Source organism: Bacillus infantis, from assembly GCF_050107595.1.
Classification (GTDB): Bacteria; Bacillota; Bacilli; order Bacillales; family Cytobacillaceae; genus Bacillus_AB; species Bacillus_AB infantis_C.
In genome coordinates, this window is sequence record NZ_JBNILH010000011.1 from 1 (window position 1) to 114,418 (window position 114,418).

The window sequence follows — 114,418 nt, forward strand, 5'->3', positions numbered from 1 at the left end:
GAGGTTATGCATTATCCGGTATTAGCTCCGGTTTCCCGAAGTTATCCCAGTCTTACAGGCAGGTTGCCCACGTGTTACTCACCCGTCCGCCGCTGACTTCAGGGAGCAAGCTCCCATCCGTCCGCTCAACTTGCATGTATTAGGCACGCCGCCAGCGTTCGTCCTGAGCCAGGATCAAACTCTCCATATAAGAGTAAGATTTAGCTCTGATAAAAAATAAGATTAACGTTGACGTTTTTGTTCGTTCAGTTTTCAAAGAACAATCATTTTTACCCTGCCGCCTTGAGCGACTTTATTATCTTATCATGTGTTGTTTATTCTGTCAACACTTTTCAAAAATAATTTTTTCGGGATATTATTTAAATCCGTCAGCCACCGTGTTTTTAATGAACAACTAGCAGCGACGGATATAAATATACCAAGTAAGAAACAAAAGGTCAATACCTTTTAATGTTTTTTTAAAATAATTTTTTCGTCCGGTAATGGCGGTGATACAAACCAGGACTTTTCGTCACGATTTCAGCTGCTTCAATTAGGTGTTTATCAATCAGATATTCAAGCAGCATACTTAAATCAACAGAATAAGCACTTAGTTCAGGATGGGTGATCATTTCATTGAAGGACCAGTCTTCTTTTTCGGACATTATATCAGTCAGATGCTGAATCCCGATTTTTGTTTTTGAATGGATCAGGAATTCACTTGCCAGAAAAAGAAGCTCAAGTCGTTTTTCCATTGGCTCTTCACTGATGACAAGCTCTTCATACAACTTAAAGATTTCCGGTTCGATCTGTTTGACCTGATGCCATACAGTCACTTCAGGATGAAATCCGCTTTCAATGACAGCAAGCCGCGCCAGATGGTGGAGAGAATGAACGACATGGTTATAGGCATCGAGATAATGATTATTTTCAAAAAATGCTTTTCCATCCATATAGCGTCTTATTAGCTTCGCAAACTCCACGCCCATCTTCAGCTTTCTTCCATAGAACGGAAACTCCCTTAATTCAACCTTCAAGCTGCTTATATACTCATTTCGGTCAAAAAGGATTCTTCCATTATAAAGCCAATCAAAAATCTTCCGGTTGGAGCCGTGGAGGATCCACTCATTCAGCTGGCTTTCCTTTACGATATGAAGCGCTGCTTTTTTATCATTATAAGTATAGTGCTTCACAAAGACCGGAACCTCTGCCTCCTGGACAACGATCAGCAGGACCGCATCAAAGGTATCCGTAACAGGGACCGCTTTATTTCTTTTTTCTATGATCAGCACTCCAAGCGTGTTAGCCTGGCTTGCCCGTTCCTGATAAATAGGGCGAAGAATGTCTTCCATCATCATTCCTCCATTAATATTAGATAAGGATGCATTGATTTAAACTTCAATAATTTAGTGCGATTGAGCGTATCCTCGGGAGGCGCTATGATATTGCCTCAGCACACTATGCACTATGTCTGCGCTCATTTGCGCAAGGACCACACTTTTCTTTTATAGCTTATAGGTTCTACAGCCATCCTGGAATTCCTGCCGTAACCAAGCATTATTCGACAGAAGCATTATTCCTGCTTTGCAGATATCCTTTAGAAAAGCAAATATGGTATAGTTATACTTTGGGAGGGACAAAAAAGAATGGCAAAATATTCGAGCAAGATTAACAAAATCCGCACCTTTGCGCTTAGTCTGGTATTCATCGGCTTTATTGTTATGTATATAGGAATATTCTTCAGGACTTCACCGATTGTCATGACTATTTTCATGCTGTTAGGCATGCTCTGCATCATCGCCAGCACCGGTGTTTATTTCTGGATTGGCATGCTCTCAACAAAAACTGTACAAGTCGAGTGCCCAAACTGCGGAAAATATACAAAGATGCTTGGCCGTGTAGATATGTGCATGTACTGCAATGAACCGCTGACACTCGATCCTTCCCTCGAAGGGAAAGAGTTCAACGAGAGCTACAACAGAAAGGGTTCAAAACAGAAAAAAGCTGAGCAATAGATATGCTCAGAATAGGCCCAGCAGGGATGCTGGGTTATTTTATATATATCCGCAAAGCATCTGGAAGCTGCTGATTTCCTCTAAGGCAAAGTACAAAAGCGCAAGCGCCTTGATCACCCTTAAGGAACGCAGACTAAGAACGCCACGTCCTGTGGCAAAGTCTGCATGACCCCATCCTGGGGCCCTCAAGACAAACCTCCCAGAAAGGCGTTCTTTGTCTATTTGGGAGGTTTGTCTTGTGACCTCGAGGGGGCAGGCGCTGGAGCTGGACGTTGATACAAGAATTAAAAATAATCCACAAGACATACAATTTATAACTTCCTAAACAAAGAAAAAGCCGATAGCAGGCTATCGGCGTTACAGAATTAGTGCGCTTCCTTGCTTGCACAATCCGGGCAAGTGCCGTAAATCTCCATGCGGTGATGGCTGATTTTAAAACCTGTTACATGGGAAGCCAGATGTTCAACTTCATCTAAACCAGGATAATGGAAATCCACGATTTTACCGCAGTTTTCGCAAATCACATGATAATGATGGGTTGTAATAAAGTCAAACCTGCTTGATGCATCCCCATAGGTCAGTTCCTTTACCAGGCCAACTTCACGAAATACTCTTAGATTATTGTAAACTGTAGCCACACTCATATTAGGAAATTTTCCTTCTAATGCTTTATAAATATCATCTGCAGTCGGGTGTGACATGGAGCTTATTAAATATTCAAGTATCGCATGACGCTGCGGAGTAATACGCACTCCTGTATCCTTCAAGGTATCCAGCGCTTCTTTTAACTGTGTTTGAGCCACCGTCATGCACCTCTTTTCCAACAAAGATTCTTACTTTGTAATCTTTATAAATAGTGTACTAACTTTTTATGCTATTTGTCAATATTACAGTATGATGCCAGAGTGATTTCAAGCCTCTTCGTGAAGATTCTTCTCGTTTTCCCCCAGCTGAAGATTTACATATCTGGCCGTCACAAACAGCAGGTCAGACAATCTGTTCAGGTATGAAAGCACCAATGGGTTTGCCTCTTCAATCCGCACGGCCTCCCTTTCAGCCCTCCGCACAATCGTCCGGGCAGAATGGAAAGCGGCTCCCGCAGGATTGCCCCCTGGCAGGATAAAATTGGCAAGCTGCGGGAGTTCTGCGTCCCACTCATCAATTTTGCTCTCCATAACTTTGATATCATCTTCAGAAACCTTCCATTTGACCTCTTTCCCGGGAGGAGTCGCAAGCTCTGCACCTACATGGAAAAGGGCTGTTTGTATTTTATGGTATGTGTCTTCAAGCTCTTTTTTACCCTGGAAAAATTCACCTTTTAGATAACTAAGTGCCAAGCCGATCATCGAGTTTGCTTCATCGCAGGTCCCATAAGCCTCTACCCGCATGTCCCCTTTTGATACACGATCTCCGTATATGAGCGAGGTTGTTCCTTTATCTCCTGTCTTAGTATAGATCTTCATTTTAATACCCCTTTCCAGGATCAATTTTATTCACAAAGTCATTCCCGTTTTGTATATATGTATGAAGATTATGGGCAAAAATTTCAAAGGACCTTGAGAGGTACATGGCTGATCTGCTTGATAAGTGCGGAGTGACGGTTATATTGTCCATCTTCCAGAAAGGATGCTTTTTCTCCAGCGGTTCTGTTTCGAAAACATCCAGATAGGCATGTGAAATTTCCCTCTTCTGCATCGCATCCAGCAATATCTCTTCCCCGGCAACATCCCCCCTGCCCAGGTTGATGAAGACTGAGCTGCTTTTCATCCTGCGGAAGTGCTCCATCCCGAGCAGATGCCTTGTTTCTCCTGTACTCGGAAGCACTGAGATGAGGAAATCAGCCTCCGGTAATAGTATATCCAACTCTTCAAGGCAGAAAAGGCTGTCAATATAAGGCACAGGAGAACCGCTGCGGTTTATGCCCCAGGTTTTCAATCCAAACGCTTTACCCAGCCGGGCTATTTCACTGCCAATAGCGCCGGTCCCAAGGATCAGCATGGTTTTTCCATGCAGCTCGCCCATCTGGATATTCCGGTCCCAGACTTCATTCTCTTCATTTACAATAAGCTTCTTCGCCTTTTTTTCGTGCATCAACATCATTCCAAGTGCAAACTCTGCCATCGGAATGCTGTGAACCCCTCTTGCATTAGTAATAAGAATACCTCTTTCTTTACATTCCTTGAGCGGCATCAATTCCAGCCCCGCGGACATTACCATGATCCATTTCAGCTTTTTTGCACTCTCAATATGCGCAGCTGTCAGATCCTCCCCATAAGTAATGAAGATTTCAGCCTGGGATAAAGCCCCCTCAGCCTGCTCCATACTCTCATAAAATTCAAAATCCGCATCCGGGAAAGCATTCTCGGCTTTATCCTGCAGTTCCTTTTCCGGCTGCAGGGAAGACACTATTTTCAAACCCGTTCCCTCCTTCGTTTTCTTCATCATATCACCCGAAGGATGTTTTTACATTTTTCAATCGATCATACCCGCTTCTACTGATACCAAAACTTCTCCATCGGGTGCTCCCTGTTCTTCAAAAAAAAGAACAGACCCTGTAAGGATCTGCTTCAAAGTATCTGAGGAGGTATGCCCTAATAAAATGATATTCAAAACTTGTTTAAATGAATGGACATCAGCCTTTGTTATGTTAAATTGGGCCAGACAGCTGCCCTTTTATATAGAGGGTCCGCCACTTGCGAGCTCTCCCAATAATGATGGAGATGCCCCTCGTATACCAAAGACAGTTGGGGAATGCTGGCAATATCATCAGGCCTGATCATTTCACAGCATTTATCGAATGTATGTATCCCGCTTTTTGTAAGAATGGTGGACACAAATTGCGAGCAGGTGAATGCATGGGCCCTTTGAAATTTTATCCCAAAGATAATGCCGATGCACCCGAGGAGATTATATTTATACTTCAGCGGATCTTCCTCGAATTGCAGGATCATTTTCCGGATTTCTTTATACTGTGAATCTGAAACCTGCAGGCAGTAGACCGCACATCTTGTATTTCGCTTATGCTTGAACACGCCTCGATCAACCCGTTCCCTAATGAACCCAGCTGAAAAAGGGTTCATATAGCTGCGCCTTCCGAAGCTGAATAATTGATTGAACTGCCTGTCCAGTGCAATGGAGGAATGATTATATGGAGCTCTTGTATAACACTTAATCAGTCTTGAAAATATAGTTCCTGTATCTGTCAGCAGGATATAAATACATTTGCCCATCACTTATCACCTAATATCCATTTTTGGAAAATTTAACCCTTAGTATATTAGACGAATGGGCTGGGCAAATCACTACACTTAAAATAAAAAAAAAAAGATTGGATACAAGTAGTATCCAATCCCATCATTCATGAAAGCTGCTCTTGTACAAAAGCAAGCGCTTCTTCGACATGGCCCTTCACTTTGACCTTCCTCCATTCCTTCACCAAATTCCCTTCTTTATCAATGATGAAGGTGGATCTTTCAATCCCCATATACTCTTTGCCAAAATTCTTTTTCAGCTTCCAGACATCATACGCTTCGGCAGCTTTATGCTCTTCATCTGACAGCAGCATGAATGGCAGTCCATATTTTTCAATAAATTTTCCATGCCTGCCCGCTGGGTCAGGGCTTATACCGATGATCACAGCATCCGCTCCCTGGAACTCCTCATGCTTGTCCCTGAAATCGCATGCTTCTGTCGTGCACCCTGGCGTCATATCCTTCGGGTAGAAATACAGAACCACATTTTTGCCCCGGAAATCCGACAGCCTTACCGGCTTTTCATCTGCCCCAGGCAGTTCAAACTCCGGAGCCTGTTTTCCAAGTTCAATCTGCATATTAATCCCTCCATCGATGATATAACATAAGCCTATCCAAAATCTGACGCAAACACAAATTCGGGATGCTGTCAGGGCTCTCTGTCGAATACGGCCCTCGCTACAAATGCTGCAGGAATTGTGTAGCCGATCAATGCCTCAAGGACGGCGATCATCCTGCCGATCCCTACAGGGGAAATATCGCCATAACCTACTGAAAAAAGGGTAACAGCACTGAAGTAGAAGCCTGTCTCCAGCCTTTGAAAAAATGTCCCTCCTTCCGCTTCCGCGCTTTCCCGGAGAACCTGGGTACCGTTCTGCTCTATTAAAACGTAAATAAGCCCAAAGCCAATCATGACCGTCATATATATAAAAGCCAGATACAGAAAATTTTCAAACGAAACTCTTTTCCCGCGGATCTTATGGGGGATAAACAGTGTCCGCAGACTCATCAATACACAGAAGGCAATCAATATCAGCGAAAGATAAAAGACCAAATCAGACCCTCTTCTCCTTTATACTCCCTAGATTTATACGCTTTAAACAGGGCCTGTATGCCGGCTTGTCTATTTAAGTGCAGTTCCAGAATCATCCTGGTAAAATTATGAATATGCACTTTAAAAGTGAAAGGAGTTATTTATGTATCTGTTGCTGTCTATATTGCTAGCTGCAATTTTAGGATGCCTTTTACTGATGCTGAACCCATTATTTGCAGGCATTATCGCTTTCGGGATCATTGCCGGCACTTTGTTCAGAGCGTTTTATATGCTTAATAAAATTAATAAAACACTTCCCAGGCAGCCGGACAAAGTAACGGAAGCTTATCAAAATTATCTGAAAGATAAAGATTCCCATCGGGCTGACTAACAGAGTGACAATGGTTTCTGTCCCTCTTGAAATTAAGATGCTGATACCTAAGATAATTGCCTTTCTAACTGAATTTGGCCAGAAGATATTTAGAGGTGTTAAATGGATATAGTAGACAGGTTTAGACAGAAAAATATTAAGATACTAGAAATACCGAAATGGGGACCGTACTTACGAAAAGAATGGGAAAATAATTTCGCCAGTCATCTAAATGAGAAGGAAAAAAAAGCTATCCATTTATTAGATGAGGGGGGTTTTGGCGGCTATCTGTGGCACCTTTTCAGTTATAAAAAGAAGGATTGTCTTGAAGGTGAAAATGCTAAAAAGGCTTTCAACAGTGCAAGGAAAAATAAAATCTATGTCTTCTTCCAACATTCTGATTTCGCATTGCTGCTTGAAAATGCTTCAACGCTTCATACCGAGGACTTAATTGATGAGATCGGCACAGATATGTATATTGTGGATAAACAATTTCGTTGGACTTTTATACTAACACACGAAACAGGTTGGCTCGGTCCTTATTTTAGCCGGAAATGAAAGATATAGATAAGATATATAACAAAAAAACGCTTGGAGATCCAAGCGTTTTTTTTGTATTAATTTACTTGTCATTTTCCGTCCAAAACTAATGAGATTTATTATGCTGATTAAACTGTTTTTTAAAGTGATCTCCACATTATCGGAACTACCTAATTTAAGAGGGTATGTTTTTGCCATTCTAGTTTCCCGCACCGCGGTATTTCTTCACGCCCTGATTCCAGACGATGATGGACAGGCAGAAGAATACCAGACCGATGACTGGCGTCAGGAAAGAATAGACCAGCCATTCATGTTTCCCAAGAAAATAGGCCGCCGGATAGACACCGACAAATGCGAACGGGAGAATCCAGGTAAGCACAAAGCGGATGGCGCCATTGTATATGTCCACCGGATACCTTCCATAATTCCCGATATTGTACATCATCGGCATGATGGAAGTTCTTGCGTCCGCCCAAAAGCTGATGCATGCAATCAGGACAAAGATCCCGGCGTAAACCATAACGCCGCCTAGCACAAGCAGAATAAACAAGAACGGGTCATACCAGCTTATGCTGAGTCCAAGCTGTTCACCCGCATAAAACATAATGACCAGTCCAGTTACAGCTCCAAACAGCGATTCCAGCTCCATTCTTTCCAGAACGATCTGGAACAGGCTATGGACAGGCCTGGTCAAAATCCTGTCAAACTCCCCTTTTACGATATAACGTTCATTGAAATCCCAAATATTGAAAAAGGAAGAAAACAGGGCATATGGAACAAGAAAGAATCCATAGATAAAGATAATTTCATCCCTGTTCCAGCCGCTCAAATAGCTGGTATGGCCAAAGACAACCAGAATAAAGATCAAATTGACTGCCTGAAACAGCAAATCGGATACAACCTCAACTGCCAAATCTGCCCGATACTCCAGCCTTGTTTTCATATACTGAGACACATATTGGAAAAAAATCGAAATATAAAACAAGCTGTTACCCTCCTTGAATGACCATCTGCTTTTTCGCCGCGGTCCAAAGTGCCTGTATCGGAATGATGAGGATCAGCACCCATACTCCCTGAAGAAGCAGACCATTGATAGCTTCCCCATGTGTGAAGCCATTGGTGAAAATCATGCTTGGAATATAGCTGATGCCCTGGAAGGGAAGGAATTTCAAGATATCCTGCGCCCAGACAGGGAAAAAGGAAAGAGGGATCAGCAGCCCGGAAAACAGATCGATCACAACTCGCTTGGCCCTGATTAAGCCTGTATTATTATATAAGAAAAATGTCGTAATCCCTGTCAGCAGATTTAATTGGGTATTGATCAAGAAACTGAGCAGAATGGATACTGAAAACAGCAGCCAGGTAGCAGGGTCTGCCGAAAATTCAAGCGGGAAGATAAGGGCCACGATCACCATCCCGGGAACAGAGAAAAAGAACAAACGGAATATCCCTTCCCCCAGCCCCTGCATGGTCTTCATCCCAAGATAATTGTATGGCCTAATCAGCTCAACCGCTACCCTTCCTTCCTTTATTTCTGCAGCCATTTCCCGGTCGATATTATTGAAATAAAAGGCCCTCGCCATCCAGGCAACAGCTACATAAGTGGTCATCTGCAGGACGGAAAGGCCCTCAATGCTCTCTTTCCCTCCATAAATAGCAGTCCATAAAAAATAATAAGCTCCGATATTAATGCTGTATATCAGAATACCTGTATAATAATTCGTCCGGTAGGCGAGCATCATTAAAAAACGGATCCGGATCATTTCTGCATACTTATCCATTGCTGCCTCCTTATGCCATGCCTTTATCATATATATTGCGGATGATTTCTTCGGTTGATGTCTCCATGATTTTAATATCCCTGACCTTGTAGGCCGAGACTGCCCTTGCAATCAGCGCAGAAATGACTTCCTCTTTATCCTCCGCAAAGGCAGTAAATGCTTCGTCCTCTCCATTTCTCTGCCATTCAACGGGGAGATCGGCCGTAAGCTCTTCCAAGGCTCCCAATTCTGCCTGCTCAAGAAATTCAAACCGTATTTCCTTTCCTTCAGCCCAGGTTTCCTTCAGGCTCTGCAAAGCACCGTCGTATATGATGCGGCCTTCATCAAGCATGACAACCCGCTCGCAAAGCGCTTCAATGTCAGAAAGGTCATGGGTGGTCAAAAGAATCGTCGTATTGTATTTCTGGTTGATTTCTTTTAAAAACTCACGGATTTTCAGCTTAACCAGGACATCGAGACCGATCGTCGGCTCGTCGAGAAATAACAGCGGCGGATTATGGATCAGGGCCGCCGCCAGCTCGCAGCGCATTCTCTGTCCAAGCGAAAGCTTGCGCACCGGCTTATCCAGGAGAGGCCCGATATCAAGTGTCCTGATAACATGGTCCATATGGCTGGCATAATCCTCATCAGATACTTTATAAACCTTTTTTAAAAGCCGGAACGATTCCTGAACGGCAATATCCCACCACAGCTGGGATCTCTGCCCGAACACAACCCCGATCGTCTGGACAAATCTCTCCCGGTCCCTGTGCGGATTCATCCCGTTGACAGTCACCTCACCGGAAGTCGGCTCCAGGATGCCGGTCAGCATCTTGATGGTCGTCGACTTTCCCGCTCCGTTTTCTCCTATGTAGCCAACCATTTCCCCCTGCCTTACTTGAAAGCTGATATCGTTGACAGCAGGGACAATCTTATAATTTCGCGTAAACAGATCACGGAAGGCCCCTTTAAGGCCGGCCCTGCTTGAATAGGCCTTAAACTCCTTGCGCAGGCCATTTACAATGATGGCATCCTTCATGTTTTCCTCCAATTCAATCCCTTTTTTACAAGGGCATATATTTCAAAACAATCAAGGCATCCAGTCCTCTCTCAAAGCCGGCACCCTAAAGAATCATTTTAGCCAAAGGAGATCTTTTATACAAATAGCCTGCACGCATCTTTCCAGGCTGATTCCCATTTGGCGTCTTTCCAGGAGGGTTATCTTCACCAGGGGGGCTTACGGGAAGTTTAGTCCCCGCTCTCCTTCCTTTTTCCTAACTTTCTTACTATGAGCGCGGGGCTATTACTGCCCGTTAAACTGCGGCATTGGGTTACTTCCCCTTGGACGCCTTCCCAAGGGGTTAGTTGAACCAGCCGGGCTTTACGGGCAGTTTAGTCCCGCTCTCCTTCCTTTTTCCTAACTTTCTTACTATGAGCGCGGGGCTATTACTGCCCGTTAAACTGCGGCATTGGGAAACTTCCCCTTGGACGCCCCTCCCAAGGGGTTAGTTGAACCAGCCGGGCTTTACGGGCAGTTTAGTCCCGCTTTCCTTCCTTTTTCCTAACTTTCTTACTATGAGCGCGGGGCTATTACTGCCCCTTAAACTGCGGTAATATAAAGGAGGAATTACGCCTTAAGGAGGAAGAAAATGAATTTCTCAAATTCAGAACGCATACATGAAGAAGCACTGAAACATATTGTGGGCGGAGTTAACAGCCCTTCCCGCTCTTATAAAGCAGTCGGCGGCGGAGCTCCTGTTGTGATGGAGCGCGCGCAGGGAGCTTACTTCTGGGACGTCGACGGAAATCAATATATCGATTATCTGGCTGCATATGGCCCCATCATCACCGGCCATGCACATCCTCACATTACAGAAGCGATCAAAAGAGCAGCCGAAACAGGGGTCCTGTACGGAACACCTACCCCGCACGAAGTAAAATTCGCCAAGATGCTGAAGGAAGCGATGCCGGGCATGGAAAAGGTCCGCTTCGTCAATTCAGGCACTGAGGCCGTCATGACCACGATCCGTGTGGCAAGGGCGTACACAGGAAAAGACAAAATCATTAAATTTGCCGGATGCTACCATGGCCATTCCGACCTTGTCCTTGTAGCTGCAGGCTCGGGGCCGTCCACACTTGGAACGCCGGATTCTGCCGGCGTGCCGAAAAGCATCGCCCAGGAAGTGATCACGGTCCCATTCAATGATATCGAACCATTTAAAGAAGCGATGGAAAAATGGGGAGACGAGATTGCAGCCGTGCTGGTTGAACCAATTGTAGGAAATTTCGGCATAGTTGAACCAAAGGAAGGCTTCCTGGAGCAAATCAACGAAATCGCCCATGCAGCAGGCTCCCTCGTCATATATGATGAAGTCATAACAGCCTTCCGATTTATGTATGGCGGTGCCCAGGATATGCTTGGCGTTCAGCCTGACCTGACAGCGATGGGCAAAATCATTGGCGGCGGGCTTCCGATCGGCGCTTACGGCGGCAAACTGGAAATCATGGAAAAGGTGGCTCCATTAGGCCCAGCTTATCAGGCAGGGACAATGGCAGGAAACCCGGCTTCCATTCTTTCGGGAATCGCCTGCCTTGAAGTCCTCAAACAGGATGGAGTCTATGAATATCTTGACAGGCTTGGCCAAATGCTTGAAGAAGGCATACTGGCAGCAGCGGCTGAGCATGGGGTCCAGATCACCATCAATCGTCTGAAAGGTGCGCTGACCATCTACTTTACGGAAGAAAAAGTAGAAAATTATGAGCAGGCAGAAAACACAGATGGCGAGACTTTTGCGCGTTTTTTCAAGCTGATGCTTGAACAGGGGATCAACCTGGCGCCTTCCAAGTATGAGGCCTGGTTTGTAACCATTGCCCACACCGAAGAAGATATACACGCGACTCTCCATGCCGTCAACCATGCATTCAGCATAATGAGCGGAGAATAATTATACAGTTTTTTATGCATAAAAGGAGCCTTAAGCGGCTCCTTTTTTAATATAGTTCATATTGAAAACGTTTACAAAACAAGATGTTTAATCAAAATACTCATATTCCACTGCCCATTCGCCATCCAGAGTTTTGTATAATTAATTGATTTCTGAAAATTCTTATGATATGATTGAAATACTAATTTTCGAAAAACTCACTTTTGTATCTTATAATTTCTTGAAAAATGAAAAGACCCACCCTGTCTTATTTTCCCCTTATATGTTTCCTCGAAACAATGAACCTTACAAAATTTCATTTTGTATACAGAATAAATCTTATAGGAGGTGAACCGGCTTGGCAATTTGCTGAAGCCGTATTTATGACACAAACTTGGAGCCCATCCCTATTCACTGAATTTAACCGCCAGGAGCATGATGCCTGCGGGATTGTAGCCGCAATGGAAAAGAATAAAATCCCTACAAGGGAGAATATCTTCAGCTGCATCGATGCTCTTGTCACGATGAATCACCGCGCGGGTTTTATTAATGGAGAAGGTGACGGCGTCGGGATTCATATCGATATCCCGCGCGAGCTATGGAAGCAGAAGCTTTCTGATGCCGGTGCCGATCCTGAGGCAGCATCCCGCGAAGGATTTGCTGTCGGCCATGTTTTCATGTCAAGAAATGAAAAAAGCTCAAGCATCAAGTCAAGCCTTACAGAAAAATTAGAAATTGCAGGCTTTGAAATCCTATTTGAATCGGACGAAGTGACAGATTCCTCAGCTCTTGGGCCGATTGCCATCCAGGAAAACCCTATATTCTGGCAGTTTGCCATTTTATCAGATTTGGAGGGCCAGCCTCTTACTGAAAAATTATTTAACCTTATTATTAATTTTGAAGAAGATGAGCATGTCCATGTCGCCTCCTTAAGCCAGCACCATGCCGTCTATAAAGTAATGGGCGCTGGGGATATCCTGCCGAAATATTATCATGACCTTGCGAACCCGCTTGCTGCATCGACAATGACGCTTGGCCATAACAGATATTCGACCAATACGCTGTCCAGCTTTTTCCGTGTCCAGCCTTTCAGTGTGCTTGGGCATAACGGCGAAATCAACACGATTGCCAAGCTCAGGGATGAAGCAAAGCTTGCAGGCGTCCCGCTCGTGAAGGACGGCAGCGATTCACAGGACTTGAGCAGAACACTGGAGACGTTTATTTGCCGTGAAAATTATTCACTTTTTGAAGCAATGGATGTTATGTTCCCGCCAATTGTAAACGAAATCAAGTCTTATCCGGACCATCTCCAGGATCTGTACACCTACATCCGGGAAGGCTGGGGCCATTTTGCCCAAGGTCCTGCTGGGATCATCTCCCGCTTTGCGGACGAGGCAGTATTCAGCGTGGATGCACTTGGGCTGCGCCCGCTCTGGATGCTTGAAACAGAAAGTTCTTATTTATTCTCTTCCGAACCGGGGATTATTCCTTCAAGCGAATATGTAAACGAGCCTAAGCCGCTGGCTCCGGGAGAAAAGGTCGGCCTGAAATGGAACGGAGATGTTCTTGAGGTATTTGAGCAGCATGCATACCAGGAACAGGTATACAAAAGATTCTCAAAGCGGGTGCATCTGGATGGCAGCAGGAAGCGGCTTGAAACGCCAAGGCTGTCCAAAACCATTTCAATGAATTATCCAAGCAAGATTCATAACGGCCAATACAAAGCCTTCGGCTGGGAAAGGGATCAGGTCCAGCTTGTTGAACAGATGGCAGATAAAGGCATTGAGCCGATCCGCTCTTTAGGACATGATGCACCTTTGGCAGCTTTAAATCCTGAGCGGAAAAACATCGCCGACTATATAAAAGAAAGCGTGGCCGTCGTGACCAATCCGGCCATTGACCGCGACCGTGAGACAGAACATTTTTCCACCAGGACCATTATCGGGAAGCGCCCTGCCCTCTTTCATTCTGATAAGGAAGTCTCAGGGGTCACTGAACTTCAGACTCCTCTTTTAATTGAAGGAAAAGCAGGATTCGAATGTTCGGGCATTATCCAGCAGCCAAGCTACGACCAGGTGACAGACTATTACCAGGAGCAAAAGCTGACTGCCTACATCCCGATTGTGTTCAGTGAAGATGAAGGCATCCGGGAGGCCCTTGGCCGTCTGGCGGAAGATGCCGTGGCTGCTGTAAGGAGCGGAAAGTCCCTCCTCATACTGGATGATTCACAGGCACATCAGAACGGGAATCTGTGGCTCGATCCCCATTTGGCCGTATCAGCGATCGATCAGGCGCTCGTTAAGGAAGCGGTCCGCAGGGACTGTTCCATCCTGCTCCGTTCAGCTTCCATCCGGTCTCTGCATGATATCATCACCAGCTATGGACTTGGTGCAGATCTGATTTCCCCGTACTATATGTTCATGACTGTGCTGGATGAATCGGCAACGCCGCTTGTAAACCTGTACACAGCGCTGACAAAAGGCCTCGAAAAGGTTATTTCTACGATCGGGATTCACGAGCTCAGAGGCTATGGGCGGCTATTCTCAAGCATCGGACTGCATGAGGAAACAGCGGAAATACTGAATATCGTAAACTTCTTCGGTTCAGGAGAGCTTGCCTGCAATTTTGAAAGCATGAAGGAAGATGCTATCCAGAGAGCAGAAGATTACCAGAATGAAAAAGAAAGAATCGGAAAAACCTTCCACCTTTTCCCGCGCATCTGGAAAGCCATCGGCGAAGTTGCCAAAACCGGCGACTATACAGCGTACGGGGAAAAGATTTCAGAACAGGAGGAGCAGAATCCGACAACGATCCGCCATCTGACTGGCTTCAAGCCGGCATCCTCCCCTGTATCGCCTTCAGAGGTGAGCCTGAATGTCGGCACGCATGATCTTCCTTTCGTCATTGCTTCAATGTCATTCGGCTCACAAAATGAGATTGCCTTCAGGGCTTATGCAGAAGGTGCAGACCGCCTGAATATGGTCAGCATGAACGGTGAAGGCGGGGAAATCAAGGATATGCTGGGCAAATACCCGAATACCCGCGGACAGCAGGTTGCTTCCGGCCGGTTTGGGGTGAACGCAGAGCTGCTGAACTCATCAAACCTGCTTGAAATCAAAATCGGCCAGGGTGCGAAGCCGGGTGAAGGCGGACATCTTCCTGGCTCAAAAGTGACAGCGAAGATTGCCGAGGCGAGAAATGCCACCATCGGCTCAGATTTAATCTCGCCTTCCAACAATCATGATATCTATTCAATTGAGGACCTGGCCCAGATGATACACGAGCTTAAGACGGCCAATGATAAAGCCAAAGTCGCTGTAAAAGTTCCCGTCGTTCCTAATATCGGGACGATCTCGGTTGGAATCGCAAAAGCTGGGGCGGATATCATCACCCTGAGCGGTTTTGACGGGGGTACCGGCGCCGCCAGGATCCATGCGCTCCAGCATGTCGGGCTTCCAGTTGAAATCGGTGTTAAGGCCGCCCATAACGCCCTGCTTGAAGCAGGACTGCGCGACAGTGTGGAAATCTGGGCTGACGGCGGCATCAAGAGTGCATCTGATGTGCTTAAGGTTATGCTCCTCGGGGCAAACAGGATCGGATTCGGGACACTTTCCATGCTGGCGATCGGCTGTACCACATGCCGCGGCTGCCATCTGGATACATGCCATGTCGGGATTGCAACTCAGATTGAAACAGAAGCGCAGGCAAAGGATCATGGCCTCCGCCGATTCGTCCCGCGTCAATTCGATTTGGCCGTCCAGGGCATCATGAACTTATATACAGCCTTCGGGACAGAGCTCAAGGCGCTGGCGGCGGGACTTGGAATCAGGAACCTTCAGGACGCTGTCGGGCGCTCTGACCTCCTTGAGCAGGCAAAAGGAAAAGAACAGCTGGATCTGACCTACCTCCTCCGCACACTGGAGATTGGCCAATTGAGCCATCAGGAAGCGGCTGCTTCCCTCGATGCCCACCAGCTTCAGGTGGCAGTTGGGGCAGAATATCTTGATGCAAGCGTAGAAGAGCTGCATCAATCACGCGAATACCAGAGCATTACTTCAGAACAGCGCGTGCTGGGAAGCCGCGTTTCCTGCCACCGTGTCAGAAACCGGCTGGACGGATCCTATCAGAGCCTGCCGCCTGTCTCCCTTAAATATAAGGGCGGCTCGATTCCAGGCAATGGGCTCGGAGCCTACAACAGCGCCGGCATCCATATTGAAGTGGCCGGCGGCGCCCAGGATGGCATCGGTAAGACTTCATTCGGCGGAGAGATTCTGATTTTTAAATCAAAAGGAAAGAATGGCAGCTTCTACAATGGATCAGTCGGCAAAGGGTTTGGATACGGCGCACAAAAAGGACTCCTCGTGGCCCAGGGGAACGCTGATGCCCGTGCAGGCATCCGTCTCTCCGGTGCAGACATGATCATTGGCGGGCAGCTGAATAAGCCTCTTCCTGACAAAGAACATGGCAACATCGGGACACATTCCAATATAAAAGGATTTGCTTTTGAATACATGACCAATGGCAGAGGCCTTGTGCTTGGCGATCCTGGCCCATGGATTTGCGCAGGCATGACCGGCGGGGTTGTATACCTCCGTCATCAGCCGGAACTGGGGCTCACGAAGGAAGCCCTCCAGCGCAGGATTGCAAAAGGGGCAAAGGTCACCGTCTCTTCTTTGTCCTCAAAAGGACAGGAAGATGTTCAAGAGCTTCTCGGCAATTATATAAAAATGCTCGCGGAACAAGGGCAGCACGAAGAATCTGAACAGCTGTCCAAATTGCTTGAAGACGTTGAAAACCACTTCTTCCAGGTAGTTCCTGTCAAAGAACAGGCTGACCCTTCTGTTTCTACAGAATGATGGTTCGCCAAAGGCCCGCTCAACATTCCTGAGCGGGCCTTATTTATTTCTTATTTCTTTTTATGCAGACTGCAGCTGAATGATCGTGCAAACATCTTCTCCATCAATATAATAAAATAGAGCCGGCAATGCTCCACTTTTTTCATGTAAGCGCCTTAATGGAATTTTATCGGAGATTTATCATATTTGTCCCTTGAACTTCAAGGATAATCCCTGTATAGTACATAATTGTTTAACAATGAGCAAATCGGTTTAAATTAAGTATAAAATAGATAATGGCTGTATTTTTGCTAAAGCAGCCATTATAAATACGAAAGGATATTATTTTCATGAAGCTTGGAGCCCGAATACTAAAAACGGGAATTGCCATCATACTGTCTTTATTTTTATCAGAAATTTTCAACCTGCCAACTCCTGTTTTTGCAGGCATCGCGGCTATTTTTGCGATTCAGCCTACCATCTACAGATCGTATCTATCGGTAATCGAGCAGATCCAGGGCAATATCATCGGGGCTGTCATTGCCGTCGTCTTTGTTCTTGTTTTCGGGAACAACTATTTCATTGTCGGCCTTGCCGCAGTCATTGTCATCATTATCAACCTGAAGCTGAAGCTTGAAAAAACCATCGGCCTGTCCCTGGTTACCTTAATCGCCATCATGGAAACTCCGGGTGAGGACTTCGTTCAATTTGCTGTTATCCGTTTTTCGACCATCATGCTTGGGATATTATCAGCTTTTCTGGTCAATCTTGTATTCCTGCCCCCTAAATATGAAAACAAGCTATATTATAAAATATCCAATGCGACAGAAGATATTACAAAGTGGATCAGACTGAACGTCCGCCATGCCTCTGAGCATATGCTCTTAAAAAATGATATCGAAAAGCTGAAAGATGATGTCATCAAGCTCGATCAGCTGTACCTTATGTATAAGGAAGAACGGAATTACCTGAAAAAAGACAGCCCGGTCAAAGCGAGAAAGCTGGTCATCTACAGACAGATGATCTCGACCGTTAAAATGTCGCTTGAAACACTGAAAAGGCTGCACCGCCATGAATACGAGCTGCAGCAGATGCCAGAGGATTTCCAGAATTCTATCCAGCAGCAGCTGGACTGTCTGATACACTATCATGAGCATGTGATGCTCAAGTTCATTGGAAAAGTGAAACCGCAGGTGAGCTTTGAAGAAGGCGATATCTGCCTTGACCGCAAGGAGCTGTTCACCTTCTTCCTGGCGCAGCATAAAAACATGGAAAATGATGATGAGCAGATCATCTACCATACCATGCAGATCATCTCTGCTATCATCGAATATGATGAACAGGTCGAGCATTTGGATACATTGATTTCTAGTTTTCAGTCGTACCATAAAGATGAAAACGAGATTAGTATAGAGGAAAATGAGGAATAAATTACTAAAGCAGCCATCAGGCTGCTTTTGTTTTATAATTTTTCAAACGAAGGCTGTGCTTTATCATTAGTTTTTTCCGTTAATGGAGGCTGTTGATTTCCGTTCCAGGCACTTCGCTTTCCGCGGGGCGACGCTGAGCCTCCTCAGAGCAAGCTCTTGCGGGGTCCCAGCCTTGCCGCTATCTCCCGCAGGAGTCTTCGTACCTTCCACTCCAATCAACGTGCGTTTTAAATTTTGAGTAGAGTAATACCCTGGGTAGCTATGAAATCTATTAGTTAATTAGAGTTAGAGAATTTTATATAAATTTAAAAGGGAGCGGAAGATTTCTTTACGTACCCTTTTAGACATTACCCTTTTTCTGGTAAACAAAGTCAAAAGCACCTTTTAGCCAAAACACCCTATGCCTTATGCCGTAGGATAAACAGGTGCCATTACCACTCCTTCCTAACTCTTCATCCTAGGATCCAATGCATCTCTCAGCCCATCGCCCATGAGGTTGAAGCCAAGTACTGTGAGCATGATGGCGAGGCCTGGGAAGATCATTGTCCAGGGGGCCTGGATGAGATATGCCTTTGCATCTGAGAGCATTTTTCCCCACTCCGGATTTGGTGCTTCTGCCCCCAGTCCAAGGAAGCCCAATGCAGCTGCTTCAATGATGGCTGTTGCTACTGCCAGTGTTCCCTGGACGATGATTGGACCCATGCTGTTCGGCAGGACGTGAAGGAATAAGATACGGGCATCACTCATGCCGACCGCCTTGGCCGCCATGATATATTCCTCCTGCTTTACACTGAGCACACGGGAACGGATCAGGCGCCCAAAGTTAGGGATATTGATGATGGCAATGGCAATGAGCGCATTCCTTAAGGATGGACCCAGTACAGCTACAATCGCAATTGCCAATAGGATGCTTGGAAATGCAAGCATGATATCAAAGAACCGTGAAATGATTGTATCCACCCAGCGGCCATAATAGCCTGCAAGGATGCCAAGCAGACAGCCTGCGGCTAGTGAGCCGAGGACGGCCAGAAAGCCTACCCATAATGAAATCCGCGCCCCATAAATTACCCGGGAAAGAATATCCCTTCCAAAGTCATCGGTTCCGAACCAATGGTCGGCCGATGGGGCCTTCAGCCGGTTTGCCAGCTGCTGCTCATTGATGCCTGTAGGGGCTATCAGCGGCGCAAATACAGCCAGGATGACAAAGAACAGAACAATAAGCGCGCCCACAACGGCCAGCTTGTTCTTCCGGAAGCTCCGCCATGCTTCAAGCCAGGGGGATTCCACCTTTTCCTCGGCCTGGACCGCTGACGGATGTACATTTTTTTCTGTTGATAATTCCATAGGCTTCTTCCCTCCTTTAGTTGTATTTGATCCTTGGATCGATTGCCGCATATAAGAGGTCGACAATCAGATTGATCATGACAAAGATGAATGCAATGACAAGGATCCCTGATTGGATAACCGGATAATCGCGGTAATTGATAGCTTCATAGATATATCTTCCGATTCCCGGCCAGCTGAAAATGGTCTCCGTCAGGATGGCACCGCCAAGAAGGAGCCCTGTCTGCAGCCCGATAATCGTCAAAACAGGGATGATGGCATTTTTCAGAGAATGCTTGTACACGACCCAGAACATCCTTAGCCCTTTGGCCCTTGCGGTACGAATGAAGTCTGAACGCATTACCTCAAGCATTGTCGAGCGCGTGATCCTGGCAATAATGGCCATCGGAATGGTCGATAATGCAAGGCTCGGAAGCACAAGGTGGCGGATGACATCCCAGAACTGATCCATCCTCCCTGCCAGGAGGGTATCGATGATATAAAGATTGGTGATGGCCTCAACCGGATTTCTGACCTCTTCCCGGCCGGATGTAGGCAGCCAGTCCAAATTGATGGCAAAAATCCACTGCTCCATAAGGCCAAGCCAGAAAATCGGCATTGATACGCCAATAAGCGCAAGCACCATGGCAATATAATCAAACCAGGAGTTTTGGAACCAGGCACTGATGATACCTGCATTCACGCCGAAAAAGATGGCAATGAGCATAGCGCAGAATGAAAGTTCCATCGTAGCTGCCAGGAACGGCCAAATTTCTCCGCTGATCGGTGCCTTCGTACGGAGCGATTCCCCCAGATCACCCGTAAACAGGCCCCCCAAATATGTAAAATATTGAATGAACCAGGGCTTATCAAGCCCAAGCTGCTCTGTCAAATCCGCCACAGCCTCTTTCGTTGCCAGCTGGCCCAGGATGATTTGGGCGGGATCTCCCGGTATGGCCCTGATCATGAAAAATACAATCAGCGATAAGCCCAATAAGACCGGTATAAGGGAAAATATTCGTTTGATCGTATATGAAAGCATGTTTTCACCTCTCTTGATGGTTGTCCAGCCGCATCAGTCCGGCTAAAAGAAAAGGGAGCCGCTATAAGGAACTCCCTTTCTTTCTATCTTTCCATTTACTTTTTAAATTCCACAGAAGACAGCAGATCCGATCCTGTTGGATGAGGCTTGAATCCAGTAATATCCGCTTTTCCTGCAAGGACAGGATTGGAGTGGACAAGCGGGATCCATGGTGCATCATCCTTGATGATCAGCTGGGCCTGCTTATACAGCTCTTCACGCTCGGCCTGATCTGTCAGCGTCTGTGCTTTTATCAGAAGATCGTGGACCTCCTGATTTTTATAATAGGTATAGTTATTGGATCCGATAGTATCCTGGTCCAGTAGTACATAAAGGAAGTTGTCAGCATCCCCATTGTCGCCTGTCCAGCCGAGTAGGAAGGAATCTGCTTCCCCTTTATTGGCTTTGTCGAGGTAAGTTCCCCATTCATAGGATACGATTTTCGCCTTTACGCCAATATCAGCAAAGTTGGCCTGGATGGCTTCAGCAACCTTTTGACCGTCCGGCATATATGGACGTGCAACCGGCATTGCCCAAAGCTCCATCTCAAATCCATTTTCGTAGCCAGCTTCCTTCAGAAGCTCCTTCGCTTTTTCAGGATTATACTCATAATCCTGCACCTCATCATTGTAGCCTGCAATTCCCGGCGGCATCGGGTTCTTCGCTGGCTCTGCATATCCGGAATAGAAGGCATCGATGAGTGCCTGCTTATCCACCGCATAGTTCAGCGCCTGTCGGACCTTCTTATCTTTCAGCGGGCCGCGTGTATTGGTAAGCCCAAGATAGCCGACATTCATGGACGGACGGTCAAACAGCTGCAGATCTGCATTTCCTTCGATTTGCCCTACATCACTGAAGCTTACGCCATCAATCAGGTCAACCTCGCCTGTAGACAAAGCATTCAGCCTTGCTGAGTTTTCAGGGATGACCCTGAAAATGACTGAGTCAAGCTTTGGCAGGCCTTCCTGCCAGTAATCCGGGTTCTTCTCAATGACGACACGGTCGTTCCGTTTCCATTCTTTGAACTTGAAAGGTCCTGTTCCGACAGGGCTGTCAGTGAACTTATCGCCGGCCTTTTCTACTGCAGCAGGACTCGCGATTCCAAATGGCGACATCGCCAGGTTTTTCAGGAATGGAGCGATCGGCCTGCTTAATGTAAATTCGACTGTATAGTCATCAACGGCTTTTACCTCTGTAAGCACATCGCCAAATTGAGAGGCATAATAATAGAATTCTTCTTTATTGCCTGCTTTCCAGCGGTTGAAGTTGAAGACGACTGCTTCTGCATTGAAATCTGTACCGTCATGGAACTTGACTCCCTCGCGAAGCTTAAGCGTATGCTTCAGCCCGTCTTCACTTTCCTCCCATTCAGTTGCAAGGCCAGGCTGGATTTCTGTATCCTGCTCTCCAAAGTTGATCAGAGTTTCAAAAATATTAACTGTAACCTTGAAGGATTCACCTTCGGTTGTAATCGCCGGGTCCAGAGCATCAGAGTCTCCGCTTCGCCCGAAGACAAGTGTTCCGCCGGCAGCTGTTTCACCGCCCGCATCTGAACCGGAATCCTTCTCGCCTTCATCTGTGCCGCTTGACTGGCTGCCGCTGCAGCCTGCAAGCCCCAATGACAGCAGCATGGCAAAAACCAACATTAAAAGACCATTGCGCTTTTTCATACTTTTCCCCCTTTTAATATCTTTCTTTTATCATGCATGCACCCTGTTACTGGTGTATAAGTGGCAGGCTGCAAAATGACCCTCTTCAATTTCTTCCAGCTGCGGCCGCTCGACCGTGCAGATTTCCATGCACTCCCGGCACCTTGTATGGAACGCGCACCCTTTTGGCGGGTTCGCCGGGCTCGGGATGTCTCCGCTCAAAAGCTCAGCTTCCTTGCGCAGATCAGGATCCGGGACCGGCACCGCATCAAGAAGGGCTGAAGTATAAGGATGCAGGGGATTTTCATACAGCTTTTCAGCTGTCGTGATTTCTACCAGCCTCCCCAGATACATTACTCCCACCCTGTCGCTGATATGCCTGACAACACCCAGATCATGGGCTATGAAAATATAAGTCAGCTGAAACTCCTTTTGCAGGTCTTCAAGCAGGTTCAGCACCTGTGACTGGATGGAAACATCGAGTGCAGAGACCGGCTCATCCGCAATGATCAGCTTCGGCCTGGTCATCAGGGCCCGTGCGATCCCGATCCTCTGCCTTTGCCCCCCGCTGAACTGGTGGGGATATCTTTTCGCATGCCAGCTGCTCAATCCGACGACTTCAAGCATCTCTCTTACCCTTTGCTTCCGCTCCTTTTTATCCCCCATCCCGTGGACGATCAGTGGCTCCTCAAGGATTTTTTCGACTGTATGGCGGGGGTTCAGGGAAGCAAACGGATCCTGGAATACCATCTGCATTTCCTTGCGCATCTTCCTCATTTCCGAATCGTTCAGTCCTGTCAGTTCCTTCCCTTCAAACAGCACCTTTCCTTCGGTAGGTTCGATCAGCCTCATCAGCATCCTGCCGGTTGTTGACTTCCCGCAGCCGCTCTCCCCTACAATCCCGAGCGTTTCCCCTTTATTCACATAAAAGCTGACATCATCAACGGCTTTTACATCTCCGGTCTTCTTGCCAAAAAGGCCGCCTGTTATCGGAAAATACTTTTTAAGCTGATTAACCTCAAGCAGAACTTCCGCCATTGGCCGCACCTCCTGATTCATCATGAAGAAAGCATCTTACCGTGTGCACCGGAGAATTCCCCTGGTACAGTTCCGGCGTTTCGGACAGACAGCGGTCATGGACAAATTCGCATCTTGCCGCAAAGCGGCAGCCATGCTTGACTGAGCCGGGCTTAGGGACATTTCCCGGTATCGAGTACAGCCTGTCCTTCCTCTCCCTAATATCGGGGACCGACTGGAGAAGCCCGATTGTATACGGGTGCTTCGCGTTTTTGAAGATTTCCCTGACAGGCGCTTCCTCGACTACCTTGCCTGCATACATGACAATGACCCTTTCACAGACCTCGGCAACAACGCCAAGGTCATGGGTGATCATCACAATCGCCGTATCAAGCTTTTTATTCAAGTCCTTCATAAGAGCGAGGATCTGGGCCTGAATCGTCACATCGAGCGCGGTTGTCGGTTCATCCGCGATCAGCAGCTTCGGATGGCAGGAGAGGGCCATGGCAATCATCACCCTTTGCCTCATCCCTCCTGAAAGCTGGTGCGGATATTCCTTCATGATCTGCTCTGCCCTCGGCAGCCCTACAAGCTTCAGCATTTCTACAGCCTGGCTGGCTGCTTCCTTTTTCTTTATCTTCTTATGTATCGTAATGCCCTCCACCAGCTGGCTGCCGATGGTGAACAGCGGGTTCAGAGAAGTCATCGGCTCCTGGAAAATCATCGCCACTTCATTCCCTCTTATTTCCCTCATCCTGCTCTCTGAAGCTGCCACCAGGTCCTCGCCATTCAGCAGAATCTCGCCGCCAACGATTTTTCCGGGCGGCTGGGGGATCAGCTTCATGATCGACAGCGATGTCACGCTTTTGCCGCAGCCTGATTCGCCTACTATTCCCAGAATTTCACCTTTACGGACCGAAAAACTGATTTCATCCACAGCTGGTATTTCTCCATCTGAAGAAAAAAAGGAGGTTTTCAGCTGCTTTACATCTAAAACGGGAGCTTGACTCACACCATTACTCCTTCCTTTTTTCCATGCTGAAGCATTGGTCTTTCATGGATTCTCCTTACTTCTTGCAGCTTAAATGCTGTCAACCAGGGCAGCACAGCTTACGTCATGCCCCTTTAAATTTGTACCTTTGGTCACTATCTTTTTCTCATTCTATAAAAAAAGCCCATACAAGTCTACAGATTTTTCTAAATTATTTAAATATATTAAATTTTTTAAAAACATTTCAAAACCCGAAATACCTTACAGGGGATGGGACCGGCTTCCCCCATCATATGCCAGGCTCTTTTGTTATATGAGTAAAATTACCTGGTCTTAACAAAAAAACCTCCCCCTTTACAGTATGGTTTCTGTAAAAGAGGAGGTTTTTTTCAATGCTCCAGCTGCTGTACCTGGAATAAGTTATAATAATGCCCCTGTCTGGCCATAAGTTCTTCATGATTACCGATTTCGGCAATTTCCCCATTCTCGATATGGACAATCCTGTCGGCATGCGTAATGGTTGAGAGCCGGTGGGCTACAATAAAGGTAGTCCTGTCTTTAGCCAGCTTTTCCAAAGCCTCCTGGATGAGGTGCTCGCTTTCCAGGTCAAGCGCGGATGTAGCTTCATCGAGTATCAGGATCGGCGGATTCTTCAGGAAGATCCTGGCGATTGCCACCCTCTGCTTTTGCCCTCCTGACAGCTTTACGCCCCTTTCTCCGACTTTCGTCTCATAAGCATCAGGAAGGTTCATGATGAAATCATGGGCATTGGCAGCCTTGGCAGCTGCAATCACTTCTTCATCACTCGCATGCGGCTTGCCGAGAAGGATATTTGTTTTAACGGACTCACTAAAAAGAATATTATCCTGCAATACAATTCCAATCTTATCACGGAGTGAACGAACCTTAAACCGCCTGATATCTGTCCCATCAAGCAGGATCTCCCCCTTCGTCACGTCGTAAAAACGGGGGATCAGACTGATCAAGGAAGATTTTCCTCCTCCGCTCATGCCAACAAGGGCAATGGTCTCGCCCTGCCGGACATCAAGGGAAATATCTTTTAAGACCGTTTCTTCTTCCTTATCGTATGAAAAATCCACATCCTTGAATTCAATATGCCCCTTTACATCGGTGACTTCAATGCTGTCCGGGGAATCATCGATGTCGTATTTCTCGTCAGCCAGTTCAAACACCCGGTCCATTGATGCAATCGACTGTGTCAGGGTTGTGGAAGAATTGACAAGCCGGCGGAGCGGATTATAAAGCCTGTCAATATAGGCGATAAAAGCCATCATGGTTCCAATTGACAAATCCCCCTGTATGACCTCATAGCCTGAGTAGCCAATAACGATCAATGGCGCTATATCGGTTATGGTATTAACGACAGCGAAAGCTTTTGCATTCCATTTTGTATGGTCAATGGCTTTCTCCAGGAAATTTTTATTTTGGCTGTCAAACTGCTTCTGCTCATGGTCTTCAATGGCAAAGCTTTTTACAACGGCCATTCCCTGGACACGTTCATGCAAATAACCCTGGACCTCTGCGAGAGCCTGGGACCTCACCCGGGTCAGCTTTCTAAGGTTTCCGAAGAAGTACCTGACACTGAAAGCATAGAATGGGAAAAGAATCAGGGAAACGATCGTCAGTTTAATATCCATATTGAACATAATCACGACCGCGATAATGATCGTTGCAATATCAAGCCATAGGTTCATAAGGCCTGTGACAACAAAGGTCTTTGTCTGTTCGACATCATTGATGACCCTTGAAATGATTTCCCCAGCCCTGTTATTGGAATAAAACTTAAAGCTGAGCTTCTGTATATGGTGAAACAGACTATCACGGATATCATAAAGAATTTTGCTGGCTGTCCATTGTGCGAAATACTGCCTGTAATACTCAATGGGCGGACGGGCCAGTACAAAGATAACGATCATGACTCCCATGATCCATAGCAGCCTTTCCGTTTTTCCGCTTTGGGACAGTAAGTCATTCCCGACAATATCATCAATTACATATTTAATTAGAAGCGGAATTAAAAGCGGAATGGCAAATTTTATGATGCCTATTAAAAGTGTGCCGATTATTTGCAGCCGGTACGGCTTAACAAATTTCATATATCTTTTGATGCTGTCCAATTGCTGCCCCCCTTAATGCTCTCTCTATAGAATACCTCTTTTAAACAGATAAAAACCTGTTGAAACAAGGTCAACAGGTGCTACACAGGCTTTTTTATCCTTAATATCAGCGTCTGTAAGTTAAATATCTCTCATACCAAATGTCAATAAAATCCGGGGCAAAAGGCCCTTTCCGCTGGCGGATCCACTGGATCAGCTTATCGACATTCGCTTTTAATATCTTGTCGATGACTTCTGGATAGTTCATTTCCTTCCGGTGCCGCTCATATTCATCTTCATCGAGAAGATTGAATGTCATATCCGGAAAGACTTTGATATCCAAATCATAATCAATATACTTCAGCGCTTCGCCGTCAAATATAAAAGGAGAGCTGATATTGCAGTAATAATACACGCCATCCTCCCGGATCATCCCAATGATATTGAACCAGTACTGTGAATGAAAATAACAGATTGCCGGCTCCCGGGTCACCCAGGTCCTCCCATCGGATTCCGTCACAATGGTTCTGTCATTTCCTCCGATCACAAGGCTTTGTGTCCCTTTTAGAACGGTCGTTTCCTCCCAGACGCGATGGATGTGCCCATTGTGTTTGTAGCTGTGTATTTGCATCGGTTCTCCTTCGATGGGTACGCCCATTTCTTCTCCCCTACTTTCATTCCCAAACGCTTTGCAACCTATCAAATGACTTGCACAAGTTTCCTAAAACGACAAAAGGCAACAAAGAACGTATTATTTCCTATTATTATAACGGTTAAAGAAAGAATTTAAAACAAAGAGCCATTGAAAAATCTCTCAATGGCCCGATCAATCCCGTATAGTCTCTCATAAAGTGCAAGGATCCTGCCATTTCCCTGACCTTCTCCCCAATGTACAGCTTTCAGCCGCAGGTCAGATTCACTTCCTGATAAGACCTGATCACCTCTTCCGTCTGGGCTTCAAACACCCGGTGGATCTCGCGCAATTCTTCTTTCATGCGGTGGATTTCAAACTGGACGCTTTCCAGCTCTGTTTCCTCCTGGATTATTTTAAGCTCGTGCTCAATTTCCTGGCAGCGTTCCAGTTCTGACTGAAGAAACAGGAGCTTTTCCATTGTTTTCATCTGTTCAGATACCAGCAGGTCAAAAGTGCTCATACAGGTCACCGTCCCAATTTCAGATTCTACCTATGTATTTCGGCTTTGCCCGAATCATTCCTTTGACTAGTTCTGCTGATTGAAAGGAAGTTTTGTCGAATATAGAAAAGCGGAAGCGCTTTGCCCACCCCCGACAAGCAAACCTCGAGGGTGTAGGCGCTGGAGCTGGATAAATGTTCGAAGTCGGATTCTGCTTTCCAAACTTTTAATTTAAAATTAGCAAGCCTCAAAATAAGCGGAGATTCTCCGGTTAATCTGCTGAATGAATTTCCGGTTAAGCGGAGCGGAGTTGCCATATTACTGTTTTTTGAGTCGATAGACGGAATTTCTCCGTCTATTTGAGCTGCTTTTAGCAGTTTTTTGAAAATAAGGGACTTCCTACGCTTATTTTTCATCCTGCTTCTGATTCCCTCATTCAGGTCCGGGAAGGTTGTCTTTCTGGGCGGGGATTGCTCTTAGAAACGGCATTCCCCTGCTAAAAGAGCAAAATAAAAAGAAGGCACTCTTTGCGGATAAAAGAGTGCCTTCCCGAACAATTAGCGGCTTTGTCTGCCAGCGTTTTGACCTTTGCGGGCTTCAGCCTGCTGGTTTTGCTGACGTACTTCTTGAGCGTTTGTTTCGCTAGCGAACTCAGTGCCGAATTGACCTTGCTGGCCTTGAGAAGCTTGAGCGTTTTGCTGGCGCACTTCCTGGATGTTAGTGCCAGCTTGAGTTTGGTTTTGTCTGTTTGCCATTGTTAATCACCTCCACGACTATTAATTTAACCAGCCGCAGAGAAAATATCCTTTAATTTTCAGGAAAAAAATTCTAATTCACAATGTTAAACAAGCAGGGAGATCCCTCCGTCTACTATGATGGTCTGGCCCCTGATCATGCCTGATTTATCGGACAGCAGGAACATAACTGCGTTGACCATATCTTCAATCTCAACCATCCGCCCAGCCGGAGTCTTTTCCCTTGCCTCAGATAAAAGCTCTTCCCGGTTAGGAAAATGCTTTAATGCCTCTGTATCGACTGCTCCCCCGGAGACTGCGTTGACAGCGATATTCATCGGCGCGAGTTCAACAGCCAGGTAGCGGGTTAATGCTTCCAGTGCCGCCTTTGATACACCGACTGTTGTATAGTTTTCCAGATAGCGGATCGAGCCGAGCGAGCTGATGCTGACAATCTTGCCGCCCCCGCTCTCCTCCATCAGTTTGGCTGCTTCCTGTGCACAGAACAGCAGGGCCTTGCTGTTAATATTCATTGTCCAGTCCCAATGGCTTTCTTCAAGCTCCATGGCAGGGCGGAGGACACCGGATGCCGCATTATTGACAAAAACATCCAGGCGGCCGAATTCATTCCTGATTTCCTGGAAGAGAACCTTAATCTTCTCTACATCGCCGACATTTGCCCTGACGATCAGCGCTTTTCTGCCAAGCGCTTCAATTTGTTCTGCCGTTTCCTGTGCAGACTTTTTGCTCCTGGCATAATTGATGACAATATCATATCCTTCCTTGGCAAGGGAAATGGCAGTCGCCTTCCCGATGCCCCGGCTGCTTCCTGTTACAAGTGCTACTTTTTGTGTCATGAATCGTAATTCCTTTCCTGTTTCATTTGTTTTCATTTTATCTTTTCCATGTATATCTGGCAAACAGGATTATAACACTAATCTTAAACAACAGGGCTCAAAGAGAAAGGGAGGACATTATGTACGTTGGAAGGGATATGACTGAACTAACCATGGTGAAAAAGACGGAATGGACGAACAGCGAACTCGCCTTTTTCCATCATTCCATGCAGCAGGTAGTCCCCTACCTAAATGCAGAGGGACAAACCATCCACCGGGAGATCATAGAAGAAATCGAAAGCCGCGGCGGCCTTAAAAGGCAGGAAGCTGATTACACACATGGGACACGGGTCAGTTATGAATAGAAATGCGGAGGCGACTGTTCAGGTGCGACAAGCATAAGGAATTGAAGGTGTTCTTTGCCTTCGGTTCCAAAGTGACTTATGACTCGAGCACCTAGGAGCCTGAGCTGGACAAATAGAAATGCGGAAGCGGCTTGCCCAGAGCCGACAAGCATAAGACGCGGCAGAATAAAAGGCGTTCTTTGCCTTTAATTCTGGTGTGGCTTATGACTCGAGGCTCTAGCCGCTGGAGCTGGACAAATAGAAATGCGGAAGCGGCTTGCTCAGATTATTGAAAGCAGGCAAAAAACAGCAGGGCTAACCTCCTGCTGCTCCTATTTATGCTCCTGCACCTGCTTCAGCATTTTCTGATGGGAAACCGGGAAGGCATATGCCTTCAGCTCTTCTTCGGTCACAAGCTTCAGATCGCTTCGTTCTTCTTCCAGGGAAAGGACCGTCCCTTTATAAACATGGATATGCCAGGTGAGATGGGTAAACACATGATCAATCTGCCCTGTCATTTCAGCCGTTTTAATCACCGCGCCGTACTGCTCTTTGATCAGGTGTGCAAGCTGGTCTTTTTCATGTAAAAAAGCAAGATTGATTTCTGTATTAGGAAACTCCCATAGATTGGCCAGCAGGCCCTTTTCAGGCCTTTTTCTGATCAGGTATCTCCCCTCGCTGTCCCGCAGCACAACAGCTGCAATCTGGACGTCCTTCTGCTTTTTGTTCTTCGTCTTTATTGGCAGTTCACTCTGCTTGCCTTCATAAAAGGCATGGCAATGCTCCCGCACAGGGCACAGCAGGCAGGATGGCGACGTCGGGGTGCAGATCAGTGCACCTAGTTCCATGAGTGCCTGATTGAAGAATGATGGTTTTTCGTGTGAAATGAGCTCCCGCACCGCCTCTTCAAAAATTTTGCGGGTTGCAGGCTTTGCAATATCCTCCCAGATGGAGAGGATCCTTGACAGCACCCTCATCACATTGCCGTCGACGGCCGGCTCCGGAATTCCGTAGGCAATGCTCAAAATTGCCCCTGCTGTATAAGGGCCGACCCCTTTTAATGAGGAAATCTCCTTCAGATTATCAGGGACCCTGCCTTCGTACTGCTCATGAACCTCCCTCACAGCTGACTGAAGGTTCCGGGCTCTGGAATAATAGCCAAGCCCCTCCCATGCCTTCAGCACCTTGTCTTCATCAGCCTCTGCAAGCGCCTCTATTGTCGGAAATTGTTCAATGAACCGGTTGAAATATGGAATGACTGTGTCGACCCTTGTCTGCTGGAGCATGATTTCCGATACCCATACCTTATAGGGATCCTGGTCCTGCCGCCATGGCAGTGTCCGCTGTTCCTGTTCAAACCAGCCGATCAGGTCCTGGCGGAAGGTTTCTTTATCAAATGCATCTAAATTGGCTAATGCTGTTTTTTTCAATTTTGATCCTCCGGATGTTAAACTTCCATGAAATATGGGAATATAATATTAAAGTTTCTTTTTCAAAGCCCAGAATCGGATTTCTTCGAGACCGCCGGGTATGAAGCTGTCCAGGCAGCCGAATGCAGAGTGCCCGCTTGTGCTTCTCAGCTTTTTCAGCGCGAAGTAATGGGCTTCTGTCGGCAGTGAGCAGGTTTCCGTAACGAACGAAGGCTCATGGTCAGCCCCAGAGTAGACGAACGAAATATCAGCTGCTTCATACACAGGGAGAAGCGCTGCGATTTTTTCGATTGAGCTTTTAAAAAGAGTCCAATCTGCTGGATGTACTTGATACTGCAAAAACATTTGGATTTCATGCTTCATATTATTTTGGCAGCTCCTTTAACGTAAACCATGAATGGCTTTGATGACAAGCTTTTTACTGATAAAATACAGAAACAGCGCAACTTAAGATTATTCCATGGAAGGAGGTTCTTTCCTCTTGGATACAGGCACACATGTTGTCATGGGCTTTGCACTCGGCGGGCTTGCCACTCTGGACCCCGTCGTAGCAGATAGTACAGCAACAGCGACGAGCGTCATGATCGGGGCGCTCATCGGCTCTCAAGCCCCGGACATTGATACAGTATTAAAGCTTAGAAACAATGCAGTCTATATACGGAATCACAGGGGAATCACGCACAGCATCCCGGCTGTCATCCTGTGGCCGCTTGCAATCCTTGCGGTCATTTATCCATTCTTTCCTGAAGCAAACCTGCTTCACCTATGGATTTGGACATTTGGGGCCGTATTCCTTCATGTTTTTGTCGACATATTTAATTCTTATGGGACACAGGCTTTAAGGCCATTTTCCTCAAAATGGGTCGCGTTGGGAATTATCAATACATTTGATCCCTTTATATTCGCGATTCATGTTGCCGGATTATTCTTCTGGATAATGGGTGCGCACCCCGGCTATACATTCCTCGCGATATATGCCGTACTGGTCGCATACTATATCACCCGCTTCCTTGCCCAGCGGGCCGTCCTGAAGGCAGTAAAAATCATCATTCCTGATGCTGTGGATATCATCACCGCCCCTACGATGAAATTCCATCAATGGCGGCTGGCCATCATGACTAAACATCAATTCTTTGTCGGCCGGGCCAATAATGGGCATATCGATATCCTGGATCAGTTTAACAGGGTGCCGGTGCCGCAGACGCCAGTGCTGGAAGCTGCCAAAAAGGATAAAAATTTGTCGGCATTTCTTTCCTTCTCCCCTGTATACAGGTGGGAGGTAGAAGATCTCGAGGAATCATTCGAAGTCCGCTTCATTGATCTCAGATACCGCAGCAACGGACATTATCCATTCGTTGCCGTCGTTCAGCTCGACAAAGACCTGAATATCATTTCTTCTTATACAGGATGGATTTTCAGTGAGGAAAAGCTGCGGAAGAAGCTGGATATCATACCAAATTAAGAAAAGCGCAAGCGCCTTGCTCACCCCAAAGGATCGCAGACTAAGAACGCCACGTCCTGTGGCAACGTCTGCATGACCCCCATCCTGGGGGCCTCAAGACAATCTTCCCGGAAAGGCGTTCTTTGCCTTCTTGGGAGAATCGCCTTGTGACCTCGAGGGGGTAGGCGCAGCTGCTAGACAGTAATCAAATTCGAAAAAGTTATATACTTTCTTATTCTAAAAAAAGATGGCATTTTGCCATCTTTTTTAATGCAGATTTTTATCATCCTGCTCCTGGTCAAGCAGATCTTTATATTTAGGATTGCTCGCGACGAAGTCATGAAGCCTGCTGCCGTAGTTTTCAATCCACTGCCTGACAATCCTGTCTGTCATCTGGCTTCCTTTATACTCATAGCCCGCCTTCGCACGGGTCGTCTCGAAATCATCCCATAAAAGCTCTACCCACGTACGCGCCTGGCTGTAAGTGAGATTGCCGTTTTTCTCCATAAGAAGCTCAACCAGTCTTTCTTGTGTTTCAAACATAGACAGCACCTCTTTGCCAAATATTATTGTTATTGCAGTTCGTTCATAAGCCTGCTTTTTTAAACACATACTATTCTTGCGTGGCTAACCAGGGCAGCACGCGCAAGCATACCACGAGGAGGGGAAACGAATGCGGAACAAAGCAAAGAATTTCCCAAATCAGAGCCATAACAAGTTTGAAGGCGAACCGCGGGCGAAAGCAGAATATGCTTCTAAACGTGCTGACGGGTCAATCAATACCCATCCGCAGGAACGCATGCGGGCGTCATCAAACCGTACAGATGATACACCTGAATTGTTTTAAACAATAATGAGGAGGTTTGATTATGGGAAACTCTAAAAAGTTTTTTGATAACAATCCTTATTCCAGTCCGTTTACTGGTCCCTTTTACCGGCCAAAGCATGCACATGCCCAGGTAAATGGGCAGACCCAGCAATCACAGGACCTCATTATTCTGAAAAGACAAACAAGGAAACAGGCCTAGCCTGCAGGAAAATCAGAGCTCCCCGCTCTGGTTTTCCTTTAATTCCTTCAGCATGGAAATCGGAAGCGCCTCTTCCTCTTTTCCGCCATGCAGCCTGAAGCCCCAGGCGAACACGCCATTCAAATAGTCTATTTTAAAATATGAGCCGGGATCTCCATCCACTTCATAAATCTCCCCTGCATTAAAGTCCTTCGGATCAAGCAGATATGCCTTGGCCATGATTGCCTTTCTCTCGAGGACAGCAAATTCACTGAGCATACCCATTTGTTCAGCCTTTCTCGCCTGCTCATGCAAGCTGGCAATTTCCTGCTGCAGTTCGTATTCGGAAAGCTGACTGTATCGTTTATCCTGCGCCATTTTAATCCATCCTTTTTATTCCTGTGTCCGGCCTGCCGGGAGGAAAACTTCATCTTTTTTTAGTATAGTGAAAAAGGCTGTATAAATAAAGGACTTTACCCTTGAAGGAGGACTCAACATGCAATCAGTTATCATCACCGGGGCGGGCACCGGCCTTGGAAGGGAGCTGGCCCTCAAATACGCTGGCCTGGGTTTCCATATCCTACTATCCGGGAGGCGTGAAGCGGCTCTACAGGAAGCGAGAGAAGCAATCTCCAGCCAGGGAGGAAAAGCGGATGTCCTGACTCTTGATATCAGCAAGCCGGCTGAAGTAAAGGAGAAAGCAGCGGGACTGGCAGAGCAATTCGATTTATACGGAGTGATCAACAATGCCGGCGTCGGGCATTTCGGTCCGTTTGAAGACCTGAAGGACGAAGACCTCCATGATATGCTTTCCGTCAACCTGTTGGGCACCATCTATATGGCACAGGCACTCCTCCCGGCTATCAAGCAAAAGAAGGGCAGCTTCCTTATGAATATCATTTCAACCGCCGGCCTGCGCGGCAAAGCAAATGAAGCTGCGTACTGTGCCAGCAAATTTGCGGCCCGCGGCTTCACAGAAAGTCTGCAGAAAGAATACGAAAACGATCCAGTCCTCATACAGGCAGTTTATATGGGCGGCATGGACACCCCATTCTGGGATCATAATAACTATATTTCAGACCGCTCACGCCTCCGCTCCCCTGCTGAGGTAGCCGGAATTATCATTGAAAACCGGCTGGAGGAGAAGATTGTCATTGAGTCGGGAAAATGATTGGACAGGTCCGGGCCTTACTTGAATTGCGAGATAAACCGAAACAAAAAAACAGGCAGCGATAATTCCGCTGCCTGTTTCTATTCTTCCTCTTCCTTTTCCTCAAGGAACCGGTCAATCAATTCAATCGGAAAACCTTTTCTGAAGAGGGCCTGCTTCATTTTTTGTTTATATTCATAGCCCTGCAGCTTTTCATATTTCCGATGCGCTTTTTCTCCCTGATATCGGATGGCGTCCATCTCGCCGCTGTCTTCTTCCTCGAGCTCCGCTTCTTCGATGGCAATATTAATGACTGAGAAAGGATAGCCTTTCCTGACAAGCATCTGCTCAAGCTTTTGCTTCAGGAGCCTCCGCGATTCACGGCTGTATTTTTTAGCATACTTCTGGCAAAGCTTCACTGCTGCTTCGACTTGAGCTTCTTCCGGGAACTCCTGTATGGCTTCCTCAATATTCGGCTGTGATATCCCCTTTTCCTTCAGCTCCCGTTTAATCACGTCAGGGCCTTTATCAGAAGTATTGGCCTGTGTCCTCACATATGCGACGGCAAATTCATTGTCATTTAAAAATTTATATTCGTACAGCTTCATGATGACTTCATTGACGATGCTTTCATCTGTTTCTTTTTCGGCAAGATGCTTCCTTACCTCTGTTTCCGATCTCATTCTTCTGGATAAATAATGAATAGCCTGATTATAGGCTTTTCTGATTTCATCCTGAAATTCTATTTGGGTCAGGGAGAGCGCGTCAAGCTCCATCCCTTTTTTCAGGCCGAACTTGATAATTACGTCTTCATCGGCACTGAAGGCATACTGTTCACCCTTGCCATAATCCATAAAAATGTTATAGCGGTCCTTTCTTTTTTGCTGGACTGATATTTTTGTGATTATCGGCATCCTCTTCACCTCTCCCTCCACTTTATCACAATGTGCTGCATCACTTGCAAACTGCAGCCTGGAAAAGGAGTTTACACAGGAAAAAGCGTATAAATAGTATAGGAAAAGGAGGTCCACCAATGAGAATAGCTATTACAGGCGGGACCGGCTTTGTCGGGCATGCCCTTGTGAAAATGCTGGCAGAATCGGGCCATACCGTCTACATTTTAACGAGAAGCACGGAAGGAAAAAAGAACGGGAATAATATCCACTATATCCAGTGGCTGAATGAAGGCGACACACCGGCTGCCCAGCTGAAAGAATTAGATTATATCGTCAATCTCGCAGGCGAATCAATCAACAGCGGCCGATGGACAGAAGAAAGGAAAAGGCGGATCATCAGCAGCAGGCTGGAAGCCACCGAGGCTGTCCTGAAAATAATCGCTGAGCTTAAGACCAAGCCCGAGGCCCTGATTAATGCCAGTGCAGTCGGCTATTATGGCACTTCGGAAACAGAGACATTTACAGAAAGCGATACAGAACCGGCCGGAGATTTTTTGGCACAGACGGTAAAACAGTGGGAAGAAAAGGCGGCAGAGGCAGGCAGATGGAACGTCCGCACCGCATTCTGCCGATTCGGGATCATTCTTGAAAAGAATGACGGGGCGCTCCCCCGGATGGCTCTCCCCTACAAACTTTTTGCAGGAGGCAATGTCGGCAGCGGCAGTCAGTGGGTTTCATGGATTCATCTTGAAGACGTGGCAAGGGGCATTATGTTTGCTATGGAAAATAAAGATCTAAGCGGCCCGGTTAATTTTACGAGCCCCCATCCTGTCCAAATGAAGGATTTTGGCAGGACCTTGGGAAACGCCCTCCACCGGCCCCACTGGATTCCTGCTCCGGCCTTTGCGCTTAAGCTCGCGCTTGGGGAAATGAGCAAGCTGGTTCTGGAAGGACAGCGCGTTCTTCCCGCCAAGCTGGAGGCAGCCGGATTTCGCTTCCGCTATCCTGGGCTCCAGGAAGCATTGAAAGATATCTATTGAGAGGGTATGTTTACTTCCTTTTTAGGAAAAATTAAGAAAAGGAGTTCATTTTTTTCGGAAAGGGATGTTGCCTGATGGATAAAAAAGCCAAAGATAAGTCGAAGAGTACATTGTCAAGCATGCAGGAGGTTGTTTACTCACGGGAGTTCAAGCTGGCAGACCAGGCCGGCGGCTTTACGAAGAAAAAATCCAAGCATTGATGCAAAAAACTCATAATTGCTTTGATAGGGTGCAAGCTAAGAGTACGGAAGCCAATTCCGTACTTTTATTGTTGAAAGGGGTTTTTCGAATGGGCCGTGCACATGGACATAAAACTCGGGATAAAAACAAAGCATCACTTCCACAAGTTCCGAAGAACATGAAATCAGATGGACTGGATGTCGAATTTGACCGTGACCTCGCAGACCATGATGATTTAGAAGCTATGGCACGTTCAAAAGCTGCCGATCAGCGCGCCAAAAACAGCCGCTGACCGGTTGAGGGCATTTGCCCCCACTCTCTCAGCATTAGAAAAGCAGCAGGTCCTGTACCTGCTGCTTTTCGCTTTCCTAGTGCCCGTGGGCATGCCTTTTCGTAAAACCATCCGCTTTATTCTTCTTTGCCATGTTCTTAAAGTATGGAATCAGGATACGGTCAGCGCCCCAGTAATAAGCTGCCCCTCCGGCAAATAAAAGTAGGATCGCTGCTGTGTACAAAATCGGATTCGTGCTAACTGTACCGGCCAGAAGGAAGTTAAGATTCATGAATGCACCCGCAATCAGTGCAGGAATGGTTGCTGCCCCAAGTATAAGCCCGGCTCCAACCAGAAGTTCTCCCCAAGGTATCAGAACATTGAACAATTCTACATTCGGAAGCGCAAAATTCTCAAGGAATCCGGCATACCAGCCCTGAACAGCCGGATGTTCCCCTCCTGCCTGAGCGATTGCCCCCTGCAGGAATCCTCCTGCATCAAAGCCATCCGCGAGCTTATGCCATCCCGCTTCTATCCATTGGATACCCAGCCATACCCTTAATACAGTCCATACTGCCGCTGCCTGTGGAGTTTTCAGCACTTTCATGATCATCGTCTCCCGCTTCATTATTTTGTGAAGTTTTTCACAACACTTAGCAAAAAAATAAGTTAAGCCGGCCAGCTTTCGCTAGAAAGTTTGTGAATGTTTTCACTTACCTTCTACACTTTTAATATACTCTATGCCCCTCTTTTCTGCAACGCACTTCACAATATGTTCATAATCTTTTTTCTCTGTGAATAAACAATATCCACAACCCTGTGAATTTTGTGGATAATTTGAATAATCTCATATTTATCAACGCTTTAATTAGTTAACATAATAATGAGTAAAACTTCTGATAATTCTGTGGATAATGTGGATATGTCTGTGGAATACTTTTCTATTCAAGTTTCTCCTGTTAATAAGTCTCTGGATAACATGCTATAAGACCTATACACCTGAGTCTTTAAACCCACGAGAAGCATCAGATAAAGAGCATAAGATTAACCCTTGCAATACGAGGTACATCGTAATACACTGGTAGTAGCATAAGGAAAAAGGTGATGGAATTGGATAAGGAAATGATGAAAGGGAGTACAGATCTTCTGCTCTTGTCGCTCATTGCCCAAAAGGATTTATATGGCTATGAGATCACAAAAATCCTTAAGGATTTCTCCGGTGAAGCTTATGTGATGGGTGAAGGCACTCTCTACCCAGCCCTCAAGCGCCTGGAGAAAAAGAAGTTTGCAGAGTCGTACTGGAGTGAAACGGCAGCAGGCAGAAGGAAATATTACCGTATCACAGAGGACGGCCTGCAGGAACTGGAAAAGAAGCGAAAGGACTGGAGCCTGATTGAAAGCATGATCCGCAAAAGCTCGGGGGGATTAACGTGAAATCAGAACTTGAACGTTTCGCCATGAAAATTGTTCAGCACACCGAATGCTCCAAAGAAGAAAAAGAAGATCTATTTGAGGAGCTTATGGTACATCTGCAGCTTTCTAAAGAGCACTTCCAGGAGCAGGGCTTCAGTGAAGGCGAAGCCGGGCAGAAAGCGATGGAGCAGTTTGGCGAGGAAGGGGAAATCGGAAGCCAGATCCAGCAGTCCCTCTTTCCATACCGAAAAGAAATGATGCTGACGCTTGCCATCTCTTCCATCCTCTTTACAATCGGCGCTTATCTGGGGCAGCTTTTGATCCACGGAGATGCCCATATCGGCTGGCTGCTGCTTTCCATGGGCGCGAGTTCGATGATCCTTTTCCTGGCCGTGAACCAGGTCTTCCACCTGAACCGGAGGCGCTGGATGAACTCCCTGCTGATTCTGCATATCCTTGTTTATGCGGCCGGCTATCTCCTGGCAAGCAATCTTGATCATAACATTTCACTCGGCCTTTCGATCTGGGACTGGCTCAATATCCTTCTTGCCATTGTCCTTGTCTATCGGACGACCTTGTATGATTTCAGCGCTTCTGGCGGCAAGATGGATAAAACTTTGAAAAAACTTCATGCCATCAATATTACCGCCGGTGTCCTGATCACAGCTGCCTGCCTCTTTTTTGCCTGGGGAGGGCTGATCATGATCGGCCTGCATCCAGTAATACTGATTTCTTTAAGCCCGATACTCTTCTGGATCATACTCTATACTATCCAGATCAAGGTTGCAGGAAAAAATAAGAAACTGGCATACGGACTCTCGGCGATTCCCTTCATCGCCATCCTGGCAGGCCTGGCACTTATCTACGCGCCTGCCCTGTTTTACTAGAAAGGAGCTTTTCATGAAAAAGAAAAGTATCATCCTGCTGTTTTCACTTATAGGAGGCATCACGCTCCTGCTTATCCTCCTCGGGCTTAATCTGGATAAATCCGAAAATGAAAAGCAGAATGGGATTACCAATCAATATGATATATCTTCACAAAATACGATTGCTTATGTAAATTACAAAGATGGCAAACCAAGTCTTATGCTGTACAACAAGGAAAAAGATATCAATGCTGAGGCATTTTCCCTGGACAGTTCAAGAATGATCCTGGATCCGGGCTTTTCCTATGATGGATCACAGCTAAGCTTTATTTCTACCAATAAACAGAAGGACGAAGATTCAGAGCTGGAAAGCACCATCCATATCCTTGATTTAAAAACAAAAAAGGTGACTGACATATTTACTGAGAATGCCCTTGTCACAGAAATTGAATATTCGCCTGTTGACGATACCCTCTATTATTTGCGGGCGGGCACCTTTCAGAATTATTCCCCTATTGCCAGCAAACGGCCGCATGATCTTGATGTCTGGTCATTTGATCCGGCTGGAGGCGGGCATAAGCAAATAACTGATCTGAAGAGCTATTCCATGCACAGCCTCCAGGTCAGTGCGGGAGAAGACAGTGTTTTTATCCAGATGGATGATGACCAGGGTGCTGATACACCTGAAGAAACCTTTGAGGTAAAGCAGCGCATATTTGAAATTCCCATAGATAACCCTGATAGCATGAAGGTCACAGGAGATCCGGACAGAAAAATCGATATGTTTGATTTCACCTTTTCTCCTGACGGAAACACGATGATTTTTCAATCCATCAGCAATCCTGATGAAGGAGGCACCTATGAATATGAGCTGTATACAATGGATGTGGATTCCGGCAAGGAAGCCCGGCTCACCCATTTAGGGGAGTATACAGACAGGCCGGTATTCAGTGCAGATGGTGACCGGGTATACTTTATGGTCGATAAGCGCTTTGCCAAAGGGTCCCCGGAATATCATCTGTATAGCGTGAAACTGAATGGCAAAGACATAAAAGAAGTTGAACTGCCTCTTTCCGAAGACTAGAAAGAGGCTTTTTCCCTTTTAAACTCCAAAATACAGGGTATATATCCTATAACCCATAGACAGAGGAGGTAGGGATTAGCATGCTGGAAAACCTGCTGAAAGAGCTGATCAGCATAGACAGCTCTGACAAAGATGGCGCCAATGAAGCGGTTGCCTATTGCGGGCACTGGCTGGAGGGCCATGGGCTCCCTGTACATATCATTGAAAATAACGGCTACAAAATGCTCGTTTCGGAAATAGGGAGCGGCAATGAAACCATCGTCTGGAACGGCCATGTGGATGTCGTTTCAGGCAAAGAGGATCAATTCATCCCCGTAGAGGTGAAAGACAAGATTTATGGCAGAGGCGCAGCCGATATGAAAGCTGGTGTGGCAGCCATGATGTGCGCCTTCAAAGAGCTTAAGCGTGCGCCGCTTGGGGTTAAGCTTCAGCTTCAGATCGTTTCTGATGAGGAAATCGGCGGGTTCAACTGCTCCGGCTACCTTGCCGAGCACGGATACCGCGGTGATTTTGTCATCTGCTCTGAGCCGACCCAGCTTGGAATCGCCCTCCAGGCAAAGGGCGTCATGCGCCTCGTAATTGCCATTGATGGAGATCCGGCCCACGGAAGCCGGCCATGGGAAGGCATCAATGCAATTGAAAGGGCGTATGAGGTCCACGGAAAGCTGAAGGAACTCCCTTTTGCCAAAGAAAGCTCTGAATTCTATCCTTCTCCTTCTATCAACCTGGCCAAAATCCGCGGCGGTGATGTGTACAATAAAGTCCCGGAAAAATGCGAGCTTTTTTATGATATCCGCTATCTGCCAGGCCAGGATAAGGATGAGATCATTAAACAGATCGAATCGATCACAGACGGCGAAGTGCTTGTGAGCATGTTCAGCAAACCGCTGGAAACGGCAAGGGACAACCCATTCATTTTAAAGCTGAAGCCGGTCGTTGATCGGCATATTGAAGATGAAGCAGTTTTTTTCGGGCAGCATGGCTCGGCCGATACAGTCTTCTTTGCCAACTATGGCATACCTGCCATCGAATTCGGACCAAGCGGACTCCATTGGCATGGCGACAAAGAATATGTACTCCCGGAATCTGTCCATGTGTATAAAGAAATGCTGGTTGATTTTGCTAAAAGTTTTTAAATTAGAAAAACGTAAGCGCTGCTCAGCCTTAAGGAACGCAGACTAAGAACGCCACATCCTGTGGCAACATCTGCATGACTCCCATCCTGGGAGGCTTGGCTTGTGATCTCGAGGGGGTAGGCGCAGATGCTAGACAGTAATCGAAGTGGAAAAATATATACATTATCTAATTAAAAAGGGGTTCGAAATATCTCCATTTCGAACCCCTTCAGTCTGTTTCAATTTATTCTTTTTCCGGAACGATGCAGCTTCCATCCGTACAGCTGGCATCAGCCGCACCTTCCGAGGATAATTCCTGCAATTTTACGACAGGATTTTCTTCTTCCCATACCTTCTGGAGAGCACTGGCAAAGGTTTCCGCAGGCTGGGCGCCGGAGATGGCATATTTCTGGTTGATGACAAAATAAGGGACTCCGGTAATGCCATATTGCTGGGCAATCCTTTCATCGATCCTTACATCATTGGCATAGGCCGTCTCATCCTGAAGAACGCCGAGCGCCTCTTCCCTGTCCAATCCGGCAGATGCAGCAAGATCGGCGAGCACCTGTTGATCGCCTATGTTTTTTGATTCTTTGAAATAGGCGTTAAGAAGCTTTTCCGTAAGATCAGCTTCCCTGCCCTTTGTTTTCGCGAATTTAGCCAATCTGTGGGCGTCAAAGGTATTGCCCGGCTTCATTTCGTCAAAGTTGAAGGTCAGGCCGACGCTGGCTGCCTGCTGCCCCACTCCCACATTGGCCTGCTTCGCCTGCTCGATGCTCATGCCGTATTTTTCAGCAAGTGCCTCATGAATGCTTTTCCCAGAGTAAGGAGCAGCATTTGGATCAAGCTCAAAGCTCTTGAACTCAACCTCAACCTGGTCACGATAAGGGAAATCCATTAAAGCCCCTTCCAGGCGGCGTTTTCCTATATAACAAAACGGACAGACAAAATCCGACCATACTTCTATTTTCATCATAGACACCTCATTTCTTAACTATCCCCATACTAGCACATCTTATGCAAAAACCCTCAGGCGAATGCTCAGGCTTGCCTTTCCCAGATTGTCTGCATCAGCCGGCTGGCATCCGGTTAAGTTAAAAAAGAACAATATCCATTGTTCAATCCTTCGTCGGGAGTGATGGATCATGGCAAGAAACAAACTGTTGGTTCCTGGTTCAGCTAATGTACTTGATCAGATGAAGCAAGAAATAGCCAATGAGTTTGGAGTTGAGCTTGGTGCTGAAACGACCGCGCGGGCAAACGGCTCTGTCGGAGGCGAGATGACAAAGCGCCTTGTCGCCCTCGGAGAGCAGCAGCTCCAGAACAGGCAGCAATAGCGGGCCGTTTGGGAGCGGGAGGCCCTTGTTAACGGGGGTCTCCTTTTTCTATAGTATCCGGCTGGCGTGCGGACACGCGCCTTAAATTTTTAATGAAGGCGGCAAAACAAATGCTGATTGCTGCAAAAGAGAGTGCAAGCAGCTGAAAGAAATACGGCGGATAATAGACCAGCTCGATCATGTTCTGCCCTTCCTGCAGCCGGAATCCTGTAAATGCATAATTGGCCTTCAGCAGCTCTTCTTCCTTTCCATTGATTTTTAAGCCCCAGCCTTTTTCATAAGGCAGCGGAATGACTGCATATTCCCCATCCCCTTGTTTTTGCAGCTCGAATGACAGCCGGTTTCCTGACCATTCTACCTCCGGCGTGAGATGGCGGCTTTCTTCTTCTTTTGCATTTTCCAGTACCTCGAAGGTTTCTTCATAAAGCTTAAAGTCCTTCAAATGATATTCTCCCTTTGGCATTCTAAAGGAAATCCGGTCCGCTGCCTTGACCCTGATGATCAGGTCATCCACACCCGTCCGGTAAATAGATCCTTCTTCTTTCCTGATTGTCTGAAACTCATTAACCTCAAGGATAAATTCTTCCTTGTTGTTGATGCCATCAATATTGAAGCCAACCAAATAGTCTTTTGCAGAAGGGTTTCTTTCACTGATCAATAGGTCGATGCCGCCTTCCTCACCGCTGACCTTGAGTTTTCCGCGCGAATACTCAGCGTTTACAGGCTTGATCTCCGCCTGCGAAATGAGATTTCTGCTGTCCGGTGTGGGGGCATTTGCTTCTCCCTCTTCAAGAACGATTCCCTTCAGCATCGCCTGTTCCTTTGCCGCAGGAGAACTTCCTTTCAAATCTTTTTCAAGATATACGCTGTCAGCTGTCCGTACAAAAGGCAGGAGATATTCATTTTCATAGGCTGCATAGCCGCCGGCGGAGGCTATTCTCTTAAAGCCGTAGGGAATGGAGGCATCTCCCTTCTCAGCAATATAATATTTTCCCATAAGGATGCTGTACAAGTTGGCCCGGTCCCCAAGGGAAGCATAGCGGCTGACGCTCTCCCGCCCCATATCGATTTCAAGGTCCCTGAGATAAAACCATAGAAGCTCTTTATTAAGAATGCTGGAATAGACGCTCATTCCTCTGAAATTCTGGACAATCGGGGTATTATTCCTTAAAGGAATCATCCAGTCGATCCTTGCCAAAGGATCATCGTTGCCCTCCTGGACCAGCCGGATAAGCTCCTGCTGATCTGCACCGTTATATTCACGGCTGTTCATGAAATCCTTTGATACACGGTATTCCGTCCCCGTCACGGTCAAACGCTCTTCCTGATAAAAATTCGGGATCAGCACACTTGTCAGGATGACAGCCGCCGAAAGCAGCACTGCGGCTTTTTTTCTGAAAAAAGCTGCCCCCAGAAGGAAAACAGCAGCGGAAATGAAGGCTGCAGCCAACATATAAGTATCCTGCCATCTTTCAAATTCCAGCTTAGGGTCAAAATGATAGAACATTATGTAAAATAAAGCCGTCCCGGCAGCTGCTGCTGCACGTACAGAGACCCTGATTCTGCCGGCAAGGGGAAGTGCAGCCCCTGCCGCCCCGCCTGCCGCAAGAGACAGCATATATTCCCAGCGGTACTGGGGAGCAGAAAAACCATTAAATAAGCTGCCAATAAACGGACTGAAATGCAGGATGGACAGAACTATCGTCATTACAGCAAAAAATCTAAAATGCGTGTTCCTGTATAAAGGCTTTGCCAGCAGGCAGATGAGAACAAATGCCGGCAGATAGACAATTCTTCCGTTCAGCAGCAGATTGTCAATAAACTCAAAAGCCGGGATATGGTCCTCGTATGCCGGCCGGTAATTATTCAAATAGCCATAAACGGCAGGAAAAAACGAAAAGCCGCTGATGGAGAATCCTGCTGCCAGCCCGATGATATACTGCTTCAGCTGGATCGCCTTGGACCGCTCGTTTCCATCAAACGGGAAAATCCAGCGAAACAGGACATACACGCCGGACAGAAGGAAATTAACATAGGCAAAATAAAAATTGTCAAATAAGCTGATGGATACAGCTATTATGAATAAACCGGGACCCTTCCCCCGCATGATCCTTTCAATCCCGATCAAAAGCAATAGAAGCCAGAGCATGCTGTCGGCAAAAAATTCCCAGTAGGTAACATGCCTGAAATAAATGATGCTTGTGCCATAAATGACAGACCCGGTAAAAGCGGGCAGTGCTTTCATTCCCAGCATCCTGAAGTAATAGGAGGCCAGAAGCAGGATGCCGGTCAGCCTGATGATGCTTACAATAAGGATGATGTCAGCCCAGTAAAAAATATCCGGTGTCCCGATCAGGCCGAGGCTCTCAAGGATAAAAGTAACCGCGGCAGTAATAAGAAAGACGATAGACGTAGCAAAATAATAGCCAAGCTGAGTATAGGTCCCCCCGCCGAACCCGAAGTCAGGCGAATAAAAGAACTCCCCGCTGGTGTACAGCTCATACAAGAGCTGCTTGAACGGCTGCATTTGCGACAATCCATCGTTCATCCCTGTCATATAGCGGCCCTCGAACCATTCTGAAATAAAAAACGCATGGCTCAGCACAGCTGCCAGCAGACAGAAGAAAAATAAATTCAGCTGCGGCCATCTGTCTGCCTGAAGAAAGTTTAATAGGTTTGGTAAGTAGCTTCGGGCTTTTTGCATGATGTTTTCAGGACTCTCCCCGTTAAAATGAATGTAGCTGGCAAAGAAAAGAAGACTGCAATGACCGGTGCAAGGCTGCTGCTCACCTTCAGTCCCTCGACAAGCATAAACAAAATGACTGCTGTCATGCTCGTGTTGAACAGCTGTGTCAGCGGAAAGCGGATGAACGCCCTCCATGTCGGCTTCACTTTATATGTAAACAAAGTGTTCAGGAAAAAAGAACCGGTCAGGCTGCTCGCGAAACCTATACTATGCGCCAGGAAATAATGGAATCCCGCAAAATGGAGAAGGGCAAGATAGATTGAGTAGTAATGCAGGGTATTCACCGCACCAGTCACGAGAAAGCGGAAAAATTCACTGCGTATGAACCGCATGCTTTTCCCCTCTTTCGCTTGGTTGCTGTATATTAGTCTGCTGGATCAGGTAATGCGGCCTTTTCTTTGTCTCATAATAGATGCGGCCGATATATTCTCCTACGATCCCCATGCAGACAAGCTGGATGCCGCCCAGGAACAGGACCGCCGATATGGTCGTGAAATAGCCGGGAACCGAAATGCCATGCTGCATGATCTGGACAAAGGTAACTCCAATATATCCGAGCGACAGCAGCAGGACAAAGGCGCCCAGATAAAAGCATGCCCTGAGCGGCTTATGGTTAAAAGAAACAATCCCATCAATGCCGTAGTTCAGCAATTTAGGGAAGGACCATTTTGTCTCCCCCGCTTCCCTTTGGACATTCTCGTATTCTATTACTTTCTGCTCGAATCCGATCCATGAATAAAGACCCTTGGAGAAGCGGTTCCCTTCACTAAGCAGGACGAGCGCCTTTGCTGCTTCTTTGCTCAGCAGCCGGTAATCCCCCTCACCGTCTGACAGCTGGACATCCACCGCCCGGTTCACAAAACGGTAGAAGCAGGAAGAAACGAATGAACGCACCGGAGAATCTCCCGTACGGTTCCTTTTGGCAATCACCTGCCCATAGCCTTCTTCATAGCCCCTCACCAGCTGGCAGATCAGGGAAGGCGGATGCTGAAGGTCTGCATCCATCATGATGACCGCATCACCGTCTGCATGCCGGAGCCCGGCAAGCATGGCCGCCTCCTTCCCGAAATTCCTGGAGAACGATATATATTTTACTTCCTCATAATGAAAAGCCAGCCGATGGATGGTTTCCATCGTGCGGTCTGAGCTCCCGTCATCAATAAACAGGATTTCATATTGATAAAAGAGGCTTTCCATTTCCGTCCGGATTGCCTCCAGTACTCTGGGGATATTTTCGGCTTCATTATAGGAAGGGATGATAAATGAAATTTTTGCCTGGTTCATTCTGCTGCCTCCATTTGCATTTCCGGCTGGCCGACCATGATTTCCGGATGATTGGTTGTGATCTGGATGCTTCCGCCCATTGCCTGCACCTTTTTCAAAGCGTCTTTGCCGTTCACTGTCCATGTGCCGATTTCAATGCCGGCATTCAGCAGAGAGTCAACCAGCTCCCGGGTAAGAAAGCCATAGTGCAGAGATACATGGCTTGCGCCTGTATAAGCTGCCTGCTCTGCCAGGAGAGTCGCATGCCCCAAGTAAATCAGGCCCGTGCGGATCCTGGGATCCAACTCTTTCAGCTTTAGAAGTGAATGGTGATCAAAAGAAATGACCAGGGCCTCTTTATACAGCGAATATTTCCGGATCAATCCTGCTACTTTTTCTTCAAGCCCCTCATACATCCCGCCCATCTGCTTCAGCTCAATGAAAAGCTTCTTTTTTCCTTTGGCCATTTGAATGATTTCCTCCAGCGAGGATATCGTTTCGCCGGAATACTCAGGGCTGAACCATGAGCCTGCATCCAGGAGTGCCAGTTCGACGGCAGTATGGTCCTTCACATATCCGCTCCCGTTTGTTGTCCGTTCCAACGTGTGATCATGAATGACAACAGGGACCCCATCCCTTGATAAATGGACGTCCAGCTCTATGGCAGAAATCATAGGGTGCTCAAGGGCGAGCCGGAAAGCGGCCGCCGTATTCTCAGGGGCTTTCCCGCTCCAGCCGCGGTGTGCAACACAGGCATTCTTCAGCATCAATCATCATCCTTTCCTGTCTATTTGACTCCTGTATAAACAAAAGCACGGATAATCTGTCTTTGAGCAAAGAAAAAGGCAATAAGGATCGGCACAACAAGGATCATATTTCCTGCCATCAGAACATTCCAGGCAGCTCCGCCCTCCACTTCCCGGAGCTTGGAGATCCCGAGCGGAAGGGTGCGCGCCACATCGCTTGTCGTCATAACAAGCGGCCAGAAATAATCATTCCAGTGCGTGATGAAGCTGAATAATCCAAATGTGATAAGAACAGGCTTTGCCATCGGAACCATGATGCGGAACATGATTTTCCATTCAGATGCTTCATCAAGCCTCGCAGCTTCCAGCAGTTCCTCAGGGACCTGCATGAACGACTGCCTGAGCATGAAAATCCCAAAAGCACTTGAGGCAAACGGCAGGATCAGCGCCCAGAGGGAATCAAGCAGCCCCCAGGAGCTCATCTGCAGATAGACCGGCAAAAAGATAAGCTGAGAGGGAATCATCAGTGTAATCATGGTCACAGCAAAGAAAAACCTGCTTCCCCTGAAACGGTACCGGGCAAAAGCATAGGCTGCCGGTATAATCGTCAGAAACTGCAATATCAGGATTCCCGCTGAAACCATCAGGCTGTTCAGGAAATAGCGGAAAAACGGCCCGGAGTTCCATGCCTTGGAGAAGTTTTCCCATTTGAACTCCTCCGGCAGCCATTTCGGCGGAAATGTCATTGTTTCACCAAGCGTTTTAAAAGAAGTGGAAATCATCCAGACAAACGGAAGTGCAAAAACAGCAACAACCAGTAAGAGTGCGGCCAAATTGAAAAGCCTTCCTGCAGCTTTAAGCTTCATATATAATCCTCCACATCATCGGTAATGGACTCTCCGGGAAAGCAGCCTGAAGTATACTACGGTCAAAAGGCTTACCAGAATCAGCAGCAGAACACCCGCGGCCGATGCATAGCCTATTTTGAAGAACCGGAAACCATACTCATAAATATAGAAAACAAAAGTATTCGTCGAATTGATCGGCCCGCCCTGGGTCATGATTGCAATCGTTTCAAACACCTGGAAGGAAGCAATCAGGGAAATGATCGTCAGGAAAAAGAGCGTCGGCGACAGCATCGGGAGCGTCAGCTTAAAAAAGACCCTCGCCTTGTTTGCCTCATCCAGCTCTGCCGCTTCATAAATATCCTTCGGGATGCTCTGCAGCCCGGCAATGAAAATGAGCGTATTGAAGCCGATCCCTTTCCAGACCGCCACAATGACGAGAGAAAACAGCGAGGTTCCCGGATCGGTCAGCCATGGGACATTTGCAATGCCGAACAGATTAAGAAACCAGTTCAGCAATCCATAGTCCGTATCCATGAGCCACATCCAGAGCATTGACACTGAGACAAGCGAGATAATATGCGGGCTGAAGATCGCCCCCTGCACAAATCCGTAGAGAGCTCCCTGCCTGTTCAGCCACAGGGCAAGCAGGAGAGAAACCGCTACTGTCAGTGATACTGTCAAGGCTGTGTATGTGAAGGTATTCCGCATCACTTCGATGAACTCGCGCTCAGCAAAAAGCGCCCTGAAATTGCCGATTCCTACGAAATCCTTTACAGGACTGACAAAGTTCCAATCATGAAAGCTCAAGTAAATCATGTATAAAATAGGATAAATGAAAAATAATCCGAAGATGGCAATCGATGGTGCAATCATGCCATACGGCCGCAGCTTATTCATCATGATGTCAGCGGCCCCCTTTTACCAGTACAGGCTCCTGAATGCTCATGCTTGCTGACCTGTTCCTTGTTCCGTCTTTCGTGAAAAAGTAAAGCTTTTCATATGGAAGCCTTACATGCACATCCTGCAGTTGGGGCATCGGATCGAGAAAGCTCTTCACGTGCATGACGCCAGCCGTATTTTGAACGGTATAAATGGTCTCAGAGCCGAGTGTTTCCATCGCCGCCACCCTGGAAGGGAGGATGATGCTGTGTGCATCAAAGGTATCCGCCGGAACGATTTCCATATGCTCAGGCCTGCATCCGATATAGGCTGCGTCACCGTCTGCAGCCGGCATATAATCAGCAAGCAGGGCTTTTTCCACGATGTTCATGGGAGGCGTTCCAATAAAGCTCGCGGCAAACATATTCGCGGGATCATGATAGATGGCCATCGGGCTGTCAGCCTGCTTGATTTTGCCTTTATCCAAAATGACGATTTCATCTCCCATCGACATGGCCTCCACCTGATCATGCGTCACATATATAAAGGTGGTGCCGAGCTGCTTGTGAAGCTGGATCAGCTCTGTCCTCATCTGGACCCTCAGCTTCGCATCCAGGTTGGAGAGGGGCTCATCCAGAATGAATACCTTCGGCTTCTTTACCATGGCCCTGGCGAGCGCCACCCTCTGCCTTTGGCCGCCTGAAAGGTTCTGCGGCTTTTTATCAAGATATTCCTCCAGGCCGACAATCCTTGATATTTCAGAAATAAGCTGTTCCCGTTCCTGCTTAGGAACCTTTTTATTCACAAGCCCGAATTCAATATTTCCCCTGACCGTCATGGTCGGATACAGGGCATAGTTCTGGAATACCATGGCAATACCGCGCTTTCCGGGGGCAAGATCATTCACTTTCTGGTCGTCGATCCAGATCTCTCCTCCTGATTCCTTTTCCAGCCCTGCAATCATCCGCAATGTCGTTGATTTGCCGCAGCCGGATGGGCCAACCAGGACTGTGAAGGATCCATCACGGATGGTCAGATTCAAATCATTGATGATTTCTTCATCTTTATAGGTTTTTGATATATTCACCAATCTGATTTCAGCCATGCCTTTTCATCTCCTGTTTTCGAGTATTGGATTTTCTCCAGACAAGGATCCTAGAGAGCTCCTGAAGGAACGGCCTCCAAAAGCCTTAAGAATCCGGCCAGCTCTTCGATTGTTTTTACTGAGTGATCCCACTCTTCTGAGCCGGCATGCTCATACCGGGAAATCAGGCAGGTCCTGCCCCCAAGCTGTTTCACCGGGTAAAGGTCATTAAAGGGATTATCCCCGACCGATAAGATTTCATGGGGCTGGTAGCCTTCATCCCCCAGCTTTTTCATGATGCCCCTGATGCCTTCAGGCTTCTGTGCATCCACTATGTATGTATCAAACAGATTTTCCAGCCCAAGGAAGCTGACAAACTCTTCAGCAGAAGGAGATGGCGTGTTGGTCATAAAGATTTTGCACTCAGCATCCATCTTGCCTACCGCTTTAATCAAGCCGGGGAATACCTCGATCTGATGGGGTCCGGCAAGCATTTCCTTCCTGACCGCTTCGAACGCTTTCAGCTGTTCTTCTGCATGGACTCCATGCCTTTTTGCAAGAATGGCTGCAATCCCCCATGGATCGCCTATGTAGAAAAGTCCGTCCATCTCTTCCTGGTTCAGTACCGCTTCCTTCCCATCCCATCCGAAGCAGCCTGTCGGGATAAGCCCTTCATGGCTGTATGCCCTTTTTCCATCATGACAGGACAAGTAGCCGAACTTTACCGGGTGCCTTCCCTCCAGTATCATATAAGCCTCATCGATAGCTGCCTGAAGCTCCTGTCCCTGCAGCCGGCTGCCAAGCATATGGCTGACATATCTCCCTAAAAAGGTATAATCCTGATATAATGTGCCGTCCAAGTCGAAAATAGCCACTTTAATGTCTTTGTGCCAAGTCATTCTGCATTCCCCTTTCTTTATGAATGCCAGGGAAAGGAGTGTACCCCTCCCCCGGCAGCCTGATGTGATTATTTATTTCTTAAGCAATTGATTGGCTTTTTCCGCTGCCTCATCAAGGGCGTCCTTCGGAGCAAGGCCATCTTCAAGCATGACCCTGGAAATTTGATCTGTCAGGATTTTAGCCACTTCCGGATATGCTTCTGCCATCGGACGGGCATGACCATACTGCAATTGGTCGACAGCCACTTTGAATTGCGGCATCTTCTCATATAGTGACTTCATTTCTTCAGAATCTACAGCTGAAAGGCGGCTTGGCAGATAGCCAGTATATTCGCTGGCATAAATGGTCTGTTCTTTTGCCGTCATCCATTTGATGAATTCCCATGCAGCATTCTGTTTTTCTTCGTCCAGTCCTGCTGTCATGACAAGGTTGCATCCGCCAGTCGGCACTCCATTCACCTTATTGGCAGGCATGAAAGCAGTGTTCAGCTCAAAGCCCTGTTCTTCGGCAACGCTCAGGTTATAAGAAAGATCGGCTGTAGAAGAGAAAGCCATGGCTGAACGGCTGTTGGCAAAATCCTGCTTGGCTGCCTCTGCAGCTGCTTCGCCGCCAGGAACCTTGATGACGCCTTTGTCGGCCATCTTTTTCCAGAATTCAAGTGCTTCGACACCTGCTTCTCCATTGAACTCTGCTGTCTTTTCATCATCGGAGATCATTTGCCCTTCACCCTGTGCGACAAATGCTTCATACATCCAGATATTGACCGGCATGGTCATCCCGACCGTTTCCCCTTCTTTTGTCAGGGCAGTCAGATATTCTTCGAATTCCTTCCAATCCTTAGGTCCTGCCGGATCAAGGCCAGCTTCCTTCAGCATGGTCGTATTCATATACAGAATCGGTGTGCTCCGCAAATATGGAAGGCCGTAAAGCTTGTCATCCACATAGGAATTCCCCATCAGCCCCGGGTTGAAGTCATCCATATTGATATCATCTTTTTCAACGAATGGCGTGAGGTCCTGCGTCATGCCGGATTTAGCGAAAACGCCAATGGAAGCAATCTCATTCTGAGTGACTTCTGGAGCATTCTTGGCGGCAAAAGCAGCCTGTGTTTTGGAGTGAAGCTCATCATAAGTCCCCTGGTATTCTGCTTCTACATAAATCTTGTCCTGGGATTCATTGAACATCTTGACGAGATTTTCATTATTCTCGCCGATTTTATCTCCCCACGCATACCAGTATTTGATATGAATTCTGTCGTCACTGGCAGATGCTGTATGATCTCCGGAAGATTTCGTTTCTGTACCGGCAGAGTTATTGCCTGAGCATGCGGTTGCCATCAGCAGCATAAAAATCATTATGAAAAGACCAGATATTTTCTTCACTTCATATTCCCCCGTTTTCAATTGGATTGTGATCTAGCACTTACATCAGGTAGTTCAGCTTAAGCAAGATTGGAGCTGTAAAGCTTTCAAGAAAATGGTCAAAGGTACTGGACTGCCTCCTCACCTCCCAAAAAACTAAAGAGACCTCAAACAAACGGAATGATACTCCGTGTTTGAGGTCTCTCTGCATTGAACCTGTTTTCTATGTACTTGTCGATTATGATGTTACATCCCTTTTGCTAAGATAGTATTATGGAATTGTAAATCTTTATTAAACAGGCATTCTCGCATTTTTGCGCCCGGTCCTGCTTAAATCTTCCTTCCAGATTCCCGTATTGGAGGTCGTGACCGCCGCAGCCCCGCATGAGAGCGATTCTTCTGCATGCTCCCTTTCCGTCAGCAGCCCTCCTGTGATAACCGGAACCTCCAGCTTTGCCGAGAGGGATTTAATGACATGCGAAAGCCTCGATGGCATGATTTCAATCATATCAGGGCCATCAGGGCCGCCAAGCTCCAGGACATGATCATACACTTCCGAATCTATCATGAAAACACGCTGGATGACCATCAGGCGCCGCTTCTTAGCTTTTGCCGCCAGTCCCGGCTTTGTGGTCACAATGCCGAGCGGCTTTACATAATTGGCGATGAAATCCAGCCCTTCACTGTTCAGGCTCAGGCCACCGATCTTTTCTATATGGATAAAAACAGGCAACCCCTCCTTCCTGAAAAGATCTGTATAATTCTTAACAGACATAATATTGCCGGTCATCAGGAAAACAGCGCTGATTCTATCTTTATATTTGATCGCTTTTTCAATACCGCAAGACTCCTTGACCGCCGCAATCTTCCTGCATGCTTCCAGCCGTTCCAGAAATCCCGCTTTCTCTGCCAATGCTGCCACCCATAACACTCCTATTCTGAAAATAGATTTGCTGTCCGTGATCCTGTCCTTTCCCCTATTACAGTATCATAATCATCTATGGAAAAAATGAACCGGCAGGCTCTTTAACCTGATTTTTACATTTCCCGTCATTTTTCTTAATATTCGGCCCTTACTGTTCTAAGTGAAAGGCAATACATACGAAGGGAGAATAAAAGATGAAAATTGCAATGATTGGAGACCTGCATTACCCGGCAATCAACGAAGAGGTTTTGGGGCTCAAGGAAGCGCGTACTGCTTTCTATGAAACGTTTATGAATTACTTTCTGGATATCGAGGCTGATTTTCATGTTTCTATCGGTGACCTCACCAATTTCGGCCTTCAAAACGAGCTTGAGGAAATCTACAGCATCATCAGGCAAAAGGACCGGACCTTCTACCATGCGCTCGGCAATCATGATGTATATGCGATGACAAAGAAAGAAGTGCTCGCCATCACCGGCCAGAAACAATATCATTCTTTCGAAAATGAAAAAGCTGTTTTCGCCTTCCTTGATACGGCAAGGGAAATGAACTATGAAGACTGGGGCGGCTGGATGGATGAAGAGCAGCTGCACTGGTTCGAGGAAGTAGTGGCAGCTTCCGGCTCCAAGCCGCTTCTAGTGTTTGCCCATCATCCTGTCTATAACACAACAACCCGATCAGACGGCGAAAAAGGCTCCATCCACCGGGATATTGACATGTGGAAAGTACTGAGACAAAAGAAAGGGCAAGGTGTTTATTTTAACGGACATACACATGTTGACTCCATTGTGCAGCAAAACAACTGGACCTTTGTACAAAAATCAGCATGCCTTGACCAGCAGGCAGTCCGTGTCATTGAAATCGGCCAAGAAGAGATCTCCGTTTCCGCCATTGATCTGGATGATGATTTCCTGGTCGAAAAAGCAGGATTCATTGCCGGAAACATCCCCCACTTCGGGCCAACCCCTGCAGCAAGAGGCACACAGGAACAGCGTGAGTGCCGCATTCCCCTCAATGCAGCTGCCTATCAGCTGTAAAATCACTGGAAGATGGACATGGCTGTGTGCTGTGTCTATTTTTTTTGCCGGCGGGACGCTGTGTTGTTAGTTTGCGGCGGTTTGGGGAGGCGGGTTACGCATGTGCTCTGCAAGTTTTTCACCTGCATTCTGGAAGGTCGCAAATATATCCCCACAGCCGCAAATAAAGTCTTAAACATCAAGTCCAGCAGCAGGCGCCATCCCCTCAAGCCTGCAAACGTCCCGCTCTAATCTAGGTCCCAAGGCTTAGTGAAAATATGTCTGAGGCTCAATCCGTTTTTGGCTGATTGTGTTTATGATTGAAACCAGAAGAAATGGGATTTACTCCTTCAATAAGAAAATTTTACTATTTTATGTTTTTTTTTCTATATTCAATCTGTATGATTGATCCTTGGGAGCAAAAATCCATATTTTCATTTCATTAAAAGGAGAATCTGTATGAAACTGATCAAATTTATCGTTGAAAGAAAGATCCTGGTTGGACTGGTTGCGGTCCTGGTTCTGCTTACCGGGAGCTATGCGGTTCTTGAGCTTGATAAGGAGCTAATGCCTGCCATGAAAGTGGATGGCGGCTATGCAGAGATCAATGCGGGAGAAATGCCTGCTATAGAAATGGAGCGATCGATTACCACTCCGCTTGAGCAGCAATTAAAAGGGCTCGACGGGGTTGAAGATGTGACCTCCACTACAATTGCCGGAAGAAGCTCCATCCAAATGGCCTTTGAACAGGGCCGTGGTGACGAGATATTTAAAGAAGTCGAATCTGTCATAAATTCCTCCACTGCAGGGATACCTGCTGTAAAGGAAGTAGAAATGGGGCAATACGGCGCAAGTCAAAGCTATGAATTTTTCCTGGATCTGTCGGAAGGCAATCTTGAGGACATAACCAGATTCGCGAAGGAAACATTAGAGCCAAGGCTTGAAGCCCTGCCTGAGGTACGGGACGTATCACTTTCCGGCCTGGAGGAGGATGAAGTAAACATTCTCTTAAACCGGGAAGAAATGCTGAAAAAAGGACTGGATGCTGCCGGGGTGATGGCCGCCATCCAGCAGGTGAACAGCGAAGCGACACTCGGACAGCTCGAGCTTGAAAAGGACTCCCCATCTGTACGCTGGAATACAAAGCCGGGTTCAGAAAATGACATAAGGAATATCGAAATTGCTTCCCCTGCAGGCTTTATCAAGCTTAGTGACATTGCTGATATTACAGTGGCCCCGCAGGAAAGCTCCTCTTTTGTCTGGAAAAATGGCACAAAGAACCTTGTGTTTGTTCAGATTGGCCGAGTTGCTGATGCAACACAGATCGAAATGGCTGATGCTGTCCGCGGGGAAATCGATAAAATCCGTGAAGAAGGGCTGATCAAGGGGTTTGAGCTGAATGAGATGGTTGCACAGGCTGACTATGTACAAGAGTCCATTGACGGCGTCGCGTCCAACATCCTCATTGGGGGCATTATTGCTGTAGTGATTCTCCTGTTATTCCTGAGGAATTTAAGGGCTACTCTAATTGTCGGAATCTCAATCCCGACATCCGTTCTCCTGACTTTCGCCTCGATGTGGATGTTCGGATACAGCCTCAATATGCTGACACTCATCGGCCTGGGATTGGGAATCGGAATGATGGTTGACTCCTCTATCGTCATTCTTGAATCCATCTACCGCAAAAAAGAGCAGGGGCTGGCCCGTCTTGAGGCAGTATTGGAAGGAACGAAAGAAGTATCGGCCGCCGTTATCGCAAGTATGCTCACAACCATCGTGGTATTTTTGCCGATCGGGCTGCTTGGCGGAGAAATGGGCGAATTTATGATCATGCTGTCCGCCGTTGTTGCGATCACACTGATCAGTTCTGTACTGGTTTCATTCACAATCATCCCTTCCCTGTCAGAGAAGTTCTTAAAGATTTCCAGCAAAAAGACAGCACGCAAAGAAGGTCGGCTGCTCCGTTTTTACAGCAGGGTGATTAACTGGACTGTAAAGAAAAAGCGCCACAGCCTCGCTGTGATTGCAGCCTTTTTCCTTATGTTTGCAGGCTCGCTGCTGCTTGTACCGAAAATTCCGATGACGATCATGCCGGATGTGTTCAACCGCTATTCCGAGCTGATGGTTGATTTGGAGACCGGAGTATCGATTAAGGAAAAAGAAGCGGTTGCCGCGGAACTGAATGAAAGCTTGAGCAAAATCACTGATGTAGAATCCAATTATGTCATGGACAACGGCGGTATGATGTATACCATCATCAATATGACCAAAGGGGATGATGTTACAAAACCCCAGAAAGAGGTCAACGAGGCCATCATGAAGGCGCTGCGCAAGCTTGAGGATACCCAGCCAATTGAAAGCGTCCAAAGTGCGATGTCAGGCGGCGGCGGCTATCCTGTGCAAGTTAGCTTGAAGGGCGAAAGCTTTGAAGAACTGGAAACTGTCTCTGATTCTTTTATGAAGGAACTGGGGAAAATAGATGGAATCGTCGGCATTACCTCTTCCATAAAACGCACATCACCTGAAGAGATCGTAGAATTAAAGGAAGACGAAATTGAAAAAGCCGGACTGTCCGGACTGCAGGTCAAGCAATTCATTGAACAGTCCTTTATGGAAATGCCGCTTGGCGAGGTTTCACTCAATGAAGAATCTGTTCCCCTCTCTTTAGGATGGAGCGAAAAGACATCAACTAAAGAGGCGCTCATGAAGCTCTCCATCCCTGCTGCCGGCGGAGAAAAGAAGCTGTCAGAACTGATCAGCCTGAAGAAAGTTGAAGCACCGAATGAAATTTCACATACAGATGGGGAAAGATATATATCGATTTCGGCTGATATCGAAGACAGGGATCTTGGCAGCATCAATCGTGATGTACAGAAGCTGATTGAGGAATTTGATGCACCGGCAGGCTACACTTTATCTGCAGCCGGAGACCTGGAGCAGCAGCAGGAACTGATCAAGGATATGGTCTTCATCCTTGCCATCAGCATCTTCCTTGTGTACCTTGTTATGGCGGTCCAATTCAACCACCTGATTCAGCCAATCATCGTCATGTCTGTCATCCCGATGACAATTGTCGGAGTCATTCTCGGGCTCTTCCTGACCCAGCGCGAGCTGAGCGTCATGTCGGCAATGGGAATTGTCATGCTGATAGGCATTGTGCTGAATAACGCCATCCTCCTTCTCGACCGGACCAACCAGCTCCGAAAGGAAGGCCATTCTATTACCGATGCACTCAGCCAGGCAGGCAAAGACAGGATCCGCCCAATCTTTATGACGACCCTGACAACAGCAGGCGGAATGCTCCCGCTCGCCCTTGCTTCCGGCACATCCGGAAACTATCAGGCGCCAATGGCAACAGTCCTCATCTCCGGGCTGATGTTCGCTACCTTTATAACGCTTCTGCTGATCCCGGCTGTGTACCGCTTGTTCAGCCGCTCTCCTAAGAAGACGGAGAAGCAGGCGGAGCCTGTGATAGAGAATGCAAGCTGATGAAAGAGGCCCCGCTTTTGGCGGGGCTTTTTCTTTTTTGCTTTTTCTATAATTTGCTGATTACGATAGATAGTTTATAGCTCACTGCATTGCTGAGACTCGTCAAAAATTCATCCAATCTTTCATTAGATGGGAATCTGCATTCAAGCAGATAGCAGCTTTCCCCACTCACCTTATAGTTATGGATGATGTACTGTTCTTGTTTCTTAACGAAAGATAAATACGGCTGATGATTGGCTGTTTTGGTATAAACATGAATGATGGCATGAACCGGATAGCCCATCTTTGCCTGATTGACTTTTATCGTATATCCCTCAATAATTCCTGAATCCTCCAGCTTCGCAACTCTGGCTGAGGCAGCCTGACCGGTCAAGTGGACTTTTTCGCCCAGCTCCTTCATCTTGATTCTGCTGTTTTTTGAAAGCTCTTCTATGATATGTCTATCCGTACCATCTAACATCCCAACAAATCCTTTCATTAATCAAGTGAAAGTGCATAAAGACTTGATTTAATCTATGTAAAGCCAAAAGGGTCTTATTATAAACTATACTTACATTTAAGAAAAGGAGCAGTGCAATATGATTATACAACAAATCCGAAATGCAACTTTGGTTATCCAATATGCGGGGAAGAAGTTTTTAATCGACCCATTTTTAGCAGAGAAAGGCGCTTATCCCCCGTTCCCGAATTCAATCAGGCAGGAACAGGGCAATCCTTTAGCCAGGCTGCCAATTTCCATTGAAGAAATTATTGATCAGACAGATGCTGTCATTGTAACCCATCTTCACCTTGATCACTATGACGATGCAGCCAAAAAGGCACTTCCAAAGGATATTAAAATGTTCGTGCAAAATGAGGAAGATGCCAGTTCAGTCAGAAGTGACGGTTTTCGAAATGTAGAAGTCCTTAAAGAAGATACAGTATTCGAAGACATCCACCTGATAAAAACGAAAGGTGAGCATGGCAGGGGAGAAATTCTGAAGCTTGCTGGTCTGGTGTGCGGTGCAGTCTTTAAACATCCTTCCGAAAAAACACTCTATATAGCCGGAGATACTGTCTGGAATGCAGATGTTCAGGAGGAAATTGATGCACATCTTCCAGAAATCATTGTTGTAAATGCGGGAGATAATCAGTTCCTTGAGGGCGGCTCTCTTGTCATGGGCAAGGATGATGTATATGAAGTATGCAAGGCTGCCCCTAACGCTAAAATCATTGCAAGCCATATGGAAGCAGTCAATCATTGGACATTATCCAGGGACGAACTCAAGAAGTTTATAAAGGACAATGGAATCTCTTCTAATGTGCTGGTGCCTGACGACGGTGAATCTTACTCGTTTTAGTGAAAAAACAGACAGGGCCATTTCCCTGCCTGTTTTTTCACATTGCCTCTGCCCTTTCTTCCTCTGAAAAATACTGCTTCATCCCAGGCTTCAAAGCCAGCCAGATCACATAAAGGGAAAGCAGCAGGTTTGCCCCGGCAAGGACGATCGTTGAATAGCGCAGAGGAATGATATCGCCGATGATTCCGATGCCGAGCAGGAAAATGATTTGGGCAATGCTTTGGAAGACGCTCAGCACACTTGTCATCCTCCCCATGATGGAGATGGGGATATTGTTCTGGTAAAACGTCTGAAAGCCCGCGCTCATAAAAGCATTAAAAAAGCCAAGGAGCAGAAAACCGGCAGTGACCATCGCGAATGAATAGGATAAAGCATAGATCATATATCCTGCTGAGACCATGAGCATTCCGATGGCCATGAGCTGCTTGATGCCTAACAGTCTGGATATCACGGTGATAAACAGAGCGCCAAGTGCAAAGCCGATTCCAGTGATGCTGACCAGGAAGCTGTAGTCAGCCTCGGACAGCCCGACTGTATCCTGGATGAACACAACCTCCTGTGAATCCAGGGCAAGTGAAAACAGGCCGAACGCAAGAAAGCTGACATAGACGGCGAAAACAAAGGATTCTTTCTTGCTGAAGGTGATCACTTCACGCCAGTCTTCTTTTAGATGCTCGAACGCGTTCCTCTTTTCAGACAAAGGTGCGTCCTTGTCTGCATCAGGAAGAAACATGATGATGAGGCTCGAAACAAGAAACGAGATGCTGTTCAAGTAGATGGCCATGTCAATGGTTCCGATGAGGAACAGCGCACCTGCAATGGAAGGACCGACAATGAAGGCCCCGGATGAGACAAGGCTGCTGATTCCGTTGAACCGCTTGCGGCTCCCGGCGGGTACCAGCATGGCTATATATGTAGTGGATGCTGGAGCAAAAAAGGCTTTTGCAAGACTGATGACAAACAAGCACACATAAATCAGCTCCACACTGCCGAGCATCGGGATAACCGCGACTCCGGCAGCCCGGATAATGTCCGTAACGATCATCAGCTTCTTTTTATTGCTCCGGTCAACCAGACCCCCGCTCCAGGAATTCATCAGCACCGCTGTAACCGGCCCGATGATCCATAAGCCTGCGACCGCTGCAGCCGAGCCGGTCATCTCGAAAACAAGCAGATTGATAGCAATCAGATAAATGAAATCCCCCAGCCTGGAAATGCCGATGCCGGTCAGGAGAAGCGAAGCAAGCTTCCAATTGAATTGATTCATTGATTTACCTCTTTTTTTGAATAGTCGATCAATTCATTATAACATGCAAGGTACTTCTCCTGATGGGAATATGTTACAGATTGCCAAACTGTATAAAAAGAGGAAGGCAGCGCCTTCCTCTTTTGCTGGAACTACTATTTTAAGCTTTCGTTGAAATAGCGGTTCTAGCTGCTAGCACCACTATTCCCAGTTTCACAGAAATAGTAGTTCTACCTTCTCTCGCTGGAACCGCTATTTTCCGTTTTCGCAGAAATAGTGGTTCTACCTTCTCTCGTAGGAACCACTATTTTCCGTTTTAACAGAAATAGTGGTTCTACCTTCTCTCGCTGGGACCACTATTTTTGTTTTTCATAGAAATAGTGGTTCTACCTTCTCTCGCTGGGACCACTATTTTTGTTTTTCATAGAAATAGTGGCTCTACCTTCCACTGCTGGAACCACTATTTTCGATTTTCATATAAATAGCGGTTCTACCTCCTCATGCTGGAACCGCTATTTTCGATTTCCATATAAATAGCGGTTCTACCTCCTCATGCTGGAACCGCTATTTTCGATTTCCATATAAATAGCGGTTCTACCTCCTCATGCTGGAACCGCTATTTCCCTTTTCACCAGAAATAGCGGTCTAACCTCCAGCACCTGGAACCAGGGCTCATAGCAAACTCCACTTATCCTTCAGATACAGCCCCTTCCTTCGGCTTCGAAAAGAACCAGCCGCCAACTGCAATTAATATAAGCACAATATAGAACGTGATTTTCCATTCAGCAGATTTTGCAAAGCCTTCTGCCAGTACCCCAAGCGCCGGATGCGAAAGTGTGTAAACAGACAGCTTCACACCTACCCAGCCGACAATCAGGAATGCTGCAACTTCGAGGCCCGGTCTTGAATGCAGCAGCCCGACAAACAGATTGGCTGCAAAGCGCATGATGATCAGACCGATGAAACCTCCGGCAAAGATGACAAGGAATTTACCGCCGTCAAGCCCCCCGATATTCGGAAGCCCTGAATCAGGAAGCGCTATCGCCAAGGCAACAGCAGCCAGGATTGAATCGACAGCAAAGGCGATATCAGCCAGCTCTACCTTAAGAACAGTTACCCAAAAGCCTGATTTCTTCTTTTCTTTTCCCTCTTCTTCCTCCTTCGCGCCGAATTTTCTGGCAGCAAGCTTGCGGACTATATGGTTGATACAGATGAATAACAGGTAAAGCGCGCCAATCGCTTGAACCTGCCAAACGTCGACCAGGAATGAGATGACGAATAACGAGCCAAACCTGAAGATGAAAGCCCCGGCCAGACCGTAGAATAATGCCTTCTTCCGCTCCTCCTCGGGAAGATGCTTGACCATGATGGCCAGTACGAGCGCATTGTCAGCTGCTAAGAGCCCTTCGATGGCTATCAGGAGCAGCAGCACCCAGCCATATTCCATTAATAATGCAAAATCCATTTTTTGTGCCTCCTATTAATCTGATTATTTTTCTATTCCATGCTTTAATTTCAGTGACTCCGGCGCCACCTTGATCATCCGCTCTATGACAAATCCAGCCACTGCCAAATCATCGACGATTCCAAGGACGGCAAGATAGTCGGGAATAAGATCGAAAGGGAAAAAGGCATACGTCAAAACGAGCAGGATGCCAAGCGCCTTCTTGTGGGCCTCGACCTCCTTCGATAAAAAGAAATCCTTCAGAAAGGGTATCACCCTCCAGAATTTAAACAGAAACTTGATCCTGCGAAAAAATTTCATGCTGCTTCACACCCCTTATTGCGATTTTGCATACCTATCATCCAGCCGTTTTTCAATTTTTTCAATCTCTCTCTTGTCCTTTAGAAGCTCTTCCTTGTTCTTCCTGATAAGTTCTTCAAACTGGAACTTTTTCTTTTTCATATTCTGCAGCTCCTTCTCAAATTTTTAACAGAAAAAAAGCCTTTGCCGCATCCGGCAAAGGCTTAATAAACAAATAAAAACCTTTACCCGAATCAGGTAAAGGTCTTGCTAACAACGTCATGGTTGCCAACAAAGCCGGGAGAAAACTCCGAAATGACGACTTTGCTGTAAAAGCTACTCCCCTTTAGGAGACTATTTAACTGTTACACCTATCATAATATAAACCTTCTGGGCTGTCAAACTTTCTTCTGCAGGAAGGAAATGGCATATACTGTGTCAAATTAATATACAAACTATTCCAAGGAGGATAACCATGCAAAAATTCATATCTCATATTGCCACGATTGAAATTCCTGTCTCTGATCTTGAAAGGTCTATAGCATTCTACAGAGAGATATTTGGCGTCTCGGTTCACTTTCACGGAGAAAAAGCTGCGATGCTTACATTTGAAGCCAAAGGGGTTCCGACCATTTTTCTTGTAGAAACCGGAAGCGAATCCAGTCTGTCTTTCCATAATACATATACAGGGGTCGACCACACCATCATTGATTTTTATACAGAATCCCTTGAAGAGTTCAGAGAGTGGCTTCAGGGAAAAAATGTAGAGGTGGGTCCGCTTAATGTTCATCCTGAAAACGGGATGGGCGGTTTTGGCTTTAAAGACCCTGACGGCAACAATTTGAGCGCTTGCAATGTCCTTCATCCCGGACAATAGGCAGGCAAGGGGGCACTGCCCCTTTTCCTGATTTGTCCACACCTTATTCCCCCGAAGCGCATTATATGTATCCGTAAAGGATGTGAAATCATGAACATTGCGTCAATCGGGGAGCATTGTGTTGTAAGGATCAACCGGCAATTTTTCCTGCTGCTGGAAATCGATTTTTCTTTTGAGGCGATGAACAGGAAAGAAACCATTTTTATTAAATTGTCCGAACAAGAAGCCAGCGCACTGACAGAAGCTTCTCTATAAAAAGCCAGGTGGTGCCGCGCTTGAAGGCAGGCGCCAATGGCTTGCTTTGCAATCAGAAAGTATATTCTGACGCCTGCATTCAAAATGCGCTATTTTGCGGAAATACATAAACGCATATCAGTTGCCCTTCCCTTCTGTAAACGTTATATTTCGAATAGACAGAAGAAGAGAGGGATCAGGATGAAAAAAGCAGAAATAGAATACAAAATAAAAGATCTTAAGCTAGATTACGTACGGCTCCAAAACGATCTGGAGAAAATGGAATCTGTCGGCGGAAACCTGTCTCCACTTGAAAAGCAAATCCAGGCGATCGAGGCAGAGCTGAAAAGTCTGTATAAAGAATTGGAAACCGAGTGATGTGAGTATTGGGTAAGATAATCGGGCCTGTCTTATTTTAGACAGGCCCTGTATATTGATGAGTGCGATTTAATGCGTGACTGGCCGGCTTGAGTCCGGACCTTCTATCTAAAATGGAGCATGCTATGCGTGAGTCATCGAGGTGCGGTCAAGTCATGTACCGATTAGGAATTATTCTATGCATGACCCGTCCTTTTTCAGGCCAGTCACGTATCGAATAAGAGCTTTTCTATACACGACCTGCACTCTTCCAGCCCAGTCTTGTACCGATTAAGAGCCATTCTATGCATGACCCGTCCTCTTCCAGCCCAGTCATGTACGGATTAAGAGCCATTCTATGCATGACCCGTCCTCTTCCAGCCCAGTCATGTACCGATTAAGAGCCATTCTATGCACGACCCCACCTCTTCCAGCCCAGTCATGTATCGAATAAGAGCCATTCTATGCATGACCCGTCCTCTTCCAGCCCAGTCATGTACCGATTAAGAGCCATTCTGTGCACGCCCCCACCTCTTCCAGCCCAGTCATGTATCAAATAAGAGCCATTCTATTCACGCCCTGCCCTCTTCCAGCCTATTCATGTACCGAATAGAGCTTATCTATGCATGACTCGTCGATTTGATGCCAGAGGATGCCTAAATATCTTATCTCTGCACGACTCACCCCAACAAGCGAGTATTTATATGACTTTAGTAACAAAACCCACATTCCATAATAGGAAAACCGGTTTATTTTTCCAATATTTAGATATTATTATTTACAGTACCTCCATCCTCCCGTTTACAATAGGGATTGTTATCTTATAATCGGAGGAACATATTATGAAAATCGATTCTCTTATTCTAGCCATTCTGGTTGTACTGCTGGCTGCCTGCGGGAACAATCAGGATGAGGAGGCGGGCAAAAAGGAGCCTGCACAGGAAGAGGCAGCCCAAAAGGAAAGTAAGGATTCGGCTGGTGATGAAGACAGTGAAAAAGAGGCTGTTGAAACCACGGTGCTTAAAGCTCGTGATGATGCAGGCGATTATGATGTGAAGCTTGAAGGCGAGATCCATCGGAAGGACCAAAAAATCACAGTCACAGGTACCACCAATCTTCTTCCCGGATCAAAGCTTTTCCTTTATACCGATCCTCTTGACGGCGCCATTATCGGAAGCGCCGGCACCACCCTTGTTGAAGAGGATGGCAGTTTTACACTTGAAGATACCATCCCGGATGGCTATAAATATCCGGTGATTTATACAAGGATTGTTTTCAGCCCTTCTGCCAGCAGCGATGAGGTCAACGAGCATTATTCTGTTGATGGCAGCAAGCTCGAAGGGGCATTTATTAGGCTTGTTGAGGAAGGCGGGGGGCAGCAGAGGCAAATAGTCGCTGTGAATGAAATTGATCTGTCCCAGCCGGAAAGCACGGTCATGATTGAAGCACCCGAATGGTCAAAGCCTGATGATTACGGTGCTGTTCAAATCCGGATGGAAACAGAAGTGACCGAAGATGAAGATTTCATTTACATTGATGGCAAAAGCAATATCCTTGAAGGAGCATCTGTTACAGGGGGCGTCAGTGCCGAAGGCTATATCATCACTGGCTTCAATGACCGGGCCGATGTCATGCCTGACGGATCCTTCCGCCTGGTCATCACCAACCCGATGACCAAAATCAAGGATCTGAATTCCTATCAGGTAAAAATCATGTTCGACCCAACTGACAGCAACGGCTTATCGTATATCCAGGAAACCTACGGCGAAAAAGGCGAAAAGCTGCAGGGCGGCCTGATCAAAGACGAAAATGGGACCAAGATGGCGGTCTATACTTTCAAGGCAGGAAAATAATCAGCAGGCCTCCTGAATAATTCAGGAGGCCCTTCTTTATGCCTGGACAGTCAGCGGGTGCTTAAAATCTGCCGGCAGTCTGCTATGTTCGCCATTATATTTTACAAATAAAACATGGCTGTCTTGATACTTCACCTTATCCAATACATTGATTTCTCGGGAAGGGGTGAAATAAAGAGCTGCCCTCCCTGCATTCCCTGTGGCGATTCTTCCGGCAATTCCGGCCGGATCCCAATCTGGTTCAGAGGAAATGACATCATACATATGCACGACATCATCTTCCTGCCTGGCGAGTACAATGGCCCCATCTTCCGGGAGGCAATAGATGTCATCATGGAACACATTCAGGCAGTAAAACATGAGCAGCTCTCTTGTGTTGACGGCATCAAACCTGCCTGGATAGCTTCTCCTGCCTGCCATCTCATAAATGAAGGCCAGATCCTCCGGATTTCTGCCATCCAATTTGCGGATCTCCCTTTGCTGGCTGCCGGCGTTTGCTTTTATAAAATATTGCGTTTCCTCTACAGGATTAAAACCAAATTTCGGATAAAAATCGAGCACAGTTGAATTGGCAAAAAGATAAATGAAGTCCGCTTCTTTAAAATCTTCCAGGATGCGTTCCATCAATTGCCTTGCCAGCCCGTGATTGCGGTAATCCCTGTGCGTCATGACAGTGCCCACCTGGACAGCCTTCCAATCCTTCCCCTCTCCTGAAAACTGGATCAGATTTGCCGATGCATTGGCCACCACTTTTTCCCCATCGGCAAAAGAATAAGGTATGTATTTACCTGACCAGTATCCCAGATCAAACCAATCTTCAAATTGTATGCCGAAAGTCTCTTTCGCCAGTTCATTAAAGCTCCTGCGCAGTACTCCGTTTTTTTCATAGCCTGAGACAAACGTCAGCTTCTCCAGTACAGCCATACTTTTTCCTCCCATCACTGGCTTCCTGCTTTTATAGTAAGGCGGAGAATGTTCCGCGTCCAATCTTTTTCAAAAAAATCATCAAATTAAGTTTACCGGAAAACACACCGGGAACGAGTGGAATATCTAATCATTACACAGGGAGGCGGAAGAGATGAGCCTGCTTTTTTACAAAGCAATGGAAGCGTTCAAAAAAGATGCTGAACGTGAAGAGCAAATGAAGCGCCAAGCGGCTAGTCAATATCCGAGAAAGCAAAAATAAGAACCTTTTCCCTTTCCTGTCCATCCTTTCGAGGGTGGATTTTCTGTATAAGAAAAAGGATAAAATCCATTGGGATTTTATCCTTTTTTTATTTTGCCGGGCTCTTTCCAGCAGCTGAAGGGATGACCACTTTAGCTGCAGTAATCGAATCATGTGAATCTAAGGTAACCTGGCCGCCATAGCGGCTGGTGATCTGTTTTACGATGAAGAGCCCCTGGCCTCTTGTTTTCCCTTTTTCAGGTTTTTTCGTTGAAAATCCGCTTTCGAAAATCTTTTCTTTATCCCATGCATTTATGCGGGGGCCTGTGTTTGTCACGGTAAACATATATTGGCCTTCACCTGCCGTGCAGGATACTGACAGCTTCCTTTCTTCCTCGGGAAGCTCAACGGAAGCTTCTATAGCATTATCAATCAAATTAGAGAGGATCTTAATCAGGTCTGTTGTTTTAATGAGATTGAAAGAATCCTTAGAAACCGTAAATCTGGCTTCAATGCCGTAATTTTGTGCCAGCAGCCTTTTCGTTTCAAGCAGTACCCCGAGCCCGGGATTGACTGTATCAAGCTTGATGGATTCGATGGAATGCACTTCCTTGGAAAGGGCTGTCAGATAGGCAAGCGCCTGATCATAGCTCTCAATCTTCAGCAGGCCGTGAACCACCTGGATATGGTTCGAATAATCATGCCTCAAAGACCTCACTGAGGAAAGAAGCGAGTCAAACTCCGCCTGGTACGTATATTCCGTCTCTCCGACTTCCTTTTTAAGCTCACGCTGGTACCAGCGCTGGATAAAGATGAATGACACAAGGAGAAACATCACAAAGACGCCGTTGAAGACCAGATTGGATAAACTGCCTTTCAACACCTTGCCGCTGATGCTTCCGATCATTTCTGCACTGATGTCGATGGCCAGAAAACCAATGGTTGCACCTTCTGAATTTTTGATTGGCGCCCCTGCGGTCAAATACTCTCCATATTCAGGATCACGGATGATGCCGGTTGTAAAAGACTTTCCGCTGTAGGCCTGCTTCACCTGCTCCTCAGGAACTGTACAAATCCCGCCGATCGGAAACTCTTCGGCACCTGGCGGCAGCCCTACTATCACTGCCCTTGAAACCTCTGGATTATCAATAAGGAGGGTATAGACATGAAGCGAGCCTGTCTTCCTCCTGACATCCTCCAGATACCTTTTGATAGCTTCATATTCCGGCCCTTTTTCCGGATTTTCCAGAAACTCCTCGTAAATGACCACGGGCATGGAATCGGCAATGGATTTGGCCGTTTCAAGCGTCTGGCTGGCGATGGACCTTACGGTTGAGCCTTTTATGCTTACATAAGATATATACATATTGAAGATAGTAAACAATAGCAGCAATACTGCTGATATTACAATGATGGCTTTGAGCTTGGCATTTTTCATCTGCTCTAACTTCCTCTTCTAAATTACACTTATAGTAAAAATAGCCTAAATTCAAGTTTACTATATTTTGAGGGCGAGCACATCATAAAATAGGTTGGGAAAATTTCAAAAGCAGGCCAGTCTGATTGGCCTGCTTCTATTCATTCTATTCATTCTATTCTTCCTTTTCATTGTGCCCTAAATAATTGCTTCCATCATTTTCAAAGAGATTCTTCAGCACCGATAAACGGTTATCCCAGAACCGGTCAAAATAAGCGAGCCATTCCTTCAGTTCAGCCAGGGATTCGGGCTGGAGGATATAAAGCTTCTCCCTCCCCGCCTTCCGCCCTTTGATCAGCTTCGCTTCTGAAAGGATATGAAGATGCTTGGCCACCGCAGTTCTGCTCATGGAAAAATGGCCGGCAATTTCTGATATAGGACGCTCTTTCTCCGCAACCAGCCTTAAGACTTCACGGCGCGTCGGATCGGCCACAGCCTGGAACACATCATACTTTTGCGCCGGAGCGGACATTATGCCTCCACAGCTTTCTTCAATTTTTCCACAATGCCGGACCAGCCGCCGTTCATGCGCTCCCTGACAATGCCGCTTGCCTCCCGCGCCTTTGGCAGTATTTCATCCGTGTCCTTCCATCCGGCATGGATAAGGGTGAACTCCGTTTTCCCGTCCTTCTCTTTTAACAGGAACGAAACAGCCCAGCCATCATTGTCCCAAAGAAAGGAAAGCCTGTATGGCGGATCAAGCTCGGTCACCTTGCATGGAGAAGGCCCAAAAGGGGACTGCAGATGAAATTCATAGCCCAGCTCAGGCTTAAAATCATTCGGCATGAACCATTCAGCAATGCCTTCAGAAGAGGACACCTTTTCCCAAACCTTTTCAATCGGCGCATCAATTGTGATCACCTTTACGATATCATCCAATTTTGTCATTGTAATTCTCCTTTAACAATAAATATAAAACCATTTGGTTATATTTTAAGAATATAACACCATTTGGTTATATGTCAACGGGAGTTCTTATTAGGAATGCCTGCCCAATATCAGAATAAGTTTTCCCAATTCCGGCAATCTAACACTATGACAAAGATTGAGACAGGGTGAATGATTGTGCAGACTGACTGGTTTTCTATTCTTCCATTTCTGATTGCGATACCCATTGCCATAAAAACCAAACAGGTCCTTCCCGGCCTTTTTGCCGGCCTTCTCGCCGGCTCCTTCCTTCTTCAGCCGACACTGGCAGGAGGCTTGGAGACGCTCATCAGCTTTCTTGTTAAAGGGCTCATAGATGAAAATAATATTAAGATCCTTCTTTTTCTTTATGCTTTCTCCGGTCTTGTCGGCATGATCAAGATTTCCGGGGGCATCAGGGGGTTTGTCGAGGAGGCGTCAGTCAGGATCCAGAACAAAAGGCAGGCACTGCTTCTTACCTACCTGTCCACGGTCGGGACCTTCTCCGCCCCGAGCTTCCGGTTCGTCACGATTGCGCCGATCATGCGGGCGCTTTTGAAAAAAGTAAAAATGTCGACACAGGAGCTTGGCTTTGTCATTGAGACCACAGCAACTCCCATCATTGTCCTGATTCCGATCGCGACGGCTTTTGTCGGCTATATGACGTCAATTGTGGATATTGCTGTAAGCAATGAGAACATTGATGCCGATCCTTATGACCTGTTCCTGAGAAGCATCCCTTTTAATTTCTTTTCATTTGTGATGATTTTTCTCGGCGTGTATTTAAGCTTCTTCCATCATTCAAAATCAACACAGGACAGCGACCCTGAAAAGATTGGAAAATCAGGAGATGATGAGGATGACTGGCACACTTGCGACCCGGCGGTTGGAAGGGATCTGCCGGAAAAGCCGTGGAATCTTTTAGTACCGCTTGCGCTTGTTGTTGTCCTGACTTTGATTTTCACATGGTGGGACGGCTATAAGAAGGCAGGGGGTTTTGCCGCCGCCTTCATTAAAGCGGATGTAATGGATGCCATGCTGATTGCCCTTGTATTTACTGTCTTGTTTACATTCTTGTTTTTCCGGTTCCAAAAGACGAAGACATCAGATCTTCTGAACAGCTTTGTAATCGGCGGGAATGACCTTATGTCTGTCATCGTCCTGCTTGCCGTGGTCTGGGGGCTGTCGTCCGTGACAGAAGAGCTGGGTTTTTCAGCGTTTGTCACCCGTTATTCGAGCTGGATTCCTCCATCCATCGTTGTGCCGCTTCTCTTTTTATTCGGAGCAGCCATCTCTTATTTCATCGGGTCGGCATGGGGGACCTGGGGCATCCTGATGCCGCTCGGGATTTCAATGGCCGCTGCTTCAGGCATCTATCTTCCGCTCGTCATCGGCGCTGTCTTTGCCAGCGGGACCTTTGGGGCATTCGCCTCCCCGCTGAGCGACGATACCAATACGATCGCCCGGATCCTGAATTTGTCTGTCATTGAATATGCACGATATAAGCTGAAGCCAGCTTTGATTGCTGCCGGGATTACCGCCGCGTTGTATGCAGGCACCGTATTTTTCTTCTGACAGCAGAATTGCCCTCACCGCACTGAGTAAATTGTGGTAAAGTAAAAGGGCACAAAACTGAAAGGGGAATAGTATGACACACCAAGAAAATGAATTGCCAGCTAAAACATGCAGCATTGAAAGACTGGTTACTGTACCGGCAGATATCGAAAAGGTATTAAAAGGAGAAAAGACGGCCACGAGAAGAAATGGCAGATATGCTGATATCGGGGAGATTATGGTGCTCAACGATAAAGAATTCGTCGTGACTTCCGTGTACAGCCAGACTCTCGGTGAGCTTACCGACGAACATGCCCGCCAGGAAGGATTCAGCTCTGTCGAGGATTATAAGCAGACAATCCTTTCGTATCATAAAGGGATGCCTTGGCTTCCGCATATGAAGGTCTGGGTCCACGAGTTCAAACCGGCTGAAGCGTAAAACTCAATGGATTTAATTTACCGGGCTGTTATATACATACATGTACTCAGTGTAATTATGTCAATCGGACCGTTCTTCATCCTTTTCCCGATCGTGAAGAAGCTGAAGACGGCCGCTGGTGCCGAGCTCGAAGCATATATGGATACTTTCCGGTCCGTTGTCAGGCTCTCTAAGCACTCCGGCCACGTTCTTGTAGGATCGGGCGTCATTTTGATTGCAGCCGGACCATGGACATGGGGCACCTCCTGGGTTGTCATGACCTTGATCATCCTGTTTCTCTCTCTCTTTTTCCTGGCGCGCGCCTTCACGCCGAAGCTGCGGAAATTCCGGGAAGAAGGGACCGATAAGGAAAAAGCAGCGGCTCAGCTTAACCGCACTGTCTGGATTTACATCATCCTTCTATCCGCCATGCTCTGGTTCATGGTCGTCAAGCCTGGTCTTTGGTAAGACGGTCAGCCTATTGAGGAGAAACAGGATAAAATGCTAAAACCTTGCCTTATTCCGGCAAGGTTTTTATTTTATAGAAGAAATAATAGTATTTATACAGAACAATGATTACCAGCATAATCCTGACTGCTGTGAGATCCGTCAAGAAGAATGCAATGATGATCATGGTGTCAGCAAACAGCAGGATCGTGAATTTTTGCTTCAGTGTCATCGACTTATTTTTCACAAAGCTTTCTAAGTGCTTTTTGTAGATCCCTGTCTGCTTGAACCAGACTTCAAACCTTTTGGATCCTTTCATAAAGCAGAATGAGGCCAGCAGAAGCAGCGGGGTGGTCGGAACGACGGGAAGGATGATGCCCAGGATGCCAAGGCCCAGGGCCAGGAAGCCGGCTGTGACGAATAAAATCTGTGTTAATTTCCTGATAACATCTGCCCCCTTCCCTTTCTGAGTTTAATCTATCACTTTTCATAGTAAAAAGATATATCTGATGTATTGATGCAAAACTCTATAAAGAAAGGCCCTGCATCTGCGCAGGGCCTCCACTTTATCGGGAAGTCACTTTGTTTAAAAACTGCTGTGTCCGCTTGTTTTGTGATTTTTCAAATACGTCCTCTGGTGTTCCTCTCTCAACGACAACACCGCCGTCCATGAAGATGACTTCATCGGCAGCATCGCGGGCAAAGCTCATTTCATGTGTCACGATAACCATCGTGATATCTTCTTTGGCAAGATCCTTCATTACCTTCAGCACTTCCCCGACCAGCTCCGGGTCAAGAGCTGATGTCGGTTCATCGAAGAGCAGCACCTGCGGATCCATTGCCATTGCCCGGGCAATGCCGACCCGCTGCTGCTGGCCGCCGGACAGCTGGTGGGGGTAATTATCGGCACGGTCCTTGAGCCCCACCTTTTCGAGGAGGCCCAGCGCCTTTTTCCGCGCTTCGTCTTTCGAGCGCTTCAGCACCACCATCTGGCCTTCCATTACATTTTCCATCGCAGTCAAATGCGGGAAGAGATTATAGTTCTGGAATACCATGCCGGTCTGTTTGCGGAATGCTACCATTTCCGCTGTTTTGATTTTTACAGAATCCCCGAACCGGAGCGCTTTGCTTCCAAGCTCGATCTTACCGGCATCAGGAGTTTCGAGCAGATTCATGCATCTGAGAAGTGTTGTCTTCCCGGATCCTGAAGGGCCGATGATAACGGCCGTTTTCCCGGTCGGAATGGACAGGTCGATTCCTTTCAGCACTTCCAGTTCTCCGAATTTCTTATACAGGTTTTCAATCTTTATCATTCAGGCACCTCCATTATTTGGCTACGCTTCTTCCAAAACGGTCTTCAAGCTTGTTCTGGAAATAAGACAGGACTGTGCTGAAAATCAGATAAATAAAAGCAACCTCGATGTACAGCCACAGCGGTTCATAGGTGGCTGCCGCAATCTGCTGCCCCTTTTGGAACATCTCGGTAACCGTGATGGTCGCTGCCAGGGAAGTATCTTTTACCAGGCTGATAAAAGAATTCCCGAGCGGAGGGAGTGAGACTCTGACTGCCTGGGGAACGATGATGCGCCTCATGGCCTGGCTCCTGGTCATCCCGACAGAGGAAGCCGCTTCCCATTGCCCCTTGGGGATGGAAAGGATTGCCGCCCGGATGATTTCAGAGCTGTATGCTCCCTTGTTCAAGGTAAATGCAATCACAGCGGCCGGGAACGGATCCAGTGTAATGCCTACGCTTGGAAGTCCAAAAAACAGGATGAAAATCTGGACCAGCAGCGGGGTTCCCCTGAAGATCCAAACATAAAACCTGGCCAGCGCGACAAGCGGCTTGATGCTGGATAATCGGGCAAGGGCCACAAAAAACGCAAGAATCAAGCCGAGGGCAAATGTAATCAGTGTGAGCGGGATTGTAAAATAGATCCCGGCTTTTAGAATAGGAAAAAAGGAATCAGCGAGGATTCCTATAATTCGTTCTGAGCGTTCATCAAACATCTATATCAGATCCTTTATTTCGATACGTCTGTGTTGAACCATTTTTTTGAGATTTCCAGGTACGTTCCGTCTTCCTTCATTTCTGCAAGAGCTCCGTTCACAGCCTCGACAAGTTCATCGCTGCCTTTGCGGAAAAGGAAGGCATTGCTTGTTGCATTCTCTTCTTCAAAAACTGTTTTAACAGGAAGCTCAGGACGCTGCTTCTTAAGGTCAAGATAAGAAAGGCTGTCATTGAGTGTCGCATCGATCCTGCCTGATGTAATCAGGTCAATAGATTGATTGAAGCCTTCCACCACTGTGTTTGTTGCGCCATGCTCCTCGGCAATTTTACGGTAGTTGCTGTCCAGTGACTGGCCGACTTTTTTGCCGTCCAAATCATCCAGCGTCTTAATTTCATCATTATCTTCATGAACGATAAGTACCGCTTTAGAAACGATATACGGATCAGACATATCATATTTCTCCAGGCGTTCCTCACGGATAGCCACTTCATTCGCAACCATGTCATAGCGTTTTGCATCAAGGCCGGCAATCATGCCATCCCATTTTGTTTCGACAAATTCAGGCTTGATATCAAGGCGCTTGAATACTTCTTCAGCAATTTCAATGTCAAAGCCAGTCAGCTTGCCTTCTTTATCATGATAAGTGAACGGGGCATATGTTCCTTCAGTCCCGATAGTGATTTCGCCTTTTTCCTTGATCTGGTCATACAGGCTTTGGTCTTTCGCTGTATCTTTGTCTCCATTGCCGCTGCTTCCGCATGCAGCAAGGGAAATCGCTAATGCAAATGTGAGTAAAATGAGTGCGTACTTTTTCATGTGTGCATCAATCTCCTAGTATTTTTATCGGTTTAATTCAAACAACGTTACTTAGATTAATTCACCGGTGCAGAAAAGTCAACATATATTGCTCGGTATTAAAAAGAATCCCCTAAATGCCTTTATTTCATGTGCAGATAAAAACTTTCAGCCGGCAATCCCTAAAATCAGCAAACCCGCATCTTTTATTCAGATGCGGGTTGAAATTTACTTTTCTTTTTTCCGGTTCAATGATTTTAAGGCACCGCGGAATGCCTGGTCATCCATTCTGCTGTCAGAGGCATCTTGCATTTTCTCTTTTTCCTTAAAAGATTTCAGGGCATGCCTGTATGCATGATCCTCCATCCGTTCTGCATCTTCCACCGCAGGCTTTATTGGCGTGCTGACTGCTTCCGCTGCATCCTGAACAGGTTCAGCACGATGTTCCTCAGGAGCCTGGAGCACTGTCTGGCTGACACTCTGTTCTTCCCCCTGCTGCGCATGTCTGCGGGAAGATTGTATATTGGCAGCAATCAGGATGGCAGCCACAATAACAGCAGCCAGCAGGCAAAATATAATGCCGGCCATTACTGGCCAGCTCCGTCTCTGCCTGCATCCAGACGCCTGGCCAGAAGGGAAACCCGTTCGCCGAGGGCTCTCCCAAGTTCCAGACCTTCACTTGATATCTTTTCGTCTGAATCAATCGGGCAGGTGATGCCGACTCCATAATATGAGCCGTATAGAGCATTTGCCGGAATATTCGCAGGCAGACCGGCAATGATCATCCCTTGATGAAGCATAGGGGTAATCAAGTTGAGCATCGTCGCTTCAAGCCCCCCGTGTGTGGTTGCCGTTGTACAGAAAACCGCGCCGATTTTATTGACCAGCTTTCCTTCTGCCCATAAATAGCCAAGCTTATCGATCCATGCTTTCAAACCAGAGCTGATGGTTCCAAAATGGCCAGGGCATCCCCAAATGATGGCATCCATCTCCGGGAGCTTATACACATCAGCCTGGCTGACATGATCAGCCAATACCTCTGCTCCCTCTATTTTCCGGGCTCCTTCAGCAATGGACCTGGCCAGCGCTTCCGTATGCATGCCTTCGCTATCGTATACCACATATATCTTCAATTGCCTTTCCTCCCTCCATTTTTCCTTCGGCCGCTTCTGCTAGAGCGAAATCTTCACTTCTGCATTCATCCCTGGCAGCACTTTGTCTGATGCATTTTTCAGAGAGATTTTCACTGCGACCTTTTGGGCCACTTTGGTGTAGCTTCCATTGGAGCTTTGCTGGGGAAGCACAGAAAATAATGAATTAGTCGCGAAGCCGATTTCCTCTACTTCTCCGTCAAACAATGTGTTGCCATCTCCGTCAACTTTGATTTCAACACTATCCCCGACTTCAATGTCCTTCAGATCTTTTTCCTGGATATTGGCCGTGATATAAAGATGCTCCATGTCCGCAGCCACAGCCAGCGCCTGTCCCGCCTGGACCATCTGATGAGGATAGGCTTCATTCTGGATGACCGTACCGTTCATATAGGTGCTGACAGAAACAGAAGACTCTCCTGCCGCTACTTTACCGACGCTTGCATTCTCGGAGACATTTTTCCCTTCTTCCAGATTCCATTCTGCAAGCATCCCTGATGCCGGTGCCGTCACCTGCATCATATCGGCTGACACCACCGCATCATTGGTCGTTACATAGTTTTCATTCTGGTAATAGTAATAAGCGCCGGCTGCAATCAATGCAAACACAACCAGGATTCCAATAATATTTGTCAGGATTAAACGCCCTTTACTCATTCATCTTTCTCCTCTCAGGTAACTCTTATTATTTATGTGCCTGCCTGCTGTCCGGAGCGGGCAGCAGGATTCTTTTTTGCTTTTGGACAAGCGAGCGCCCTTTCCCTGTCGCAATCTTGCCGATTGAAGCCAGCAGCATGATGAAGCCGATTACCAGCATGATCGTAAACAGGTCATGGTATGCCGTTAGAATGGCCGACTTTTTCGCATTAACGACCAATTCATAGAACGCCATGCTCTTCGCCTTGGCCAATGGCAAGCCGCTTTCCATCAGCTGCCTTGTCATCCTGGCCATTTCCGCCTGTACTTCCGGGTCATATTTACTTGCATGATCCCTTATTGCTTCATAATGTTGTGCATTCTGCCTGTAGATGAACCAGCCGAGCACCGGAGCGGCCACCGCACCTGCAAAATTCCTGATAGAATGCAGGGTAACTGAACGCTTGGAGGCTTTATGGATATCCCCGGCCAAGGCCGTCCCAAGTGCTCCTGCCACCAGCACCATGCTGACTCCTGCTCCAAGGCAGGCGATTTGGAAATAGAGAGCCGGAAGGGAGATTTCAGGAGTGATGTTCATCCACCTCCAGCTGACATATATGACAGCCAGCGAGCCGATTGTCCCCAGAATGCCTGCTCCAAGCCTGTCGTATAATAATGTTTTCAGGATAGCTGTGATCATTATCCCGATAAAAAACCAGAAATAAAAATGAGACAAATACTCAAAAGGCAAATCTTTATTATTGCGAAGAAACCCATTGATCCCGGCAAGGGCAAAAATGAGCGAAATATGGGACGCCACCGCCATGATTGTGCCTGAGACCGGCTTGGCTGATTGGAGAGAGCCAAACGGAACCAGCGGATTTTCCGATTTCAAGTCAATATAAATAAAGAGAATCATAATAATGCCGGCGAGAACCAGCAGCGGCCAGATCCTGATGGATGAAAACCCTTCTTCCATCAAATTGCAAAGGGGATAGGCCAGGCTGAGGATAAATAATCCTAATAGGAATATCCCTTTTTTGTCTGCAGGCGGCTCCCTATGCTTTTTCTCATCCTTTGCTGATGGAAGAAAAATGCTTCCCATTACAAGGCATAAAATGCTTGAAACGATGTTCAGGACAAACAGCCAGCGCCACATGCCGGATGTAAGTGAAATGCTTCCAAAGAAAGCCCCGACAGCACTCGCCCCGAATAATCCCCCGATCGCCATCAGCAGGAAGGTATTTCGGATTTTGTTTGGAAAAGAAGTCAGGCTGACCGGCAGGATCGTCAGGAAAAGGATGCCGGCGCTGATCCCCTGTATGATACGGCCGGCTGTTAATGTTGTGATGCCCAGTGACAGCGCGTCCAGTACAGAGCCAAGCAGGAAGATCAGCACAAAAGTCAGATAGTTCCTCTTAAGGCCTATTTTCCTTGCCAGTACCGGTCCGAGGGGTACACCAAACGCAAATGCGAGGTTGGATAATGTAGACGGCAGCAGCAAAGCGTTCGAACCGAGGTTCAGCCCGTTTTGAATGATTCCCTGATTGAGAATATAAGATAAATTTAAAAAGTACTGCGGCCCGATAGAAAAAATGGTCAGGATGGATATGGCCAAATATTGCGGAATGGCCATCCTTTTTGAATCAGAGCCGGAAATATTGATAGGTTGGCTCAATAGCAGGTCCTCCTTTCGTCAGGTATGTTTCTCTTTGCAAGTTGCATTATACAACTTGTTAACAATATATTGTATTATACAACTTAATAGCGATCTTGCAACAGGTAATTTCCAACAAAAAGAGAGAGCCTTGCCGGCTCTCTCCTCATCCATATTATTTTCCCCATGTTTTAAAATCCTTATTAAGCCTTGTCAGGCTGGCTTCCAGCCCTGCCAGCTCTTCCGGTGACCAGTCCTTCAATATTTCCCCGTATACCGTGTGGCGCGCTTCTTTCACCTTCTGAAGTACTGCCCGGCCTGTATCTGTCAGCTGGACCAGGCTGATCCGGCCGTTATGTTCATCCGGAAAACGTTCAATATATGCTTTTCCTTCAAGAACAGCAATCTGCCTGCTTGCTGTAGAGAGATTAAGCATGAGCTTTTCTGCCAAGGCATTGATCGCCAGGGGCTCATGTGCAGAAATCTCACTCAGCAGCAGATACTCCGACCGGTCAAGGCTCCCCAGCTTCGGGCTGTGGGCTGTAGTCAGCCTCACAAGCATCGCAATTTCATATTCAATCTGCCGTAAAGTATCATGCAGCACCATCCGCCCCCCTCTTAATAAACGCCTTTTCTATTTGTGATTATGAACCATTTTAACTGCGGTATCAAGAGATGAAATGCGGCGGTTCGGCTGCCGGGTTTCACCCTGGCCCCGGCTTTACGTCAATTCCCCAAAATTTCCGCCAGCACAGCAAGCCTGTCCACGTCAGGATCCTCTCCCGGATGGCCAAACTTTGAAAAGAAAAGCTGCCTGTCTTCAGGATCAATGCCGCTTCTGTTAACAGGGATCCCATAGCTTGCAAGAATCCGATCAAGCGAAACCGCCCTCCTGAAAAATTCGGGAGAATCCACGGCATTTACTTTTCTTCCATCTGAGAATAACAGATCATAGCTGACTGAGATTTCGTTTTCAGTGCTAACTGTATAGGACACCTCCGCCCGGTCGATCTCTTCCCAGCTGTACAGTTTCTCCTTACTCAAGAGACCATCCCTGAAGCTGATTTCCAGAGGGCCAAAATTGCCATATGTATAATAATCATTCATCAGCAGGATGATTCCCGCAAGAGCGCCTGCAGCAAATAAAAAAGTATAGATATGCAACCCCAGTACCTTTCTTGCTTTCTTCTCCATTATCCGGCCAAAAATGCAAAAAGAGAGAAAAATAATAACTCCTCCCACCAGCAAAACAGCCCAAGGGCTATACAGGAATATAATCCTGCCTGGAGAACTGAAGTTTTTCAGCTGGCTGCTGCTGTAGCCTTCAATGGCCCATAAGGAAATCACCGCTGCAGCCAGCATAAGCAGACTAAAAGTAATAAAAGGATGGAAACCGCTTTAGGTTTTCTCGTTTTAAGCTTTTTTGCCTTCATACCGTCTCCTCCCCTTTCCATATATAGAAAGAAAGGAAGAAAAAGCCAGGCATCGCCCGGCTTTCTCAGTGTTATTTCCTGATCTTTTCAATTTCATCGGCTACAAATTGCACTGATGTGCCAACGATGACCTGAATGCTTGTAGGACCGACAATATTGATTCCCGGAACCCCGGTATCTTTAATCTTTTTCTGGTCCACGCGCTCCATGTCCTTCACTTCAATCCGAAGGCGGGTCACACAGTTGTCGACAGATGTAACGTTCGCATCTCCGCCGAGGCCGTCATAGATTTTAGCAGCCATGATGGCGAATTTTTCGTTTCCTTTAACTGCAGCAGAAGCTCCGCCGCTTTCAGTGCCTTCCGCTCCTTCAGCCATTTCAACCCGGCCTGGAGTGGAAAGGTTGAATTTGGTGATGAGGAATCTGAACAGCACATAATACAGGACGGCAAATATAAGTCCCTGAACCAGCAGCATCCACGGCTGGTTGGCAATAGGAATGCTCAAGCTTAATACAAAGTCAATCAGTCCGGCACTGAAGCCGAAGCCAGCTGTCCAATGGAAGAATGCCGCAACAGCAAGTGATATTCCCGTCAATGCCGCATGTACGACATAAAGAGCCGGCGCAATGAACATGAATGAGAATTCGAGCGGCTCAGTCACTCCCGTGAAGAAAGAAGCAAAGCCTGCAGCAAGCAGGAGTGATGCAGCCATTTTTTTCTGTTTTGATTTAGCAGTATGGTACATGGCCAGGGCAGCAGCCGGAAGGCCGAACATCATGACAGGGAAGAAGCCTGCCTGATACATGCCAGTTACCCCTTTAGTCCCCTCGCTTGCCCAGAACTTTCCGATATCATTGATTCCGACAGTATCGAACCAGAACACAGAGTTCAAAGCATGGTGAAGGCCTGTTGGGATCAGGAGCCTGTTAAAGAACCCGTAAAGACCCGCGCCCACAAAGCCCATCTTGCTTATCGCTGTCCCGAAGGATACCAGTCCGGAATAGATGAGCGGCCAGACAAAGAACAGGATTGCGGCCACAGCCAGCATCGTTACAGCTGACATGATCGGCACCAGCCGCTTTCCGCTGAAGAATGCCAGTGCATCCGGAAGCTTCACCTTGGCAAAGCGGTTATACATAATCGACGCTACAATTCCTGATAAGATACCGACAAAAGCATTCTCAATCTTTCCAAAGGCCGGGTTAACATCAGCTGCATCTACACCCTGCAGCATCGCAACCGTGTCCGTTGAAAGCAGCGTTGTGACAACGAGATAGGCGACCAGTCCGGAAATCGCAGATGATCCATCCTTTTCCTTTGCCATTCCCAATGCAATTCCGACCGCAAACAGCACCGGAATATGATCGAGGATAGAGCCACCCGCTTTAATCAGGAAAGCGGCAGCCGGGTTTCCTGCCCCCCAGCCGTCTGGATCGATATAATACCCGATCCCCATCAAAATTGCAGCCACCGGCAGCACGGCTACAGGCAGCATCAAAGAGCGGCCCATTCTCTGCAAGTACTTCATGACCATTTTTTATTCCCCCTTTAAATAGTTGGTGCATTCGCTTTAGCTCTTTTATTCTCTTTTTTTAGCGCACTTCCTTTAAAATACTTAAAAAATAGGATAATAACAATAGGTAAGCGCTTACAATATTATAATTTAATTTTTTCCACTTATTCAATATATTTTTCCTTATTTAATGCAAAATACAAAGCCAATCCCTTTAAACCGGGATTGGCTTTCACTTCTAATTTTTCACAAACCAGTCATAAAGCTCTTTCGAATTGATTGAGAGATAAGGGCCTAAAGCTCCTGTAAATTTAACAGTTCCCTGGACGGACGTATCAGCACTTCCTCTCCATACCTGTGTAGTGCTTGCATAGTACTCATGGGCAGTGACTACCCGATAAAGAGTTTTCCCGTTAACTTCCTCTTCTGTCACGGTAAAGTCGCCAACTTTGCTTTCAAATGTTCCGTTTCCGTCCCCCATCTTCACATTAATGACTTTTTTCCCGTTTCCATTCACCTGGAAGGAGACTTCTTTATTAGATGTTGATCGCGTGGAACCATTTGGCGTAGCTTTGAAGGTGATATCTCCTGAAAAAACAGGTCCTGCGGGCTCTTCCGGATCAGAAGGATCTTCTGTCCCTGCATCTCCATCGACCTGTGTAGCTACTACCTCAAGCTTGATATCCCCTGTTTTCCCTTGAAAAGCAATATCATTTTCTCCATGCGGCCAGTTAATCAGGACTTTAAAGCTCTCTACATCATTTACTGGTTTAAAGGCAGTGCTATAATCAATATCTGTCCACTGCCCATCAATGTTCCTCTGCAGCTTCATGACAATTGGTGAACTGTTATCCTGCGGAAACAGCTCTCCTTGGGGAGAAAGATTCACTTTGTATTCGACCGGCACATCCGTATCATTTTTATTGATTTGAAAACTGTAGGCTTCTAATGTATCCATTCCCGGGAACAGCTTTTCATTCAGCTTAAACTCAGCATTGCCGATTGTCTTTCCTTCTGCATTGACTGTGTCAACCGTAAAGCTCGCTGCCTTTGCTACATTATTATCGCTTGTGAAACTTTTGGTGAAATAGGCGACTGTTCCAATGGCTGCAATTGCTATAAATAACACGGCAAAAAGACTGATTGCAATTTTCTTATTCATATTTTTCCCCCTACCTAATCTATTAGTTTATGTAGCAAGCATTCTTAAAACCTGACCCTCACCTCCTTTGCATGGTTAACACTTAACTCGTCTTTAGACTTCTTTTAGTAGTAAAACTCCTTTTAACTTTCCAGCGAATAGAAGCATGGCAGAAAGCAAAAAGACAAGGGCTATGCCAATCGGTGTTTTAATAAAATCCAACGCCAAACCAGCCATTGGGATATGGAATTGATGGACACCAATAACTTCAGCTGCGGCGATCAAGTTTTCATCCTTGATATTATTCGCGTCACCCTTCGTTTCAAAATAGAGATGTTCGCCCTTCTTTAAAACATCTATTACTCTGTGAGTGACAATCATATTTTCTGCATTCCTAAATGTAATGACATCATTGGGATGTATGCTGCGCGGCTCTTCTTTCTTTATGATAAGCAGATCCCCTGGAACAAGCATCGGTTCCATGCTTCCTGTCATGATTGTCATGACTTTATGCCCCAATATTTCAGGAAGCTGTTCTGGATTATTTTTCACTTGTATAATCGAAAATATTGCAGCAAGGCCGATAACGAGAATGAATGCTGTTATAATATTTGCTGCCCACCTCAAACTCTTTTTTGGCATGTAACTTCCCCCTTTATCTTTAACTTTAGGGCATATCGGTTCTTAAAAAGATAATTAATGTTCTCCATTGAGAACAACTATATTATAGCTCGTCCTATTCACCGCTTCAACCCTTTTCTGTGTTTTTTCAGAAAATTAAAACACATAGCAGTTTAAATGCCTGCTAAGTGTTTGAAGTTAACTTATTCTATTGTTTTTCCAATAAAATCTGTCAAGCGCTTCTGGTATTCTTCTTCCGCAACCGTATACCCCTCTGTATGACCTGCCCCAGGTACAATCCAAATTTGCTTCTCGCTTGTGGCCGCATCGTAAATCCGGTCTGCCATCTCGGTCGGCACCAGCTCGTCCTGGTCGCCGTGGATGATGAAGAGCGGAAGCTTATTCTTTTTCACCTGTTCAACTGCTGAAGCTTCGCTGAATGTGTAGCCTGCCCTTACCTTCGTCACAGCGCTCGTCACTTGCATGAGAGGGAATGAAGGCAGATGGTACAGATATTTAAGCTGGTGGGAAAGCTCTTCGTGAACGTTTGTGTAGCCTGAATCCTCAATGATCCCTTTCACTTCCGGCGGAAGCTTTTCCCCGCTTGCCATCAGGACGGTCGCTGCCCCCATGGAAAAGCCATGCAGGAGAATATCTGTTGCTCCTTCCTCTTCTATCAGGCTGCCGGCCCACTTCACATAGTCCTTCCGTTCATGCCAGCCATAGCCGATATACTCCCCTTCACTCAGGCCATGGCCCCTGGCATCCGGCTTCAGTACGTCAAAACCCTGCTCATAGTAAAATTTCGTAATGCCCGGCATCTGTTCGCTGCTGCCCTTATATCCATGAGCCAGGATGACTGCCCTGCCATTGGAATCAGGGTTCTTCAGGAAAGCTGCCTTAAGCTTCAGCCCGTCGTCCGAAGTGATTTCAACAGTCTTGAAGTCCTGTTTTTCCGTCCACTCCATCACTTCAGCCAGCTTTGCCGCTTCTTCTTCAGCTGCCATTGCACTGACCGCCCTCGACTCGCTGCCGCCATGGAGCTTCAGGGACTCATCGCTCCGATTGATCGCTACATTATAAAAATAGTTTCCTGCACCTATCAGAGCCGCAGCCAAAAGCACGATGACACTGCTGCTAATCAGAAGGATTTTTTTCTTTTTCATTCTCCTACCCCATTTACTATTTATCTTGAAATTATTATATCTATCATTTCCATTAATTTCTATACAATTAATGGAAGCGCTTTTACATTTTTAGCCTGTAGATCAAAAATCTTTCATTATGATCATGGCTGCTTTCCGGAAGCTCAACCTCTTTTGCCAGCTCAAAGCTTGTATAATTTTCAAGGAAAAAAATATAATCCTCTGAAGGGTAATACAGCACAATATCTGCAGAGCGCGGGTGCTCCTCCACAGACAAAAGGATATTTGCAATGATGTTCCTGAACACCTGGATCGAAAATGGATTGAAAAAGTAAAAGCAATTCTCCTCCGGCTTAATCCTGTATTCCTCTGCAAGACTGCATTCAAATTGGAGCATCCCCCTGCTTTTTCTGCTTTTTTTCACATAGCTTTCTGCGTTGCGAAGGGCTTCTTCATATAGTTCCTCATTCATTTCTACCCCTGTCCCGGAAGCCTGGAACAGATAGTGGCTGTAAAAGACAAGCCGGCCCTTCCCGCAGCCGAAATCAACAAGCCTGCCGGTGCTTTCCAGCTTGTATTCTTTAAACAGAATGTCCAGTGCGGAATAAGGCGTCGCCTCATAGCGGTGATAATGAAAGGACCGGGTAAACCCCTGCTGTCCGCCTTCTGTTTTAATATGAAGAAGTCTGTCATAATCCTGTTCTTTCATTCTGTCCTCCCTGGCTGTTCAATGTCATTCTCCCCAAGCATCTGCATATGATCTATGTCAGTGCCGCCCGTCCCAAAGCTGTCCCCAAAGTCCGGAAAAAAAACCTGCCCCTTTTCGTCATAGCCAATCCAGCCAAATCGAAAGCCAAGCATTGGGAAAAAGAATTCATCCGGCTGGCTGCTCTTGGCTGTTTCTGCCAATGAACCTGCGACGGATTTCCACTCTTCCGGAAGCTCCATCATGCCATAGCTGTCTTCACCAAGCGCAACTTCATGCTCCATCTGCACTTTTGGAAAATAGGTCTGTTTTTCCCCTGAAACAAAAAAGTCTCTGTCTCTCATTAAATAATAGCGAATCCTATTCAAACCGGTGTCAGGTGGAAAGCTCCAGGCAATCTGGAATGAAGAAGGGTCATCCGGATCAATCCGCCAAACCTTCGGCTCTCCGGCAGAGCTGATATAATCAAGCTCCCAATCGCGCTTTCTCCATGTCCAGAAGCTGGCTCCATATTCTCCGCCTTCCCTCACAAAAGGAGCGAATACATGCTCTTCATCGGCTGGGATGATTGCCTTGATTGCACTGGCCTGCATGTCGGAATGATAGCGGTTCATATAGCCGATGAGCTTTACATTGTCAGGCAGACTGTCCGGTTTGGAAAAATAAAGCCAATAAAGTCCTATGCCGACTGCTATTGTCATAATAAGACCGGACAGAAGGACCAGCCTTTTTTTATTCATACTCATCCCCCCGAAAGTGTTTATTTGCTGAACCAGTTTGCATTCTCATCCATATGCAGGAAGGGGATGCTGGTATTCACTTCCCCGGTAATCTGCTGCATATTGAGATCCTCCCCCTGCAGCCAGCTGTCAAAATCAAGCTCAACCGGACTCCGGCCGCCTCCAAGGGCAAACAAGGCTTTACCTTCCTGCGGCAAATAGCCTGATGTGTGGATGGTGCCCGCCCAGCTGCTGTATAAATCAGAGAAAACGCCTTTATCTGTATCATTCAGAAGCCTGAACGCCTCCATTGCTTCAGTCATTTCCCCGCCTGCATCTTGGATAACAGCAAGCCTGCGGAGAGAGTCAGCCAAATGATGGCGGTTTTCATCTTTCATGATTTCAAAATGGTTGGTGCAGGCATTCGTCTGCCGTACCTCCACCCGGCGCGGGGAAGTTTCCACCGCAAGGGACTTTCCGCTCTTATCAAATACAACATAAGTGAATGAATGGCGATGCGGAATTTCTTTTAGCATGCTTACAGCTTCATCGGCATTGGCGCATGACTCGAGAAGCAGTCTTCCGATCATGCAGCAGATAAAGCCGTCGCCGGGCTTTTTGCGGTTCATGAAGTTATAGCCTACGACGAGGCCTTTCTCGTTCATTCCATCCATCCGACCTGTCACGCGCTGGCTTGGCCCGATGATGGCATAGCCCTGGTCTGAAGGCTGGAAAAGGGTGTAGCGGCCTTCATAGGTTTTAGGATGATAGTCGTAGTTGCGGATCATATAGCTGCTGCCTGTCATGATGGAACAGCCTGATCGGGTATAATCGACCCGGTAGCCTCCGAACTCCTGGAGGACTTTTTGCATCGGCCATTCGAGTGCTTCCTGGAGGCCGAGCAGTTCGTCCCAGATGCCAGAGGCGAATTTTTTGATTGCATCTTTTGCTTCTTTTTCATCGATGATGAAGCGCGGTTTTCTAACTTTCCATTGTTCTTCGCGGTTTTTTACAGAAAGGGAGTTTTTGATTTTTTCTCCCTGCATATAGCCAAAGTCATAGTGGGTGCCGCGGAACTGGATGATGTTGCTGTATATTTGTTTCATTGGGATCCCTCTTTTATTTCTTAGATTACCTGATTACACTTGCTTCTTATTAAGGATACTGGAAGGAATCTTGAAAATAAAGCAACTCTTATTAAGAAAAAGCTGACCCGATTAGGATCAGCTTATAGACTATTTTTCACTTGTTGATGGGGGCTGTTGATTTGCGTTGCAGGCACTTCGCTTTCCGCGGGGCGGCGCTGAGCCTCCTCAGAGCAAGCTCTTGCGGGGTCTCAGCCTTGCCGCTATCTCCCGCAGGACGTTGAATCCTCATCCTCGAATTTGCATCGCACGAAGAAAATGCGCATACATTTTATGAGGAGTCTTCGTGCCTTCCACTCCAATCAACAGGTCTTTGAAATTTTATGGCATGGTTTCTATTGAAAAGTTGTTTAACACAAATAACTCTTTTCGGGTGGTTATACCCTTTTTTCAATCTGATTCATCTCATAGACTCTTTTCCTCTTGCTAATGGGGGCTGCTGATTTCCGCTTCAGCAGGTTTTCGGAATTTATATGGTAAGCCTTGGCTGAAACGTTATGCAGCTTAAATAGCTCTTAGTCTGCTTATAACTTGATTTTGGAACCTTTTATTTACTGAACACCTGTATTTCATCAGCTTCCCTTATAAGTCATCCACTACCAGATAAACAGCTTTTACTGGGCCATGTACGCCGACGATTAGGTTCATTTCGATGTCGGCGCTGTTGCTTGGGCCGGAGATGAAGTTGATGCAGGATGGGACTTCTTCTCCTCTGGCTGCCATTTCGTGGATGGCTTTGGCTGCCTGGGTCATTCTTGGTACGATGGTGCTTTTTGGGATGATGGCAAAGTAGATGGCTGGCAGGAGGCTGACGGACCGCCCTTTTCCTTGGCCGCTGAATAGGACTACGGTTCCGGATTCTGCCAGGGTTGTGTCACTGAAGGTGATCCCGATATCGGCGGTTGCTGAAATGGCGAGGTTTTCTTCCCCGGCTTCAGGATCCCATACATGCAGATCGATCCCGTCCGTTTTAAGGATGCTTTGCATGCTGCCGAGCCCGCATTCTTCAAAACGGGGATCATCCCATGTGACGACCGATTTTCCGCCTGTTTCTTTTATCAGTTCTGTTATCAGAAAAGGAAGGTCAGCTGTTACTGTCCGGTGCACTTCTGTATGGATGATTTCACATTGCTTGATAAGGACCTCGGCAAGCTCATCCTGTGAAAAGCCCTTCAGGACCTCCCACTGCGGATTATGCTTCCAGGCCGGCTTTTCAACAGATTTGCGCCGTTCCCGTCCAAGATTCTTCGCCAGGTTATCCAGGAAAGAGGAGCGGTTTTGGATTTGTCCTGCAGGCATTATTTGTCACCCTCTTTTTCTCTCTTTTTGAACCAGTCCCTGAACCGGTCTTTCTTAGGGGCAGGGAATTCTCGGATATCTGTCCAATTTTTCAGCGGTCCGGGTCCTTTGGAGATTTTCTCATCCTTTGAAAAGACGCCAAGTGCTGTCGGCGCAAGTTTTGAACCGATGTTGTACATGGCCGGTGAAGCGGTTCCCATACTGAAGGCCTTCATGGAAAGGTTCTCAAAAGCAGGGGCCCTGCCCTCTTTCTCGACGATTTCCTGGCGATGGCGCAGCAGATGCTCGTGAAGCGGGATCTTCACCGGGCACGCTTCCGTGCACGCAGCGCATAAGGTCGACGCGTAAGGAAGTTCTTTAAATTCATCATATCCTCCCAATAATGGAGACAGGACAGCGCCGACTGGTCCTGGATAGATAGAGCCGTAAGAATGTCCTCCTACATGGCGGTAGACCGGGCATACATTGATGCAGGCTGCACAGCGGATGCAGTGCAGAATAGATTGAAAGGCCGTCCCCAATATCTTGGAGCGCCCATTATCGACGATGACCAGGTGGAATTCCTCCGGTCCGTCAACATCGCCCTCCTGCTTCGGCCCGGTCAGGCCGATAACATAGCTTGTAAGCTTCTGCCCGACTGCCGCCCTTGTCAAAAGGCTGACCAGGACCTCCATTTCTTCCCATGTCGGAACAATCCGCTCCATCCCCATAACAGTGATCTGCGTCTTCGGGATTGCCGTTACCATTCTGGCATTTCCTTCATTCGTCACAAGAGAAACCGTGCCGGACTCTGCAATCGCAAAATTGCAGCCTGTGATGCCGATGTCTGCCTCAAGGAATTCTTTGCGGAGCTTTTCCCGTGCAAACAAGGCCAGCTCTTCCGGCTTTTCCGTTTTGTCATAGCCAAGCTTCGCTTTGAACACATCGCGGATTTGTTCTTTGTTTTTATGAAGTGCGGGCGTGACGATATGGGAGGGCGGATCATGGTCATCGACCTGCAGGATCCACTCACCAAGGTCTGTTTCAATTACTTCACAGCCGGCCTTTTCAAGCGCCTCATTCATATTAATTTCTTCTGTGACCATTGATTTGGACTTAACGACCTTTTTTCCTTTTTTCTGTTTTACAACATTCGTGATATAGTCATTCGCTTCTTCCGCCGTTTCCGCGAAAAAGACATGTCCGCCGCGCTTTGCGACATTTTCGCTCAGCTGCTCCAGATAGTAGTCAAGATTTTCAATTGTATGGGAGCGGATTTCTTCGCCAAGCTGGCGCCAGTCCTCCCAGTTCCCGAGCTCTTCCGCTGCATTCAGGCGCCCTGTCCGGAAGCGCCCCTGTGCAGAGGAAACGGCTCCGCGCATAAACGTATCATTGATGCCGCCGGCGACCCGTTCCTTGAAGGGCTTATCCCCAATCTTCATTGCCATTTTTATTCCCCCTCTTTCTCTGCCCTTTTACCTGCTGTTCAGGACGGATGCTATATGCATCACTTTAATCTGCTTGCCGTGCCTCTCGATACGCCCGCCGATATTCATCAGGCAGCCGCAATCGCCGCCTATTAAAATATCAGCTTCTGATTCTTCAATATGCATGACTTTTTCATCGACCATCTGCTCTGAAATCGGTGTCATTTTTACAGAAAAAGTGCCTCCAAACCCGCAGCAGTCATAACTGTTCTGGAGCGGTCTCATTTCAAGCCCCTTTACATTGCTCAGCAGCTTCATCGGCGCTTCCTTCACTCCGAGGAGCCTCGTCATATGGCAGGAAGTATGGTAGGTTGCCTTCCCATCGAGCCTGGCACCGACATCCTCAACGCCGAGCACATCAACAATGAACTGTGTCAGTTCAAACGTTTTATCAGCCAGACGCTGGGCGCTCTCTTCCCATTTCGGGTCCCCTTTGAAAATATGGGGATATTCTTTGAACATCGTGCTGCACGACCCGGAAGGAGAAACCACATAATCTGCATGCTCAAAAACTTTTATCATATGTATCATCGATTCTTTCGCTTTTTCCACATAGCCGCTGTTATAGGCAGGCTGCCCGCAGCAGGTCTGGCGCTCCGGGAAATCGACCTCGCAGCCGAGCCTTTCAAGCAGCTCCACGGTATCTTTTCCCGCTTCCGTCTGGAATATATCGATCAGGCAGGTCACAAATAATGATACTTTCATCGTTTTCACCTTTTCCCTTGTTATCGCTTTCACTTCTTTTGAAAGCTGATTCACTTTTTCAACTTTTGTTACTATATAGTTTAAATCTTTATAGGTTTATAGTCAACAGGTCATCAGATGACTTTAGTATACTAAAATACTCTTCCGAGAAAAAGACAGGCCCCAATATAGGGAACCTGCCGATTATCAAGCGGTTTTTTTCAGCTGCCTGCTTTCCGTACGGTTTTGTTTTTCCCCTTTGTACAGCATTACGAGGATGAAGCCGGCGGCAAGCGCGAGGATGGCTGTCCCTGCATTCAAGCCGAAGCCATTGATGGCTGTATAGCCGATACCCCCGGCAAAAATGACATAGAAGGTCATCGGGATCAGTGTTTTTCTGATCAAATTTCCTTCTTTTCCGATCAGGCCTGCAGAAGAGGACGCAGCCACAACATTGTGCACACAGATCATATTGCCGGCAGCTCCGCCGACTGCCTGCAGGGCAACGATTGTGGCAGGGGCTGCCATGATATTGTCTGCCACCCCGAACTGGAAGAGCGAAAACATCATATTGCTGATTGTATTGCTTCCGGCCGCAAATGCGCCGATTGCTCCGATCGTCGGTGCTGCAAGCGGCCAATAGGAGCCGAATACCTCTGATATGCCCTCTGCAAGTGCGAGCGGCATGCTGGTATAGTCAGCAGCGTTGACGCCGGAATTGATGAATACCTGCACCATCGGCACCGCGAAAATCAGGGCTGCCATGGCACTGACAACGGTCTTGAATGAATCTTTGACCGCCCGGCCGTATGCCTTCATATTCATCCTGAAAATAAGGATGGAAATCAGTGATACAGCAATGAATATAACACCGGGAATATTCAATGGCTTGGATTCAACTGTGATGACTGTCCCGAATACATTTTCAAGACTGATGACCCAGGACTGGATCCAGCCGGCAAACGGGAGGGTCTTCAGTCTTGTCAGCACCAGCAGTACTGCAACAAGGATGTAAGGCATCCAGGCTGCCAGGAAAGAGACAGGCTTTTTCGCAGCATCTTCTTTATCAACCTGGAGGGTTCCCGTCCAGGCAGGATCCCAGCTGTTTGCTGAATCAAAATCCCAGGACTTTTTCGGAACAAGGAATCCCTTCCTTGCTGCCGGCACCACAATGGCGAGTCCTATCAAACCGCCGATCATGGACGGAAATTCCGGTCCAAGGAGATTGGCCACAAGCGCGTAAGGCACCGTGAATGCGAGTCCTGCGAAAATAGCAAACTTCCAGATGGCAAGTCCTTCTGCAATCGATTTATTTTTGCCGAAGAAATAAGTCAGCATCGTAACCATAAAGAGCGGGATGAATATCCCGATCACTCCGTGGATCAGGGCAACCTGGCCGCCGATTCCGTTTATGTATGCCTCCATCGTTGTCCCTTGTTCAGCAACATAGCTTTGGACAAGCGGTGAATCCTTCAAGCCGGTATTGACGCCGATCAGGATCGGTGTACCCACGGCTCCATATGACACCGGCGTTGACTGCAGGATCAGGGCAACCATGACAGCTCCCATCGCGGGGAATCCAATTGCTACAAGGAGCGGACCAACAATTGTCGCCGGGGCTCCCCATCCTGCAGCACCTTCCAGGAAGGAACCGAACAGCCAGCAGACGATGATCGTCTGGACGCGCCTGTCAGGCGAGATGCTCATAAAGCCTTTACGTATCGTAAAGATGGCACCGCTTTCTTTCAAGGTGTTAAGAAGCAGGATTGCTCCGAAGACAATCACCCCTACTTCAAGGGCGGTCGCCAGGCCTTTGACAGCAGCAGCCCCGATCTGGGCGCCAGGCACCTTCCACACAGCCATGGCCATCAGGACGGTTACGATCAGCGATAAAGGCATCGCCTTATTCGCTGGCCATCTCAATATGACTAAAAAAACAAATACCGAAACAATCGGCACGGTAGCAATGAGAGCGAGCATTCCAATACTCATCGTTTTTCTCTCCTTTTTAATAGCATATTCATTCATCATGTTAACAGGTCATCAGATGACTTTATTCTATTAAACAGTATAAGTAAAACGCTTTCACATTACAATAGGAAATTTTCAGATATTTACGTTTGCAGGGAGTCCCCCACGTTTGGAGGAGGCGGTTTTAAGTAGATTCCTAGGTGCCAAACAATGAATCATAGAAAATAAATAAGCCTGCATCCCCCTCGGATGCAGGCTCTCACTCTTCCATTTCGTTCATATATTTCATCAGGACCTCTTCCACACTATGCAGGTGGTCGAGCATCAGCTGCTGGGCGCGGGGCCCATCCTGGTCCCGGATGCTTTCATAGATGCTCTGGTGCTCTAGCGTGAGGCGACCCAAAGCTTTTTCTGTAGAATACAGCCAGATTCTCCTTGTCTCACGCATGGTGGTCACCATCATTTCGGAGACATTATTCATCAGGCTGATCAGCAGATCATTTTGCGACGCCGTGGCAATCGCCATATGAAACTGAAAATCCGCTTCTTCCCCAAGCTCTTCATCGCTGGCCTTTTTCATCTGCTCAAGCGCTGCTTCAATTTCAGCCAGCTGCTCTTCCGTACGCCTTTCTGCAGCAGCGCTGACGGCACCGACCTCAAGGATCCTCCGCACCTCCAGAAGATTTTTGACATCGGTCTTTTTCATCAGCATGGCTGTAAACACCGGAAGCGTCAGCATATTGGATTCAAATTCCCTGATATAGGTTCCCTCGCCCTGATGCATTTCCACAAGCCCCATGGCACGCAAAGCGCTCAAGGCCTCCCGGACCGCAGACCTGCCAACCTGGAAGTTTTCCGCCAGCTGCTGGACCGAAGCAAGCTTATCCCCCGGCTTCAGCTCGCCTGACTTGATCATATCCATAAGCGCTTCAGCGATTTCTTCATATATTTTGCGCGGTTTAATCCGTTTATAGTTCACATGGCTCACCCCATTATCCTTCTGATTCTGATTTTATAGCATTATGGATGAACGGACAATGCGGAGAGGCCGGCTAAAATCCTTTTTATCTGGAACGGGGTTCGGTCAGCGGCTTTTCAGCCCGATAATACAGCTGAGAATCCGGCCCTGAAATCAATACACCACTCCCATCCTTTTCAATATAAATGACTGACTCCAGGCCGCTTCCCCATTTAGGCTCTGTCCCGGAAAGAAGATAAGGGAATCTTTCATCACGAGTCTCGTCCATCGTAATTTCCCTGTACCATTCTTCACTATTAACATTTTCCCTGTTCCATGTTTCTGTCTCCAGCAGTGCTCCCGGAAGGAGAACTGCCTGTTCTGCTGAAGGGTGCAGCAGGACCACTTCTGCATCTTCAACACTGGCCAAATAGACTGCAGGATCCTTTGTGTCATAGACCCCATGGTAAAACATAGCCGCTGCAAGTGAAGCCGCAAGCAAAACAAAATTGGCGGCAAACCCTAGCCAGGCAAAACGCCGGTACTTTGCCCATCTCCCTTTTTTGCCCCTGGAGAAAAAATAGAGGATCCATACCCCGAGAGGCAGAATCGGCAGCCGGATGAGCAGGCCGTCACTTTGCCAGTTAATTGAAAAAGAAAAGAGTCCAATAAACATAATGAGGATGATTTTTAATACCTTTGGCTTTTCATCCTGCTTTTTATATAAAACGATTGCAGCAATCACAACAGCTGCATAAGCCAATGTGGTGGCTGCCCATTCTACTGCGTTACCTGTAAAATTCAGATTGATCATGGAGCTCACCTCCTGCTGGTTCCATTTACTGTTATATGTATGATAACAAAGAAAAAGGACCACTGCGCATGGTCCTTTTCAGATATGCTGCTGGAGCTGCAGGCTGCCGATTCTTTCCGGGGAAATTCCTGTTTCTACATAGCTTCTGGCCTGCTTCCAGCTGCCTTCTCCGTCTTTTTTGAATGTATCGAAAAAAAGATTGGCGGTACCAGTCCTCTCTCCCTTTAAGATGATTGAAGCCGACAATACCGCCATCACTTCATCTTCCTTCAGCGGAATAACAGCCAGCTCCTTCAAATCCCAGCTTCCTTCATTCTCTTTTACATACTGAAAGCCCTGCTCCCAGCCTTTGACCGACTCACCGTAGCCATAATCATCAATTTGATTTCCGCGGATTTCCCTTGCCTGATAATCCTTTGAAATCAGCTTTTTCATTTCTTCAAGCGATGAGTTCCTCCAGACTTGGAGATAATGGTTGAGAAAAGCTCTGAAATCCTGTTCCATATTTCTTCCTCCTAAAAATCTTCTGTCACTTACTTCTCTAGGCAGGGACTTTTCTCCTTTTTATTAAAAGAAACAATTGTCTTATGTAAAGTAACTTGGCTCCCTTTCCAATATCGAAGCATAAAACCCCCAATTCAAGCCATATTAAAAGCAGACTACCATGAAGGGAGACAGCATAGTGGAATCGATGACGCGGGAGCAGATTCTGGCGGATTTGCAGAGGTCTTTTGAGGGCTATTTGAATGAATACGGGGCGGACAGCATTGGCACTTATGAGGAGCCGGGCCAGGGAGGGCGCTATTATTTTGGCTGCACGGTCAAGAAGGATGATCGGACGTTCCATATACATACACCTTTTGCACAGCAGGAGGATGGAAGTTTTACGGCTCTTGGAAACGGCTGGACGGCTGAGACGGATGATCCGAAGCTTCAGGATAAAAGGGGATATGGAGATCTGGAAAGTGCACTCAAAGAAATTTAACATATAGGAAAGGCAGGCTGGAATAAAGTATCCGGCCTGCCTTCTTTTTTTACACCAATGCCTCTTCTTTTCTGTTCTGTATCCAGTCCAGCAGCTCTTCTACTTTCAGCGGGCGGGAAAAATAATAGCCCTGTATATGCGGCGATTCGCTTAAAGAAGCAATAAAGTCGATCTGGTCCTGATATTCTGCCCCCTCAATGACGACCTTTAAGTTCAGCGAGCAGGACAGCGAAATAATGGCCCGCAGGATTGCCGAATCCTTTTCCGACACTGGAACCCCGTCGACGAAGGATTTATCGATTTTGATGGTCGAAATCGGTATTTTTTTTAAATACGATAGAGAGGATACGCCTGTTCCAAAATCGTCCAAGGCAACAGAAAGCCCCATTTCCCTGAATTGTGCCACGGCCTGAATGGCATTCTCGATATCATGGATGACGCTGGTCTCTGTGATTTCCAGTTCAAGCAGATCGCTGCTGATCTCATATTTCAAAAGACTGTCTATTAATACGTTCAGCAGTTTAGCTGAAGTCAGATAAGGGCCCGGGATATTTATCGAGATCTGGTGAAGAGCTCTACCTTCTTGTTGCCAGTTTGACAGCTGCAGGCACACTTTTTCAATTACCCAGTCTGTGACTTCGAAAAGCTTCCCGCTTTCCTCCAGGATGGGAATGAAAACACCTGGCGAGATCATGCCATATCTGGGGTGGCTCCAGCGCAATAATGCCTCCATGCCCGAAACCTCCCACGTGCTTGTGGAGATTTTCGGCTGGTAGACAAGAAAAAGCTCACCACTTCCCATAGCAGTTGTGATATCCTTAGCCAGCTCCTTTTCAAAGCTGTAGGTATGGACAGTGGGATTATATTCAATTACCTCATGCTTGTAGTTGGTCGTCGAGTGCTGGAGTACGGCCATTGTGCTTGAAAACAGTTCTTTATGCGGCTGGTTATCACTGGATGAACTAACGGCACACACCATATCGATCACGAGACGCTGTTTTCCGATGATCAGCGGCTGAGTGAAGACAGCCATGATCCTCTTTAAGGCTGCCTTTATTTTTTCATAGTCATGCTCCCCGGACGCGAGAAGTGCAAAACGATTTCCTTCAATGCGATATGCCTTGATTTCCAGCGGCAGCAGCCCTTTAATTCCGCTATGAACAGACTGTATGATTTCATCCCCGAAAGAATATCCAAAGCCGCTGTTCCATTTCTCCAGGTCATGGATATGGATGATGGCCAGGCTTCCTTTGCCCCCGTTTTTCAAGTCCTGTTCAAACTTCCGCTGGTTCGGCAGCTGTGTCAGCGGATCAAAATAGCTCAGGCGGTATTCTACGAACCGGTCCAGCAGGCTCGTCAGGCCGGAAATGGCAAGGAGAAGCAAAATTCCTACCGTGATAACGCCGATCAACAGCCTCATATCCATACTATGCATCTTATGCAAAGCATGGCCCAATGGCGCTTCTGTATAAAACACAACAGCGGCCATCCCTGTGTAGTGCATGCTTGTAATCGCAAGGCCCATGATAAGTGCAGTGGCTGTTTTCACCAGGAAGCTGCCCATATATTTTTGCAGCACAGAAAATATATACAGGGCGATATAGGAAACCACGACAGCAATGGCTATGGAGGCGGCAAACAGCCACGGCTTATAGCTGTATTCCGCTTCCATCTTCATAGCAGCCATCCCGAAATAATGCATGGCGGAAATGCCAATCCCCATGATGGCTCCGGAAATAACAGATGGCCAATGAGTGCTGTTCTTCCGGTTGCTGATGTAAAAGGCCAGATAAGAGGCCAAAAAGGCAGGAAACATAGAAACGATTGTCAGCGTCAAATCATACTTCATCGGCATCGGCAGCATGAATGCACTCATGCCGATAAAATGCATGGACCAGATTCCGAGCCCCATTGCAATGGAAGACAGCAGCAGCCAGAACCTTTGCTTGAAAAAGCTCGGCTGCTGCATCCGCTGATTCATTGATAATGCGGTGTAGGATGCACAGCAGGCAATAATAATAGAAAGAAGAACAATCGGGACAGAATAATGGCCTTGCAGAATATATATATTCTCTGAATCTGGGACAGTAAACATGGATGGTTGACCTCATTCTTTTTTATAGGCAGATTATACTAGTTATATCGGCCGGTTCTTCCGATTATCAACAAAAAAAATCACTTCCGGCATATTGATGCTCAACTTATTGTTTTTTTGCCGGCATAACCATAAAATATGATTATCCACAGTCTGTTTACTTATAGAACGGAGGAACCCCTTTGAAGCTTTCTTTTACCGATTACATCAGCATCTATATCCATCAGACCGACCTGACGCTGACCAGCTATGTGAAGAACAGGCTGGCGCCTTATAATCTTGCTCCCGAGCAGAATTTGATTATGATGCTGCTTTGGGAAAAGGATGGAATTACACAAAATGAAGTAGCGGAAAGGCTGCTGAAGGATAAAACCAATATTGCGCGCATGGTATCCAATCTTGAGAAAAAGGGATTTATTCAAAGGATCCAGCATAAAAGCGACCGCCGTTCCCTCCAGCTGTTCCTGACAGAAAAAGGGCGGGAGCTCGGGGAGCACATCATTCCCCTCACCGAGGAGTTCAACTCTCTCGTCTGCCAGGGAATCTCAGAGGAAGAGCAGAACGAAGTCAGAAGGATTCTCCGTAAAATGCAGGCAAATGTCCAGTAGTCTGTACATTTGCCTGCATAAATGTTGCTGCAACAACCACGGATGTGGTAAAGTGATGTTTGTCTTATATAGCATCATTCACAGTTGATATAGCAACCAGAAAAATAAAGCGAGGTATTCTTATGTCAAACGTATTATTCATTAAAGCCAATTCCCGCCCGGCCGATCAGGCTGTAAGCGTTCAGCTCTATAATGCTTTTGTTGAAAGCTATAAAGAAGCTCATCCCGGCGAACAATTCACTGAGCTGGACCTTTTCAGCGAAAACCTGCCATACTACAGCAATGATATGATGGGCGGCATGTTCAAGCTTGCTAAAGGCATGGAGCTTACTCCTGCTGAAACGGAAGCAGCAAACCTGGTAAACAAATATCTGGACCAGTTCCTGGCTGCAGATAAAGTTGTATTCGCATTCCCATTGTGGAACTTCACTGTTCCTGCAGTACTGCACACATATCTTGATTATCTCGGGCAGGCCGGAAAAACGTTCCGCTATACAGCAGAAGGCCCTGTCGGTCTGCTGGGAGACAAGAAGGTTGTCCTTCTTAATGCACGCGGAGGCATTTACTCTGAAGGCCCGGCAGCAAGTGCTGAAATGGCCGTCAACTATGTGAGCACCATTCTGAATTTCTGGGGCGTTAGCGACGTTGAATCTATCATCGTTGAAGGACATAACCAATTCCCTGACCGTGCACAGGAAATCGTCAATGAAGGTCTTGAAAAAGCAAAAGCGGCAGCCAAAGAATTTTAATCTGCCGGCACCATTAAGCCTGCTCCAGCCGGAGCGGGCTTTTCTTGTATTGCACGAAAAGTCCAACTCTTTTAAGATACTAATATACGAATGAGGAGAGGCGGTCAGATGATGTCAGCTGCAGATACAAAGAATGGAATTTTCAAGAGCGTGTGCCCGCTGGACTGCCCGGATCAGTGCGGGCTGCTGCTTCATAAAGAGAATGGACGTATTGTTAAAATTACAGGAGATCCGGAGCATCCGGTCACAAAGGGCCATATTTGCCAGAAGGTGCGCCATAAGGCGGAAAGGATCTATGATGAGAAGCGCCTCAAGCATCCATTAAGAAGAATCGGCAAAAAAGGCGAAGGCAGGTTTGAGAAAATAAGCTGGGATGAAGCCATTCGGGAAATCACCTCGCATTGGAAAGAACTTCTTCAAACTAATGGACCCGAGAGCATCCTTCCCTACAGCTTCTATGGAAATATGGGCAGACTGAATTCCGAGGGCATGGACCGGCGCTTCTTCAATCGGCTTGGCGCTTCAAAGCTGGATTATACAATATGCCAGGCGGCAGGCACCGTCGGCTACCGCTACACGATGGGCGGGAGCTTCGGCATTGATCCTGAGGATACGATCCATTCAAAGCTGATGATTTTCTGGGGCATCAATGCGGCAAGCACGAATATGCACCAGATCGCCCTGGCGCAAAAGGCGCGAAAGAACGGGGCAAAGCTGATCGTCATTGATGTCCACAAAAATCAGACAGGACGGGCTGCCGACTGGTTCATCCCTATCCTGCCGGGGACAGATGCGGCCCTTGCTCTTGGCATCATGCATATCCTGTTTGCGGAAAACCTGGAGGATGAAGAATTCCTCAGGAACTGGACGGTTGGACATGAAGAGCTGAAAGCGCATTGTGCTGCCTATGATCCTGCTTCTGTTTCCGTTATCACCGGTGTCCCTGTGGATGATATTTATAAACTGGCAAGGATGTACGGGACCATCTCCCCTTCCTTCATCCGGATCGGCAATGGAATCCAGCACCATGACAATGGCGGCATGTGCATCCGCACCATTTCCTGCCTCCCCGCGATCACAGGCCAATGGATAAAAAAAGGCGGCGGAGCCATTAAAGGCAATGGCGGGTATCTGGCACTCAATAATTTCAAGCTGCAGCGCCCGGATCTTCGGAAGGACAGCGGGGCCCGGACAATTAATATGAACCTTCTCGGCCAGGCGCTTCATGAAAAAGAGAACCCCCTTCTGTCATTGTTCATCTACGGGACTAATCCTGCAGTTGTCGCACCGGAAAGCAATCTGGTCAGGGACGGTCTTGAAAGAGAGGACCTTTTTACCGTGGTCCATGACTTATTTTTAACGGAAACGGCCAAATATGCCGATATCGTGCTCCCGGCCACTTCTTCCTTTGAAAATACGGACTTGTACACCTCATACTGGCATCATTATCTGCAGCTGCAGGAGCCTGTCATCAAACCTTATGGAGAGTCGAAATCAAATGTGGAGGTTTTTCGGCTTCTGGCGGCTGGCATGGGCTTTGAGGAAGAGGCTTTTTCTGACACCGAGGAGGAAATGATCAGCCAGGCGCTTGACCATCCCGGAAATCCTGCACTGAATGGGATCACGTACGAAACGCTGATGGAGAATAGCTTTGTGAAGGGGAAGGTACAGCCTCTTTTCCCTGGTAAACTGCCAACGCCGAGCGGGAAGATTGAGCTGTACTCCGAGCAGATGGAAAGAGACGGCTTTCCGCCGCTGCCTGTCTTTACACCGCTTGAAAAGGACAGTGAGTACCCGTTCCTCTTCGTCCCGGCGCCGAATCATAATTTCCTGAACTCCACTTTTTCCAATAACCTTAAGCATCAGGAACTGGAAAAAGAGCCGCAGCTGTTCATGAGCAGTCAAGATGCACAGGAATTGGGGATTCTGAATGGAGACCTGGTGAGGATCTGGAATGACCGGGGCGAATGCATCCTGAAGGCGAACGCCGGCGAACGCGTCCTGCCAGGGGTCCTCGTGTCCCAAGGTCTTTGGGCAGATTCCCCCGGCAAAAAGCATCTCGTCAACGCACTTGTCCCTGACCGCATCGCTGACATGGGCGGAGGCGCGACGTTCTTTTCAGGACGGGTTAATTTGGAGAAATTTATATAAAAAGGGTGCCTGGCACGGAAATTGCTCCCAGTGCCAGGCACCCTGCTTTTATTTAAATATCCCGAATGGCCTGCCGATTGGCAGCACGATTTTTCCAAAATGCGTATTCAGCACAATGGCCGCTGATCCATAGAAGGACAAAAGCGCAATGCACATTTCAGCAACAGCTGCCAGCATATGTGTCGCTTCATGCATGATGCCAAATGTGCTCAGAGATAAACCGATGAACAGAAAATCGATGAACACGAAAATGAAAAACAGCACCTTATGAGTTTCCATAGCCCCTACCGTCATAAAGAGGCTGAAAATTAAATAGCCGATGAACGCGAACCCCAGCTGCTTCGGATCTCCATCCAAGGCAAGAGCTTCTCCGAAGAAGCCAAGCTGAATCAGCCAGGTCATGCCAACGCCGAACCAGAACAATCCAAAAGCCCCGAAGGCTGTCGTCCCAAAAATATTATTATGCTTCGAATCCTGGACCGAAGCGAAAAGCTGCGCCAGCCCGCCAAGGAAAAAAGCCCAGGGAAGGATATAAGATAATCCGTCTGTCAGGCCCAATTTCTGTGATGACGCCACGAACGTAACCATGGCAAGGCCGAACAAGCCCAAAGCGGATGGATCTGCTGCTGTAATTTTAACTTGTGTCTGATTCTGAGTCTCCATACTTTCCTCCTAATAAAAACATACTTGTGTACTTTACAGGATAAAAGTAAGGGTGTCAACAGCCTATTAATGGGAAGGGCTATATTGCGGTCAGCTCCAGAAGCTGCTGATAAGATTCCACAGAAAGCTGCCTGCCTGAAGCTTCAGCAGTGTAATCCCAATTACAAGGCACGCCCCAAGGATTATGCCTGCTTTTCTCCTCATCCTCTACTCCTCTTCAAAAGAGAGATTGACCGGCTCTTCGTGAAGATCTCTTGTAAAGTCAATATTGGTTGTAGGGACGGAGGTGCTGACTTCCTCAAATTTCAATTCATCCACCCACACTTTCCCCCGGCCGGATAAAATAACGCCAAAGGCAATCACTGCACTATTTTCAGGCACATCCAGGACAATATCATAATAATTCCAGCCTGTACTTCCCTTGATCGGGCGATTGCCCATATTATCAAACTGCAGGACTTCATCGGAAGCATTATCTACTCTCATCCAAAAGCTGCAGAAGCCGTCCACATTATTCGATTTCAGGAACCCGGAAAACTTCAGCCGCGTCCCTCGGTAGTTTTTTGCGTTGATTTCCTGCATCATGGTCGCAAATTCTCCTGGAGCTTCCACGGTTTGTGACTGCAGATAACCGGATGATTTTCCTTTGTGAAAAATTTCATGATCAATTCCCATCTGGTAGTTGAACGGGTGGCTTCCGCTTAATACCCATCCTTTTGGCTTCTGTTCTTTGTCCATGTTTTTTTCCTCCTTCTGCTCCGCCAGTTTCCCGATCAGCTTTCTGTATTTTCCCGGCGGGAGCTGATAGTATTTTTTGAATGATCTTGTGAAGGCTTCCTGTGATTCGAATTGAAAGTATAAAGCAATATCGAGGATTTTCTCGTCTGTATAAAGCAGCATATGGGCACTATTGGCAATCCTTCTGTAGCGGATATACTCGGAAACCGTCACCCCGACTTCCTTCTGGAAAATCCGGTGATAATGAAATTTCGAGAATCCGGCAGTATGAGCGATGTTCTCCAGCGACAGGTCCTCATGAAGGCTTGATTCAATATGCTCTATGCTTTTCTGGATGATGGAACTGTAGGCCACTCCTGGCACCTCCTTCCATATTTAAGATATCAAAAGCAGATGGCGGCTTTTTTGACCTATATTGCTAAGTTAATGAAAGCTGCCCTTATTTTTTCTCTTCGATAAGCAGTTCCCTCAATTTCTCTGTATGTGCTGGTGAGGTAAGATAAACAGCATCATCCCCGATATACATGAAGGTGCTTCTCTCATTTTCCCCGCCGAGCCACAGGTGGATCCCATGCGCCGGAAACTCCCCCTCCGGCTGATATTCCACCATCACGTCATATTCTGGATCTGACATATCGGCCTTCCCTGGCTGTATAACCGCAGATGTGATAGCCTTCTCGAATCTGGTCAGACTTTCTTTGTCCTGAAAAGAATAAAGGATTTCTTCGTTAATCCCGCCGAATCCATTAGATTTTGAGACGTTCACTTCTGATATTTTCTCATCGAGCAAAACCATTTTTTCCGGTGCCTGGCACCCGGATGAAAGAATGGCGATAAATATTAGTATAATGATAGATTGTTTCATGGCTGTCCTCCTCTGTTTTTCTCATTTTATACCAAAAAATGCGTGCCAGGCACCGCTCGTGGACATTTTTGGGGAAAGTGTCCATTTGCGGTGCCTGGCACGCAGGGTTAATGTTCTTTTATAATGGCCCTTGCGGCATTGCGGCCGCTTAGCGCTGATGAGAGTGTACCCGGCCCGGGGAAGACCTGCTCTCCTGCTAAATAGAATCCCGGCAAGGAAGACCGGAAGCTTTTCGGCTTAAGGATGCTGTTCCGGACGGTCAGGGGAAATCCGCCGACCTCCGTTTTCCCGACAAATTTCTGGTAAGTCAAAGGGGTGCCCGCCTCTGCTTTCTGCAAGCGGGCTTTAATTGGAAAGGCTTTATCTACTTCTTCAAGCAGTCTGCCTGCCAATTGTTCTTTCCGCTGCCTGTATTCCTCTTTTCCAAATGAAGCCCATATATCGCTGTCGGTATGGACAGAAATCGTCAATATCATTTCATCCTCAATTGTAAGCCCGCTGCTATCCCGCGATTCCTGCAGAGTCGCATAGATGGGGCCGTGAAACTCTTCCTGCTCCCCTTGCGGCATGATCTGATAAGCAAAAGGCAGGTTTCTTTGGTCTTTTCCCGACACGATGCTGTCAACACGAAAGGCTCCCCATGAAAACTCATCACCTTCACTATGGCTTGTCCCTTCTCCAAAGGAAATGCCGGTGTTATTGATGACAATATCAAATGCTCCGCTGTATTTCCTGCTTTCTACCTTCCACTTTTTTTCGCTTTTGCTATACTCGATTTTTCTAATTGGCGAAACTAGCTCTACCCTTCCGCCCAACAGGTCAATCCTCTCTGCTAAAGAAGAGCTGATTTGCCCCAGTCCTTTTTCAATAGAAAAGCTCCCTTTCCTGTATATGGTCAGAGCCAGGCTTGAAGGCAGCAAAGCAGCCTCAGAAGCATCGGTCTGCGCGGCATCCAGCAGCTGGGCATCCAAAAACTGCCTGAATGGCAGATATTGTTCGAGCTTATGCTTCTTTAATAGATCCTCTACAGTTGAAACGGCATAGCGGGCGAGCCTCAGCATGGAAACGGGACGCCGCAGGGCAAGGCCTGGAAAGCTCCCGAGGTCATAAAGTTTTTTTATCGGAAGTGATATCCCCGATGCTGAAACCGCCAGTACCCTTTCACCGATATCCTGAAGCTCTCTCCAGAATTGCAAAACATCCTCTGGGTGCTCAAAGAATGCACGCTGAAGCTCTTCTTCCCATAATTCTGTGCTTTGGAAAATGGAGATTCTCCGATCAGTCAATATAACATCCATGGGATGGGACAGACATTCTGCCGGGAGGTCCACTCCCGCTTCATTTAAAACTTTCCGCAGCAGGCCACCTTCCTCCAGTCCGAATGCGACAGTTGCACCAGTCGGAAACATCCGCCCCTTCCGTTTATAAAAGCCTGCCGACCCGCCAGCGCTAGATGCCTTTTCCAGAACAGTCACCTCAAAGCCGGCATTTGCCAGAAGGGCCCCGGCTGTCAGGCCTCCGATCCCGGCCCCGATTATACAAACTGACTTCGCCATCCCTGCCGCCTCCTTTGATTGCTGTTTTTATTCGTGTTTTTACCATTATAAGCAATAGAGGAAGCGGAGCAGAAATTCTAATATGGTATCCATACGGTGGCAGGCACCGCCCGTGGACACGTTGTGTAAAAGTGTCCATTTGCGGTGCCTGGCACGGTTAGGAGTCTATTTCTTTTACATAGATGGCTGCATTGGTTTTGACCGTTCGGCAGCCCTCCAGATCTGCTTCTTTCAGAAGGCCGAGGTCCAGAGCTGATTTGATTTTTCCTTCATCCGGCTTTTTTTGGATCAGTTCATGAAGATTTAACTCTTCAAGCCTTTTTACGGTTGGTTCCTGCTCAAATTTCTCAGCTTTCCTGATCTGCCGCTGGAGTTTGAAGGTGCTCACTGTGATTTCACCCTTTTCATTTTGTCCGACAGATTGATCAAAATGAAGATTGAACATCTTTTTCAGCGATTCAAGCTCCTCTTCAGCTGCCTTCTTTATCTTACTCAACTCCACATAGCGCGCAAGGATTTCCTTCGTAACAATGCCATTCGCATTTACCAAACTCTCGCCCCATTTCTAAGATGATAGTTCATCATATTAAAGTGTGGGGGGCATTATGCATGTTCTGTAAAAACGTATGTTCCTGGTGAATTTAGTGCCTGGCACTGTCCGTGGAAAGAATGGCGGGGAAGTGTCTTTTTGCGGTGTTAGGCACGCACGCAGTAATTCCAGTAAATGTATTTTATGTAGAATAACGCTGATTTTTTGTAGAAAAACAAGAAAATTTGGTAGATTAATCGGGAATTCATGTAGAATCACAGGTATTTTATGTAGAATCACATGCTTTTCCCATGTAATTCAAAAAAAATGCCCCTCTGAAGCAGATCAGAGGGGCATTTTCGGGCCATTTCTTATCTCAAATATCATCGAGCAGAACAATTTCACCTGTTTCTGCATCTACTGCATGCTCACAGTCCAATTTTCCGCATAAAACATACATCTCTTTCTCAAAATCATAGACATAGACCGGTTTTAAGAAGAAGTATGGTTTTAATTTTTCAAAGGCTTCGTCCTTATCGACCGTTGCCTCTCCTGGTGCCAGGTACCCTTCGAACATGTCGAGCATCATTTGGTTGTCGATATAGTTTCTCGGCTCAAAACTATGGGCATCAATTATGACCGTCAGCTTTCGCTTAAAAATACTAGAATCCTGCCCTGATTTCCTTAATACCGCATCAATACACCCGCGGCTCCTGCGAAGTGTTTTCAGCGTCCACTGGCCGGATTCGCCAGGATATTCCCTGCTTAGCACCTGCCTGACAGCTGCCGCACATTTATCGGCCTCAGCCTCCTGGATCGGATAGGATTCTATATGGGGTTCCCCTGCGAATGCCTGGTCTGCCGGAATTTCCTCAAATGCAGTGATGGACTTTCGTTCAAAAGGAATGTCTGAAGGCTGATCCCACTCTATCACCTGATTGACTGTCAGCTTCGGTTCCATTCCCATCGGATCAAATTCAATCGTTTTCTGCCTGTCATTTGTAATAAAAATCTCCTCAATCGCGAATAGAGAAAACCATTTTTCTTTTTCCCGGTTCGGGAATTGAGCGAATACCAGCTGCTCTTCCAGAATATCTTCTTCTATGTTTTTAAGAGAAAGAGCATAATTCTCTTCCTGTAGCTGACCTGTCTCTGGCATGTATCCATATGCAGAGAAAGTAATCAGCCTGCCTTCGTCATCCACTTCAAGTTCCATATGACAGCCAGGATAGAGGGATGTGCCATTGACAGCCACTGAAAAATGCAGCCTTCTATCCTCTTCCTTCGTCAGCCTGAATTGCTGTCCATAGCTCAGGCCGGTTTCTTTTTCAATCCAATTAATGATGCTGTCCCGGTCCCCGGGAACGAATGTAACTCCATCAGCCAATGTCTTTCCGCCCACAAAAATAGCGCTTTTCGTCCTGCCGCCCGCAATGGCCACTTCTATGACTGCAGTGCCCTCCGGATTGCTGCCATCATCCTCTGCTTCTGCACCGTTAGGGAACCATTCCATACAGAGAGTATAGTCAGTCTTATTCTGAAAAGACGAGCGATGGTAGAACCCCGTTCTTCCCAGATAATATTCTTCCAGTCCGAACTTCTCAAAAGTTAAATCGGCAAGTTTCTTTATTCTTTGATCCATGACAGCCTCCTTTTTTGGTCCTGACCTCTTTTACGAAATATACTGTAATTTGGTTTCAAAGAATGTGCGGTGCCTGGCACTAAATGCAATCGCACTCAAAAATTGACTGAAAATTGCCCTTATACTAAACTGGTAGCAGATTGAGATATTTAACTATTTAACTATTTTTTCAATAAGAAAGGATGCTGCACATTGCCACAATCATTTCAAGGTTCAAATTGTGAATTGCCTTCAGGCAATAAACCGAAGGAAATTTCCTCGGATGGATCCTTTAAGCGCCAGACGAACCGGTTTATGACTCCTTTTGGCGAGGGGCCGGATAAGCTGCCTGTTGAAGCGGGAAGATATCGCCTTTTATGGTCTGCCGCCTGTCCTTGGGCGCACCGTTCTGTTATTGTCCGGAAAGTGCTGGGCCTGGAAGAAAGCATCAGCCTTGGCACAGCCAGCCCGATGCGGCCGCGCCTTCAGCATGTTGACTGGGAATTCTCCCTTGATGAAGGAAGCCGTGATCCTGTCCTCGGCATTCAGTATATGAGCGAAGTATACAAAAACGCAGACCCTGATTATGACGGCAGACCAACGGTGCCGGTCATGGTAGATATAAAAGAAAGAAAAGCCGTCAACAATGATTATTTTAAGCTCACAAACTATTTTGAAACAGAATGGACTGCATTCCATAAAGAAGATGCACCTGACCTTTATCCAGAAGCATTGAGAGCTGAAATCGACGAACTGAATGAAAGCATCTTTCATGATGTAAATAATGGCGTCTACAAATGCGGGTTTGCACATTCGCAGGAGGCGTATGAAGAAGCATACGAGAAGCTTTTCACCCGCCTTGATGAGCTGGAGGAAAGGCTTTCCGGCCAGCGTTTCCTGTTCGGCGACTATATTACCGATTCAGATGTGAGGCTGTACACAACCCTTGCCAGGTTTGATGCTGCCTATTACACGGCGTTCAACACAAACCGGAATCTGATCCGTGAATATGCGCATCTATGGGGCTATGCCCGCGATCTCTACCAGACGCCGGGCTTTGGGGACACAACTGATTTTGATGCAATTAAGCGCCACTATCATTTATCCATCACCATTTCTACCGATAAGACAGAGCCGGCTATCCTGCCAAAGGGTCCGGAATTGTCAGTATGGAGCACAGATCATGGCCGTGAAAAGCTCAGCGGGAAAACGGAGAAGTTTTTGAAAAAAGGAGAAGATGGCAGATGAGCGGGGTGATCATCCGAAATGCGGACAAGGAGATGGCAGAGTGCATCCGGGAGCAGCGGGTTTCCGCCTATTCGGCCCATACTGGCAGCATTCCAGGACCGCATTGGGAAGCATTGAAAAAAGCAATATCATCGGACGCCGACCGACAGCCGGGGGTTGAGATGATCATTGCTGAAGTAGATGGAAAGTTAGCCGGCAGTGTCGCCCTATTCCCGGCCAGGACTGATGCTTATGAAGGTTTTGTAGAGGAAATGGACTATCCGGAAATCCGGATGCTTGCCGTTGCTCCTGAATTTCAGGGCAAGGGTATTGCAAAAGCTCTGATCTCTGAATGCATCCGCCGCGCAAAGGAACAGGGCTTCCGGAAAATCGGCCTGCACACAGGCGATTTTATGAAGAATGCGATGAAGCTTTATGAGGGGTTTGGATTTAAGAGGCTTCCTCAGTATGATTTCGAGCCGGCTGGTGATGGGATTATTGTGAGGGCTTATATTTTGGAAATCGATTGAAAAAAGGGGGAAGCTGTTCTTCCCCTTTTTCCTTTTTACAGCTCAGACGCATACAGATTCAGCTTCTTGCTCATCATCTCAATCTTTTCAATAAAAGAAGAAATCTCTTCTGTGGATGCTGCCTGTTCCTGGCCGACTGCCAGTACCATTTCTATTGAGGAAGTAATATCATTCACAGATTTTTGGACATTGTTCAGGATGGTATAGATTTTTTCGGTAGAAGAGATGGTATCATGAGACAGCTTTCGTATTTCATTGGCCACTACGCCAAAGCCTGCTCCTTTATCGCCTGCTCTTGCTGCCTCGATAGCGGCATTTAATCCGAGGAGATTCGTCTGGTCAGCGATCTTTTTTATAAAAGAAAGCACTTCGTCTGTGTTGTCCACTTCTCTGGTCGCCTGATTTGACCGTTCCAGAAGCTGGCTGGTGATCTCCGCCAATCCCTCGGCTCCTTCTGTGATGGCAGCAACACAATGGTTTGCCTGTGTAATTGAATCAACAATCTGCTCAGAGATTTCCCGGAGATCTTTTTCATTCTGCTTTTGCATCTGGATGGCGAGCGCACCTATTACTGCGCCGTTTTCGAGGATTGGGGCAGCCATCCCTGTAAAAGAAACGCCAAAAAATTCTTCCAGCACTTCTTCCTCAATGCGTCTGTTATTTTGAATGCAGTCTGCCAAAGGCTCGTTTGGGTTAATCCGAAGTCCTTGCCTGATAGGCAAGCCATTCCTCAGTATCAGCCACTCCTATCGATATTTCCGGAAGCATTGAATGTATTAAGGGAATTGCTTTCATATAGGCAGCCAGTACTTCATGATGCTCTTTCATTGTAATCATAATCCAGCCCTTTCCAAGAAGGCATAAGCCGCTCGATTGAAAGGACTTTTGCACTTCTCTTATAAATATCCTAAAAATATAGTCATTTATACCTAATTTTATCTTGAATTCAAACAAATAGATAGTCTGAATAGGTTTTAAACATAAAAAAGTGCCAGGCACCGCTTGTGGACATATTACCCCTACTGTCCATCTGCGGTGCCTGGCACCAGATTTATTATTATCAATTTGCCTCAGTCAGCTTCTTGGCCGCCTCATAAAAAATTTCTACGGCTTTCGCTATATCCTTTGAATCTGACCATTCCTCAGGACAATGGCTCAGGCCATTCCTGCTAGGAATGAATAGCATGCCGACGCTTGTGAAATCCGAAAGTACCATGGCATCGTGTCCTGCACCGCTGTTGATCGGGGAGTAGGGAATATCCAGTTCAGCACATTTTCCTTTCAAAAGCGTCAGAATACTCTTATCCATTTCTTTTGGTTTCATATAAAGAGGCTGTTCGACTGACGTCTGAATCCCGCCATAGTCATAAGCGGCAATCCGCTCTTTCACTTTTTCAACCACACTCAGCACATGCTCTTCCTTGCCTGAACGGATATCGACCGAGAATACCACTTTATCCGGGATCACATTGGCGCCATTCGGAAAAACGTTCAGGCGCCCGACTGTAAGGACAGTGCCTCCCCCTTCATCGAGAGCCATCTCGGGAAGGCCGGCAATGATGGCAGCAGCAGCAGCCAGTGCATCGGAACGGCGATCCATCGGTGTCGTACCGGCATGGCCTGCCTGCCCTTTGATGGTCACGTCCAGCTGGGTCAGACCGACAATGGCCTCCACTACACCAATCGGGATATCTTTTTCCTCGAGGATGGGCCCTTGTTCGATATGCAGCTCCAGGAAAGCTTTAATCGTGTTCGGGTCCCTCTGCTTAGGAAGAGAAGGATCGAGCCCGATTTTCTCCATTGCGTCCTTCGCCAGCACCCCGTCCCGGTCTGCCAGCTTGAAAAATTCCTCCTCCGGCATCAGCCCGGTGATGCCTCTCGACCCCATGAGGCCGCCGCCAAAGCGGGAGCCTTCCTCTTCCACCATTGCGATGACCTCCAGCGGGTATTTTGGCTTCACATTATTCTCTGCAAACAGTGCAGCCACTTCAAGACCTGCCACAACGCCTGCCGGGCCGTCATAAGAGCCTCCATTTGGGACAGAATCGAAATGCGAGCCGATCAGCACGCTCGGTGCATCCTTCAATGTCCCCTCAAGCTTCCCAAAAATATTGCCAAAGCCGTCCTCTGTAACTTCAAGCCCAATCTCATGCATTTTTTCTTTTATATAATTGCGGGCCTGCAGGTCTTCCTGGCTGTAGGTCAGCCGGGTCGTACCATTTCCAGGCGTAGCGGTAAATTCATTCAGCGCTTCTATATGTTTCTCTATTCTGGCAGCAAGCTTCTCTTTTACTAGACTCATCATTTATCCTTCCTTTCTTTTATAAGAGGCTGACAAAGAATCCTGCGAGTACGACGGAAACGATGGTGACTGTGATGAAGCCGCCAACAAGCATTGGCGGAAGCATATGGCTTGTCAGCATCTCCCTTTCCTCCTCATCCTCGGTCAATGATTTGATGACTTCATTCGTGATGATATAATCTGCCGGGAAACCGTACAAAGCTGTCAATGATACGGCAAAGGCCATGTTTTTGCTGACCCCGAGGATCTTTCCGGCTATAAAGGAGAAGATGTACATGCCGATCACGCCAAGTGCGATTGTGCCGATCAGCGGCACGATGATCTGCAGCATCATCGACGGTGTTGCCTGCTTCAGCCCGTCAAAAATAAAGAGCATCAAAGCCATGATGGCAAATCCGAATGCATTGGCTTTTTGCAGGACCTGCTTTTCCAGGAATCCAAAGCTTGTGGCGATAACACCGAACAGCAGGCAGATGACAAACGGGCTCACGCTGACAACAGGCGCCAGCCAGGCGGAAACCTGGTAGGCCAGGAATGCAACAACCGAAAGGCGCAGCAGCTTAAAAAAATCGGTATTATATTTTTCCGGCATACGCTTGAACAGCTTAAGCTCGGGCGCTGCGGGGGCTGCTTCAGCGGCAGCTGCCGTTTGTGCCTTGGCGATCTGCTGCTTCTTCAGAGCGGCTCCTCCATCCTTGCGGTATGTTTCAAGAAGCTTCTTTCCTTCTTTTTTCAAAACAAAGGATGTAATCGGATAGCCGGCAAACCCCTGCATTACATAGATAACAATGGCAAACACAGACAGGGAAGCAAGGCCCGCCTCCTTTGCCCCCTCAGACATGATCAGGGCAGAGACAACCCCTCCCACTAATGGAGGAATAGCGACCACAACCGTCTGATAACCGAAGATAAATGATCCAGCAGCAAACAGGATGGCGATGATTCCAAGAATGCCGGAGATCGCAATAACAATTGTCTTCCATTGATTCTTCAGTTCCTGGACCGATAGGAGCGTCCCCATATTCGTAATTAATAAATACATCATCAGTGTCGCAACAACCGGCGGCACTCCTGCCAGGGCCACTATATCCTGCGGAAAGAATGTCCAATACCCGGCTAGGAACAAAACCGCACACACAAAGATGGAAGGCACCCATGCCTTCGTACGGACTGCAATAAAATCTCCGATAAATAAAATTAGAACAAGAATAACAACTGCTAACATCTGGGACATAGGAAGCTCCCTCCTTTTCTAGGATTTTTTATTTCGGTGAGCGAAAAATAATTAATATTAGTATAATAATACACAGGTATTAGTCAGTCAATTTAAATTATTTTAAATATTAAAGTAACCGTTTGCAATTTTAAGTGCGGACGTTTTAAAGCGGTGAAGTGAGCGGTTTAGCGTTTGTAGGCTTGGTTTCAGGTGGTGAGTTTTCAGTCATTCTGCGGGGAAAACCATGCGTTTCTACATAAATATTCTATTATCCTACATAAAATATGAGTTTTTCTACCAAGTTTTTTAGTTATTCTACATGTAATCGGCCTTATTCTACATAAAATACATTTTATGGAATCCCCTTGCCTGTCATCGCAAATGGACACTTGACCCAATTCTGTCCACGGCCGGTGCCTGACACTAATAGCTGTCATCCTTCCCCAGAAGGCGGGCCTATTCGACCATTTCCGGGGAAATAAGCCTGCATACTTCAAATAGTGACAAAAAAAGTGCCAGTACCTGCCGCAGCAGGTGCCTGGCACCACTTATCCTATATCTCCATCTCCCAGCGTTCCTGCTGGGTTTTCTTCAATTGTTCTTCGGTTTCCTGCGGGTGGACCGTGCGGAATTTGTGGTGGTCCGCCGGGATGATCTCAATCATTTTTTCAATCATGTCCTCTGGATCAAATTGATGCTTCAGCCCTTCCTGCTGCTTGAGCATATCTTCCTTCCTGGTGAAATTCTTGTCCTGATCATACCATTTCCATATTTCCTCGGCGCTGCGGTCATTGAAGCCGGTGTTGTAAGCGCCTGGATTGATCGTGGCGACTTTTACGCCAAATCCCTCGAGCTCGCTCTTCAATGTCTGGGCGATTCCTTCAATAGCATGCTTAGTGGCTGTGTACGGGCCGACATAAGGAGTCGCGGATATGCCTGCCATGGAGCTCATGAAAATGATCTTGCCGCTGCCTTTTTTGACGAATTTCTGTGTGGCGATTTGGACGGTTTCCAATGTCGAAAACACATTCACTTCAAATAAGGCCCTGAAACGGTCCATCGGCACTTCACCGAGCGGTCCTCCCTCATTAATGGCTGCATTGGCCACAAAAATATCAAAATCATATTCCTCTATCTGTGCCCGGTCCCGCTCATTGGTGATATCCAGCTTGAATACCTCCATATCGAGTCCAAGCTCGCGCGCTTCCCTGAGAAGGTCCGTCTTCTGCGGCGTAATTTCTGTTGTAGCGATGATTTTATGCCCCTTTTTGGCAAGGCCGATGGCAGCCCCTCTTCCAAGGCCGCTGCCGGCACCGGTGATGAAAATGGTTTTGCTCATAATCTGATTCCTCCTATTTTTAGCTCTACCATTTTCTCTTCCCAACAGAGGCTGTCCTAAACACATGAATAGGCGGAGGCTTGCTTTTTGCCTGCAGGCCAGCTTAGCCAATGGCCTGGGGAAAACCGGATTGTAAAACCACATTCGCATTTCCTAATATAAAAAAATACCCGGCTAACAGCTGAATTTCAGCTTTGCCGGGCATTTTGATCAGTGTGAGAATTTCTCTGTCCTGTTTTTGCGGATAGCGTGGATGATAAAGGTGACGATAAACGCAAGGATCATGACGCCGATGAAGATTTCATTCGGTATATGGATTTCGACCAGTGTCAGCCCCATTTTAACCGCTATGAAGGTAATCAGCGCGTAAGCTGTTGTTTCCAGCTCAGGCACTCTGTTCATCAGGCTGATGAAGAAAGTTGCGACACCCCTCATCAGCAGAATGCCGATCATGCCGCCGAGCAGGATGACCCATACTTCCTCTGATACGGCGAGGGCGGTCAGGATGCTGTCGACTGAGAACGCAAGGTCCATGAGCTCGACACTGATGACAGTCGCCCAGAAGAGTCCGAATGTAGTGACGAGCCAGCCTTTTGGCTTGCGCGCCTCATCCTCTTCACCTTCGTCTTTGTTTTTCAGCTTGTCCATAAAGAATTTAACAGACAGCCATAACAGATACAGAGCACCGATCAGTTTGATGAACCATAATTTGATCAGGAACGTACCGAGGCCGATGAAAATGAACCGGAACAGGTATGCTCCCCACAGCCCGAAAATAAGGGCTTTCTTCTGCTGATCCTTAGGGAGCGGCTTGACGAAGGCAGACAGGACCAGTGCGTTATCGGCTGATAGGATACATTCAAGGACCGCCAGCGATAGAATCATTCCCCATGCCTTTGATGAGGTCAGCATCTCGGCCCACATATGCCAATCAAACATTGAAGCGTATGTTGATAATATTTCCTGCCACATTCTTCATATCTCCTTTGATGTATTGAGCTTATTTATTTCATTCTTTCCAGCAGTTCATTCAGCTTTTTAAGGCCTTCAATAATGTCAGTAAGCGACTCATCGGATTCGTCTTTTATGGAAAAAGAGATCTTCTCGATCAGTGCTGCATTAATTTCCTCAACAGTCTGTGCACCCTTATCCGTAAGAGCTACCTTGACGACGCGCTCATCATTCGGATCCCGGAACCGCCTCAGGAATTCCAGCTTTTCGAGCTTTTTGCACATGGTCGAAATATTGGTGCCGGCCATGTTCAGGCGGGCGGCGAGGCTGCCGATTGTATGGGAGCCATGCTGCTGCACTTCAACCAATATCCGGATCTGCAGGCTTGTCAGCCCATATTCCTCACAAATAGAGGTGATGATCACATTCGTATTTTCGCTGATCTTCCGTGTATAATTCCAGAGCATATTTTTAAAATCCATAACAACCATGCATGTTCCTCCGTTAATTATGTTTTATAATATATATAATCTATATATATTATAGATTATATCAATAAACTTGGCAAGTATTCAAAGAAAACAGTAATGTGCGGGTAAAAAAAGAAAAAGGCCGCTTCACAGCAGCCGGACCCAAACTATCTCATTTTTCACGATGGACCATATAATCCAGCAGATATCCCAAAAAAGCAAACTCCCCCCGCAGTTCCTGAAGCAATTCAGCTGCCGAACAGTAATGCTCCCACATCGCCTTTTTGGCCCCATCCTTTCCTAGCGCCGAAACATAGGTTTCCTTCTTGTTTCTGCTGTCCGTTCCGACCGGCTTGCCGAGAATCATCGGATCTCCCTCCACGTCGAGCAGGTCATCCCGTATCTGAAAAGCAATGCCGGCATGCCGGGCAAATTTTTTCAAGATGTCGATTTCATCCTGTTCTGCCTCTGCAAGAATGGCCGGCATGATGA

119 protein-coding genes, 1 rRNA gene and 1 pseudogene (1 of these 121 cut by a window edge) are annotated in these 114,418 nt (G+C 47.0%); 35 read left to right on the forward strand and 86 right to left on the reverse strand.

From position 1 onward, the window contains the following. Both ACQCVH_RS20125 and ACQCVH_RS20130 read right to left on the reverse strand, forming a co-directional pair. Positions 1-190 (reverse strand): 16S ribosomal RNA (locus ACQCVH_RS20125); the annotation flags it as partial. Positions 191-458: 268 nt separating this feature from the next. Beyond that, the gene (locus tag ACQCVH_RS20130) at positions 459-1,331 is read right to left on the reverse strand and encodes a nucleotidyltransferase-like protein (RefSeq protein ID WP_426837379.1); all 873 of its coding nucleotides are present in this window, start codon (positions 1,329-1,331) and stop codon (positions 459-461) included. Between the two features lie 294 nt (positions 1,332-1,625). On the opposite strand from ACQCVH_RS20130, the gene ACQCVH_RS20135 reads away from it, so the two are divergent. Further along, positions 1,626-1,994, forward strand: coding sequence for a YgzB family protein (locus tag ACQCVH_RS20135; protein WP_009795226.1), 369 nt, complete (start codon positions 1,626-1,628; stop codon positions 1,992-1,994). 365 nt (positions 1,995-2,359) lie between these two features. On the opposite strand, the gene perR is transcribed toward ACQCVH_RS20135, so the two are convergent. The 6 genes from perR to ACQCVH_RS20165 form a co-directional block, all read right to left on the reverse strand. Beyond that, positions 2,360-2,797 (reverse strand): peroxide-responsive transcriptional repressor PerR, encoded by a 438-nt coding sequence (perR, locus tag ACQCVH_RS20140; protein WP_022543515.1) that lies wholly within the window; start codon positions 2,795-2,797, stop codon positions 2,360-2,362. 108 nt (positions 2,798-2,905) lie between these two features. Beyond that, positions 2,906-3,457 carry a cob(I)yrinic acid a,c-diamide adenosyltransferase gene (locus ACQCVH_RS20145; RefSeq protein ID WP_426837380.1) on the reverse strand — a complete coding sequence of 184 codons (552 nt, stop codon included), beginning with the start codon at positions 3,455-3,457 and terminating at the stop codon, positions 2,906-2,908. A 1-nt stretch (position 3,458) separates the two neighbouring features. After that, positions 3,459-4,400: a D-2-hydroxyacid dehydrogenase gene (locus ACQCVH_RS20150; RefSeq protein ID WP_426837537.1), complete on the reverse strand. Its 942-nt coding sequence runs from the start codon at positions 4,398-4,400 to the stop codon at positions 3,459-3,461. A gap of 236 nt (positions 4,401-4,636) precedes the next feature. Beyond that, positions 4,637-5,224 (reverse strand): hypothetical protein, encoded by a 588-nt coding sequence (locus ACQCVH_RS20155; RefSeq protein ID WP_426837381.1) that lies wholly within the window; start codon positions 5,222-5,224, stop codon positions 4,637-4,639. A gap of 128 nt (positions 5,225-5,352) precedes the next feature. Continuing rightward, a complete protein-coding gene (bcp, locus tag ACQCVH_RS20160) occupies positions 5,353-5,823 on the reverse strand; it encodes a thioredoxin-dependent thiol peroxidase (protein ID WP_426837382.1) in 471 nt (156 codons plus the stop codon). A gap of 71 nt (positions 5,824-5,894) precedes the next feature. Continuing rightward, complete coding sequence (locus ACQCVH_RS20165) at positions 5,895-6,299, reverse strand: ion channel (RefSeq protein ID WP_426837383.1); 405 nt, start codon at positions 6,297-6,299, stop codon at positions 5,895-5,897. 196 nt (positions 6,300-6,495) lie between these two features. Between ACQCVH_RS20165 and ACQCVH_RS20170 the strand changes: the two genes are divergently transcribed. After that, positions 6,496-6,669: a hypothetical protein gene (locus tag ACQCVH_RS20170; RefSeq protein WP_426837384.1), complete on the forward strand. Its 174-nt coding sequence runs from the start codon at positions 6,496-6,498 to the stop codon at positions 6,667-6,669. Between the two features lie 102 nt (positions 6,670-6,771). Beyond that, entirely contained in the window at positions 6,772-7,206 is a 435-nt protein-coding gene (locus ACQCVH_RS20175) for a DUF4275 family protein (protein WP_426837385.1), read from the forward strand. Between the two features lie 181 nt (positions 7,207-7,387). On the opposite strand, the gene ACQCVH_RS20180 is transcribed toward ACQCVH_RS20175, so the two are convergent. The 3 genes from ACQCVH_RS20180 to ACQCVH_RS20190 are packed head-to-tail and all read right to left on the reverse strand — an operon-like array spanning position 7,388 to position 9,987. After that, positions 7,388-8,173, reverse strand: coding sequence for an ABC transporter permease (locus ACQCVH_RS20180; RefSeq protein WP_094769927.1), 786 nt, complete (start codon positions 8,171-8,173; stop codon positions 7,388-7,390). Positions 8,174-8,177: 4 nt separating this feature from the next. Beyond that, on the reverse strand, positions 8,178-8,969 hold the full coding sequence (locus tag ACQCVH_RS20185; protein ID WP_426837386.1) for an ABC transporter permease: 792 nt from the start codon (positions 8,967-8,969) through the stop codon (positions 8,178-8,180). 10 nt (positions 8,970-8,979) lie between these two features. Then, on the reverse strand, positions 8,980-9,987 hold the full coding sequence (locus ACQCVH_RS20190; protein WP_426837387.1) for an ABC transporter ATP-binding protein: 1,008 nt from the start codon (positions 9,985-9,987) through the stop codon (positions 8,980-8,982). A 610-nt stretch (positions 9,988-10,597) separates the two neighbouring features. Between ACQCVH_RS20190 and ACQCVH_RS20195 the strand changes: the two genes are divergently transcribed. The 3 genes from ACQCVH_RS20195 (at position 10,598) to ACQCVH_RS20205 (ending at position 18,137) form a co-directional block, all read left to right on the forward strand. Continuing rightward, on the forward strand, positions 10,598-11,893 hold the full coding sequence (locus ACQCVH_RS20195; protein WP_426837388.1) for a glutamate-1-semialdehyde 2,1-aminomutase: 1,296 nt from the start codon (positions 10,598-10,600) through the stop codon (positions 11,891-11,893). Positions 11,894-12,255: 362 nt separating this feature from the next. Continuing rightward, positions 12,256-16,728, forward strand: a complete 4,473-nt coding sequence (locus ACQCVH_RS20200; protein ID WP_426837389.1) for a glutamate synthase-related protein — start codon at positions 12,256-12,258, stop codon at positions 16,726-16,728. 329 nt (positions 16,729-17,057) lie between these two features. Beyond that, complete coding sequence (locus ACQCVH_RS20205) at positions 17,058-18,137, forward strand: FUSC family protein (protein WP_426837390.1); 1,080 nt, start codon at positions 17,058-17,060, stop codon at positions 18,135-18,137. 444 nt (positions 18,138-18,581) lie between these two features. Here ACQCVH_RS20205 and ACQCVH_RS20210 read toward each other — a convergent pair whose 3' ends face one another. The 10 genes from ACQCVH_RS20210 to fabL all read right to left on the reverse strand — a co-directional run bounded on the left by ACQCVH_RS20210 (position 18,582) and on the right by fabL (position 29,039). After that, positions 18,582-19,481 (reverse strand): ABC transporter permease, encoded by a 900-nt coding sequence (locus ACQCVH_RS20210; RefSeq protein ID WP_022543512.1) that lies wholly within the window; start codon positions 19,479-19,481, stop codon positions 18,582-18,584. A 16-nt stretch (positions 19,482-19,497) separates the two neighbouring features. After that, positions 19,498-20,502, reverse strand: a complete 1,005-nt coding sequence (locus ACQCVH_RS20215; protein ID WP_009795210.1) for an ABC transporter permease — start codon at positions 20,500-20,502, stop codon at positions 19,498-19,500. Between the two features lie 95 nt (positions 20,503-20,597). After that, positions 20,598-22,211: an ABC transporter substrate-binding protein gene (locus tag ACQCVH_RS20220; protein WP_426837391.1), complete on the reverse strand. Its 1,614-nt coding sequence runs from the start codon at positions 22,209-22,211 to the stop codon at positions 20,598-20,600. Between the two features lie 30 nt (positions 22,212-22,241). Beyond that, positions 22,242-23,228 (reverse strand): ABC transporter ATP-binding protein, encoded by a 987-nt coding sequence (locus tag ACQCVH_RS20225; RefSeq protein WP_426837392.1) that lies wholly within the window; start codon positions 23,226-23,228, stop codon positions 22,242-22,244. Then, positions 23,209-24,219, reverse strand: coding sequence for an ABC transporter ATP-binding protein (locus ACQCVH_RS20230; protein WP_224904409.1), 1,011 nt, complete (start codon positions 24,217-24,219; stop codon positions 23,209-23,211). Before ACQCVH_RS20230 ends, ACQCVH_RS20225 begins: the two co-directional genes overlap by 20 nt. A 368-nt stretch (positions 24,220-24,587) precedes the next feature. Further along, positions 24,588-26,336 (reverse strand): ABC transporter ATP-binding protein, encoded by a 1,749-nt coding sequence (locus tag ACQCVH_RS20235; protein ID WP_426837393.1) that lies wholly within the window; start codon positions 26,334-26,336, stop codon positions 24,588-24,590. A 106-nt stretch (positions 26,337-26,442) separates the two neighbouring features. Beyond that, positions 26,443-26,973, reverse strand: a complete 531-nt coding sequence (gene ntdP, locus ACQCVH_RS20240; protein ID WP_148974602.1) for a nucleoside tri-diphosphate phosphatase — start codon at positions 26,971-26,973, stop codon at positions 26,443-26,445. A 241-nt stretch (positions 26,974-27,214) separates the two neighbouring features. Then, a complete protein-coding gene (locus ACQCVH_RS20245) occupies positions 27,215-27,469 on the reverse strand; it encodes a YgaB family protein (RefSeq protein WP_224904411.1) in 255 nt (84 codons plus the stop codon). Between the two features lie 536 nt (positions 27,470-28,005). After that, positions 28,006-28,203 (reverse strand): gamma-type small acid-soluble spore protein, encoded by a 198-nt coding sequence (locus ACQCVH_RS20250; protein ID WP_009795202.1) that lies wholly within the window; start codon positions 28,201-28,203, stop codon positions 28,006-28,008. Positions 28,204-28,289: 86 nt separating this feature from the next. After that, positions 28,290-29,039: an enoyl-[acyl-carrier-protein] reductase FabL gene (gene fabL, locus ACQCVH_RS20255; protein WP_426837394.1), complete on the reverse strand. Its 750-nt coding sequence runs from the start codon at positions 29,037-29,039 to the stop codon at positions 28,290-28,292. A 119-nt stretch (positions 29,040-29,158) separates the two neighbouring features. On the opposite strand from fabL, the gene ACQCVH_RS20260 reads away from it, so the two are divergent. Continuing rightward, the gene (locus ACQCVH_RS20260) at positions 29,159-29,383 is read left to right on the forward strand and encodes a hypothetical protein (protein WP_426837395.1); all 225 of its coding nucleotides are present in this window, start codon (positions 29,159-29,161) and stop codon (positions 29,381-29,383) included. A gap of 311 nt (positions 29,384-29,694) precedes the next feature. Here ACQCVH_RS20260 and mutY read toward each other — a convergent pair whose 3' ends face one another. Together mutY and ACQCVH_RS20270 are read right to left on the reverse strand one after the other, a co-directional pair. Then, positions 29,695-30,792 (reverse strand): A/G-specific adenine glycosylase, encoded by a 1,098-nt coding sequence (gene mutY / locus ACQCVH_RS20265; protein WP_426837396.1) that lies wholly within the window; start codon positions 30,790-30,792, stop codon positions 29,695-29,697. Between the two features lie 48 nt (positions 30,793-30,840). Beyond that, a complete protein-coding gene (locus ACQCVH_RS20270; RefSeq protein ID WP_426837397.1) occupies positions 30,841-31,155 on the reverse strand; it encodes a hypothetical protein in 315 nt (104 codons plus the stop codon). Between the two features lie 118 nt (positions 31,156-31,273). Here ACQCVH_RS20270 and ACQCVH_RS20275 point away from each other — a divergent pair, with 118 nt between their 5' ends. Next, positions 31,274-32,254, forward strand: a complete 981-nt coding sequence (locus ACQCVH_RS20275) for a metal-dependent hydrolase (RefSeq protein ID WP_426837398.1) — start codon at positions 31,274-31,276, stop codon at positions 32,252-32,254. Between the two features lie 246 nt (positions 32,255-32,500). Here the strand turns inward: ACQCVH_RS20275 and ACQCVH_RS20280 are convergent, their stop codons facing one another. After that, positions 32,501-32,776 carry a YfhJ family protein gene (locus ACQCVH_RS20280; RefSeq protein WP_224904426.1) on the reverse strand — a complete coding sequence of 92 codons (276 nt, stop codon included), beginning with the start codon at positions 32,774-32,776 and terminating at the stop codon, positions 32,501-32,503. A 130-nt stretch (positions 32,777-32,906) separates the two neighbouring features. Between ACQCVH_RS20280 and ACQCVH_RS20285 the strand changes: the two genes are divergently transcribed. After that, positions 32,907-33,080: a small, acid-soluble spore protein K gene (locus ACQCVH_RS20285; RefSeq protein WP_224904428.1), complete on the forward strand. Its 174-nt coding sequence runs from the start codon at positions 32,907-32,909 to the stop codon at positions 33,078-33,080. A gap of 22 nt (positions 33,081-33,102) precedes the next feature. Further along, positions 33,103-33,261: a YpzG family protein gene (locus ACQCVH_RS20290; RefSeq protein ID WP_009795194.1), complete on the forward strand. Its 159-nt coding sequence runs from the start codon at positions 33,103-33,105 to the stop codon at positions 33,259-33,261. A 12-nt stretch (positions 33,262-33,273) separates the two neighbouring features. Here ACQCVH_RS20290 and ACQCVH_RS20295 read toward each other — a convergent pair whose 3' ends face one another. Beyond that, positions 33,274-33,618, reverse strand: coding sequence for a YfhH family protein (locus tag ACQCVH_RS20295; protein ID WP_426837399.1), 345 nt, complete (start codon positions 33,616-33,618; stop codon positions 33,274-33,276). A 118-nt stretch (positions 33,619-33,736) separates the two neighbouring features. On the opposite strand from ACQCVH_RS20295, the gene ACQCVH_RS20300 reads away from it, so the two are divergent. Continuing rightward, complete coding sequence (locus tag ACQCVH_RS20300) at positions 33,737-34,411, forward strand: SDR family NAD(P)-dependent oxidoreductase (RefSeq protein ID WP_426837400.1); 675 nt, start codon at positions 33,737-33,739, stop codon at positions 34,409-34,411. 80 nt (positions 34,412-34,491) lie between these two features. Here ACQCVH_RS20300 and recX read toward each other — a convergent pair whose 3' ends face one another. After that, positions 34,492-35,304 (reverse strand): recombination regulator RecX, encoded by an 813-nt coding sequence (gene recX, locus ACQCVH_RS20305; protein ID WP_426837401.1) that lies wholly within the window; start codon positions 35,302-35,304, stop codon positions 34,492-34,494. Between the two features lie 119 nt (positions 35,305-35,423). On the opposite strand from recX, the gene ACQCVH_RS20310 reads away from it, so the two are divergent. From ACQCVH_RS20310 to ACQCVH_RS20320, 3 genes are all read left to right on the forward strand, one after another. Then, positions 35,424-36,326, forward strand: a complete 903-nt coding sequence (locus tag ACQCVH_RS20310; protein WP_426837402.1) for a TIGR01777 family oxidoreductase — start codon at positions 35,424-35,426, stop codon at positions 36,324-36,326. 74 nt (positions 36,327-36,400) lie between these two features. Further along, positions 36,401-36,526, forward strand: a complete 126-nt coding sequence (locus tag ACQCVH_RS20315; protein ID WP_257989966.1) for a YfhE family protein — start codon at positions 36,401-36,403, stop codon at positions 36,524-36,526. 89 nt (positions 36,527-36,615) lie between these two features. Continuing rightward, the gene (locus ACQCVH_RS20320) at positions 36,616-36,798 is read left to right on the forward strand and encodes a YfhD family protein (RefSeq protein WP_022543504.1); all 183 of its coding nucleotides are present in this window, start codon (positions 36,616-36,618) and stop codon (positions 36,796-36,798) included. Between the two features lie 76 nt (positions 36,799-36,874). Here the strand turns inward: ACQCVH_RS20320 and ACQCVH_RS20325 are convergent, their stop codons facing one another. Further along, positions 36,875-37,384, reverse strand: a complete 510-nt coding sequence (locus tag ACQCVH_RS20325) for a DoxX family membrane protein (RefSeq protein ID WP_426837403.1) — start codon at positions 37,382-37,384, stop codon at positions 36,875-36,877. 503 nt (positions 37,385-37,887) lie between these two features. Between ACQCVH_RS20325 and ACQCVH_RS20330 the strand changes: the two genes are divergently transcribed. The 4 genes from ACQCVH_RS20330 to ACQCVH_RS20345 all read left to right on the forward strand — a co-directional run bounded on the left by ACQCVH_RS20330 (position 37,888) and on the right by ACQCVH_RS20345 (position 41,276). After that, entirely contained in the window at positions 37,888-38,211 is a 324-nt protein-coding gene (locus ACQCVH_RS20330; protein WP_426837538.1) for a PadR family transcriptional regulator, read from the forward strand. Next, positions 38,208-39,077 carry a permease prefix domain 1-containing protein gene (locus ACQCVH_RS20335; protein ID WP_426837404.1) on the forward strand — a complete coding sequence of 290 codons (870 nt, stop codon included), beginning with the start codon at positions 38,208-38,210 and terminating at the stop codon, positions 39,075-39,077. The genes ACQCVH_RS20330 and ACQCVH_RS20335 overlap by 4 nt, the downstream gene beginning before the upstream one ends. Positions 39,078-39,090: 13 nt before the next feature. Beyond that, entirely contained in the window at positions 39,091-40,140 is a 1,050-nt protein-coding gene (locus ACQCVH_RS20340) for a TolB family protein (RefSeq protein WP_426837405.1), read from the forward strand. A gap of 80 nt (positions 40,141-40,220) precedes the next feature. After that, positions 40,221-41,276, forward strand: coding sequence for a M20 family metallopeptidase (locus ACQCVH_RS20345; protein WP_426837406.1), 1,056 nt, complete (start codon positions 40,221-40,223; stop codon positions 41,274-41,276). 223 nt (positions 41,277-41,499) lie between these two features. Here ACQCVH_RS20345 and ACQCVH_RS20350 read toward each other — a convergent pair whose 3' ends face one another. Further along, the gene (locus tag ACQCVH_RS20350) at positions 41,500-42,228 is read right to left on the reverse strand and encodes a DsbA family oxidoreductase (RefSeq protein ID WP_426837539.1); all 729 of its coding nucleotides are present in this window, start codon (positions 42,226-42,228) and stop codon (positions 41,500-41,502) included. A gap of 172 nt (positions 42,229-42,400) precedes the next feature. Between ACQCVH_RS20350 and ACQCVH_RS20355 the strand changes: the two genes are divergently transcribed. After that, on the forward strand, positions 42,401-42,592 hold the full coding sequence (locus ACQCVH_RS20355) for an alpha/beta-type small acid-soluble spore protein (protein ID WP_009795181.1): 192 nt from the start codon (positions 42,401-42,403) through the stop codon (positions 42,590-42,592). 28 nt (positions 42,593-42,620) lie between these two features. Here the strand turns inward: ACQCVH_RS20355 and ACQCVH_RS20360 are convergent, their stop codons facing one another. The 10 genes from ACQCVH_RS20360 to ACQCVH_RS20405 all read right to left on the reverse strand — a co-directional run bounded on the left by ACQCVH_RS20360 (position 42,621) and on the right by ACQCVH_RS20405 (position 53,341). Then, complete coding sequence (locus ACQCVH_RS20360) at positions 42,621-45,296, reverse strand: YfhO family protein (protein WP_426837407.1); 2,676 nt, start codon at positions 45,294-45,296, stop codon at positions 42,621-42,623. Next, entirely contained in the window at positions 45,260-45,670 is a 411-nt protein-coding gene (locus tag ACQCVH_RS20365) for a GtrA family protein (RefSeq protein WP_426837408.1), read from the reverse strand. The genes ACQCVH_RS20360 and ACQCVH_RS20365 overlap by 37 nt, the downstream gene beginning before the upstream one ends. Then, entirely contained in the window at positions 45,651-46,622 is a 972-nt protein-coding gene (locus tag ACQCVH_RS20370; protein WP_426837409.1) for a glycosyltransferase family 2 protein, read from the reverse strand. The genes ACQCVH_RS20365 and ACQCVH_RS20370 overlap by 20 nt, the downstream gene beginning before the upstream one ends. Then, positions 46,619-47,368 carry a glycerophosphodiester phosphodiesterase gene (locus ACQCVH_RS20375; protein ID WP_426837410.1) on the reverse strand — a complete coding sequence of 250 codons (750 nt, stop codon included), beginning with the start codon at positions 47,366-47,368 and terminating at the stop codon, positions 46,619-46,621. Before ACQCVH_RS20375 ends, ACQCVH_RS20370 begins: the two co-directional genes overlap by 4 nt. Before the next feature lie 20 nt (positions 47,369-47,388). Beyond that, complete coding sequence (locus ACQCVH_RS20380; protein ID WP_426837411.1) at positions 47,389-48,213, reverse strand: carbohydrate ABC transporter permease; 825 nt, start codon at positions 48,211-48,213, stop codon at positions 47,389-47,391. Positions 48,214-48,228: 15 nt separating this feature from the next. Beyond that, the gene (locus tag ACQCVH_RS20385) at positions 48,229-49,095 is read right to left on the reverse strand and encodes a carbohydrate ABC transporter permease (RefSeq protein ID WP_426837412.1); all 867 of its coding nucleotides are present in this window, start codon (positions 49,093-49,095) and stop codon (positions 48,229-48,231) included. Positions 49,096-49,099: 4 nt separating this feature from the next. Further along, positions 49,100-50,179 (reverse strand): ABC transporter ATP-binding protein, encoded by a 1,080-nt coding sequence (locus tag ACQCVH_RS20390; RefSeq protein ID WP_426837413.1) that lies wholly within the window; start codon positions 50,177-50,179, stop codon positions 49,100-49,102. A 50-nt stretch (positions 50,180-50,229) separates the two neighbouring features. Further along, entirely contained in the window at positions 50,230-51,057 is an 828-nt protein-coding gene (locus tag ACQCVH_RS20395) for an HAD family hydrolase (RefSeq protein WP_426837414.1), read from the reverse strand. A gap of 72 nt (positions 51,058-51,129) precedes the next feature. Beyond that, a complete protein-coding gene (locus ACQCVH_RS20400) occupies positions 51,130-52,440 on the reverse strand; it encodes an ABC transporter substrate-binding protein (protein WP_426837415.1) in 1,311 nt (436 codons plus the stop codon). A gap of 271 nt (positions 52,441-52,711) precedes the next feature. Continuing rightward, entirely contained in the window at positions 52,712-53,341 is a 630-nt protein-coding gene (locus ACQCVH_RS20405; protein ID WP_426837417.1) for a glycerol-3-phosphate responsive antiterminator, read from the reverse strand. A 197-nt stretch (positions 53,342-53,538) separates the two neighbouring features. Between ACQCVH_RS20405 and ACQCVH_RS20410 the strand changes: the two genes are divergently transcribed. Both ACQCVH_RS20410 and ACQCVH_RS20415 read left to right on the forward strand, forming a co-directional pair. After that, the gene (locus tag ACQCVH_RS20410) at positions 53,539-54,381 is read left to right on the forward strand and encodes a metallophosphoesterase family protein (protein ID WP_426837418.1); all 843 of its coding nucleotides are present in this window, start codon (positions 53,539-53,541) and stop codon (positions 54,379-54,381) included. Positions 54,382-54,819: 438 nt separating this feature from the next. Beyond that, positions 54,820-57,849, forward strand: coding sequence for an efflux RND transporter permease subunit (locus tag ACQCVH_RS20415; protein WP_426837419.1), 3,030 nt, complete (start codon positions 54,820-54,822; stop codon positions 57,847-57,849). Between the two features lie 46 nt (positions 57,850-57,895). Here the strand turns inward: ACQCVH_RS20415 and ACQCVH_RS20420 are convergent, their stop codons facing one another. Next, positions 57,896-58,309, reverse strand: coding sequence for an Lrp/AsnC family transcriptional regulator (locus tag ACQCVH_RS20420; RefSeq protein WP_426837421.1), 414 nt, complete (start codon positions 58,307-58,309; stop codon positions 57,896-57,898). Positions 58,310-58,427: 118 nt separating this feature from the next. On the opposite strand from ACQCVH_RS20420, the gene ACQCVH_RS20425 reads away from it, so the two are divergent. Next, the gene (locus ACQCVH_RS20425; protein WP_426837422.1) at positions 58,428-59,189 is read left to right on the forward strand and encodes an MBL fold metallo-hydrolase; all 762 of its coding nucleotides are present in this window, start codon (positions 58,428-58,430) and stop codon (positions 59,187-59,189) included. A gap of 37 nt (positions 59,190-59,226) precedes the next feature. Here ACQCVH_RS20425 and ACQCVH_RS20430 read toward each other — a convergent pair whose 3' ends face one another. From ACQCVH_RS20430 to ACQCVH_RS20445, 4 genes are all read right to left on the reverse strand, one after another. Next, entirely contained in the window at positions 59,227-60,456 is a 1,230-nt protein-coding gene (locus ACQCVH_RS20430) for an MFS transporter (RefSeq protein ID WP_426837423.1), read from the reverse strand. A gap of 667 nt (positions 60,457-61,123) precedes the next feature. Next, on the reverse strand, positions 61,124-61,900 hold the full coding sequence (locus ACQCVH_RS20435; protein WP_426837424.1) for a TerC family protein: 777 nt from the start codon (positions 61,898-61,900) through the stop codon (positions 61,124-61,126). 24 nt (positions 61,901-61,924) lie between these two features. After that, entirely contained in the window at positions 61,925-62,200 is a 276-nt protein-coding gene (locus ACQCVH_RS20440) for a YkvA family protein (protein WP_426837425.1), read from the reverse strand. A 15-nt stretch (positions 62,201-62,215) separates the two neighbouring features. Further along, positions 62,216-62,341, reverse strand: a complete 126-nt coding sequence (locus tag ACQCVH_RS20445; RefSeq protein WP_426837426.1) for an FbpB family small basic protein — start codon at positions 62,339-62,341, stop codon at positions 62,216-62,218. Between the two features lie 313 nt (positions 62,342-62,654). Here ACQCVH_RS20445 and ACQCVH_RS20450 point away from each other — a divergent pair, with 313 nt between their 5' ends. From ACQCVH_RS20450 to ACQCVH_RS20465, 4 genes are all read left to right on the forward strand, one after another. Next, a complete protein-coding gene (locus ACQCVH_RS20450) occupies positions 62,655-63,056 on the forward strand; it encodes a VOC family protein (protein WP_426837427.1) in 402 nt (133 codons plus the stop codon). 90 nt (positions 63,057-63,146) lie between these two features. Further along, on the forward strand, positions 63,147-63,311 hold the full coding sequence (locus ACQCVH_RS20455) for a hypothetical protein (protein WP_426837428.1): 165 nt from the start codon (positions 63,147-63,149) through the stop codon (positions 63,309-63,311). A 180-nt stretch (positions 63,312-63,491) separates the two neighbouring features. After that, on the forward strand, positions 63,492-63,668 hold the full coding sequence (locus tag ACQCVH_RS20460; RefSeq protein WP_426837429.1) for an SE1832 family protein: 177 nt from the start codon (positions 63,492-63,494) through the stop codon (positions 63,666-63,668). Between the two features lie 821 nt (positions 63,669-64,489). Beyond that, positions 64,490-65,500: a hypothetical protein gene (locus tag ACQCVH_RS20465; RefSeq protein WP_426837430.1), complete on the forward strand. Its 1,011-nt coding sequence runs from the start codon at positions 64,490-64,492 to the stop codon at positions 65,498-65,500. 36 nt (positions 65,501-65,536) lie between these two features. On the opposite strand, the gene ACQCVH_RS20470 is transcribed toward ACQCVH_RS20465, so the two are convergent. The 4 genes from ACQCVH_RS20470 to ACQCVH_RS20485 form a co-directional block, all read right to left on the reverse strand. After that, the gene (locus tag ACQCVH_RS20470) at positions 65,537-66,424 is read right to left on the reverse strand and encodes a GNAT family N-acetyltransferase (protein ID WP_426837431.1); all 888 of its coding nucleotides are present in this window, start codon (positions 66,422-66,424) and stop codon (positions 65,537-65,539) included. A 350-nt stretch (positions 66,425-66,774) separates the two neighbouring features. After that, complete coding sequence (locus tag ACQCVH_RS20475; RefSeq protein ID WP_426837432.1) at positions 66,775-68,103, reverse strand: sensor histidine kinase; 1,329 nt, start codon at positions 68,101-68,103, stop codon at positions 66,775-66,777. 154 nt (positions 68,104-68,257) lie between these two features. Next, positions 68,258-68,614: an ArsR/SmtB family transcription factor gene (locus ACQCVH_RS20480; RefSeq protein ID WP_426837433.1), complete on the reverse strand. Its 357-nt coding sequence runs from the start codon at positions 68,612-68,614 to the stop codon at positions 68,258-68,260. Then, positions 68,614-69,030, reverse strand: a complete 417-nt coding sequence (locus tag ACQCVH_RS20485; protein WP_426837434.1) for an SRPBCC family protein — start codon at positions 69,028-69,030, stop codon at positions 68,614-68,616. Before ACQCVH_RS20485 ends, ACQCVH_RS20480 begins: the two co-directional genes overlap by 1 nt. 177 nt (positions 69,031-69,207) lie before the next feature. On the opposite strand from ACQCVH_RS20485, the gene ACQCVH_RS20490 reads away from it, so the two are divergent. From ACQCVH_RS20490 to ACQCVH_RS20500, 3 genes are all read left to right on the forward strand, one after another. Further along, a complete protein-coding gene (locus ACQCVH_RS20490; protein WP_426837435.1) occupies positions 69,208-70,623 on the forward strand; it encodes a Na+/H+ antiporter NhaC family protein in 1,416 nt (471 codons plus the stop codon). A gap of 73 nt (positions 70,624-70,696) precedes the next feature. Next, the gene (locus tag ACQCVH_RS20495; protein WP_426837436.1) at positions 70,697-71,041 is read left to right on the forward strand and encodes an ASCH domain-containing protein; all 345 of its coding nucleotides are present in this window, start codon (positions 70,697-70,699) and stop codon (positions 71,039-71,041) included. A 6-nt stretch (positions 71,042-71,047) separates the two neighbouring features. Then, complete coding sequence (locus ACQCVH_RS20500) at positions 71,048-71,488, forward strand: hypothetical protein (RefSeq protein ID WP_426837437.1); 441 nt, start codon at positions 71,048-71,050, stop codon at positions 71,486-71,488. Between the two features lie 49 nt (positions 71,489-71,537). Here the strand turns inward: ACQCVH_RS20500 and ACQCVH_RS20505 are convergent, their stop codons facing one another. The 24 genes from ACQCVH_RS20505 to ACQCVH_RS20620 all read right to left on the reverse strand — a co-directional run bounded on the left by ACQCVH_RS20505 (position 71,538) and on the right by ACQCVH_RS20620 (position 93,835). Then, positions 71,538-71,912 carry a YbaN family protein gene (locus tag ACQCVH_RS20505; RefSeq protein WP_426837540.1) on the reverse strand — a complete coding sequence of 125 codons (375 nt, stop codon included), beginning with the start codon at positions 71,910-71,912 and terminating at the stop codon, positions 71,538-71,540. A gap of 121 nt (positions 71,913-72,033) precedes the next feature. Then, the gene (locus ACQCVH_RS20510) at positions 72,034-72,780 is read right to left on the reverse strand and encodes an amino acid ABC transporter ATP-binding protein (RefSeq protein WP_426837438.1); all 747 of its coding nucleotides are present in this window, start codon (positions 72,778-72,780) and stop codon (positions 72,034-72,036) included. 13 nt (positions 72,781-72,793) lie between these two features. Then, entirely contained in the window at positions 72,794-73,474 is a 681-nt protein-coding gene (locus ACQCVH_RS20515; RefSeq protein WP_094769075.1) for an amino acid ABC transporter permease, read from the reverse strand. A gap of 14 nt (positions 73,475-73,488) precedes the next feature. Further along, positions 73,489-74,292 (reverse strand): amino acid ABC transporter substrate-binding protein, encoded by an 804-nt coding sequence (locus ACQCVH_RS20520; protein ID WP_426837439.1) that lies wholly within the window; start codon positions 74,290-74,292, stop codon positions 73,489-73,491. Between the two features lie 207 nt (positions 74,293-74,499). Next, positions 74,500-74,859 (reverse strand): hypothetical protein, encoded by a 360-nt coding sequence (locus ACQCVH_RS20525; protein ID WP_426837440.1) that lies wholly within the window; start codon positions 74,857-74,859, stop codon positions 74,500-74,502. Continuing rightward, complete coding sequence (locus ACQCVH_RS20530; RefSeq protein ID WP_426837441.1) at positions 74,859-75,404, reverse strand: NAD(P)H-dependent oxidoreductase; 546 nt, start codon at positions 75,402-75,404, stop codon at positions 74,859-74,861. Before ACQCVH_RS20530 ends, ACQCVH_RS20525 begins: the two co-directional genes overlap by 1 nt. Positions 75,405-75,443: 39 nt before the next feature. Next, the gene (locus ACQCVH_RS20535) at positions 75,444-76,079 is read right to left on the reverse strand and encodes an HlyD family secretion protein (RefSeq protein ID WP_426837442.1); all 636 of its coding nucleotides are present in this window, start codon (positions 76,077-76,079) and stop codon (positions 75,444-75,446) included. Between the two features lie 28 nt (positions 76,080-76,107). Next, positions 76,108-77,736, reverse strand: coding sequence for an MFS transporter (locus ACQCVH_RS20540; RefSeq protein WP_426837443.1), 1,629 nt, complete (start codon positions 77,734-77,736; stop codon positions 76,108-76,110). A gap of 154 nt (positions 77,737-77,890) precedes the next feature. Beyond that, positions 77,891-78,322 (reverse strand): MarR family winged helix-turn-helix transcriptional regulator, encoded by a 432-nt coding sequence (locus ACQCVH_RS20545; RefSeq protein WP_426837444.1) that lies wholly within the window; start codon positions 78,320-78,322, stop codon positions 77,891-77,893. A 119-nt stretch (positions 78,323-78,441) separates the two neighbouring features. Continuing rightward, a complete protein-coding gene (locus tag ACQCVH_RS20550; RefSeq protein WP_426837445.1) occupies positions 78,442-79,062 on the reverse strand; it encodes a hypothetical protein in 621 nt (206 codons plus the stop codon). 157 nt (positions 79,063-79,219) lie between these two features. Beyond that, a complete protein-coding gene (gene nagE, locus ACQCVH_RS20555) occupies positions 79,220-80,683 on the reverse strand; it encodes an N-acetylglucosamine-specific PTS transporter subunit IIBC (RefSeq protein WP_426837446.1) in 1,464 nt (487 codons plus the stop codon). Between the two features lie 217 nt (positions 80,684-80,900). Then, entirely contained in the window at positions 80,901-81,824 is a 924-nt protein-coding gene (locus ACQCVH_RS20560; protein ID WP_426837447.1) for a hypothetical protein, read from the reverse strand. 93 nt (positions 81,825-81,917) lie between these two features. Beyond that, a complete protein-coding gene (locus ACQCVH_RS20565) occupies positions 81,918-82,445 on the reverse strand; it encodes a signal peptidase I (protein ID WP_426837448.1) in 528 nt (175 codons plus the stop codon). A gap of 182 nt (positions 82,446-82,627) precedes the next feature. Then, positions 82,628-83,590 (reverse strand): alpha/beta hydrolase, encoded by a 963-nt coding sequence (locus tag ACQCVH_RS20570; RefSeq protein WP_426837450.1) that lies wholly within the window; start codon positions 83,588-83,590, stop codon positions 82,628-82,630. Between the two features lie 82 nt (positions 83,591-83,672). Beyond that, positions 83,673-84,278 carry an SAM-dependent methyltransferase gene (locus ACQCVH_RS20575; protein WP_426837451.1) on the reverse strand — a complete coding sequence of 202 codons (606 nt, stop codon included), beginning with the start codon at positions 84,276-84,278 and terminating at the stop codon, positions 83,673-83,675. Further along, the gene (locus ACQCVH_RS20580) at positions 84,275-85,015 is read right to left on the reverse strand and encodes a hypothetical protein (protein ID WP_426837452.1); all 741 of its coding nucleotides are present in this window, start codon (positions 85,013-85,015) and stop codon (positions 84,275-84,277) included. The genes ACQCVH_RS20575 and ACQCVH_RS20580 overlap by 4 nt, the downstream gene beginning before the upstream one ends. A gap of 20 nt (positions 85,016-85,035) precedes the next feature. Next, on the reverse strand, positions 85,036-86,100 hold the full coding sequence (locus ACQCVH_RS20585) for a C45 family autoproteolytic acyltransferase/hydrolase (protein WP_426837453.1): 1,065 nt from the start codon (positions 86,098-86,100) through the stop codon (positions 85,036-85,038). Between the two features lie 621 nt (positions 86,101-86,721). Next, positions 86,722-87,438, reverse strand: a complete 717-nt coding sequence (locus ACQCVH_RS20590) for a LutC/YkgG family protein (protein ID WP_426837454.1) — start codon at positions 87,436-87,438, stop codon at positions 86,722-86,724. Beyond that, entirely contained in the window at positions 87,438-88,865 is a 1,428-nt protein-coding gene (locus ACQCVH_RS20595) for a LutB/LldF family L-lactate oxidation iron-sulfur protein (protein WP_426837455.1), read from the reverse strand. Before ACQCVH_RS20595 ends, ACQCVH_RS20590 begins: the two co-directional genes overlap by 1 nt. Positions 88,866-88,892: 27 nt before the next feature. Further along, positions 88,893-89,609, reverse strand: a complete 717-nt coding sequence (locus ACQCVH_RS20600; protein ID WP_426837541.1) for a (Fe-S)-binding protein — start codon at positions 89,607-89,609, stop codon at positions 88,893-88,895. Between the two features lie 186 nt (positions 89,610-89,795). Next, positions 89,796-91,580, reverse strand: coding sequence for an L-lactate permease (locus tag ACQCVH_RS20605; protein ID WP_426837456.1), 1,785 nt, complete (start codon positions 91,578-91,580; stop codon positions 89,796-89,798). 238 nt (positions 91,581-91,818) lie between these two features. After that, positions 91,819-92,538 carry a FadR/GntR family transcriptional regulator gene (locus ACQCVH_RS20610; protein WP_426837457.1) on the reverse strand — a complete coding sequence of 240 codons (720 nt, stop codon included), beginning with the start codon at positions 92,536-92,538 and terminating at the stop codon, positions 91,819-91,821. Between the two features lie 85 nt (positions 92,539-92,623). Further along, the gene (locus ACQCVH_RS20615; RefSeq protein WP_426837458.1) at positions 92,624-93,331 is read right to left on the reverse strand and encodes a hypothetical protein; all 708 of its coding nucleotides are present in this window, start codon (positions 93,329-93,331) and stop codon (positions 92,624-92,626) included. A gap of 78 nt (positions 93,332-93,409) precedes the next feature. Then, complete coding sequence (locus ACQCVH_RS20620; protein ID WP_426837459.1) at positions 93,410-93,835, reverse strand: flavoprotein; 426 nt, start codon at positions 93,833-93,835, stop codon at positions 93,410-93,412. A gap of 187 nt (positions 93,836-94,022) precedes the next feature. Between ACQCVH_RS20620 and ACQCVH_RS20625 the strand changes: the two genes are divergently transcribed. Then, entirely contained in the window at positions 94,023-94,316 is a 294-nt protein-coding gene (locus ACQCVH_RS20625; protein ID WP_426837542.1) for a DUF5634 family protein, read from the forward strand. A gap of 49 nt (positions 94,317-94,365) precedes the next feature. On the opposite strand, the gene ACQCVH_RS20630 is transcribed toward ACQCVH_RS20625, so the two are convergent. Continuing rightward, positions 94,366-96,411, reverse strand: coding sequence for an EAL domain-containing protein (locus ACQCVH_RS20630; RefSeq protein WP_426837460.1), 2,046 nt, complete (start codon positions 96,409-96,411; stop codon positions 94,366-94,368). Positions 96,412-96,593: 182 nt separating this feature from the next. Here ACQCVH_RS20630 and ACQCVH_RS20635 point away from each other — a divergent pair, with 182 nt between their 5' ends. The 3 genes from ACQCVH_RS20635 (at position 96,594) to ACQCVH_RS20645 (ending at position 99,919) form a co-directional block, all read left to right on the forward strand. Next, positions 96,594-97,019 (forward strand): MarR family winged helix-turn-helix transcriptional regulator, encoded by a 426-nt coding sequence (locus tag ACQCVH_RS20635; RefSeq protein WP_009791814.1) that lies wholly within the window; start codon positions 96,594-96,596, stop codon positions 97,017-97,019. Positions 97,020-97,141: 122 nt separating this feature from the next. After that, a complete protein-coding gene (locus tag ACQCVH_RS20640; RefSeq protein ID WP_426837461.1) occupies positions 97,142-97,768 on the forward strand; it encodes an FMN-dependent NADH-azoreductase in 627 nt (208 codons plus the stop codon). A 108-nt stretch (positions 97,769-97,876) separates the two neighbouring features. Further along, positions 97,877-99,919, forward strand: coding sequence for a molybdopterin-containing oxidoreductase family protein (locus tag ACQCVH_RS20645; RefSeq protein WP_426837462.1), 2,043 nt, complete (start codon positions 97,877-97,879; stop codon positions 99,917-99,919). 48 nt (positions 99,920-99,967) lie between these two features. Here the strand turns inward: ACQCVH_RS20645 and ACQCVH_RS20650 are convergent, their stop codons facing one another. From ACQCVH_RS20650 to ACQCVH_RS20675, 6 genes are all read right to left on the reverse strand, one after another. Further along, a complete protein-coding gene (locus ACQCVH_RS20650) occupies positions 99,968-100,582 on the reverse strand; it encodes an acetate uptake transporter (protein WP_426837463.1) in 615 nt (204 codons plus the stop codon). Positions 100,583-100,789: 207 nt separating this feature from the next. Then, a complete protein-coding gene (locus ACQCVH_RS20655) occupies positions 100,790-101,674 on the reverse strand; it encodes a helix-turn-helix transcriptional regulator (RefSeq protein ID WP_426837464.1) in 885 nt (294 codons plus the stop codon). Positions 101,675-101,759: 85 nt separating this feature from the next. Next, complete coding sequence (locus tag ACQCVH_RS20660) at positions 101,760-102,185, reverse strand: YhfM domain-containing protein (RefSeq protein ID WP_426837465.1); 426 nt, start codon at positions 102,183-102,185, stop codon at positions 101,760-101,762. 107 nt (positions 102,186-102,292) lie between these two features. Continuing rightward, on the reverse strand, positions 102,293-103,741 hold the full coding sequence (locus tag ACQCVH_RS20665) for a phytoene desaturase family protein (RefSeq protein WP_426837466.1): 1,449 nt from the start codon (positions 103,739-103,741) through the stop codon (positions 102,293-102,295). A 157-nt stretch (positions 103,742-103,898) separates the two neighbouring features. Continuing rightward, complete coding sequence (locus ACQCVH_RS20670) at positions 103,899-104,291, reverse strand: hypothetical protein (protein ID WP_426837467.1); 393 nt, start codon at positions 104,289-104,291, stop codon at positions 103,899-103,901. 355 nt (positions 104,292-104,646) lie between these two features. Next, positions 104,647-105,912, reverse strand: coding sequence for a hypothetical protein (locus tag ACQCVH_RS20675; protein WP_426837468.1), 1,266 nt, complete (start codon positions 105,910-105,912; stop codon positions 104,647-104,649). A gap of 225 nt (positions 105,913-106,137) precedes the next feature. Here ACQCVH_RS20675 and ACQCVH_RS20680 point away from each other — a divergent pair, with 225 nt between their 5' ends. Both ACQCVH_RS20680 and ACQCVH_RS20685 read left to right on the forward strand, forming a co-directional pair. Continuing rightward, positions 106,138-107,139, forward strand: coding sequence for a glutathione S-transferase family protein (locus ACQCVH_RS20680; RefSeq protein WP_426837543.1), 1,002 nt, complete (start codon positions 106,138-106,140; stop codon positions 107,137-107,139). Continuing rightward, on the forward strand, positions 107,136-107,648 hold the full coding sequence (locus ACQCVH_RS20685; protein WP_426837469.1) for a GNAT family N-acetyltransferase: 513 nt from the start codon (positions 107,136-107,138) through the stop codon (positions 107,646-107,648). Before ACQCVH_RS20680 ends, ACQCVH_RS20685 begins: the two co-directional genes overlap by 4 nt. 35 nt (positions 107,649-107,683) lie before the next feature. Here ACQCVH_RS20685 and ACQCVH_RS20690 read toward each other — a convergent pair. The 8 genes and pseudogenes from ACQCVH_RS20690 to ACQCVH_RS20725 all read right to left on the reverse strand — a co-directional run. Then, positions 107,684-108,013 (reverse strand): annotated as a pseudogene (locus tag ACQCVH_RS20690) (methyl-accepting chemotaxis protein); the annotation flags it as partial. A gap of 328 nt (positions 108,014-108,341) precedes the next feature. Next, a complete protein-coding gene (locus ACQCVH_RS20695) occupies positions 108,342-108,485 on the reverse strand; it encodes a hypothetical protein (protein ID WP_426837470.1) in 144 nt (47 codons plus the stop codon). A 223-nt stretch (positions 108,486-108,708) separates the two neighbouring features. Further along, on the reverse strand, positions 108,709-109,950 hold the full coding sequence (locus tag ACQCVH_RS20700) for a Zn-dependent hydrolase (protein WP_426837544.1): 1,242 nt from the start codon (positions 109,948-109,950) through the stop codon (positions 108,709-108,711). Positions 109,951-109,969: 19 nt separating this feature from the next. Beyond that, a complete protein-coding gene (locus tag ACQCVH_RS20705) occupies positions 109,970-111,184 on the reverse strand; it encodes a hypothetical protein (RefSeq protein WP_426837471.1) in 1,215 nt (404 codons plus the stop codon). 535 nt (positions 111,185-111,719) lie between these two features. Continuing rightward, positions 111,720-112,505, reverse strand: coding sequence for an SDR family oxidoreductase (locus ACQCVH_RS20710; protein ID WP_426837472.1), 786 nt, complete (start codon positions 112,503-112,505; stop codon positions 111,720-111,722). 210 nt (positions 112,506-112,715) lie between these two features. Then, complete coding sequence (locus tag ACQCVH_RS20715; protein ID WP_224904561.1) at positions 112,716-113,477, reverse strand: TerC family protein; 762 nt, start codon at positions 113,475-113,477, stop codon at positions 112,716-112,718. A gap of 32 nt (positions 113,478-113,509) precedes the next feature. Next, positions 113,510-113,947, reverse strand: coding sequence for a MarR family winged helix-turn-helix transcriptional regulator (locus ACQCVH_RS20720; RefSeq protein ID WP_257989899.1), 438 nt, complete (start codon positions 113,945-113,947; stop codon positions 113,510-113,512). A gap of 151 nt (positions 113,948-114,098) precedes the next feature. Beyond that, positions 114,099-114,418 carry the 3' end of a polyprenyl synthetase family protein gene (locus ACQCVH_RS20725; protein ID WP_426837473.1) on the reverse strand. It continues 2,044 nt past the right edge of the window, so the window shows 320 of its 2,364 coding nt (coding positions 2,045-2,364); the start codon falls outside the window, past its right edge — the gene reads right to left on this strand; the stop codon is at positions 114,099-114,101.

Bases quoted from the DNA above. Each gene is read 5' to 3' on its own strand.
- ACQCVH_RS20130 (WP_426837379.1), bottom strand. From the start codon at position 1,331: ATGGAAGACATTCTTCGCCCTATTTATCAGGAACGGGCAAGCCAGGCT.
- ACQCVH_RS20135 (WP_009795226.1), top strand. From the start codon at position 1,626: ATGGCAAAATATTCGAGCAAGATTAACAAAATCCGCACCTTTGCGCTT.
- ACQCVH_RS20145 (WP_426837380.1), bottom strand. From the start codon at position 3,457: ATGAAGATCTATACTAAGACAGGAGATAAAGGAACAACCTCGCTCATA.
- ACQCVH_RS20155 (WP_426837381.1), bottom strand. From the start codon at position 5,224: ATGGGCAAATGTATTTATATCCTGCTGACAGATACAGGAACTATATTT.
- bcp (WP_426837382.1), bottom strand. From the start codon at position 5,823: ATGCAGATTGAACTTGGAAAACAGGCTCCGGAGTTTGAACTGCCTGGG.
- ACQCVH_RS20170 (WP_426837384.1), top strand. From the start codon at position 6,496: ATGCTGAACCCATTATTTGCAGGCATTATCGCTTTCGGGATCATTGCC.
- ACQCVH_RS20175 (WP_426837385.1), top strand. From the start codon at position 6,772: ATGGATATAGTAGACAGGTTTAGACAGAAAAATATTAAGATACTAGAA.
- ACQCVH_RS20185 (WP_426837386.1), bottom strand. From the start codon at position 8,969: ATGGATAAGTATGCAGAAATGATCCGGATCCGTTTTTTAATGATGCTC.
- ACQCVH_RS20190 (WP_426837387.1), bottom strand. From the start codon at position 9,987: ATGAAGGATGCCATCATTGTAAATGGCCTGCGCAAGGAGTTTAAGGCC.
- ACQCVH_RS20195 (WP_426837388.1), top strand. From the start codon at position 10,598: ATGAATTTCTCAAATTCAGAACGCATACATGAAGAAGCACTGAAACAT.
- ACQCVH_RS20200 (WP_426837389.1), top strand. From the start codon at position 12,256: ATGACACAAACTTGGAGCCCATCCCTATTCACTGAATTTAACCGCCAG.
- ACQCVH_RS20205 (WP_426837390.1), top strand. From the start codon at position 17,058: ATGAAGCTTGGAGCCCGAATACTAAAAACGGGAATTGCCATCATACTG.
- ACQCVH_RS20210 (WP_022543512.1), bottom strand. From the start codon at position 19,481: ATGGAATTATCAACAGAAAAAAATGTACATCCGTCAGCGGTCCAGGCC.
- ACQCVH_RS20215 (WP_009795210.1), bottom strand. From the start codon at position 20,502: ATGCTTTCATATACGATCAAACGAATATTTTCCCTTATACCGGTCTTA.
- ACQCVH_RS20220 (WP_426837391.1), bottom strand. From the start codon at position 22,211: ATGAAAAAGCGCAATGGTCTTTTAATGTTGGTTTTTGCCATGCTGCTG.
- ACQCVH_RS20225 (WP_426837392.1), bottom strand. From the start codon at position 23,228: ATGGCGGAAGTTCTGCTTGAGGTTAATCAGCTTAAAAAGTATTTTCCG.
- ntdP (WP_148974602.1), bottom strand. From the start codon at position 26,973: ATGGGCGTACCCATCGAAGGAGAACCGATGCAAATACACAGCTACAAA.
- ACQCVH_RS20245 (WP_224904411.1), bottom strand. From the start codon at position 27,469: ATGAGCACTTTTGACCTGCTGGTATCTGAACAGATGAAAACAATGGAA.
- ACQCVH_RS20250 (WP_009795202.1), bottom strand. From the start codon at position 28,203: ATGGCAAACAGACAAAACCAAACTCAAGCTGGCACTAACATCCAGGAA.
- fabL (WP_426837394.1), bottom strand. From the start codon at position 29,039: ATGACACAAAAAGTAGCACTTGTAACAGGAAGCAGCCGGGGCATCGGG.
- ACQCVH_RS20260 (WP_426837395.1), top strand. From the start codon at position 29,159: ATGTACGTTGGAAGGGATATGACTGAACTAACCATGGTGAAAAAGACG.
- ACQCVH_RS20270 (WP_426837397.1), bottom strand. From the start codon at position 31,155: ATGAAGCATGAAATCCAAATGTTTTTGCAGTATCAAGTACATCCAGCA.
- ACQCVH_RS20280 (WP_224904426.1), bottom strand. From the start codon at position 32,776: ATGTTTGAAACACAAGAAAGACTGGTTGAGCTTCTTATGGAGAAAAAC.
- ACQCVH_RS20285 (WP_224904428.1), top strand. From the start codon at position 32,907: ATGCGGAACAAAGCAAAGAATTTCCCAAATCAGAGCCATAACAAGTTT.
- ACQCVH_RS20290 (WP_009795194.1), top strand. From the start codon at position 33,103: ATGGGAAACTCTAAAAAGTTTTTTGATAACAATCCTTATTCCAGTCCG.
- ACQCVH_RS20295 (WP_426837399.1), bottom strand. From the start codon at position 33,618: ATGGCGCAGGATAAACGATACAGTCAGCTTTCCGAATACGAACTGCAG.
- ACQCVH_RS20300 (WP_426837400.1), top strand. From the start codon at position 33,737: ATGCAATCAGTTATCATCACCGGGGCGGGCACCGGCCTTGGAAGGGAG.
- recX (WP_426837401.1), bottom strand. From the start codon at position 35,304: ATGCCGATAATCACAAAAATATCAGTCCAGCAAAAAAGAAAGGACCGC.
- ACQCVH_RS20310 (WP_426837402.1), top strand. From the start codon at position 35,424: ATGAGAATAGCTATTACAGGCGGGACCGGCTTTGTCGGGCATGCCCTT.
- ACQCVH_RS20315 (WP_257989966.1), top strand. From the start codon at position 36,401: ATGGATAAAAAAGCCAAAGATAAGTCGAAGAGTACATTGTCAAGCATG.
- ACQCVH_RS20320 (WP_022543504.1), top strand. From the start codon at position 36,616: ATGGGCCGTGCACATGGACATAAAACTCGGGATAAAAACAAAGCATCA.
- ACQCVH_RS20325 (WP_426837403.1), bottom strand. From the start codon at position 37,384: ATGAAAGTGCTGAAAACTCCACAGGCAGCGGCAGTATGGACTGTATTA.
- ACQCVH_RS20340 (WP_426837405.1), top strand. From the start codon at position 39,091: ATGAAAAAGAAAAGTATCATCCTGCTGTTTTCACTTATAGGAGGCATC.
- ACQCVH_RS20345 (WP_426837406.1), top strand. From the start codon at position 40,221: ATGCTGGAAAACCTGCTGAAAGAGCTGATCAGCATAGACAGCTCTGAC.
- ACQCVH_RS20350 (WP_426837539.1), bottom strand. From the start codon at position 42,228: ATGAAAATAGAAGTATGGTCGGATTTTGTCTGTCCGTTTTGTTATATA.
- ACQCVH_RS20355 (WP_009795181.1), top strand. From the start codon at position 42,401: ATGGCAAGAAACAAACTGTTGGTTCCTGGTTCAGCTAATGTACTTGAT.
- ACQCVH_RS20360 (WP_426837407.1), bottom strand. From the start codon at position 45,296: ATGCAAAAAGCCCGAAGCTACTTACCAAACCTATTAAACTTTCTTCAG.
- ACQCVH_RS20365 (WP_426837408.1), bottom strand. From the start codon at position 45,670: ATGCGGTTCATACGCAGTGAATTTTTCCGCTTTCTCGTGACTGGTGCG.
- ACQCVH_RS20370 (WP_426837409.1), bottom strand. From the start codon at position 46,622: ATGAACCAGGCAAAAATTTCATTTATCATCCCTTCCTATAATGAAGCC.
- ACQCVH_RS20375 (WP_426837410.1), bottom strand. From the start codon at position 47,368: ATGCTGAAGAATGCCTGTGTTGCACACCGCGGCTGGAGCGGGAAAGCC.
- ACQCVH_RS20380 (WP_426837411.1), bottom strand. From the start codon at position 48,213: ATGAAGCTTAAAGCTGCAGGAAGGCTTTTCAATTTGGCCGCACTCTTA.
- ACQCVH_RS20385 (WP_426837412.1), bottom strand. From the start codon at position 49,095: ATGATGAATAAGCTGCGGCCGTATGGCATGATTGCACCATCGATTGCC.
- ACQCVH_RS20390 (WP_426837413.1), bottom strand. From the start codon at position 50,179: ATGGCTGAAATCAGATTGGTGAATATATCAAAAACCTATAAAGATGAA.
- ACQCVH_RS20395 (WP_426837414.1), bottom strand. From the start codon at position 51,057: ATGACTTGGCACAAAGACATTAAAGTGGCTATTTTCGACTTGGACGGC.
- ACQCVH_RS20410 (WP_426837418.1), top strand. From the start codon at position 53,539: ATGAAAATTGCAATGATTGGAGACCTGCATTACCCGGCAATCAACGAA.
- ACQCVH_RS20415 (WP_426837419.1), top strand. From the start codon at position 54,820: ATGAAACTGATCAAATTTATCGTTGAAAGAAAGATCCTGGTTGGACTG.
- ACQCVH_RS20420 (WP_426837421.1), bottom strand. From the start codon at position 58,309: ATGTTAGATGGTACGGATAGACATATCATAGAAGAGCTTTCAAAAAAC.
- ACQCVH_RS20425 (WP_426837422.1), top strand. From the start codon at position 58,428: ATGATTATACAACAAATCCGAAATGCAACTTTGGTTATCCAATATGCG.
- ACQCVH_RS20430 (WP_426837423.1), bottom strand. From the start codon at position 60,456: ATGAATCAATTCAATTGGAAGCTTGCTTCGCTTCTCCTGACCGGCATC.
- ACQCVH_RS20435 (WP_426837424.1), bottom strand. From the start codon at position 61,900: ATGGATTTTGCATTATTAATGGAATATGGCTGGGTGCTGCTGCTCCTG.
- ACQCVH_RS20440 (WP_426837425.1), bottom strand. From the start codon at position 62,200: ATGAAATTTTTTCGCAGGATCAAGTTTCTGTTTAAATTCTGGAGGGTG.
- ACQCVH_RS20445 (WP_426837426.1), bottom strand. From the start codon at position 62,341: ATGAAAAAGAAAAAGTTCCAGTTTGAAGAACTTATCAGGAAGAACAAG.
- ACQCVH_RS20450 (WP_426837427.1), top strand. From the start codon at position 62,655: ATGCAAAAATTCATATCTCATATTGCCACGATTGAAATTCCTGTCTCT.
- ACQCVH_RS20455 (WP_426837428.1), top strand. From the start codon at position 63,147: ATGAACATTGCGTCAATCGGGGAGCATTGTGTTGTAAGGATCAACCGG.
- ACQCVH_RS20460 (WP_426837429.1), top strand. From the start codon at position 63,492: ATGAAAAAAGCAGAAATAGAATACAAAATAAAAGATCTTAAGCTAGAT.
- ACQCVH_RS20465 (WP_426837430.1), top strand. From the start codon at position 64,490: ATGAAAATCGATTCTCTTATTCTAGCCATTCTGGTTGTACTGCTGGCT.
- ACQCVH_RS20470 (WP_426837431.1), bottom strand. From the start codon at position 66,424: ATGGCTGTACTGGAGAAGCTGACGTTTGTCTCAGGCTATGAAAAAAAC.
- ACQCVH_RS20475 (WP_426837432.1), bottom strand. From the start codon at position 68,103: ATGAAAAATGCCAAGCTCAAAGCCATCATTGTAATATCAGCAGTATTG.
- ACQCVH_RS20480 (WP_426837433.1), bottom strand. From the start codon at position 68,614: ATGTCCGCTCCGGCGCAAAAGTATGATGTGTTCCAGGCTGTGGCCGAT.
- ACQCVH_RS20485 (WP_426837434.1), bottom strand. From the start codon at position 69,030: ATGACAAAATTGGATGATATCGTAAAGGTGATCACAATTGATGCGCCG.
- ACQCVH_RS20495 (WP_426837436.1), top strand. From the start codon at position 70,697: ATGACACACCAAGAAAATGAATTGCCAGCTAAAACATGCAGCATTGAA.
- ACQCVH_RS20500 (WP_426837437.1), top strand. From the start codon at position 71,048: ATGGATTTAATTTACCGGGCTGTTATATACATACATGTACTCAGTGTA.
- ACQCVH_RS20510 (WP_426837438.1), bottom strand. From the start codon at position 72,780: ATGATAAAGATTGAAAACCTGTATAAGAAATTCGGAGAACTGGAAGTG.
- ACQCVH_RS20515 (WP_094769075.1), bottom strand. From the start codon at position 73,474: ATGTTTGATGAACGCTCAGAACGAATTATAGGAATCCTCGCTGATTCC.
- ACQCVH_RS20520 (WP_426837439.1), bottom strand. From the start codon at position 74,292: ATGAAAAAGTACGCACTCATTTTACTCACATTTGCATTAGCGATTTCC.
- ACQCVH_RS20525 (WP_426837440.1), bottom strand. From the start codon at position 74,859: ATGGCCGGCATTATATTTTGCCTGCTGGCTGCTGTTATTGTGGCTGCC.
- ACQCVH_RS20535 (WP_426837442.1), bottom strand. From the start codon at position 76,079: ATGAGTAAAGGGCGTTTAATCCTGACAAATATTATTGGAATCCTGGTT.
- ACQCVH_RS20545 (WP_426837444.1), bottom strand. From the start codon at position 78,322: ATGGTGCTGCATGATACTTTACGGCAGATTGAATATGAAATTGCGATG.
- nagE (WP_426837446.1), bottom strand. From the start codon at position 80,683: ATGGTCATGAAGTACTTGCAGAGAATGGGCCGCTCTTTGATGCTGCCT.
- ACQCVH_RS20560 (WP_426837447.1), bottom strand. From the start codon at position 81,824: ATGAATAAGAAAATTGCAATCAGTCTTTTTGCCGTGTTATTTATAGCA.
- ACQCVH_RS20565 (WP_426837448.1), bottom strand. From the start codon at position 82,445: ATGCCAAAAAAGAGTTTGAGGTGGGCAGCAAATATTATAACAGCATTC.
- ACQCVH_RS20570 (WP_426837450.1), bottom strand. From the start codon at position 83,590: ATGAAAAAGAAAAAAATCCTTCTGATTAGCAGCAGTGTCATCGTGCTT.
- ACQCVH_RS20575 (WP_426837451.1), bottom strand. From the start codon at position 84,278: ATGAAAGAACAGGATTATGACAGACTTCTTCATATTAAAACAGAAGGC.
- ACQCVH_RS20580 (WP_426837452.1), bottom strand. From the start codon at position 85,015: ATGAATAAAAAAAGGCTGGTCCTTCTGTCCGGTCTTATTATGACAATA.
- ACQCVH_RS20585 (WP_426837453.1), bottom strand. From the start codon at position 86,100: ATGAAACAAATATACAGCAACATCATCCAGTTCCGCGGCACCCACTAT.
- ACQCVH_RS20590 (WP_426837454.1), bottom strand. From the start codon at position 87,438: ATGCCTGCAGGACAAATCCAAAACCGCTCCTCTTTCCTGGATAACCTG.
- ACQCVH_RS20595 (WP_426837455.1), bottom strand. From the start codon at position 88,865: ATGGCAATGAAGATTGGGGATAAGCCCTTCAAGGAACGGGTCGCCGGC.
- ACQCVH_RS20600 (WP_426837541.1), bottom strand. From the start codon at position 89,609: ATGAAAGTATCATTATTTGTGACCTGCCTGATCGATATATTCCAGACG.
- ACQCVH_RS20605 (WP_426837456.1), bottom strand. From the start codon at position 91,580: ATGAGTATTGGAATGCTCGCTCTCATTGCTACCGTGCCGATTGTTTCG.
- ACQCVH_RS20615 (WP_426837458.1), bottom strand. From the start codon at position 93,331: ATGATCAATCTGAATTTTACAGGTAACGCAGTAGAATGGGCAGCCACC.
- ACQCVH_RS20620 (WP_426837459.1), bottom strand. From the start codon at position 93,835: ATGGAACAGGATTTCAGAGCTTTTCTCAACCATTATCTCCAAGTCTGG.
- ACQCVH_RS20625 (WP_426837542.1), top strand. From the start codon at position 94,023: ATGACGCGGGAGCAGATTCTGGCGGATTTGCAGAGGTCTTTTGAGGGC.
- ACQCVH_RS20630 (WP_426837460.1), bottom strand. From the start codon at position 96,411: ATGTTTACTGTCCCAGATTCAGAGAATATATATATTCTGCAAGGCCAT.
- ACQCVH_RS20640 (WP_426837461.1), top strand. From the start codon at position 97,142: ATGTCAAACGTATTATTCATTAAAGCCAATTCCCGCCCGGCCGATCAG.
- ACQCVH_RS20645 (WP_426837462.1), top strand. From the start codon at position 97,877: ATGATGTCAGCTGCAGATACAAAGAATGGAATTTTCAAGAGCGTGTGC.
- ACQCVH_RS20650 (WP_426837463.1), bottom strand. From the start codon at position 100,582: ATGGAGACTCAGAATCAGACACAAGTTAAAATTACAGCAGCAGATCCA.
- ACQCVH_RS20660 (WP_426837465.1), bottom strand. From the start codon at position 102,185: ATGAAACAATCTATCATTATACTAATATTTATCGCCATTCTTTCATCC.
- ACQCVH_RS20665 (WP_426837466.1), bottom strand. From the start codon at position 103,741: ATGGCGAAGTCAGTTTGTATAATCGGGGCCGGGATCGGAGGCCTGACA.
- ACQCVH_RS20675 (WP_426837468.1), bottom strand. From the start codon at position 105,912: ATGGATCAAAGAATAAAGAAACTTGCCGATTTAACTTTTGAGAAGTTC.
- ACQCVH_RS20685 (WP_426837469.1), top strand. From the start codon at position 107,136: ATGAGCGGGGTGATCATCCGAAATGCGGACAAGGAGATGGCAGAGTGC.
- ACQCVH_RS20695 (WP_426837470.1), bottom strand. From the start codon at position 108,485: ATGATTACAATGAAAGAGCATCATGAAGTACTGGCTGCCTATATGAAA.
- ACQCVH_RS20700 (WP_426837544.1), bottom strand. From the start codon at position 109,950: ATGAGTCTAGTAAAAGAGAAGCTTGCTGCCAGAATAGAGAAACATATA.
- ACQCVH_RS20705 (WP_426837471.1), bottom strand. From the start codon at position 111,184: ATGTCCCAGATGTTAGCAGTTGTTATTCTTGTTCTAATTTTATTTATC.
- ACQCVH_RS20710 (WP_426837472.1), bottom strand. From the start codon at position 112,505: ATGAGCAAAACCATTTTCATCACCGGTGCCGGCAGCGGCCTTGGAAGA.
- ACQCVH_RS20715 (WP_224904561.1), bottom strand. From the start codon at position 113,477: ATGTGGCAGGAAATATTATCAACATACGCTTCAATGTTTGATTGGCAT.
- ACQCVH_RS20720 (WP_257989899.1), bottom strand. From the start codon at position 113,947: ATGGTTGTTATGGATTTTAAAAATATGCTCTGGAATTATACACGGAAG.